The 88,400-nt window shown below is 63.4% G+C and carries 77 protein-coding genes (1 of these 77 cut by a window edge); 33 read left to right on the top strand and 44 right to left on the bottom strand.

Features of this window, described 5'->3' with window-relative positions:
- Positions 1-363: 363 nt before the first annotated feature.
- Positions 364-1,773, bottom strand: coding sequence for an RtcB family protein (locus FN835_RS10280; protein WP_142663123.1), 1,410 nt, complete (start codon positions 1,771-1,773; stop codon positions 364-366).
- Positions 1,774-2,357: 584 nt separating this feature from the next.
- Positions 2,358-3,914 carry a vWA domain-containing protein gene (locus FN835_RS10275; RefSeq protein WP_142663122.1) on the bottom strand — a complete coding sequence of 519 codons (1,557 nt, stop codon included), beginning with the start codon at positions 3,912-3,914 and terminating at the stop codon, positions 2,358-2,360.
- A gap of 175 nt (positions 3,915-4,089) precedes the next feature.
- Here FN835_RS10275 and FN835_RS10270 point away from each other — a divergent pair, with 175 nt between their 5' ends.
- Positions 4,090-5,670, top strand: coding sequence for an RNA repair transcriptional activator RtcR family protein (locus FN835_RS10270; RefSeq protein ID WP_142663121.1), 1,581 nt, complete (start codon positions 4,090-4,092; stop codon positions 5,668-5,670).
- A gap of 156 nt (positions 5,671-5,826) precedes the next feature.
- Here the strand turns inward: FN835_RS10270 and FN835_RS10265 are convergent, their stop codons facing one another.
- From FN835_RS10265 to FN835_RS10200, 14 genes are all read right to left on the bottom strand, one after another.
- Positions 5,827-8,904 (bottom strand): type I restriction endonuclease subunit R, encoded by a 3,078-nt coding sequence (locus tag FN835_RS10265; protein WP_142663120.1) that lies wholly within the window; start codon positions 8,902-8,904, stop codon positions 5,827-5,829.
- Positions 8,904-10,043 (bottom strand): DUF4268 domain-containing protein, encoded by a 1,140-nt coding sequence (locus FN835_RS10260; RefSeq protein ID WP_142663119.1) that lies wholly within the window; start codon positions 10,041-10,043, stop codon positions 8,904-8,906. The genes FN835_RS10265 and FN835_RS10260 overlap by 1 nt, the downstream gene beginning before the upstream one ends.
- Positions 10,043-11,299: a restriction endonuclease subunit S gene (locus FN835_RS10255; protein ID WP_142663118.1), complete on the bottom strand. Its 1,257-nt coding sequence runs from the start codon at positions 11,297-11,299 to the stop codon at positions 10,043-10,045. The genes FN835_RS10260 and FN835_RS10255 overlap by 1 nt, the downstream gene beginning before the upstream one ends.
- Positions 11,299-12,816, bottom strand: a complete 1,518-nt coding sequence (locus FN835_RS10250; protein WP_246098704.1) for a type I restriction-modification system subunit M — start codon at positions 12,814-12,816, stop codon at positions 11,299-11,301. Before FN835_RS10250 ends, FN835_RS10255 begins: the two co-directional genes overlap by 1 nt.
- A 185-nt stretch (positions 12,817-13,001) precedes the next feature.
- Entirely contained in the window at positions 13,002-13,514 is a 513-nt protein-coding gene (locus FN835_RS21210) for an HGGxSTG domain-containing protein (RefSeq protein ID WP_185958644.1), read from the bottom strand.
- Positions 13,505-13,693 (bottom strand): hypothetical protein, encoded by a 189-nt coding sequence (locus FN835_RS10240; protein ID WP_142663116.1) that lies wholly within the window; start codon positions 13,691-13,693, stop codon positions 13,505-13,507. Before FN835_RS10240 ends, FN835_RS21210 begins: the two co-directional genes overlap by 10 nt.
- A 58-nt stretch (positions 13,694-13,751) precedes the next feature.
- Positions 13,752-14,108, bottom strand: coding sequence for a hypothetical protein (locus FN835_RS21585; protein WP_142663115.1), 357 nt, complete (start codon positions 14,106-14,108; stop codon positions 13,752-13,754).
- Positions 14,109-14,110: 2 nt separating this feature from the next.
- Complete coding sequence (locus FN835_RS10230) at positions 14,111-15,559, bottom strand: AAA family ATPase (protein WP_246098707.1); 1,449 nt, start codon at positions 15,557-15,559, stop codon at positions 14,111-14,113.
- 17 nt (positions 15,560-15,576) lie between these two features.
- Positions 15,577-16,062, bottom strand: a complete 486-nt coding sequence (locus FN835_RS10225; RefSeq protein WP_142663113.1) for a hypothetical protein — start codon at positions 16,060-16,062, stop codon at positions 15,577-15,579.
- Entirely contained in the window at positions 16,055-16,897 is an 843-nt protein-coding gene (locus tag FN835_RS10220; RefSeq protein ID WP_142663112.1) for a YdaU family protein, read from the bottom strand. Before FN835_RS10220 ends, FN835_RS10225 begins: the two co-directional genes overlap by 8 nt.
- Entirely contained in the window at positions 16,894-17,106 is a 213-nt protein-coding gene (locus FN835_RS10215) for a hypothetical protein (protein WP_142663111.1), read from the bottom strand. The genes FN835_RS10220 and FN835_RS10215 overlap by 4 nt, the downstream gene beginning before the upstream one ends.
- A gap of 100 nt (positions 17,107-17,206) precedes the next feature.
- The gene (locus FN835_RS10210; protein ID WP_246098703.1) at positions 17,207-17,440 is read right to left on the bottom strand and encodes a helix-turn-helix transcriptional regulator; all 234 of its coding nucleotides are present in this window, start codon (positions 17,438-17,440) and stop codon (positions 17,207-17,209) included.
- Between the two features lie 77 nt (positions 17,441-17,517).
- Entirely contained in the window at positions 17,518-18,300 is a 783-nt protein-coding gene (locus tag FN835_RS10205; RefSeq protein WP_142663110.1) for a hypothetical protein, read from the bottom strand.
- A 16-nt stretch (positions 18,301-18,316) separates the two neighbouring features.
- Complete coding sequence (locus FN835_RS10200) at positions 18,317-19,489, bottom strand: tyrosine-type recombinase/integrase (protein WP_142663109.1); 1,173 nt, start codon at positions 19,487-19,489, stop codon at positions 18,317-18,319.
- 326 nt (positions 19,490-19,815) lie between these two features.
- Here FN835_RS10200 and FN835_RS10195 point away from each other — a divergent pair, with 326 nt between their 5' ends.
- Genes FN835_RS10195 through lpxK form a run of 3 tightly spaced genes read left to right on the top strand, consistent with a single transcriptional unit; the run spans position 19,816 to position 22,305 of the window.
- Positions 19,816-20,061 (top strand): DUF4170 domain-containing protein, encoded by a 246-nt coding sequence (locus FN835_RS10195; RefSeq protein WP_142663108.1) that lies wholly within the window; start codon positions 19,816-19,818, stop codon positions 20,059-20,061.
- A gap of 55 nt (positions 20,062-20,116) precedes the next feature.
- The gene (locus FN835_RS10190; RefSeq protein WP_246098702.1) at positions 20,117-21,322 is read left to right on the top strand and encodes a 3-deoxy-D-manno-octulosonic acid transferase; all 1,206 of its coding nucleotides are present in this window, start codon (positions 20,117-20,119) and stop codon (positions 21,320-21,322) included.
- Positions 21,319-22,305, top strand: coding sequence for a tetraacyldisaccharide 4'-kinase (gene lpxK, locus FN835_RS10185; RefSeq protein WP_142663106.1), 987 nt, complete (start codon positions 21,319-21,321; stop codon positions 22,303-22,305). The genes FN835_RS10190 and lpxK overlap by 4 nt, the downstream gene beginning before the upstream one ends.
- A 39-nt stretch (positions 22,306-22,344) precedes the next feature.
- On the opposite strand, the gene FN835_RS10180 is transcribed toward lpxK, so the two are convergent.
- Positions 22,345-23,019: a DsbA family protein gene (locus FN835_RS10180; protein WP_142663105.1), complete on the bottom strand. Its 675-nt coding sequence runs from the start codon at positions 23,017-23,019 to the stop codon at positions 22,345-22,347.
- Entirely contained in the window at positions 23,016-23,573 is a 558-nt protein-coding gene (locus FN835_RS10175; RefSeq protein ID WP_246098701.1) for a DUF721 domain-containing protein, read from the bottom strand. Before FN835_RS10175 ends, FN835_RS10180 begins: the two co-directional genes overlap by 4 nt.
- A 75-nt stretch (positions 23,574-23,648) precedes the next feature.
- On the opposite strand from FN835_RS10175, the gene FN835_RS10170 reads away from it, so the two are divergent.
- Both FN835_RS10170 and FN835_RS10165 read left to right on the top strand, forming a co-directional pair.
- Positions 23,649-24,665, top strand: coding sequence for an A/G-specific adenine glycosylase (locus FN835_RS10170; RefSeq protein ID WP_142663104.1), 1,017 nt, complete (start codon positions 23,649-23,651; stop codon positions 24,663-24,665).
- A gap of 53 nt (positions 24,666-24,718) precedes the next feature.
- Positions 24,719-25,855, top strand: a complete 1,137-nt coding sequence (locus FN835_RS10165) for an alkane 1-monooxygenase (RefSeq protein WP_142663103.1) — start codon at positions 24,719-24,721, stop codon at positions 25,853-25,855.
- Between the two features lie 90 nt (positions 25,856-25,945).
- Here the strand turns inward: FN835_RS10165 and FN835_RS10160 are convergent, their stop codons facing one another.
- From FN835_RS10160 to FN835_RS10145, 4 genes are all read right to left on the bottom strand, one after another.
- Positions 25,946-27,076: a site-specific DNA-methyltransferase gene (locus FN835_RS10160; RefSeq protein WP_142663102.1), complete on the bottom strand. Its 1,131-nt coding sequence runs from the start codon at positions 27,074-27,076 to the stop codon at positions 25,946-25,948.
- Between the two features lie 90 nt (positions 27,077-27,166).
- On the bottom strand, positions 27,167-27,799 hold the full coding sequence (locus FN835_RS10155; protein WP_142663101.1) for a ribonuclease HII: 633 nt from the start codon (positions 27,797-27,799) through the stop codon (positions 27,167-27,169).
- On the bottom strand, positions 27,796-28,272 hold the full coding sequence (locus tag FN835_RS10150) for an ureidoglycolate lyase (RefSeq protein ID WP_142663100.1): 477 nt from the start codon (positions 28,270-28,272) through the stop codon (positions 27,796-27,798). The genes FN835_RS10155 and FN835_RS10150 overlap by 4 nt, the downstream gene beginning before the upstream one ends.
- A 9-nt stretch (positions 28,273-28,281) precedes the next feature.
- Positions 28,282-29,472: an MFS transporter gene (locus FN835_RS10145; protein ID WP_281285405.1), complete on the bottom strand. Its 1,191-nt coding sequence runs from the start codon at positions 29,470-29,472 to the stop codon at positions 28,282-28,284.
- A 319-nt stretch (positions 29,473-29,791) separates the two neighbouring features.
- Between FN835_RS10145 and FN835_RS10140 the strand changes: the two genes are divergently transcribed.
- The 3 genes from FN835_RS10140 (at position 29,792) to FN835_RS10130 (ending at position 33,074) form a co-directional block, all read left to right on the top strand.
- On the top strand, positions 29,792-30,472 hold the full coding sequence (locus FN835_RS10140; protein WP_246098700.1) for a GntR family transcriptional regulator: 681 nt from the start codon (positions 29,792-29,794) through the stop codon (positions 30,470-30,472).
- A gap of 99 nt (positions 30,473-30,571) precedes the next feature.
- On the top strand, positions 30,572-32,164 hold the full coding sequence (locus tag FN835_RS10135; protein WP_246098699.1) for a L,D-transpeptidase family protein: 1,593 nt from the start codon (positions 30,572-30,574) through the stop codon (positions 32,162-32,164).
- Position 32,165: 1 nt separating this feature from the next.
- Positions 32,166-33,074, top strand: coding sequence for an extensin-like domain-containing protein (locus FN835_RS10130; protein WP_142663098.1), 909 nt, complete (start codon positions 32,166-32,168; stop codon positions 33,072-33,074).
- 1 nt (position 33,075) lies between these two features.
- Here the strand turns inward: FN835_RS10130 and FN835_RS10125 are convergent, their stop codons facing one another.
- Together FN835_RS10125 and FN835_RS10120 are read right to left on the bottom strand one after the other, a co-directional pair.
- Positions 33,076-33,807, bottom strand: a complete 732-nt coding sequence (locus FN835_RS10125) for a Crp/Fnr family transcriptional regulator (RefSeq protein WP_142663097.1) — start codon at positions 33,805-33,807, stop codon at positions 33,076-33,078.
- Between the two features lie 125 nt (positions 33,808-33,932).
- Positions 33,933-35,243, bottom strand: a complete 1,311-nt coding sequence (locus tag FN835_RS10120) for a FliI/YscN family ATPase (protein WP_142663133.1) — start codon at positions 35,241-35,243, stop codon at positions 33,933-33,935.
- Positions 35,244-35,343: 100 nt separating this feature from the next.
- On the opposite strand from FN835_RS10120, the gene FN835_RS10115 reads away from it, so the two are divergent.
- The 10 genes from FN835_RS10115 (at position 35,344) to FN835_RS10070 (ending at position 40,873) form a co-directional block, all read left to right on the top strand.
- Entirely contained in the window at positions 35,344-35,730 is a 387-nt protein-coding gene (locus tag FN835_RS10115) for a FlgB family protein (RefSeq protein WP_142663096.1), read from the top strand.
- 3 nt (positions 35,731-35,733) lie between these two features.
- Entirely contained in the window at positions 35,734-36,123 is a 390-nt protein-coding gene (gene flgC, locus FN835_RS10110) for a flagellar basal body rod protein FlgC (RefSeq protein WP_142663095.1), read from the top strand.
- An 11-nt stretch (positions 36,124-36,134) separates the two neighbouring features.
- Positions 36,135-36,413: a flagellar hook-basal body complex protein FliE gene (gene fliE / locus FN835_RS10105; RefSeq protein WP_142663094.1), complete on the top strand. Its 279-nt coding sequence runs from the start codon at positions 36,135-36,137 to the stop codon at positions 36,411-36,413.
- Positions 36,413-36,679, top strand: a complete 267-nt coding sequence (locus tag FN835_RS10100; RefSeq protein ID WP_142663093.1) for a flagellar biosynthetic protein FliQ — start codon at positions 36,413-36,415, stop codon at positions 36,677-36,679. Before fliE ends, FN835_RS10100 begins: the two co-directional genes overlap by 1 nt.
- Complete coding sequence (locus tag FN835_RS10095) at positions 36,680-37,396, top strand: flagellar hook-basal body complex protein (protein ID WP_142663092.1); 717 nt, start codon at positions 36,680-36,682, stop codon at positions 37,394-37,396. It begins immediately after the preceding gene.
- A 9-nt stretch (positions 37,397-37,405) separates the two neighbouring features.
- Positions 37,406-38,191, top strand: coding sequence for a flagellar basal-body rod protein FlgG (gene flgG / locus FN835_RS10090; protein WP_142663091.1), 786 nt, complete (start codon positions 37,406-37,408; stop codon positions 38,189-38,191).
- On the top strand, positions 38,191-38,607 hold the full coding sequence (flgA, locus tag FN835_RS10085; protein ID WP_142663090.1) for a flagellar basal body P-ring formation chaperone FlgA: 417 nt from the start codon (positions 38,191-38,193) through the stop codon (positions 38,605-38,607). The genes flgG and flgA overlap by 1 nt, the downstream gene beginning before the upstream one ends.
- Before the next feature lie 9 nt (positions 38,608-38,616).
- A complete protein-coding gene (flgH, locus tag FN835_RS10080; RefSeq protein WP_142663089.1) occupies positions 38,617-39,348 on the top strand; it encodes a flagellar basal body L-ring protein FlgH in 732 nt (243 codons plus the stop codon).
- Positions 39,349-39,357: 9 nt separating this feature from the next.
- Positions 39,358-39,846, top strand: a complete 489-nt coding sequence (locus FN835_RS10075; RefSeq protein ID WP_142663088.1) for a hypothetical protein — start codon at positions 39,358-39,360, stop codon at positions 39,844-39,846.
- Positions 39,847-39,910: 64 nt separating this feature from the next.
- Positions 39,911-40,873, top strand: coding sequence for a glycosyltransferase (locus tag FN835_RS10070; RefSeq protein ID WP_142663087.1), 963 nt, complete (start codon positions 39,911-39,913; stop codon positions 40,871-40,873).
- A gap of 92 nt (positions 40,874-40,965) precedes the next feature.
- Here the strand turns inward: FN835_RS10070 and rfbA are convergent, their stop codons facing one another.
- Genes rfbA through rfbC form a run of 4 tightly spaced genes read right to left on the bottom strand, consistent with a single transcriptional unit; the run spans position 40,966 to position 44,316 of the window.
- Positions 40,966-41,856 (bottom strand): glucose-1-phosphate thymidylyltransferase RfbA, encoded by an 891-nt coding sequence (gene rfbA / locus FN835_RS10065; RefSeq protein ID WP_142663086.1) that lies wholly within the window; start codon positions 41,854-41,856, stop codon positions 40,966-40,968.
- Positions 41,853-42,704 carry a dTDP-4-dehydrorhamnose reductase gene (gene rfbD / locus FN835_RS10060; protein WP_142663085.1) on the bottom strand — a complete coding sequence of 284 codons (852 nt, stop codon included), beginning with the start codon at positions 42,702-42,704 and terminating at the stop codon, positions 41,853-41,855. The genes rfbA and rfbD overlap by 4 nt, the downstream gene beginning before the upstream one ends.
- A complete protein-coding gene (gene rfbB, locus FN835_RS10055; RefSeq protein WP_142663084.1) occupies positions 42,701-43,738 on the bottom strand; it encodes a dTDP-glucose 4,6-dehydratase in 1,038 nt (345 codons plus the stop codon). The genes rfbD and rfbB overlap by 4 nt, the downstream gene beginning before the upstream one ends.
- On the bottom strand, positions 43,735-44,316 hold the full coding sequence (gene rfbC / locus FN835_RS10050; protein WP_142663083.1) for a dTDP-4-dehydrorhamnose 3,5-epimerase: 582 nt from the start codon (positions 44,314-44,316) through the stop codon (positions 43,735-43,737). The genes rfbB and rfbC overlap by 4 nt, the downstream gene beginning before the upstream one ends.
- Positions 44,317-44,512: 196 nt before the next feature.
- On the opposite strand from rfbC, the gene FN835_RS10045 reads away from it, so the two are divergent.
- Positions 44,513-47,527, top strand: coding sequence for a calcium-binding protein (locus FN835_RS10045; protein WP_185958642.1), 3,015 nt, complete (start codon positions 44,513-44,515; stop codon positions 47,525-47,527).
- Here the strand turns inward: FN835_RS10045 and FN835_RS10040 are convergent.
- Positions 47,524-48,273 (bottom strand): ABC transporter permease, encoded by a 750-nt coding sequence (locus tag FN835_RS10040; RefSeq protein WP_142663082.1) that lies wholly within the window; start codon positions 48,271-48,273, stop codon positions 47,524-47,526. The genes FN835_RS10045 and FN835_RS10040 overlap by 4 nt on opposite strands.
- Before the next feature lie 150 nt (positions 48,274-48,423).
- On the opposite strand from FN835_RS10040, the gene FN835_RS10035 reads away from it, so the two are divergent.
- Positions 48,424-49,935 (top strand): KpsE/RkpR family capsule polysaccharide export protein, encoded by a 1,512-nt coding sequence (locus FN835_RS10035; protein ID WP_246098698.1) that lies wholly within the window; start codon positions 48,424-48,426, stop codon positions 49,933-49,935.
- Positions 49,936-49,938: 3 nt separating this feature from the next.
- Positions 49,939-50,616, top strand: coding sequence for an ABC transporter ATP-binding protein (locus FN835_RS10030; protein ID WP_142663081.1), 678 nt, complete (start codon positions 49,939-49,941; stop codon positions 50,614-50,616).
- Here FN835_RS10030 and FN835_RS10025 read toward each other — a convergent pair.
- A complete protein-coding gene (locus FN835_RS10025) occupies positions 50,613-51,989 on the bottom strand; it encodes a phosphohexomutase domain-containing protein (RefSeq protein WP_142663080.1) in 1,377 nt (458 codons plus the stop codon). The genes FN835_RS10030 and FN835_RS10025 overlap by 4 nt on opposite strands.
- Positions 51,990-52,151: 162 nt before the next feature.
- Between FN835_RS10025 and FN835_RS10020 the strand changes: the two genes are divergently transcribed.
- From FN835_RS10020 to FN835_RS10010, 3 genes are read left to right on the top strand one after another with little or no spacing between them, the layout of a single operon-like run.
- On the top strand, positions 52,152-52,553 hold the full coding sequence (locus FN835_RS10020) for a ketosteroid isomerase-related protein (RefSeq protein WP_142663130.1): 402 nt from the start codon (positions 52,152-52,154) through the stop codon (positions 52,551-52,553).
- Positions 52,550-53,134: a GNAT family N-acetyltransferase gene (locus FN835_RS10015; RefSeq protein ID WP_142663079.1), complete on the top strand. Its 585-nt coding sequence runs from the start codon at positions 52,550-52,552 to the stop codon at positions 53,132-53,134. The genes FN835_RS10020 and FN835_RS10015 overlap by 4 nt, the downstream gene beginning before the upstream one ends.
- Before the next feature lie 8 nt (positions 53,135-53,142).
- Complete coding sequence (locus FN835_RS10010; RefSeq protein WP_142663129.1) at positions 53,143-53,997, top strand: carbon-nitrogen hydrolase family protein; 855 nt, start codon at positions 53,143-53,145, stop codon at positions 53,995-53,997.
- Here FN835_RS10010 and FN835_RS10005 read toward each other — a convergent pair.
- Positions 53,994-55,457, bottom strand: a complete 1,464-nt coding sequence (locus tag FN835_RS10005; RefSeq protein WP_142663078.1) for an MORN repeat-containing protein — start codon at positions 55,455-55,457, stop codon at positions 53,994-53,996. The genes FN835_RS10010 and FN835_RS10005 overlap by 4 nt on opposite strands.
- A 131-nt stretch (positions 55,458-55,588) precedes the next feature.
- Here FN835_RS10005 and FN835_RS10000 point away from each other — a divergent pair, with 131 nt between their 5' ends.
- Positions 55,589-57,259 carry an NAD+ synthase gene (locus FN835_RS10000; protein ID WP_142663077.1) on the top strand — a complete coding sequence of 557 codons (1,671 nt, stop codon included), beginning with the start codon at positions 55,589-55,591 and terminating at the stop codon, positions 57,257-57,259.
- A gap of 36 nt (positions 57,260-57,295) precedes the next feature.
- Here FN835_RS10000 and pncB read toward each other — a convergent pair whose 3' ends face one another.
- Complete coding sequence (gene pncB, locus FN835_RS09995) at positions 57,296-58,603, bottom strand: nicotinate phosphoribosyltransferase (RefSeq protein ID WP_142663076.1); 1,308 nt, start codon at positions 58,601-58,603, stop codon at positions 57,296-57,298.
- Entirely contained in the window at positions 58,600-59,196 is a 597-nt protein-coding gene (gene pncA, locus FN835_RS09990) for a bifunctional nicotinamidase/pyrazinamidase (protein WP_142663075.1), read from the bottom strand. The genes pncB and pncA overlap by 4 nt, the downstream gene beginning before the upstream one ends.
- 94 nt (positions 59,197-59,290) lie before the next feature.
- Between pncA and trhO the strand changes: the two genes are divergently transcribed.
- The gene (gene trhO, locus FN835_RS09985; protein WP_142663074.1) at positions 59,291-60,190 is read left to right on the top strand and encodes an oxygen-dependent tRNA uridine(34) hydroxylase TrhO; all 900 of its coding nucleotides are present in this window, start codon (positions 59,291-59,293) and stop codon (positions 60,188-60,190) included.
- A gap of 54 nt (positions 60,191-60,244) precedes the next feature.
- Entirely contained in the window at positions 60,245-61,762 is a 1,518-nt protein-coding gene (locus tag FN835_RS09980) for a calcium-binding protein (protein ID WP_142663073.1), read from the top strand.
- A 71-nt stretch (positions 61,763-61,833) separates the two neighbouring features.
- On the opposite strand, the gene FN835_RS09975 is transcribed toward FN835_RS09980, so the two are convergent.
- Genes FN835_RS09975 through FN835_RS09965 form a run of 3 tightly spaced genes read right to left on the bottom strand, consistent with a single transcriptional unit; the run spans position 61,834 to position 65,266 of the window.
- Positions 61,834-63,189 carry an oligosaccharide flippase family protein gene (locus tag FN835_RS09975; protein WP_142663072.1) on the bottom strand — a complete coding sequence of 452 codons (1,356 nt, stop codon included), beginning with the start codon at positions 63,187-63,189 and terminating at the stop codon, positions 61,834-61,836.
- Positions 63,189-64,673 (bottom strand): GumC family protein, encoded by a 1,485-nt coding sequence (locus FN835_RS09970; RefSeq protein ID WP_142663071.1) that lies wholly within the window; start codon positions 64,671-64,673, stop codon positions 63,189-63,191. The genes FN835_RS09975 and FN835_RS09970 overlap by 1 nt, the downstream gene beginning before the upstream one ends.
- A gap of 41 nt (positions 64,674-64,714) precedes the next feature.
- Positions 64,715-65,266, bottom strand: a complete 552-nt coding sequence (locus FN835_RS09965; protein WP_246098696.1) for a P-loop NTPase family protein — start codon at positions 65,264-65,266, stop codon at positions 64,715-64,717.
- Positions 65,267-65,548: 282 nt separating this feature from the next.
- Here FN835_RS09965 and FN835_RS09960 point away from each other — a divergent pair, with 282 nt between their 5' ends.
- A complete protein-coding gene (locus FN835_RS09960; protein WP_142663070.1) occupies positions 65,549-66,571 on the top strand; it encodes a glycosyltransferase family 2 protein in 1,023 nt (340 codons plus the stop codon).
- Entirely contained in the window at positions 66,568-67,395 is an 828-nt protein-coding gene (locus FN835_RS09955) for a glycosyltransferase family 2 protein (RefSeq protein ID WP_142663069.1), read from the top strand. The genes FN835_RS09960 and FN835_RS09955 overlap by 4 nt, the downstream gene beginning before the upstream one ends.
- Here the strand turns inward: FN835_RS09955 and FN835_RS09950 are convergent.
- Positions 67,392-68,174 (bottom strand): hypothetical protein, encoded by a 783-nt coding sequence (locus FN835_RS09950; RefSeq protein ID WP_142663068.1) that lies wholly within the window; start codon positions 68,172-68,174, stop codon positions 67,392-67,394. The genes FN835_RS09955 and FN835_RS09950 overlap by 4 nt on opposite strands.
- A gap of 359 nt (positions 68,175-68,533) precedes the next feature.
- On the opposite strand from FN835_RS09950, the gene FN835_RS09945 reads away from it, so the two are divergent.
- Positions 68,534-69,187: a sugar transferase gene (locus FN835_RS09945; protein ID WP_425467465.1), complete on the top strand. Its 654-nt coding sequence runs from the start codon at positions 68,534-68,536 to the stop codon at positions 69,185-69,187.
- Between the two features lie 424 nt (positions 69,188-69,611).
- Positions 69,612-70,814, top strand: a complete 1,203-nt coding sequence (locus tag FN835_RS09935) for a glycosyltransferase family 4 protein (RefSeq protein WP_142663126.1) — start codon at positions 69,612-69,614, stop codon at positions 70,812-70,814.
- Here the strand turns inward: FN835_RS09935 and FN835_RS09930 are convergent.
- From FN835_RS09930 to FN835_RS09910, 5 genes are all read right to left on the bottom strand, one after another.
- Positions 70,795-71,415 carry a 4'-phosphopantetheinyl transferase family protein gene (locus FN835_RS09930; RefSeq protein WP_142663066.1) on the bottom strand — a complete coding sequence of 207 codons (621 nt, stop codon included), beginning with the start codon at positions 71,413-71,415 and terminating at the stop codon, positions 70,795-70,797. The two genes, FN835_RS09935 and FN835_RS09930, sit on opposite strands and share 20 nt — an antisense overlap.
- Complete coding sequence (locus tag FN835_RS09925) at positions 71,412-75,998, bottom strand: MupA/Atu3671 family FMN-dependent luciferase-like monooxygenase (RefSeq protein WP_142663065.1); 4,587 nt, start codon at positions 75,996-75,998, stop codon at positions 71,412-71,414. Before FN835_RS09925 ends, FN835_RS09930 begins: the two co-directional genes overlap by 4 nt.
- Positions 75,995-76,960, bottom strand: a complete 966-nt coding sequence (locus FN835_RS09920) for a glycosyltransferase family 2 protein (protein ID WP_142663064.1) — start codon at positions 76,958-76,960, stop codon at positions 75,995-75,997. The genes FN835_RS09925 and FN835_RS09920 overlap by 4 nt, the downstream gene beginning before the upstream one ends.
- Before the next feature lie 3 nt (positions 76,961-76,963).
- Positions 76,964-83,227: a type I polyketide synthase gene (locus tag FN835_RS09915; RefSeq protein ID WP_142663063.1), complete on the bottom strand. Its 6,264-nt coding sequence runs from the start codon at positions 83,225-83,227 to the stop codon at positions 76,964-76,966.
- A gap of 99 nt (positions 83,228-83,326) precedes the next feature.
- Positions 83,327-84,772, bottom strand: coding sequence for a hypothetical protein (locus FN835_RS09910; protein ID WP_246098695.1), 1,446 nt, complete (start codon positions 84,770-84,772; stop codon positions 83,327-83,329).
- A gap of 91 nt (positions 84,773-84,863) precedes the next feature.
- Between FN835_RS09910 and FN835_RS09905 the strand changes: the two genes are divergently transcribed.
- Positions 84,864-85,631 (top strand): WecB/TagA/CpsF family glycosyltransferase, encoded by a 768-nt coding sequence (locus tag FN835_RS09905; protein WP_142663062.1) that lies wholly within the window; start codon positions 84,864-84,866, stop codon positions 85,629-85,631.
- On the opposite strand, the gene FN835_RS09900 is transcribed toward FN835_RS09905, so the two are convergent.
- Together FN835_RS09900 and FN835_RS09895 are read right to left on the bottom strand one after the other, a co-directional pair.
- On the bottom strand, positions 85,567-86,808 hold the full coding sequence (locus tag FN835_RS09900; protein WP_142663061.1) for a glycosyltransferase: 1,242 nt from the start codon (positions 86,806-86,808) through the stop codon (positions 85,567-85,569). The genes FN835_RS09905 and FN835_RS09900 overlap by 65 nt on opposite strands.
- Positions 86,809-86,925: 117 nt before the next feature.
- Positions 86,926-88,400: the 3' portion of a Hint domain-containing protein gene (locus FN835_RS09895; RefSeq protein WP_142663060.1), read on the bottom strand. Its footprint extends 721 nt past the window's final position; only the last 1,475 of its 2,196 coding nucleotides appear in the window; its start codon lies off the right edge, out of view; it ends in the stop codon at positions 86,926-86,928.

The raw sequence follows: 88,400 nt of genomic DNA, 5'->3' as shown, positions 1-88,400 counted from the left end.
ACTGAACGTCCTCGCCTATAACATCAAACGGACCATCTCCCTGATCGGCACCCGGCGTCTGATAGCTGAAATCGCCGCCTGACGCGGTCGATGCGAATCAGCCGCAGTGACAACCACGGATTCCCCGCGCGCCGCTAACCACCTGTTTCCACACAGGCTCGGCCGTCATTGATCCAAGTGCATCTGAACGCCGCGCGCAAGGACGCGACTACTATCTGCCATGTTTTTCATTCAAGGAATGGGCACTTCGCACGCAAAGCGCGATTCGCAAGCTTGGCATCTTGTTCGACCGCACAGCTGCCGCAGTGTTTAGAAAACCATTCAGATGGGGCAAAAGCCTTGCCGATCAAACAACGAACCCGACTATCGCCGGGTTCGCTTTGCTTGCCAGTGCGGGGCGACGTCCCCGGCCATGATGCAGCCATAAGGGTCGATAAAGTCAACAACTTCGGCCAACCCATAGTCGCGGATCTGGTCTACAACCGCTCCCGCGCGTTTATAGCTGGAGGGCAGCTCCGAGGCGTCCACTGCTCCGGCATGAAACCGGATGTCCAGTCCTGCCGTTTCCGCCGCCAACATTTGTGCAGGCGTCACAGTCCCCGTGCGGCGGCGATGTTCCGTGCGCGAGAAATTTCGTCCGGCCCCATGCGGCGCGAAGCCAAGTGTATGGGCGGCATCACGGCCACGCACCACGAGAACCGGTTCTGCCATGTTCAAAGGAATCAGGGTCAGGCCGGTCGCATCAGGCGCATAGCCATTCCATGCCGGGGTCGCCCCCTTGCCATGCAGGAACAGATCGCCGCGACGGAAGACAAAGTTGTGCTCATTCCAATAGCGGTCCCCCGGCTCGGCGCGCAGCTTCTCCACAACGGCCTGATGCAGCGCGTTGTGGTTGGCCTTGGTCCAGCGGCGGATGATCTGCAACGCGTCCCAGTAGTCGCGCCCCTGGTCGGTATCCGCCGGAATCCAAGCATTCTGCTTGAGCGTGGCAGGCGACAGTTCGCGGCGGAACCGCTCGGCCGACTCCATCCCTTGCTTGTAAAGCAGCCCGCCCGGCCCGCGCGAACCGTGGTGGGTTACCATGGCCACCCGCCCGGTGGCGCGGCTGCGCCCGATGAACAGAAAGTGGTTGCCATCGCCCTGCGTGCCCATATGGGCCTGCGCAGAATACAGCATCCGGTTCCCATTCAGGAACGGGTTGGCGCGGAACTGATCCATCAGATCCAGCGATACGCTGAAGCGATTGCCCTGATCGCGCCCGCCCGGCCCGAAATGGGTGATCGCCTGCGCCGCATCCAATGCCGCCTTTGGATCGACATGCCCCAGATCGGTGATCATGACCGAACAACAGACATCGGCCGAATGCATGCCGGGATGGATCGCATTGCGCGTTGCAACCACGCCGCCCACCGGGATAGTCCCCAACGGTCCCGCCGGGCAGGCATCGGGCATCACGGCCCCGGCCTCGACCGTGGGGGTCCGCAGTACCTCGACCATGGTGGCCAGCACCTTGCCGACATTGGCCTGTTCATCGGCGTTTTCGGCGCGGATGCTGACATGCAGCGGCACTTCGCCGGGGCGGCGCAGGGCGAGCGGATCGGGCGCAGGCGGCGGCAGGTCCGGCTCCAGCATCTGGCGGATGCGGATCAGGCCAAGGCCTTCGGCCCGCGCGGCATTTGCGCGCGACAGAAGGTCCGGAAACGCCGGGCCGGGGCGGTGGCCCCATTCGATCAGGTCGGCCCCGGATACGGGGGAAGGTGCGTCATCGTTCATCATCTCATTCACTCACATATGGAACTCCGGCGACAAGCGCGGCAGCCAGTCGTGCCGCGCGGCATTCACCGGGCAAAGTCGTTCAGGGGGACAAGGAAATCGGCAAGCCAACACAGGGTTGGATGTCGTCTGCCCGGAATTCCCCCGGAATGGTCTGGTCGGGGCGACAAAAGGAAAGAGACTGTGCGACCCACCCCGAAGCCGGGCCGGTATGAAGAGGGTGGCAGCCTCTCTGGATCGCCTTCGATTGCACTGTAGTCCCTTTGGCATTCGCCCCGTTTTCGGGTCCGGCGACAAGGTGTGGCAGGACGTTTCACTGAGCTACACGCTTGCGCACGGCGCGAGTTGAACGCGCGACCTCCGGTTTCCCGGCGCTCTAACCTGTAGTCCTGCCGGCATTCGCCGGGTCATCCCCCTTTTTCTGGCCCCGGCGACAAAATTGGCGAAACCGTCCTTTCGGAGCTGCTCTACCGCTGAGCTACTGCCCGGTTTGGCAGGCAGGATTCGAACCTGCGACACGCTGTAGTTTCACCGGCATTCGCCGGGTGTTTTGATTCCCCTCGGCGTCACCGCCGGGGAGCGTTTCAGACTTCGACCGCAGCGATCTCGCCGACCCAATGGTCAGGGCCCATCCGCCCGGCTGCGAAATCGGCGATCTGGTCAAAGACCTGATCCGAGAAACCGCCGATGTTCAGCACATCGTTCCGTTCTGCCGCCTGCGCGGTGCCATAGGGCTGGATGTCGATGCAGACCAGTTTCGCCGCAGGGTTGCAGGACTTGAGCTTGGCCCATTCCGCCATCATCGCTGTGCCTTGCCCGCCCTGCCGATCATCGACCCAGGACTGGTTGTCCGAAACGAAGATCACCAGATCGGGCGCCAACCCTGCCGCATTCAGCGCAGCCAGCGGTGCCGAACAGTTGGTGCCGCCCCCGCCCAGTGCCGCCAGCTTTGCGGCATTGGTCAGGATGGTGTCGCGCGCCTCCAGCCGGGTCTGGCGCACCCGCACCTCGAACGGCAGGACGCGGGCCTTGGGGTTGCTGCGCAGCACCGCCGCCGCGACCAGCCCCGCCACGTCAAGGCAGCGCACGACCGAGGTTGCACCGGGCCGATACCCGGTGACAGGCGACGACATCGACCCCGACACATCGGGGCAGACCGCGACAGATCCGCGCAGCACCGGCACATTTGCAACGGATATCTCCATCGCGTCATGCAGCGCATCGCGCAGCTTTGCGTCCACATCAGGCGACAGCGCGTTCAGCGTGGCCAGCAGTTGATAGGGCAGCGCCTTGGCGGCCCGGATACGCCCCGGATCGCGCAAAACCCCTGCCACATGATCAACCACGCCGGGCTGTGCAAACGCGCCCTTGCGATCAAGCATGTTCAGCCCCTGCCGCAGCATCTGCCACGACCCCTTGCGCGCCACATCGGCCCATTGATCGGACGTCAGGGCCAAATCGGCCAGCATCTGGAACGGCACATCCGGCACGACGCCCGACACCCCGGCCCGAAAGGCCAGCAGATCCTGCACCACCCGCGGCAGCGCCGCCGTATCGGCGGGCCTTCCGATGATCCACGCATAAAAGGCCGCCCGTTCAGCCGTTTCCGGCCTTGGATGCACCATGCGGATCACATCGGCCAGCGACGGGTCGTTACCGACCGATGCCGCCAGCAGTTGCGCATCCGTGGCCGCGTTCAGCCAGCGCTGCACCATCGCCTTGGGCCGCGAGCCCAGCGATTTCCGCCCGGTCTGCCCCGACCGCAGGATCTGCACAAAACCACGCAGCACCTTGCCCGAGGTGACAACCCGCCCGAAAATCTGCGCAAACAGCGCCGGATCGCGGGCCGACAGCACCGCCAGCAACAGCGCCGGCGTGTCCTTCATGTGGCCTTTTTCGCGGACATGCACGGCGGTCTGGGCCAGAAACACCGGGTCAACCGCCATGGCCGCATCAAGCAAGGCCGAAACCTCGGCCTGCGCGCCCTGATAGAAACCGCCGCCAAAGGTGCCGGTCATTGCAAGCTGCGCCAGCTTGTGTTCAGCGCCATAGGCATAGGCCTTGGCCCCTGCCGCGTTGGTGGCGGTTGCGCGCTGCACAAGCCGCCCTGCCAACGATGCAAACAGGGATTTGTTTGCCATGATCGTGTTCCCTTCTGTTTCTGCGTCCTTTTTGGCAGGAACAGACCGAGGTGTGAAGAAATTCTCATTTCCCGATTAGTGCATTGAAATAATGTGATTATTACTATATTCACCACAAAGCGCTTCGCAAGATTATATCCTGTGATATATGGAATTATCTCAAAGGATCATCCCAATGCGCAATGTCGTCATCGGCTTTCTTGGAACCCAGTTGGATATGGGCAAGCGTCGCGAATGGCGGCCCTCGGTCCAACTATGCGAACATCCCGATTTTCCCGTTGACCGGCTGGAACTGATTCACGACCAGCGCCATTACCATCTGGCCTGCAATGTGGCCAAGGCCATCGCCAAGACATCGCCCGATACCGAGGTGCGGCTGGTCAGCATCGACATGGCCAACCCTTGGGATTTTCAGGAAGTCTATGGCAAGCTTTACGACTTTGCCGCTGAATACGGCTTCGACGAGGATCGAGAGCGTTACCACGTTCACCTGACCACCGGCACGCATGTGGCGCAGATATGCTGGTTCCTGCTGACCGAAAGCCGCCATATCCCGGCGCGACTTTTGCAGACTGGCCCCCCGCGTGAGGGTGCAGCGCCGCAAGGCACGCTGGATGTCATCGACCTTGACCTGACCCGCTACAACGCCCTGCAGCGCCGGTTTGAAGCGGCTGCGCGTGACCATTCGGCAATGCTGCTGGGCGGGATCGAAACGACCAGCCCCGCGATGCAGGCGCTGGCCGCCCGTTTGGATCTGGTGGCCACCGGATCGGACGCGCCGATCCTGCTGCTGGGGGATCCTGGGACCGGAAAATCCCACCTTGCCGCTCAGATCCATGAGCTGAAGTTGGTGCGCCGCCGCATCAAGGGCAGGCTGGTTCAGGTTAACTGCGCCACGCTGCGCGGAGGGCAGGCCTTGCCCGCGTTGTTCGGCCAGCGCCGTGCCGCGACGGGCGTGGCAGGCAGCGAGCGGCCGGGCTTTCTCCGCGAAGCAGACGGGGGTGTTCTGTTTCTTGATCATATCGACGAGCTGGGCCTCGATGAACAGGCCGCGCTGTTGCAGGTGATCGAGACAGGTCGCTATTGCCCCGTCGGATCCGAGGCCGAGGTGACCGCCCGCTTTCACTTGATTGCCACCGCCGCCAGCGCCCCCGGCGCGTTGGTCCGCGCCGGGCGGTTGCGGCCCGATCTGCACGCAAGGCTATCGCAATGGGTGGTCCGGCTGCCGCCGCTGCGGGAACGGCGGCAGGACATTCAGGCGCATCTTCTGGACATGATCGACAGCAGCGAGCGTCAGTTGGACCGCAAGACCGGATTTAACGCCGACGCGCTGGTGCGCTATCTAAGGTTTGCGCAGGATCCGGGCACGCTTTGGCCCGGCAACCTGCGCGACCTGCACGCGTCGGCCCATCGCATGGCTGTGCTGGCCGAGCGTGGACGTATCACCGTGCCGATGGTAGAGGCCGAGATCGCGACCCTTATTGAACAGTGGAACTCTGCAACCGCCGACCTGGACGAGGTCCTGCTGGCTGAAGTCTTGCCGGATTCCGCACGGCTGGATGAATTCGACCGCGCCCAGCTAGCCGCCGTTATCCGTGCGTGCCGGGAATGCGCCAATCTTTCGGCCGCTGGCCGTCGGCTGTTTGCCATGTCGCGGGCAGAGAAAGCCAGCCAGAACGACGCCGACCGATTGCGCAAGTATCTCTCGCGGTTTGGTCTGGATTGGGCGGCAGTGTCTGGAAATCAGCCTGGCTGATGACCAGACCCGACGTGCAGCGATATTCGCTCTTCTCAACGGCAAAATCGCGCAGAACTTCTCCGGCTCGCCAGCGCTATGCCGATACTCATGCCAGCTTTTGGTATTTTCACCGAGGGGCGATCAGGGTGGTATGAATGACAAGCTACGGGCCGCTCACCCCATCGCCAGCGCCTCGGCCTGCCGCAGCACCAGCTTGACGGCTTCGGACGCGAGATCCGGCGGATAGCCGTGTCGCGCTAGGATCCGCTTGATAGCCACGCGCATCTTGGCGCGGACGTTTTCGCGTTTCCACCAATCCACACCCGCATTGTTGCGCACGGTCGTGACCAATTCGGTGGCGATGACGCGCAGTTCCTCGTTGCTCATGATCTGCACGGCGCTGTCGTTCTGGGCCAGGGCATCATAGAAAGCGCGTTCGGCGGTGTTCAGGCCGTCCTCGGGCTCGCTTTGCAGGTCTTTGGCCAGCGCGATCAGCTCTTGCAGGATCTGCAGGGCATCGACGCTGCGGTTGTGATAGCGGGCGATGGCTTGTTCCAGCCGGGTCGAGAACACCTCTTTTTGCACCACGTTCGTACGGGTGCGGGCCGAGATCTCGCCGTTCAGCAGCTTTTTCAGCGCCTCGACGGCAAGGTTGCGATGCTGCATGTTCTGCAATTCCAGCATGAATTCGTCGGACAGCACGCTGATATCGGGGCGGTCGAAACCGCAAGCCTCAAGGATATCGACCACCTCGGTCGAGGCGACTGCGTTGTTGATCAGCTGCTGGATGGCAAAGTCGCTGCCGCCATCGCTGCGTGGCCCGCCCACATCCAGCTTGGCCAGGCTAGAGCGCACGGCAGCAAAGAACGCGACCTCTTCGGCATGTTCGGTCGCCTGCGGGCTGCCCGAAGCAAGCTTATAGGCTTTGACCAGCGCGGCCACGGCATCCTGAAAGCGCTTGGTGCCGGTCGCGGTGTCGCTGTCGCGATCCTTGGACAGGATATGTTCAATCGCACCGGGCAGGACAGCCAGCCGCTCGCCGGGAGTGCCCCGCAGCGCGGCGCCATAGTCGAAGCCATGAAACTGCGTCCGCGCCACATCCAATGCGTCAAGGAAGGCCGCGATGGCCTCGGCCTCATCAATGCCGGTCTGGGCCTGATCGGTCTGCGAGTAATGCGCCAACGCAGCCTTCAGCTCGGCGGCGATGCCGATATAATCGACCACCAGCCCGGCGGGCTTATCGGCAAAGACCCGGTTCACGCGGGCGATGGCCTGCATCAGCCCGTGCCCCTTCATCGGTTTGTCGACGTAAAGCGTGTGCATGCAGGGCGCATCAAAGCCGGTCAGCCACATGTCGCGCACGATGACCAGCTTCAGCGGATCGGCGGGGTTCTTGAAGCGGACGCGGATCGCCTCTTGCCGGGTTTTCGACCGGATATGCGGTTGCAGCGCCGCCGGGTCGGTGGCCGATCCGGTCATCACCACCTTGACGCAGCCGGTATCGTCGGTGTCGCCATGCCAATCCGGGCGGGCGGCAATGATGCGGTCATAGACTGCGGCGCAGATGCGGCGGCTCATGCAGACGATCATTACCTTGCCATCGATGGCAGTCAGGCGTGCGTCGAAATGGGTCAGGATGTCTTGCACCACCGTGTCCAGCCGACGGTCGGCCCCGACCAGCGCCTCGACCCGGGCCCATTTCTTGGCAGTGGCGCTGGCCTGATCTTCGGCCAGCATCTCGGTCGCCTCGTCGAATTCGTCGTCCAGCGTGGCGGCGACATCCTCATCCAGCGTGATCTTGGCCACCCGCGCTTCGTAATAGATTGGCACGGTCGCGCCATCGGCCACCGCCTGCGCGATGTCATAGACGTCAATGTAATCGCCAAAGACGCCGCGGGTGTCGGCGCCGACCAGCTCGACCGGGGTGCCGGTAAAGGCGACATAGACAGCATTCGGCAGCGCCCGGCGCAACTGATAAGCAAGCCCATGGCGGATCTCGCCGGTGTCCTTGTTCAGCTTGGCCTCGAACCCGTATTGCGTGCGATGCGCCTCATCGACCAGCACCACCACATTCGAGCGCGCGGTCAGTTCCGGGAAAGTCTCGCCGCTTTCGGGGCGGAATTTCTGGATGGTCGAAAAGATGATGCCGCCGACATTGCGGTCCAGCAGGCCGCGCAACGTTTCCGTGCTGTCTGCCTGCACCGGCTCTTCGCCCAGCAATTCCTTGCAGCGGGCAAAGGTCGCGAACAGCTGGTTGTCCAGATCGTTGCGGTCGGTCAGCACCAGCAGCGTCGGGTTTTCCAACGCCGGATGATGCATGATCCGGCCCGACAGAAAGGTCATCAGCAGGCTTTTGCCCGAGCCTTGGGTGTGCCAGATCACCCCGCCTTTGCCGTCACCCGCCCGCGCGGTCAGGATCGTGTCACAGGCTTTGCGCACGGCGTGGAACTGGTGATAGCCCGCGATCTTCTTGATCGGACCCTTGCCTTCATCCTCAAAGACCACGAACCAGCGCAGCATGTCGAGCAGCACGCCGGGCGCCAGCAGCCCCTCGGTCAGCGTCGACAGCTCCAAGGTCGAGCCCTTGGGCACCAGCGTTTCGCCATCCACCGTCCGCCAGCTCATATAGCGGTCGAACCCGGCCGAGACCGAGCCATAGCGCGCCTGCAACCCGTCAGAGATCACCGTCAGCAGGTTGGTGCGGAACAGGTCGGGGATATCGTTGCGATAGGTATCGATCTGGTTCCAGGCGGCTTTGACATCCGCGCCTGCCACGCCCTTCAGCTCGACCACCACCAGCGGCAGGCCGTTCAGGAACAGCACCACATCGGGAATGCGCGCGGTCTTGCCCGCCACGTCGAATTGCTGCACCGCGCGCCAGTCATTCGACAGATTGCCCCAATCGACCAGCCGGACGCGGGCATGGCGCTCCTCGCCCTCGCGCAAAAAGGTCACCGGCACGCCATGCACCATCAGGTCATGCAGCCGCCGGTTTTCCTGCACCACGTCTTGCGCGAATACGCTGTCGGTCACCCGCCGCGCCGCGTCCTGCAACGCCGGGTCCGGCACATCGGGGTTCAGCCGACGCAGACTGTCCAGCAGCACCGGCGCAAGGATCGTTTCGCGGAAACTGGCGCGCATGGGGTCGCGCATCTCGGGCGAGACATCCGCCCCATGCATCAGGTGGTAGCCCAGCGGCGCAAGGCTTTCCATGAAATGCGCCTCAAGCTGCGCTTCGCTGATCCACGCCATTAGTCTTCGCTTTCGTCCTGTAAATTGATGGCGCGCCCGATTTTGTTCAGCGGCTCGCTGAAGGCGATCTCAAGCTTGCGAATATGTTCCGACAGCCAGTCCAGCATGTCTGGCCAGCTGTCCTTGTCATAGCCGTCGAAATCCTTAGCATAGACAATGCGGCTTTGCTTCTTGTCATCCATGCGCCGCCATTCCATGGCATGACCGAATGCGGCCTCCAACTCGGCGCGGCGGGTGAACAGCTGATCGAACAGCCATTTGTTCTCGGCGCCTTCGGACCTTGCCAATGACAGCTCGACCCGCGCTTCGCTTTGGCCAAAGATCATCTGGAACCGACAGGCGGATACACCGGACCCGGCGTTCAGCCAATGGTCCTTGGTCGGGCTGATATTGGCGAACAGTTTGACGCCGTCGGCGCGCAGACGTTCCAGCGCCTTGGTCCAGAACTGCTGCCGCAGATCGTGGCGGCGTTTCTGGGTGCCTTGGATCGCGGTTTCCTCGACCTCTTTCGACGAAACACCGATCATGTAATCGGCAGCCTCGGGCGGTGGGATGATCTGTTGCAGGTCCAGCAACAGCTCGTCGCCCATGGCAAAGGGCGTGACGCGGAAACATTGCACCGCGATGCCGCGGCTGATCAACCACAGCGCCGTTGCCGTCACCTCGCGCCTGAAATTGGCGGCGACGAACAGGATGCGCTGGCCGTTGCCGGGGTTCAGCGCCACCTCGGACAGGTCTTCGACCTCAAGGAAGGCGCTGATCGACTGCGTGGCGTTCTTGCCGCCGCAATGGCGGTCCAGATATTGCTGATGAATATCCACGATCTGCGTGCGCGTCAGGCCCGAGACATAGGCCGCGTATTTCAGCGCCTGCCACGTCACATCGCGGCCCGAATCGTCCAGCTTGTTCTCGATCACCACCAGATTGCCGGATTTATCCAGCGCCAGCAGGTCCAACCGCTCGCGCGTTTCATCGAAGCCGTCGAATTCCTTTTGCAGGATCAGCAGATCCTCGCCCAATGCGTCGGGTTGATGGACTAGCCATTCCTGCAGATGGTCCCGTTCCCGCAGCGCCAGATCGCCAAAGCGTTTCTGCGTCAGGCGAGAGATGCGGTTGGCGGTGCGGTCCACGCGGAACATCAGGCGACTTCCTCGACCATCTCGCGCGCCGCGCCGACGCGGAGTTCGCCGGACATGAGGCGGGGGAGAAGGGTGTCGCGAAGGGTGGCTAGGGTGCGGTTTTGAGCAACCAACGACCTGATCTGTTGATCCATAGGCGCCACCAATCTCTCGAAACCATCAACGACGGCATCATCAGGTACGATCAATGGAAGGTTCGCGAGTTGCTTCTTGTTGATCGAGCCGAAGACGGTCCCTTCCGTATCGAAAGAAGCAAGTGCAGTTGATAAAGACTGCATAGCTTCGTAGCCATAAGCGTTACGCGCGGAGCGTTCCCAAAGTGCCGCTACACCGCGACCAATACAGCACTCTTCCCAAGCCCTATTTAGGTCACCAACCGGAGCTCGAACACTTAGTAGAGTGCTATCCATGCGAGCAATGCGCGTCGGGGCAGAGCAATACTTCTTAACAGTGGGAAATCTGTATCCGAACTCAGCACGACCTTGATAGAACGGAAGCCCTAGTGCGTTTTCATTGTATGTCTCACCGGGCGGCGATTGCCCCATGATGACGTCAAATACGTCTAGGACGGCCCCCATCCTCCACCCCACCGGCAGCCCATCCTCGCCGAAGCTGTCGGGGAAGCGGGCGGCGGTGGCGGCGTCCATGTGGGCGGGGGCGCGGCCCTCGGCGCGGGCGCGCACAGGGTCGAAATCCACAAACCACGACCGATAGAGCGCCCGCGCCATCGCCTCCAGCGTCGCCGCCGTCTTGCGGTTCAGCTCGATCTTGTCGTCGAGGGTGCCGAGGATGGCGAGCACGTTGTCTTGGTCACGCAAACTAGGCAGACGGATGGGCATGCGCTTCGCCGAGCCGACGTTGAAGTGTTGCTGCACGGCCCCCACGATGTGCGAAGCTACGTGTTCGCTCGCGACCGCATTCACCCAGTATGCAAGAAATCGAGGGCGTATGTGCGGGCCGCAACGAACGATGACGAGGTCGGAACAATTGGCTTCAACCAAGTCTTCAGGAATGACAGCGCATGTCCCGGGCTTGCCGGTCCGCACGATGACGACGTCATTCGGCCGAAGCGCCGATTTGCGCAGCTTCTCATGGAAAGTACGTGTGATGAATTTTGTTTCTTGGAAGTCGATCCTGTGGGGTTGGATATTCAGAGACCGGAGGAATGGAATGCCGACATCAACATATTCATCTACCATCGAGCCCACATGGCCGACCGTGAGCTGCGCGACTTCCTCGAGGTAAACGTCGCGCATCAGCTAAGTGCCCCCAGCCGTGCCTCAATCTCGGCCTCCAGCCGTCGCCCCTCGGCGAACTGATCGCGCAGCACCCCCATCAGGCGGTCGAACTTCTCCTCGAAAGGCTCGTCATCCTCCTCGGCCGCGCCCGCGCCGACATAACGGCCCGGGGTCAGAACGAAGTTATGCGCCTCAATTTCCTCCAGCGTGGCGGACTTGCAGAAGCCCGGCACATCGGCATAGGCACCCTCGCGCTCCTCACCCCGCCAGGTGTGATAGGTGGCGGCGATCTGGCGGATCTCGGTCTCGGACAGCTCTTTCTGCTTGCGTGAACCGGGGACCAGCGCACCCATCTTGCGGGCGTCCATGAACAGCACCTGACCGCGGCGGTCTCGCAGGGTTTCATTCATCGCGATGCCGTTCGATTTGTCGCGCGCCAGAATCCAAAGGCAGGCCGGGATCTGAGTGCCATAGAACAGCTGCCCCGGCAGGGCGACCATGCAATCCACAGCGTCGCCTTGCACCAGTGCCTGCCTGATCTCACCCTCGCCACCCGACATCGACGACATCGAGCCATTGGCCATCACCACGCCGCCGATGCCCGTCGCCGACAGATGCGCGTGGATATGCTGGATCCATGCAAAGTTCGCATTCCCCACCGGCGGCGCGCCGAAGCGCCAGCGCGCATCCTCGCGCAGCAGGTTGCCCGACCAGTCCGAGATGTTGAACGGCGGATTGGCAAGGATATAGTCGAATCGTTCATCCGGGAATTCATCGCGCAGCAGCGTGCCTTCGGAGTTCCAGCGGATATCGGCAAAGATCGAGCGGATCGCCAGATTCATACGCGCAAGACCAAAGGTGGTGTGGTTGCGTTCCTGACCATAGATGGCGATGTCGTCGGTTTTGCCCTGATGTGCGTCGATGAACTTTTCCGATTGGACAAAGAACCCGCCCGTGCCGCAGCAGGGGTCATAGACGCGGCCACGGGTCGGCTCGATCATCTCGATCAGCGTGTCGACGACGGATTTCGGGGTATAGAACTCGCCGCCGCGCTTGCCCTCGCTGCTGGCGAATTCGCCGATGCAATATTCATAGATGCGACCGATCAGGTCGAAGTCATTCTTGCTGCCGTCCAGCTTGAGGTTCGAGAACAGGTCGATCAGCCCGATCAGCATGGCGCGGTCGATGGATTCGCGGCCGAAGACCTTGGGCAGCGCGCCTTTCAGGCTGGGGTTCTCGGCCTCGATCTGGCGCATGGCGTCGTCGATCATCACGCCGATGCGGGCATCCTTGGACTGGGCGGCAAGGCTGGTCCATCGGGCCGAGGGCGGGACAAAAAAGGTGTTTTCGGCCAGATACTCGTCGCGATCTTCGGCATCGCCGCCGTCTGCGACGATCAGGGTCTGGCGGCGGTCGAAGGCCTCGGACACATAGCGCAGGAACAGAAGGCCAAGCGCGATATGCTTGTATTCGCCCGCATCCATGGCGCCGCGCATCTTATCGGCGGCGGCGAACAGGGTCTTTTCGATGGTCAAGGGTCTTCTCCGGACGAATGGCTCAACCATTGATAGACTGGTGTTGGCGGGATTGTCAGGACGGTTGGGAAAGGTTTTTTTCATTTTCGATCAGAGGGTGACCGAATGTGTCGTGTCCGGATCGGCTGAATGAAGGCATGGGGCGGTGTAAGACCCCAAGAACGCCCGGTCATGGCGAGCTGATGTCAGGTTTTATCAGGTTTTCCGAGCTGCTGACGGTATTTGGCCCAGCGTCTGCGTTGTGCCTCGGCAATGCGGGCCTTGCCCTCTTCGGTCTTTGGGCCGGTCGACAGCCCGCCATGCAATCGGCACCGCGCCTTGCCCGGCTCGCTTTTCAGTTTGCAAGACATGCCGCGACGGGTCAGGGCGCCGCAGTCTTGGCGATGCATCTGTGCGTGCACCGCACTGCGCAGGGCGGTGGCGGCGTGAAACACCCGCAGATTCGCCAAGCTGATTGAGCCAACCACCTGCAGGCGGACAAAGCCCAAGCCTGGGCGGCTGTTCAGAATACGCTGGCGATCCGGCGGGTCGAAGGCGCGGGCGATCCCGGCCAGTGTCGTCACGCGCCCGTCCAGCGCAGGTTTGTTTTCCCAATAGCTGATCGTCTGCCGCGAAACACCTGCGCGCTTGGCAAGAACGGCTTGCGACAGACCGGCGCGGCGGCGCAGAGTGGCGAGTTCGTTGCCGGTCATACCCATGTTCCGCATCCCGAAATCGCCACACTGCGCGTTGCATCGCCCACAGCTTCGGCCATCGCACGGGACAGGTCGGATGGAAGCAAGAGCGCCGCGTTAGGCGTAAGCGCCATTGCAGCCACCTCGCACCCGTCCTGCCACAGATGCAGCACCGTGCCGTGCCTGATGGTCACAAACAACATGCGGCGGTCCCCCTGCGGATGTAGCCCACGGTTTGCGGGCTGCATTCCACGCGGCGGGCTATCTCCCGATCCGACAGGCCGGGCGCGGCCGCCAGCAGGTCAAGAACGGCGAAGCGGCTCCTGGCCGGGCACTGGCGCGTGTGTTGTCCAGATTGGACGAATGCCGCGAAGTCAGCTTGGGGGGATGCGACCAGCATTCTTTCCTGCTCCCGGTCGGGGCCATGTCGCGATTAGCCAGATGTTCTGGCCATTCCAGCCGGGCGGCGATGCCATCGGTGAACAGCGTTTCGACAGCGTGTAGCGTTCCGATGCCGGGCTCTGCCCCGCCGTTCTGCTCGCTGTATTCCGAAGCCTGGACAGAGACCCTTGCGACGATGCTGTTGGGGCTGATGCAGATGCGGGTGATGCTGCTCACGATTATGCTCCTGCTGCGGATTTAGACCGGATGTACTGCCGCTGCCCCTCGAAGCGTGTGTAGCTCATGTCGTGTCGGTGAAAGTTCAGTCGGACGTTTCCCGGCTCGAAGCCGTAAAGCTGCGTCTCGCGCACTTTCCATGTCGTGACCCGGACCCAGCTTTCGCCGGCATCTTCGTCCTCTTCCTTGTGGACGGAGAAGCCCAGCGCAGGTTTGTTGAAAAAGGCCGCGCTGTCGGCAATGTCGTACCCGGTCGGGCTGCGTGGCTTGCCGTCCGTGCCCATTTTTCTCGGGTGCGCGATGACGCAGATATGCGTGTCGAACTGCTGCGCCCATTGCCGGATTTGCTGCAAGGCGAAGTTGATGTAGCTGGTCATGCTCTCACCCGGCTCAGGCAGGTGTTCCAGCTCGTTCCACGGGTCCACCACGATCAGCTTGCACTCGTCGCGGACGGCCAGCGTGTAAATCATAGACCGCAACCAGCCGAGGTTGTGCTTGTCGTCGCCGTCGAACGTCCGATGCACGATGCGAAAATGCGCATCGGCGAAGGCGGTGAATTCGCACCGTTCTTGATCGCCCAGATCATCCCACGCTTTGCCGGCATAAAGGCGAGCCAGGTGATCGCGGGTCCGGTGGGGGTGCGTTTCGAACCCCATGATGCCAATACGGATCTGCTCATGCTGGGCGACGTGATAGGCAGCAAAGGTTGTGAACGTGGACTTGCCCGCGCCCGGCGTGCCGGTGCCGACCGACATGGTTCCGACCTCGAACGCCAGCAGGTTGTCATAGGGCGACATGCCCATGCGCAGGACGCGGCGAGCAGGCATGGGCGGCATGTCGGAAATCCCGGTGATGATGCCGCCGGGCGGGTCGATGCGCTTGGCCTCGGTCAGCCTCCGCGCAACCTCGCCTTCGCCGAATTTGACCAGAACGTCATTCGCGTCCTTGCAGCCTTCCGGCCATGTCACAAACCGCACGTCATGCCCGGCAAGGATATTTGCCACGACCTTCGGCAGACCGGCGCCAACCTCGTCGGCATCACCGGCAACGATGACGTGTGGCGCGGCGCGCAGGGCGGCCTCCGCGTCGATCAGGACTTGGCGCTTGCCGCCTTCTTCGGTCCAGCCGTCCGGCAGGCTCACGACGCGGCTGTAGCCCGCTTGGATCACGCTCAAGGCGTCAATTTCGCCCTCGGTGATGACCACCGGGCAATCGCCGCCGCGCAGGCAGTCCTCGTTGAATAACCCGCGCGAAACCTCTGCGGTGCTGCGCCAGTCCTTCCGATCTGTCGCGCGGAACTTGGCGGCATAGGCTTTACCGTCGCGCTTATACGTCAAGGCTACGGCGGGACCGAGTTGCGGATGATCGACCGCCTTGATGCCCATTTCCAACAAAAGCTCGGCGTCCAGCTTGCGCACCTTGGTCAGATATTCGATTGGATCGTTGGTCATCAAAAAATCCCCCGCCCTTATGTCCGCAATGCCAACAGCACCACACCAGCCCGTCCGGCTTCCTTGTAATGCTCAAGCATGGGTCGATTTTCTTCTTTCGGCTGTGACTGCACGCAGGGCAGATCGTCCTGGCGCTGCTGCCGTGCCAGCGCGGAGCCGGTATTCCCGCTTCCCGCAGAATGTCTGTCTCGCTGCGCATTGGCAGCCTCCTTTGCCTTATCTCCGCAAGCCGCAACATTTGCGCCGTGGGCTGCCATCTCTCCGTTCTGGCCACCGAGGGTTGCAGGATCACCAAACGCGCCTTTTGCCTCTGCTCCACCCGCGCTGTTGGCCTCCCCGATCATTGCGCTGGCCGTCATTGCGACACCCTTCACGAATTTCAGCGCCTCCCAGCGGGCAAGACCCTGTTCACGGGCCGCCGCCGTCTCTGCGGCGAACCGGCTCATGCCGCCGTCGAACTCGCAGATGGCAGCACGTTCTTCGAACTGGTCGATGTCAAGCATAACTCAGTGCTCTCCCGATGAAGCGCGAATCCGCCTCGGCTTCTTCGGCGGTGAAGTCGCTGCAAAGCTCCCAATGCCCATCGCAGAACCGTTGGACCTTGGTTGGACTTAGGGTTCGAATATCGCCCTCGCGCCATTGAGGCTTGCCGCTTTGCCCAGATTTCAGGCCTTGGCGTAGCTGCCGATCATCCATCGCCTTGCGGACCCAATTCCGCCATGTCGCCTGCCAATCCTGCTTGAGGCCTTTGGCCCCTGCGACACTCGTCCAGTAATCCCGGAACTTGTCTGCCTCCTGCCGGGTGTTTGCCTCGGGCAAGCCCAGCTCGACCGCCCAGTCGCCCCAAACCTTCGGCAACTGCCAATCCGCCGGAAGGCGAGTTCCCTTCTTTTTGGAAGAAGCTTTAGCTTCTTCTTTTCCCTCTCTGACTTCTGGCTTCTGGTTAGCATTGCGTTCGCATTGCGAATTTGATGCGTTTGTATTTTCCGGCTGCTGTTTTTGCTTGGTTTTATTCCAGCGTGCGTTTGCGCTTGCAGATGCAGCCGCGCGTTTTTCTGATCGCTTTTCGATCTCGATTCCAGCGCGACGGTTGAAGAACCCGCGCTCGTCATGTGTCAGCTTGCCTGTTTCGACAAGGGCATCGACTGCCTTCAAGAAGGCGGCTGGAGTCGTTCCGCAGAGCCGAGCCAGACGCTTCGGATCGTTCGGAACCGGCCCCTCGGCCTCATACATCATGGCGATCAGCGTGATGTAAATGCCAGTCTCGGCGGCGGTAAGTCCGCGCGTCCCCGCGAGCCAGTCAGACGGGTAAAACTGGAAGAACGGGCTATCGCTCATATTGCGGTGCCCGCCATCTTGCTGCGGCGCTCTTGCAGTCGCTTCGATTGGTGCATCCGCGATTCGGCGGACTTCCGATCCTCGTGCGAAAGCTCGGCGTCGAACTCGTCGGCAGCCTCGATCACCTTGCAGACCTGCACTGCGAGGTCCGCGACCAGATCACCGATGCTGTGAAACGGGGGCGGGGGGAGTTGATCCTGGGAGGACATTTCTCGGCCTCTTGCTTGCAGGGCCGGGCGGGAAACGGTATAGTGCAGTTATCACCGCCGCATACGATACCGCCCCCGCCCTTGCCCGGCGGGGGTTTGCTTAGGCGGTGTGACGGGCGGCTTTCGCGCGCTCGATGACTTCCAAGATTTCCGACTGCGGCCACCGGGACAATGCACCCAGCTTGATCGGCTTGGGAACCGTTCCGTCCTTCACGCGGCGCCAGAAGGTCGGAACGCTGATGCCGAGAAGCGGCGCGGCCTCGCGGTCTTTCAGAAGCGGGTCAACGGGAATGGCCGTGCTGCTACGCAGGGCCTGAATGTCCATCTGTGCCATTGGTCAGCCTGTATGCGGGTTGATACGGGCTGCAAGGTAGCGAGGCGAAGTTGTGGCAGCGGCGGGCGGTGCCACAACTATTTTTGGTGGCGATGCCATTGAGAAAGGATTGCCGATACGGCCCCCAACCCTTCGCGCTCGCAGTTACGGGCGGCTTGACTGGGACCAAGGTGCGGGACGAGTTCAGCCATGCGGGCAAGCCTTCGTTCGCGTTGGGCAGCGTGCAGCGCGTTGGTCTGTTCAGCGGCCTTGCGGGCAGATTTCAGAACCTTTCCCCCCCTGAGTGCATCGAGTTCATGTTCCTTGCCGATAGCCAATTGAAAATGCCGCCCAGCTGTGAATGCGTAGACTGCAGCCATTGCAACATGTTCTTGAAGCGGGGTGCCGAGTTCATCCGGTTCTTCGTCCTCTGCATCGCCGGGATACAGCATCGCCTCAAGAATGGCGGGAATGAAGGCGAGCAGTTCGCTTGCCTTTTTGGCGTGGTGGGCGCGCGACATATCGGCAGCGCCATCTGTCACTTCGGGAAGTGCGGCGAGTTCCGCGCACGACTTCTGAACCTGCGGGAACAACTCATTCCATTGTGTCAGGTAGGTGGTAATGAAGTCATCATCCAGCGCAGTTGCTTCAAGTTCACCCAGGCACAATATCTGCGCGGCACCAGCAAGATCTGGGGGAACCTCCCGGGGCAAGGCATGCTCAAATCTTGACTCTGTTCCGTTGGTCCTTTCAAAGACAGGAACCAAATGCCGTAAGGCTTCAAGGATTTCGGCGCAGACCTCTTGCGATGCGTGGTGACGCCAGAAGTCGTTGAGTGCGCTCCACTCTTTGTTCTCGACCAGCTTTTGCCAATCGCTCATAGCGTCCCCACCAACTTCACCACTTGCCCGATTGCCCGGTGACATGCCCCGCCCAGCGCTCCAGCAAAGCCCGGCGCTGGTCAAGAAAATCCGTCCTTCGATAGGCCCGTTCGACGGAGCCGCCGACAACGTGTCCCAGCATAGTTTCGGCCACGTCATGCGGGGCTTCGGTCGCCTCAGCCAGCCAGTCACGAAGGCTGGACCGGAAACCATGTGGACGAGCTTGCATACCTCGGCGTTCCATCAATCGAGACATAGTGGCATCGGAGATAACGCCTTTCCTGACGCTAGGGAAAAGGAAGCCATCGCGTGAGTGGGCCATCGCCGCCTGGATGACCGCAAGTGCCTCTGGAACCAGCGGCACCCGGAACTCCGTCGTCTCATCCCTACGGCCTTTCATAGCTTCAGCGGGAATGGTCCACACGTCGCCGCTAATCTGGCTTTCGCGAAGGAAACGAAGCGGGGCCGAGCGAACCCCCGTCAGGATAAGAAGGCGCAATGCGAGATGCGTCACCGTTCCATCCGTCAAACTGGCATAGAAGCCCGGCACGTCCTGCCACGGCAGCGCCGGAATATTCTCGACTTTGTGACGGCTTTTCCCGAGTAGGGCGCGGGCTTTCTCTGTTGCCTGCAAGTCGACCTGAAAGCCCAGGGCGGCGGCGTGTTTCATACACAGCGCCAGACGGCCAATCGCCTTTTCTGCTGTTGCCGCCTTGGTGTGCCAGATCGGCTTGAGGCAATCGCGGATGTCGGTCTGGTCGATATCGGACACAGGCATTTTGCCCAGCTTAGGCAGGACGTGCAACTCAAGCGGGCTGAACCAGCGCCCCGCTTTGCCATCACCTTTCAATTCCGCCTTCCGGGCCTCGTAGCAATCTGCGGCAACGTCTTTTAGCAGGTGAAGATTGCGGGCGGCCTCTCGCTTTTCACGTTCGCGCTCTTTGATCGGATCAAGACCAGCCCGAACTTTGGCGCGCGCATCATCGGCCTTGCGGCGCGCCTCGGCGAGAGACACTGCCGGGAAAGGCCCGAGCCCCATTTCACGACGCCTGCCGTAAACGGTGGCGCGGAGCACCCACTTCCCCCGAATGGCTTCCTCTTTCACCAGCCACAGTCCGGCGCCGTCTGCATACTTGCCGCGGCCAAGCGCTGCCGCACCCTTGGCACTTAACCTGTTGGTTGCTCGCACAGTCCACCTTACCCCAACGCGTTATGGGTCCACCCTTTGGTCCACCCATAGGTATGTTATATGGTGATCTGTGTCGATAGAGCGTGACGGTGTAAGATACAGTAAATACTTGCACTAGTTAGAGGGAAGACAGGAGCTGATACCGCCTGAAATCCAGATGTAGAGCCATTCAATGCCCGCCGCCCGCACCATGATGTCTGGCGCAATGATCCGCTGGCCAAATGACAAGCATCGACGATTTGATGCGAAATGTCGGGGAAATGCCTCTTGGTTCCAGCGCCTGCCTCGGCTAGGTTCGCCGCGGATCGCGACAGCAGGAGAATATGATGGCGCAGCGTCTTCACCTTGTTTTCGGTGGCGAATTGGTCAGCCCCAGCCGCACCGAATTCCGCGACACCGACAAGATCCACATTGTCGGCATTTTCGCCAATTACGAAAGCGCCTTTGCCGCTTGGAAGGCCGAGGCGCAGCGCACCGTGGACAGCGCACATACCCGCTATTTCATCGCCCATCTTCACCGCCTGCGCGACGAAGAACGCGAAGTCAGCCCGACCGAGGAACTGGGCGTCTAAGCCCGACTGACCGAAGCGGACGCGGATGCCTCCGGCGGGAAAAACAACCTCCTCATTGGCGCTATGGCTGCATCTGCGCCGCCGTGCCGCGCTGGGGAAAGACCCGCCGGATTCGGTCGATCCGCCAGCGGGCGATGGGCCATTGGTCATGGTGCATCTGTCCGAACGCGCGGATGACCCACCGCCGGTCGCAGCACTGGTGCGGGCGATGCTGATGCGCAGACCCAATCTGCGTTTCGCCTTTACCGGAACACCGCTGCCCGACGGGTTCGACCTGACCGCCATTCGTGCGGTGACCCTGCCGCGCCCGCGTGATCCGGCCACGGTCGAGCTGGTCATCAAGACCCTGCAACCCCGCATCCTGCTGATTTTGGGCGATCAGCTTCCCGCCGCGCTGATTACCGGGGTGGCCGATGCCGGCATCCCCATCATTCTGGCCGAAGCGCGGCTGGTTGCCTATAACCGCGCCGGAACCTGGCGGGGTGTGATCAATCGCGGCCTGATGTCGCGGATCGACAGCATTCTTGCGCCTGACCTGACAGCCGCAGCGGCGGCGCGACAGCTTGGCGCAAACCCCATCCGCGTCGAATTGATCGGCCCCGTAACGGAAACCCTGCCCCCCCTGCACGCGAATGAGGCTGAGCGCGCGGCCCTGGCCCAGATCCTGCGCGGGCGTCATGTCTGGCTGGCTGCGGCCCCGACCCTGCCCGAAGCCAAGGCAGCCCTTGCCGCGCATCAGGCCGCCTTGCACCACAATCACCGGGCGCTTCTGATCCTCGGCTGCGTCGCCCCCGCCATGGTTCCCGAAATCATGGCCGAGATCGAGGCGCTTGGCCTTGCTGCCATTTCCCGGTCCGAGGATTTCGACCCTGAACCCGACGATCACGTCCTGATCGCCGAGGATCCGCATGAAATGGGCCTGTGGTATCGCCTGTCGCCCGTCTGTTTCATGGGCGGCACGCTTCTGCCCGGCGACGGGTTGCAGCCGCGCCATCCGTTCGAACCGGCAGCGTTGGGATCGGCCATCATTCATGGCCCCATCCCCGGCCAATATGCGGCGGAATGGGTCCAGCTTGACGGCGCATCGGCCGCAAGACTTGTAACCGGACCCGAGGCGCTCATCTCTGCGGTGTCGGACCTCACGGCGCCCGATCAGGCCGCCATTCTTGCGGAAAATGCGTGGTCCGTCAGCACGGGGGGCGCCGCTGTTCTGCGCCGTATCGCTGATGGAGTAATCGACCTGATGGAGATCAAGGCATGAGCCGCCGCGCACCCGATTTCTGGTTTCGCCCAGTCGGCGCAACGGCGCGGATACTGGCCCCTTTTGGCAGGCTTTATGCTGCAGCCACGGCCCGTCGCATCGCGGGCGGTCGTCGCGAAAAACTTGGCGTTCCGGTGATCTGCGTGGGCAATATCAACGCTGGCGGCACCGGCAAGACGCCTACGACCATCATGATGGCGCAGCTTTTGCAGACGCGGGGCGTCGCGGTGCATATCGTATCGCGCGGTTATGGCGGCACGCAAAAAGGGCCGCTTCAGGTCAGCGAATCGCAGCATCGCGCCGCCGAAGTCGGGGATGAGCCGTTGCTGATGGCGGCATTCGCGCCGGTCTGGGTATCGGATGACCGCCTTGCAGGGGCACGGGCTGCGGTGGCTGCAGGGGCGCAGGCGATCCTGCTGGATGACGGCTTCCAGGACCCCGGCTTGGCCCATGATCTGTCCTTGGTGGTCGTCGATGCCGACAAGGGTTTTGGCAACGGCCTGTGCCTGCCCGCCGGGCCACTGCGCGAACCTGTGTCGGTGGGTCTGGCGCGGGCTGATCTGCTGTTGTCGATCGGCGATGACGCGGCGCAGCGGCGTTTTGCGGCGCGCCAATCGGGTTTGATCCTGCCGCATCTGCAAGGCGCGTTGGCACCTTTGCAAACCGGGATGGAATGGGCCGGGCTGCGGGTCCTGGCCTTTGCGGGGATCGGCCACCCCGAGAAATTCTTTGACACTTTGCGCGGCCTGGGGGCCGAAGTCGCCCGCGCCGAACCGCTTGAGGATCACCAGCCCTTCACTCAAGCCCTGCTGACACGGCTTGAGACCGAGGCGCGATTGATCGGCGCACAGCTTGTCACGACAGAAAAAGATGCGGCCCGATTGCCGCGCAGTTTTCGCCCGCAGGTGCTGGCGCTGCCTGTCAGGCTGGAATTGCGCGACCCTGCACCGCTGACCGACAGGCTGGCGGCGCTGGGTCTGTAGCAGCCGGGTCCGTCGTGACGAACCCGGCACGGGCTGGGATCAACCCTGCTTTTCAGCTTCGGCCAGCTTGGCGTCGATGACTTTTTTCATGTCATCCCACGGCTGGTTCTGCACCTTTTCGCCGCCGATGATAAAGCTGGGCGTGCCTTCGACATTGTCGGCGGTGGCGTTCTTTTGGAACGTCGCGACCAGATCCGCGACCTTTTGCTTGTCGGCCCAGCACGCGTCCATCTGTTCAGTGGTCATGCCCGCCTTTGCGCCGATCTTGCGCAGGTTGGCCGCGATGTCATCGCCCGACTTGGCGTCAAGCCAGACCTTCTGTTCGTCAAACAGCATGTCGGCGACGGGATAGTATTTCTCATCTCCGCCGCAGCGGGCAAGGATACCCGCCCACAGGCCCACCGCGTCGAAATAAACGTCGCGCTGGACGAACTTGACCTTGCCGGTATCAATATATTCGGCCTTGAGCTTGGGCATGTTTTCCGCATGGAAAGCGGCACAATGCGGGCAGGTGAAGCTGGCATATTCCACCATGGTCAGCGGCGCGCTTTCCTGACCCAGAACGATGTCGGGCAGGATCTTGCCTTCGGGCATCTGTTCCTGCGTCTGGGCCTGTTCGGCGGGTGCGGCCTCTTGCGCCAGCGCCGGCTGGAACGCGGCGACCGACATGGCGGCCGTGGCGGCTGCGATCAGAAAGCGGCGAGAGAGGGTCATGAATTGGCCTTTCGGTCGTTGGCGTCCCGGCGGGACAGAATGTTAAGTGCCATCTGACGCATCGCGGCAGACAGTTCAGGATCGTCAAAGCCCTGCGCCAGCGCATCGGCGGCGGCATTGGTCTGCGGATCGAGGGCGCGCGGCTTGCGGGGTGCACCCGCAAAGCCCGCCTGCGCCTCGGCAAAGCCGCCCGCTTCGGCAAAGCCCGTGGGTGCCGTCTGGGTCAGCGCGATGCGCGACACGGCATTGAAGCCGTAGCAGGCATTCACCTTGGCGCGAATATCGTCCAGTTGCATATTGATCAGCGGCGCACGCGCGCCGGGCACCAGCAGCGTCAGAGTAGCGCCGAAGCTTTTGCCGTGGCTGATCTTGACCGGGCGGGTATGGGCCGCAATCTCGGGGCCGACCACCTCGGCCCAGTTGGTCAGCAAACGCGCGACAGCAAAGCCGCGCGTTTCGCCCACGGAACGCACCCGCTGCGCGACCAGCGACGACGCGGCCTCGAATCCGCGCATACGACGGCGCGGCGGGGTATCGGGTTTCCTTGGGGCCATGAAGCGACCATATGGTTGTCTGGCGTGCAGTGTGACCCCTGCCGCGCCCGGACGCCAGAGCGGAGAGACTGAAAATTGCGTGACTTCGGGGTGATAAGCGCCCAGTTGCTGGATTGGTATGACCGTCATGCCCGAAGCCTGCCCTGGCGCGTGCCGCAGGGGCAGGCCGACCCCTATCGCGTCTGGCTGTCCGAGGTGATGCTGCAACAAACCACCGTCGCGGCGGTCAAGGCGTATTTCGAACGCTTCACGACGCTTTGGCCGACAGTCCACGACCTTGCCGCGGCGCCCGATGCGCAGGTCATGGCGGAATGGGCGGGGCTTGGCTATTACGCCCGTGCCCGCAACCTGTTGGCCTGTGCGCGGGCCGTGGCGGCGATGGGCGGCTTTCCCGACACGCGCGACGGGCTGGCGGCGCTGCCCGGCATCGGCCCCTACACCTCGGCTGCGATTGCTGCCATCGCCTTTGGACGCGCGGAAACCGTGGTGGATGGCAATGTCGAACGCGTGGTGTCGCGCCTGTTTGCGGTGGAAACGCCGCTGCCCGCCAGCAAGCCCGAGCTGGTGCGGCTGGCGACGCTGCTGACGCCAGACCGGCGGCCCGGCGATTTCGCGCAGGCCATGATGGATCTGGGCGCGACGATCTGCACCCCGCGCAGCCCCGCCTGCGGCATATGCCCGATCATCGACGAATGCGCCGCCCGCATGCAGGGCATCGCCGCCGATCTGCCGCGCAAACTGCCGAAAAAGGCCAAACCGCAGCGCGTGGGCACGGTCTGGATCGGCTTCGGGCAAGACAGCATCCTTGTGGAAACGCGGCCTGAAAAAGGACTGCTGGGCGGAACGCTTGCCTTCCCCTCGACCGGTTGGGACGGATCGGACCTGCCGCCACCGGCGGCGGGCGACTGGCAGGAACTGGGGCTGGTGCGCCATATTTTCACGCATTTCGCGCTGGATCTGACGGTAAAGACCGCGCAGTTGACCGCGAACCCGGAACGGGGCACCTTGCTGCCGCTACGCGAATTCAGCCCCAGCGCCCTGCCCGGCCTGATGCGCAAAGCCTTTGCACTCGTCCGGCCCGAAACCGCATAGCCCTGCCCGCGACCCCGCTGGTAAGCCCGCATCAGACACGTCATAGTTGAACCATGGATAACGCCTTCCGCGCCCGCCTGATCGACGCGCTGCCTTTCTGGCTTTCGCTGGGAATGGTGCCGCTTGCCTTTGTCGCCGCCCGCTTTGGCGGCTGGTGGTTCCTGACGATGCCGCTTTACGCCTGGTATCTGATGACCGTTCTGGACAGTTTTCTGGGCCTGAACGAAGAAAACCCCGATACCGAAACGCCCGAGGCGCAGCTTTTCTGGTATCGCGCCATCACCATCCTGTGGTTCCCGATGCAGGCCGCGATGATCTTTGGCGGCATCTGGTGGGCTATGCGCGGCGGCATGACCGGCTGGGAAAGCGTCGGGCTGTTCTTTGGCATCGGCGTCGCCTCGGGCACCATCGGCATCGTCTATGCCCATGAACTGCTGCACCAGAAGAACCCGATCGAGCGTTGGCTGGGCGACCTGCTGCTGGCCTCGACCCTGTATTCGCATTTCCGCACGGAACATTTGCTGGTGCACCATTCATGGGTGGCAACGCCGCGCGATGCTGTCTCGGCCCGCTATAACGAAGGCTTCTTCCGCTTCTTCCTGCGCGTGCTGGCAGATTGCCCCACAAGCGCATGGCAGGCCGAGGCAAAGCGGCTGGAACGCGCCAAGCGGTCCAAATTCGACCGCAGGAACCCGTTCTGGCGCTACGCCGCGCTGCAACTGGGGATGCTGGCGCTGGCCGTGGCGCTTGGCGGCTGGTGGGGGCTGGGTCTGTTCGTCTGGCAGGCTTTCGTGGCTGTCTGGCAGTTGGAGCTGACGAATTACGTCGAACATTACGGCCTGACCCGGAAGCATCTGGGCAATGGCCGCTATGAACATGTGCTGCCGCGCCACAGCTGGAACTCCTCGCATACCGCGACGAACTGGCTGCTGATCAACCTGCAGCGCCATTCCGACCATCATTACAAGCCCGACCGGCGCTTTCCCCTGCTGCAGACCTATTCCGATGAGGAGGCACCGCAGCTGCCGATGGGCTATCCGGCAATGACCTTCATGGCGATGGTTCCGCCCCTGTGGCGGCGGCGGATGAACCCGCGTGTGCGGGCGTGGCGGCGGCAATTCTATCCCGAGATCGAGGATTGGAAGCCCTATAACCGCGGCGATCTGCCGATGCCGCGCAACGCGCTGTAAAAAGGCCCCGCCCGGCAGCGCCGAACGGGGCAAGGCGGTCCCGGCCGCACCAGAGCTTGCGGAGCATCGGGACTTGGCGAACCGGAAAACTTAGTTGGGGCGGCCTTCGTCGGCCTCCATCTCGGCGCGGATCTGCTGGCGCAGGATGTCGATGGGGACCATGCGGCCTTCGCGGCGGAAATGCCAATAGGTCCAGCCGTTGCAGCTTGGCGCGCCTTCCAGCGCCGCGCCGACCTGATGGATGCTGCCCTTGACGTCATTGCCGATCAGGCTGCCATCGGCGCGCACCTTGGCCTTGTGGCGGTTGTTCATCGAGTAAAGCTCCTCGCCGGGGCGCAACATGCCGCGTTCGATCACCTGACCAAAGGGCACGCGGGGTTCGGCGCGCTTGGCCTTGGTGGTGGCAATCGCCTCGGCGTCGAACTTGCGGATGCGGCTGATGCGTTTTTCGGCGACGGCGCGATAGGCTTCCTCGCGCTCGATGCCGATAAAGTCGCGGCCCAGCATCTTGGCGACAGCGCCGGTCGTGCCAGTGCCGAAGAACGGGTCCAGCACCACGTCGCCGGGATTGGTAGAGCCCACGATGACCCGGTGCAGCAGCGCCTCGGGCTTCTGGGTCGGGTGGGCCTTGGCGCCCGCCGCATCCTTAAGACGCTCGCCTCCGGTGCAGATCGGCAGCACCCAGTCCGAACGCATCTGCACGCCTTCGTTCAGCGATTTCAGTGCCTCGTAGTTGAAGGTATATTTCGCACCCTCGGACTTGCTGGCCCAGATCATCGTCTCATGCGCATTGGTCAGGCGCTTGCCGCGGAAATTCGGCATCGGGTTCGCCTTGCGCCACACCACGTCGTTCAGGATCCAGAAGCCCTGATTCTGCAGCTCGGCGCCGACGCGAAAGATGTTGTGATACGAACCGATGACCCAGATCGCACCGTCCGGCTTCAGGATGCGGCGCGCAGCGGCCATCCATGCACGGGTGAACTGGTCATAGGCGGCGAACCCCGAGAACTGGTCCCAGTGATCGTCCACCGCATCCACGCGGCTGTTGTCAGGGCGATGCAATTCGCCCTTGAGCTGCAGGTTATAGGGCGGATCGGCAAAGATCAGGTCCACGCTGTTTTCGGGCAACGCGTTCATGACGTCGATGCAGTCACCGGCCAGGATCTGGTTAAGCGGAAGCGGTCGCGCAACCGCGCGGGATTTGGTGTCGGATCTGGTCATCACTGCCTCGGGGATTTCGGCTGTTTGGTCGCCGATTTGGTTGCCCCGATGATGATTCAGACCCGATTCGCCGTCAAATTCTTTATTGAATCAACAACTTGCCGTTTGGGGTTTACACAAGATATTGTGGACGGGTGCGAAGCTGCGCCTATGATGTGGGGTTATCCCCAAATCTAGCAGCGCCTGCCTGTGCGCGGGCGTTGGGTAACCCGCGTTAACTTCCCAACCATATCCGGGATGCTGTTGCGCCAAATCCACCATGATGCGATCGCGCAACATCTTGGCGATGATCGAGGCGGCGGCAATCGACAGCGACAGCGCGTCGCCTTTGACCACCGCACGCCCCGGCAGGTCCAGCCCGCGCGGCAGCATGTTCCCGTCGATCAGCGCCAGGCAAGGGCGCTGGCGCAGCCCCGCAATCGCCCGGCACATCGCCAGATGCGAGGCGCGCAGGATGTTCAACTCGTCGATCTCATCGACGGTTGCATGGCCCACGGCCCAGTCGCAGCTTGCCATGATCTGGGCGGCGAGCACGTCGCGGCGTTTGGCGGTCAGCTTCTTGGAGTCGTTCAGACCTTCGGGGATGCAGGTGACATCCAGAATCACCGCCGCCGCCGTCACTGGCCCGGCCAGCGGCCCCCGTCCCACCTCATCGACGCCCGCGACAAAGCGCGCGCCGCCAAGGATTGCGGCCTGTTCGTGGGAATAGTCCGGGCCGTTCATGCGGTGATCGTCACCGGGGCGATGGTGATTTCTTCAAGGTTCACGCCGTCGCCTGCGCGGTCCACGACCAGAAAATCTGCGGCGCGGTCCAAGGGGGTCAGCACGCCATGCCAGACGCCCGCGCGCAGGTTCACCCCCATGCCCGCAGGCACGATGAACGCGATGGGTGTCCCCGGCTTGCCGCCATCGTCGGGGGCCACCACCGACAGCCACGGGTCCGGCCCAAGCGGCACGAAGGCTTGCGAGCCAAGCGGATGACGTTCCAACAGCGCGCAATCGTAAGGCAGGCTCACCGGATCAGAGCGGAAGATCGAGATGATCGCCTCTCCTCCGAAACGTTCGACCGTCGCCAGCGCGTTGTGGCGTTCGCAACGGCCCGCGTTGATCATCTTGGTCGGCGCATCGCGCGGCGTCAGCAATTCGCCATAAAGTGCGAATTCCGCAGCGGTGATCGGCTTTGCCTTGATCGTCATCGTCCCCCCTCAGGTCCGGTTCATGCGGGGCAGAAAGATCGTCAGCAGCCCCATCAGCGGCAGATAGGAGCAGATCTTGTAGACGAATTCGATCCCCTTCGCATCGGCCACCACGCCCAGCACCGCAGCCGCGATGCCGCCCATGCCGAACGCAAAGCCGAAAAAGATGCCCGCGATCAGCCCGGTGCGCCCCGGCACCAGTTCCTGCGCAAAGACCACAATGGCCGGGAAGGCCGAGGCAAGGATCAGCCCGATCACCACTACCAGCACGCCTGTCGCGGCCAGTCCGGCATAGGGCAACGCCAGCGTGAACGGCAGGATGCCAAGGATCGAGAACCAGATGACCTTCAACGGCCCGATCTTGTCGCCGACCAGACCGCCCAGCATGACACCCCCCGCCATGCCACCAAGGAACAGGAACAGCATCAGCTGCGCCTGCTGGGTGGTCAGGGCAAATTTCTCGATCAGGAAAAAGGTGAAATAGCTGGAGATGCTGGCCGTGTAGATGTTCTTGGTAAAGGTCAGCAGCGCCAGGATCACGATGGCCATGACGACCTGATTGCGCGGCAGGTTCAGCGCGGTGCTGGCGCGGGATCCGCCCGCCTTGCGCCGCCCCTCGGCCCAGGCGCCGATGCGCCACAGGATCCACGATCCGACCATCGCCATGATCGAAAACAGCGCGATCGACGGACGGCCCAGCGGCACGACGATGAAGGCGGCCAGCAGCGGCCCCAGCGAGGTGCCGAAGTTCCCGCCCATCTGGAAGATGGATTGCGCCGTGCCGAAACGCCCGCCCGACGCCACGCGCGCCACGCGCGAGCTTTCGGGATGGAACACCGCCGAGCCGATACCGATCAGCATCGCCCCGATCAGCAGCACCCAATATTCATGCGCGAGTGCCAGCAACAGCACGCCCACCACGGTCGAGCCCATGCCGACCGGCAGCGATTTCGGCATCGGGTTCTTGTCCGTCACCGCACCCACGACCGGCTGCAGCAGCGATGCCGTCACCTGAAAGGCAAAGGTCATCAACCCGATCTGCCAATATGAAAGCGCGAATTCCTGCTGAAGCAGCGGATAGATTGCCGCCAGCATGGATTGCATCACATCGTTGATCATGTGGCACAGGCTGATCGCGATCAGGACAGTCCATGCCGTGGTCGAGGGGTTGTCCCCCCGGAATGCGGTTGCATCCGACACTTGCACACCTCTTGCAGAATGGGCGGACCTTCTGCCCCATGCACAGGATTGTCAACTCACCCCGCAATTTATGCTTATTCTACAGGAACGGCCTTGACCTTACCCTGCATAAAGCCGCACAAACTGAACTTAGTAGTTTAATTTGTTCATGGTCCTGTTGGCATTTGCCTGCCGAGATGGCAAGGTGAATGTATTTGAGCAACCGGATTTTACTGAGTTTTCAGACCCTTTTAAGGATCTTAAGGTTCCTATGTCCATATTTGCACAAGCACAGATTTCCACGAGCAGCGTTCCCGTGTTCAGTTCTAAACGTAAAGGCATGACCTGGCAGTCCGTCCAGGATATCGTGCTTGAACGCATTCAGGACGGCACCTGGGCCGAAGGGGAATTGATCCCGACGGAATGCGAGCTTGCAACCGAACTTGGCTGCGCGCGCGCCACTGTGAACCGCGCCATGCAAGCCCTTGCAGAAACCGGCGTTATTGAACGGCGGCGCAAGGTCGGCACGCGCGTGGCCCACCATCCCCGTGTCCAGCTTGTCCGTTCGCTTTTGCGGCGCGAGCTTGAGGCGGGCGGGCATGTCTATGGCTACAGGCATGTTTTCAGCAGCGAGCGCGTCCCCCCGGCAGATGTGGCGCAAGCCATGCTGCTGCGCAGCTCTGAGGCGCTTTTGTTCAACCAGTCCATCTTCCTGTCGGATGGCCAGCCCTATTGCTGCGAAGAACGCTGGACGAACACCTATGCCACGCCCGGCCTGACCGCCGAGGTGCTGGAGGAGATGAGCGCTTGCGAATGGCTTTTGGGGCATGTGCCGCTGAACCGCGCCAGCATGTCGATCGGGGTTCGCACGGCGGATGCGCAATTCATCGCACCGTCGCTGAAGGTCGCACCAGCCGAGCCGGTCCTGCAACTTGAACGAATGGAATGGCTGAACAACATGCCCGTTTCGTTGTCGCGGCGCTATTTCCCGCCGCAGCATCGTTTCGAAAGCGAGATGTAGCCACCTCAAGTCAAGTTGTGCAGCCTTTGCTTGCTTTGCAGGTCCGAAAGGGCCAAAGCTGGAACAAATAGATAAGAAACTTCCAGGCAAGACCAGAGCATGTTCCAGAGGCCCCTATCCGGTGCGATTCCGCGCCTTTTGCTGGTATCGGCTGCCGCCATCCTGCCCGCAGGCATGGCGCTGGCCCAGTCCGGCCCGCATCCCCGTCCCCCTGCCCGCGCGGCAGCGGTGACGGCCACGTTGCCCGTCCAGACCGCAGCCGAGCCTGCGCTGGCGGCAACCGCGGTTGGGACCACGCCCTCGACCTCGCCTTCGATCCGGGCGCTTGCCTCGATCTCACCGACCGAGATCGAGACGGCGACCTATAATGGCGGCGATTTGCCCCCCGGCCAGTCGGCGTTGACGGCCAAGGTTCAGATTCTGCTGGACCGCTCGGGCATCTCGCCGGGTGTCGTGGACGGCTGGCGCGGCGGCATGAGCGAAAGCGCCATCAAGGCGTTTCAGCGCCGCGCGGGCCTGCCCATGACCGGGCGGATGGATTTCGTGGTCTGGGATCTGCTGCACGGCTATGCCGCCGAAGCCGTCACCATGTCCTATACCATCACCGATGAAGACGCGCAGGGGCTGGTCGATAACATCCCCAGCGACTACGCCGAAAAGGCCGCGATGACCTCGCAGGGTTATACCAGCATCCTCGAAAAGCTGGGTGAGCGGTTTCACATGGACGAGAAATTCCTTGCGAAGCTGAATCCGGGGCTGGAGTTCAAGCCGGGCGCGACCATTGTCGTCACCAAGCCCGCCAAGCCCATCCGCGCCACCGTGACGCGAATCATCGTGGACAAGCAAACCCGCCGGGTTGCAGCCTATGACGCCCGCGGCAACATGGTCGCGGATTACCCCGCGACTGTCGGGTCGTCCGATACGCCTTCGCCGCATGGCACGCATGTGGTCAACGCGGTCGCGCTGAACCCGACTTATACCTATAACCCGCAGCGCAACTTCAAGCAGGGCGAAAACGACCGGGTGCTGATCGTGCCTCCGGGGCCGAATGGTCCGGTGGGCAATGTCTGGATCGACCTGTCGGAACCCACCTATGGCATCCACGGCACCGCCACGCCGTCGCGGCTGTTCGTCAACCAGTCGCATGGCTGCGTGCGGCTGACGAACTGGGATGCCCATGAACTGGCGCATATGGTCAAGGCCAAAGTCACCACGGTCGAATTCCTTGATCCCGGCGTCAGCATTGCGGACGTGACGGGGGGTGCGGCACCCGTCGCCTCGGCCGTTCTGGCGCAGGACGCTGTGACTTCGGCCCGTCCGCCCGCGCGTTCGGCGGGCGTGCTGGCACGCGCAGCGATGACCACGCTTCCGGCCGATGCGGGCGCCGCGACAACGCCCGCCGCGATTGCCGTCACGCCGGATGCGCCCGTCGTCGCGACATCCGGCGCTGCCGCATCCGTGGCCGGGACGGATCCGCTGCCAGCCCCCGCCGCTGCGCCGGAAGGCGAATCCTTGGATGCCGCGCTGGCCCGCGCCGAGGCACTGGCGGATGAGATGCTGGCCCGGCAGGCGCAGATGCCCGCAGCCAGCGCCGACGAGCCGGAATACCCGTCCGACACGCCTGTCACATCGCAACCGCTGCCGCCGCCAGTCGTAGGCGGCAACGCAGCCCCCAGCGCCCCGAGCCTGTGACATGAAGGGCTGGGCGGTGGTGGTGGCCTTTGCGGTTCTGGGCGGCGCGGCGGTGGCGCAGAACGCGCCCGCCCCCCGCCCTGATCTGCCGCCCGCCGACGAACACCGGCCTGCCCCCAAACCCAAAAGCGCGGCGGATGCTGAACCGCCACCGCAATCACCGCCCGCAGCCCCGCCCGAGACGAAGCCGCAGGAACCCGCGCTGCGTTTTCCCGTCCAGCCCGATGCGTCCCCATCCCCGCAACCCGCGTTGAAATACCCGGACCAGCCCGCAGCCCCCGCGCCGCAGGATGCAACCCAGCCCGAGGCGTCGGTCGGCCCGCCGGTGCATGAGACGCTGCGCGAAGACGATTTCACCTATTCCGCCTGTCTGCTGGGCCTGTCGCAACTTGGCGCGGTCTATACGCAGGAGGCTGCCATCACCGATCCCGACCAGCGCGATTGCGGGATCGACCGCCCCATCATGTTGCAAGAACCCCTTCCCGGCATCGCGATAAACGGCGGAGCGATGATGCGTTGCGAAACCGCGTGGCATCTGGCCCATTGGCTCAGGGATTTCGTCCGCCCGGCCAGCGCCATGCTGCCGGGCCAGCCGCAGCTTGCAGGGATCGAGCCGGGATCGACCTATCAATGCCGCCCGACCGTGGGGGACAAAGGTGTCAACCTGTCGGAACACGCCTTTGGCAATGCGTTCGACGTTGCGGCCTTTACCTTTCGCGACGGCAGCCGCCTGACCATTGAGCCGCGCAAGGACAGCGGCGACATGGCCGAGGCGTTCCAGACCGCGATCCGTGGCGCGGCTTGCCTGCATTTCACCACCGTGCTTGGCCCCGGCGCGAATGCCGCGCATGACGACCATCTGCATCTGGACATCAAGGCGCGAGACAGCGGCTGGCGGCTTTGCCAGTGACCTAACGCTTGACCTTGTCCAGCTCCAGATATTGCGGGTCGAAACGCGCGATGCGGGCCAGCCCGGCCCAATCCAGAATCCGCACCTCTTGCCCGGTCCAGCGAATCAGCCTGCCGTCGCGCAGGTCGCGGACCGCCCTGTTGATATGGATGGGCGTATAGCCAAGAATATCCGCAAGTTCCTTTTGCAGCAGCGGCAGCGTGAAGACATAGTTCTGCGCCGCCCCCACGCTGGCAAGCCGGGTGTAGATTTCGCACAAAAGATGCGCCAGATGCCCACTGGATCGCAGCGATGCCGCAGCGACCAGCCATTGGCGGTGGATCGCCGCATCAATGACGGTAGACATCCACAAAAGCCGCGTCAGATGCGGAAAATTCTGTGTAATTTCGCGCAATTCGTCATGTTCGACGAACTCCACTTCGGATGCGCCCATCGAAACGACTTCATGTTCCAGCCCTGCCAGCACGAAACCGTGCAGGTCCACGAAATCGCCCGGCACATGCAGCGCGGTGATGACCCGCTCTCCGGGTCGGTCCGCCAGATGGTGCTGACGCGCTGACATGCCCCGCAGCATCATGCAGCTTCGCGATGCCATGCGGCCTCGCGGGACGATCACTTCACCGGGCTGAAAGCCCACGAGCGTCGTCTTGATTGCCCGCAGCCGAGCAATGTCGCTTTCGCTCAGCTGATCGCGGCGCTGCAGATAGCGGACAAAATACTCGGTGATAGCCATGTCTCTCCTCGGCTCGACCGCAGGAGATTGTCAACTCGGCACCGCAGACGCAATGTCCACCGGCTGTGTTTTAACATTCATCAATTCGCATATTCCCCTGAAATGCAACGACCTTTGTGTCGGTGCTAACGACCCCCATGCGCCCCAAGCGCCTCGGTAAGCAATTGAAAGCCCTGCCGCGCGCCCGTGCTTTTCCTGGTGAAGAACGCATCCAGCGCCGGATAGATCCGCACCGCCTCGTCCAGTTTAGGGTCCGATCCGGCTGCGTAAAGCCCCGCGCGGATCATAAGTTCGGATTCCGCATAAGCCCCCAGCGCCGCCCGCGCCCGTGCGATCAGCGCATTTTCCATCGCGCTGGCCGCATGGGGCAGCGAACGCGACACGGACCGCAGCACATCCACCGCAGGGAATCGCCCGCGCTCTGCGATGGCGCGGTCCAGCACCACATGCCCGTCAAGCGTGCCGCGCAGAATGTCGGCAACCGGCTCCTCCATATCGGACCCTGCGACCAGCACGCTAAAGATCGCCGTGATGTCCCCTGCACCTGTCGGACCCGGCCCGGAACGTTCTGCCAGCGCCATGATAAGCTGCGAGGTCGATGGCGGGAAACCCCGATAGCTGGGCGCTTCGCCGGCCGAAAGCGCGATCTCGCGGTGAGCTTCGGCAAAGCGGGTGATCGAATCGGCCAGAAACAGCACATGCTTGCCCTGATCGCGGAAATGCTCGGCCACGGTCATCGCAGCCCATGCACAGCGCCGCCGCATCAAAGGCGACTGGTCCGATGTCGCGGCAACCACGACCGCCCGCGCCATCCCCGCGGGGCCAAGGGTTTCTTCGACGAATTCACGCAACTCGCGCCCGCGTTCGCCGATCAGGCCGATCACCACGACATCGGCGGACACCCCTTTGGCCAGCATGGAAAGCAGCGTCGATTTACCGACGCCGGACCCTGCGAACAGCCCGGTCCGCTGCCCCCGGACAAGCGGCAGGATCGTGTCGAACACCGCAAGCCCCGTATCCAGCCGCGCGCCCAGGCGATTGCGCGACGCGGCAGGGGGCGGCGCATTGCGAAAGCCGCGCGGGCTGGCACCCGCGGCCAGTGGGCGACCATCCAACGGACGCCCCAGCGGATCAACGATTCGCCCGATCCACGAATCGGCAGGGGCAAGCCTTGGGGCGAAAAGCAGTTCCACCTCATCCCCGATGGCCAGTCCTTCGGTCGGACCTTCCGACAGGGCCATCGCGGTGTCGGGATGCAGCGCCACGATCTCTCCGCCCAGAAAATCCTTCGAACGCATTGAAAACAAAACGCGATCCCCGACGGATGCATGTGTGTTCAGCCCCGTGATCCGGACCGTGCCGCCATGCACGCCGCATACGCGACCGAAATGCCGCGTCATCCCAAGCCGCTGAATCCGGGTGGCAATGGATTGCATCTTATTCATTCGGCATCCCCGTTTTTTCGTCCCGCTCGAAAGGGTTTCTAAACCTATTGGGGTTAAGACCCGGTTTATCGGAACAGGGGAGAGACCTTGGATGTTTGACCGGATCGAAACGCTGCGGATGGCCAGTTCGCTGACCTCTCATGCGTCGCAGCGCCAAAAGCTGATCGCTCAGAACGTCGCCAATGCCGACACGCCCGGCTTTCGTGCCACGGATCTGGGCCGGTTCGCAGAAACCTATCGATCGGGTGTGGCCGCTGAAATGCGGGCGACCCGGCCCGGTCATGCCACGGGTATCAGCTGGGGTGGCAGCGACCGCCCGCAGGACGCGGGAACCGAGCGGGCGCCCAATGGCAACACCGTCTCGATCGAGGAGGAGATGATCCGCATAGCGCAGGCCAAGCGCGAATTCGATCTGTCGCTGGCGGTGACGAAATCCTCGCTGAACATGATCCGAACCAGCATCGGGCGGCGGGGGTAAGTCATGGATCAGCTTTCCGCCACAGATATGGCCGCATCGGGGATGCGCGCGCAGGCGACCCGCTTACGGCATGTTTCCGAAAACATCGCCAATGCCGACACCCCCGGCTATCGCCGCAAGCTTGTTTCCTTTCAGGAGGAAATGGACTTTGGCCGCCGCACGGGCGCGGTCGAAACCAGCCCCATGCGGCTGGACCGCCGCGAATTGCCCCGCATCTTCGAACCCGCGCACCCAATGGCCGATGACGCCGGGTATTACGACGGCTCGAATGTCGATCTGGTCATCGAAGTGGCCGACGCCCGAGAGGCGGGCCGCAGCTATGAAGCCAATCTTCGCGTCTTTGAACAATCCCGCCAGATGGGCAGCGCCCTGCTTGATCTGATCCGCCGCTGAAGGAACCGCAGATGATTTCCGCCACGATTGCCGCCAACGCCTATGACCGCGCCCGCCCTGCCGTCGCGCCCGCCGAAGGATTGCCGCAGGGCGCAAGCCGAGCCGCCGCCGATTTCGCCCGCATCATGGATCAGGTGGATATTTCCGCCACCGGCGCGATGCGCGGCACGACCGACACCCATCAGCTTGTGCAAAGCATCGCGCAGGCCGAGGTCGCCTTGGAAACCGCCGTCGCCATGCGCGACAAGGTGGTCGAGGCGTATCAGGAAATCCTGCGGATGCCGGTCTGATGGATCAGAACCTGATCTTCGACCTGACGCGGCAGGCCTTGTGGATCGCCGTGCGGATGTCCGCACCGCTTCTGGCGGTGGCACTGGTGGTCGGGGTGGTGATCGGCCTTTTTCAGGCACTGACCTCGGTACAGGAAATGACGCTGACATTCGTGCCCAAGATCGGGCTGATGCTGGTCGTGTTCTGGGTCAGCATGAGCTTTATGACCGCGACTCTGGCCGGGTTCTTTACCGACCAGATCATCCCGCAGATCGTGGGGTCGTAGATGGATAACGCGATCTATGCCTCGCTGACGCGGCAATCCGGGCTGATGCAGGAAATGCGCGCCATCGCCAACAACATGGCCAATGCCAGCACCACCGGCTTTCGCCGCGAAGGGCTGGTGTTTTCCGAGTATATGGTCCCCTTGGGATCCGATGGCGACACGCTGGCCATGGCCAATATCCGTGGGCGCATGGTCGATCTGGCGCAGGGCGGCATGACCCAGACCGGCGGCGATTACGATATGGCCATCGACGGCGACGGGTTCTTCATGGTCCAGACGCCGCAGGGCAACCGCTTGACCCGCGCAGGCGTCTTCATGCCCAACGCCGCCGGAGAGATCGTGAACCCCGATGGCCATCCGCTGCTGGACGACGGCCAGGCCGCCATCGTGATCCCGCCCGGCACCCGCAGCCTTGGTGTGGGTATGGACGGCACGGTATCCGCCGACGGCCAGCCCATCGGCCGCGTCGGCGTCTTTGCCAGTCCAGATCCTGCAGATCTGCGCCATGTCGCCGGCACGCTGTTTGAGGCGGGCGACGCCGCCGAGCCGATGGATGACGCCAAAATCCGCCAAGGTTTTCTTGAGGAATCGAACGTGGACCCCGTGACCGAAATAGCCCGGATGGTCGAGGTTCAGCGCGCCTATGAACTTGGCCAGTCCTTCCTGGAACAGGAAGACCAGCGCATCCGCCAGGCCATCACCTCGCTCACGCGATAAGGAAAACCGATGAAAGCCCTTCAGATCGCCGCCACCGGCATGAGCGCGCAGCAGATGCGTGTCGAGGTCATCTCGAACAACCTCGCCAATATGTCCACCACCGGCTACAACCCGCGCCGCGCCGAATTCGCCGACCTGCAATATCAGCAGGCGACCCGCCCCGGCACCCTGACCGCCACGACCGGCGCAATGGTGCCCGCAGGCGTCCAGTTGGGTCTGGGGGTTCGCCCCGCCGCCGTCACCATGATGCTGGCGCAAGGCACGCCCGTGCAGACCGGCGGCGATCTTGACGTCGCCATCGAAGGCAACGGCTATCTTGAGGTGCAGATGCCTGCGGGCAATTCGGCCTATACCCGCGATGGCAGCCTGAAACGCTCGGCCGAGGGGCAGATCGTCACCTCGGAAGGCTATCCCCTGATCCCCGAGATCGTGATCCCGCCCGAAGCGCGCAGCGTCTCGATCAGCCCGTCGGGCGAGGTGATGGCGTTCTTTGCCGATCAGGTCGAGCCGGAAAATCTGGGCCAGATCACGCTGGCGAATTTCGTCAACGAAAAGGGCCTTGAGGCGACGGGGGGCAACCTGTTTCTGGAAACCACCGCCTCGGGTCCGCCGCAGGTCGCCGCACCGGGCGAGGAAGGCTTGGGCGTCCTGCGCGCCGGATACCTTGAGGAAAGCGCCGTCGATCCTGTGCGCGAGATCACCGAACTGATCAAGGCACAGCGTGGGTATGAGCTGAATTCAAAGGTCATCACCGCCGCCGACCAGATGCTGGGCGCGACGGTGCAGGTCCGCTGATGCGTTACCTTGCCCTGTTCGCGGCCCTGCTGCCCCTGCCCGCCTTGGCCGAGGCGGTGGTCGCCGCCCGCACCCTGCGCGCGGGCATCGTCATCACGCCGCAGGATGTGCGGCTGGCCCCGGAAACGACAGGCCGCATCAACGACCCCGCACATGCCATCGGGCAAGAGTTGCGAGTCATGGTTTCCGAAGGGCGCCCTGTCCAGCCCGAACATATCGCGGCCCCCACGGTGGTCAGCCGCAATCAGCGCGTGACGCTGATCTATGAAAAAGGCGCGCTGCGCATTGCCGCCGAAGGCCGCGCCCTGATGGCGGGCAGCATCGGCCAGATGGTGCGCGTCATGAACAATGAATCGCGGGTCACGGTGATCGGGCGCATCCTGCCCGATGGCAGCGTGATGGTCGCACAGAACTAAGGGAAACAGATGATGCGACGGAATCTTGTGCTGGCCGCTGGTGGCCTTGCGCTTTGTCTTTCGGCATGCGGACGGGTGAGCGAGGTCGGGCGCGTACCGCAGTTGACCGAGCCTGCCGACAGCGCGGAATTTGCCGCCATGTCGCAACCGGTCATCCCCGAACTGCCCGCGCGCGCCGACAGCGCGGCCTCGCTTTGGTCGGTGTCGCAGAATTCGCTGGTGGCCGATCGCCGCGCAGCGCAGCGTGGGGACATCCTGACCGTGGTGATCGAGATCAACGATCAGGCGACCATGCAGAACTCATCGGGCCGCAATCGCACGGCTTCCGATACGGTCAGCATCCCGTCACTGGCGGGCCTGCCGCAGCGCGTCGACAATATGCTGCCCGAAGGTGCCAGCATGGACGAATTGGTCGAAGCAAGGGGATCGTCGGCGTTCAAGGGCAGCGGCAATATCTCGCGCAAGGACAAGATCACATTGCGCGTCGCCGCAACCGTCACCGAACGACTGCCGAATGGCGTGCTGCGCATCGAGGGCACGCAAGAGGTGCGCGTGAACTATGAAATTCGGATCTTGACTGTCAGCGGTTTCGTCCGCCCCTCGGATATCGGGCGGCGCAATGAAATTGCCTATGACCGGATCGCGGGCGCGCGCATCTCATATGGCGGGCGCGGTCAGATCAGCGATGTGCAGCAGCCACGCTATGGGCAGCAGATCGCCGATATCGTTCTGCCGTATTAGGGGGATCCGATGAAAAAGCTGATAATCCTGATCCTGCCCCTGTTGGCTTTCATCGGCGGCGCCGCGGCGGGTGACATGCTGCATGGCGGCAACTCGAGGCCGAAGGTCACCGAACCGCAAACCGCCGAGGCCGGAGCAGAACCTGAAAAGCCCACCGAGGAGCAAACCGAAGCAGCTACGGACTGGTTCAAGTTCCCGAACCAGTTCTTTATCCCGATCCTGCGCAATGGCAGCACAACGGGCATCATGGTCATGTCGCTGACCCTGGAAATGTCGGCAGACGCCCGCCCTCGGATCGAGGCGCAAGAGCATCGACTGCGCGATGCCATGCTGAATGCCTTGATGATCGAGGCAAATACCGGCGCTTTCGATGGAAACTTCACCGCTGAACCCAGTCAGGCAAGGTTGCGGCAGGCGTTGCTAAGTGCCGCGCATAAAGCCTCCGGGCCCAGCATCACCCGCGTTCTGATCGAAGACATCGCGCGGCAGGATCAATAGCCAGGACTGGTATCCCGGCACGCAATAAGTGTAGACCGGCTTTGGTGTTGCCAAAGGGGAAACCGTGCATCCGCAGATCACCATCGTTATGGCCAGCTATAACGGCGCACGCTATTTGCCCACGCAGCTTGACAGCATTCTGGCTCAGACGCAGACGAACTGGCGGCTTATCGTCTCGGACGACGGATCGACGGATGACACCTGCGCGATCATCGACGATTACGCCGCCAGACCGGGCGGCAGTCGGATCACGCGGATCGACGGGCCGCGACAGGGGGCAACGGCGAATTTCCTGCATCTGATCTTGCAGGCCGATCCAAAGGGTTGGATTGCCTATTGCGATCAGGATGATCTGTGGCAGCCCGACAAGCTGGCCCGCGCGGCGGCACATCTGGCGGCACAGGACGGCCCAGCGATTTATGCGGCGCGCACGACGGTTTGCGACGATGAACTGCGCCCGCTGGCCCCTGCCCCGCATTTTCGCGGCCCCTTTAGCTTGCGAAATGCGCTGGTGCAGGCTTGTCTGCCGGGAAATACGACGGTTGCGAACAGTGCTGCGCTGCAATTGTTGCAAGCCGGTGCGCAGGCGGCCGCACGCGCAGGCGTCGTATCACATGACTGGTGGACCTATCAGCTGCTGTCCGGCGCGGGCGCACATATCCATCGCGATCCTGCGCAAGTGCTGCTTTACCGCCAGCATCAAGGCAATGTCATGGGCCGCAACGACACGACCAAGGCGCGGGCCGCGCGTTTTTCGATGCTGTTCGACGGCACCTTTGCTGGCTGGCTCGCGCAGAACCAGTCTGCGCTGGAAAGCGTCGCAGATGTGCTGACGCCTGCAAATCGCAAGCTGTTGCAAGGCTTTGCGGAGGTGCTGGATGCGTCTGGCCCGGCGGCATTGGCGCGCATGGTTGCGCTGCGACTTTACCGCCAGACGCTGCCCGGCACGCTGGCGGTTCATGCGGCGGCATTGGCGGGTAAACTTCGGCGGCACCCGTTATCCGACCCGCCGGAAAGCGGCGAATAACTGGACCGGCCACGCTGCCCGCATTCGCGATACGGCGCGCTTCAGGTCAAATCCGGTCAGGGGCCGACAGCTTTCGCAAGTCCGGTCAAAGATCAGCCCAGCAGACGCAGCAAATACCGACCGTAATCGTTCTTGGCGAATTTGCGGGCACGCTCGCGCAGCCCGTCATCGTCGATCCAGCCCTGATTATAGGCGATTTCATCGGGGCAGCCGGTCTGCAGACCTTGGCGCTGTTCCAGCGTGCGCACGAAATTGCCCGCGTCCAGCAGGCTGGCATGGGTGCCGGTATCCAGCCACGCAAAACCGCGCCCCATCCGCTCGACCGTCAGGCTGCCGTCATGCAGATAGGTCTCCAGCAGGGTGGTGATCTCCAGCTCGCCCCGTTCGGACGGTTGGACGCTGCGGGCGCGTTCGGGCGCCGTGCCGTCAAGGAAATACAGCCCCGTCACCGCATAATCCGATGGCGGCACGGTGGGCTTTTCGATGATAGCGCTGGCCGTGCCGTTTTCGTCGAAAGCCACGACGCCGTAACGTTCCGGGTCTGCCACGCGATAACCAAATACCGTGCCGCCAGCCGGTTTGGCATCCGCCGCCTCAAGCAGCAGGGGCAGGCCGTGACCAAAGAAGATGTTGTCGCCCAGCACCATCGCCGAGGGCGCACCGGCCAGGAAATCCTCGGCCAGGATATAGGCCTGCGCCAGCCCGTCGGGCGACGGCTGGATGATGTATTCGAACCGCAGCCCCCATTGCGCGCCATCGCCCAGCAGGCGCTGGAACTGCTGCTGATCGTCGGGGGTGGTGATGATCGCGATTTCGCGGATCCCGGCCAGCATCAGGACCGAGATCGGGTAATAGATCATCGGCTTGTCATAGATCGGCAACAGCTGCTTCGACACCCCCATGGTGATCGGGTAAAGCCGCGTCCCCGAGCCGCCCGCCAGAATGATGCCCTTGCGCCCGCTTGCCGTGGTCTTGTCGGTCATGTCCGAAGCTCCGTCACTACATCCGTCAGGGCGGCGCGCCAGTCGGGCCGCGCAATTCCGAAATCCCGCGCAATGGCCGCGCAATCCAGTCGCGAATTTCCAGGCCGCTTTGCCGGGGTGGGATAGTCGCTGGTGGCGATGTCACCCACTTTGCAGGCCAGCTCCGCCTGCGACATGATCTCGCGCGCGAAGCCCGCCCATGTCGTGTCGTCGGTGCCTGCGAAGTGATAGATACCGCCCTTGGCCGGGTCGGCCTGCATGGCTGCGATCATCGTCAGACAGGCTGCGGCAATCGCGGCGGCAGGGGTCGGGCCGCCATACTGATCGGCCACGACACGCAGCTCCTCGCGCTCGGCACCCAGCCGCATCATGGTTTTCACGAAATTCGCGCCATGCGCCGAAAACACCCATGAGGTGCGCAGCACGGCCCATTGCCCGCCTGCGGCAGCAATCGCCTGTTCGCCCGCCAGTTTCGTCGCGCCATAAACGCCCAAGGGGCCAGTCGCATCGGTTTCGACCCAAGGCCGGTTGCCCGAACCGTCAAAGACGTAATCGGTCGAAATATGCAGGAACGGCACGCCCAGTTCCGCCGCCGCCTGCGCCATGGCGGCGGGGGCATCAGTGTTGATCGCGCGGGCCAGATCGGGTTCTGATTCGGCACGGTCAACGGCGGTATGTGCGGCGGCGTTGATGATCGCCACAGGGCGCGCCGCAAGGATCGCTGCGGCACAGGCGGCGGGATCGGTCAGATCGGCCTGATCGCGGCCCAGAAACGTCGCATCGGGCGCAAGCCGCGCCATTTCGGTGGCGACCTGCCCGGTGCGGCCAAAGACCAGAAGCCCGCTCATGCCTTACCCAGCCGTTCGCCCACGCCCTTGCGCGCCAGCAGCGGTTGCCACCAATCGGCATTGTCCAGATACCATTCGACCGTCTGGCGCAGCCCCTCCTCAACCGTGACCGAGGGGCGCCAGCCCAGTTCGGTGCGGATACGGTCGGGGTCGATGGCATAGCGGCGGTCATGGCCGGGACGGTCGGTCACGAAGGTGATCAGCTTGTCATGCGGCGCGTTTTCCGGGCGCAGACGGTCCATTTCGGCGCAGATGGTGCGAACGAGGTCGATGTTCTTCGCCTCATTCTCGCCGCCGATATTGTAACTGCGGCCCAGTTCGCCCTTTTCCAGCACCAGCAGCAGCGCATCGGCGTGGTCTTCGACATACAGCCAGTCGCGGACATTGCCGCCGTCGCCATAAACCGGGATCGGACGGCCATGCAGCGCGTTCAGGATGACGACCGGGACCAGCTTTTCTGGAAAGTGGAAGGGCCCGTAATTGTTGGAACAATTGGTCAGGACGACCGGCAGGCCATAGGTTTCGTGCCAGGCGCGGACCAGATGGTCCGATGCAGCCTTGGACGCGGAATAGGGGCTGCGGGGGTCATAGGGCGTTTCTTCGGTGAACTGGCCGGTTTCCCCGAGCGAGCCGAACACTTCGTCGGTCGAGATATGGTGGAAACGGAACCCTTCGGGACGGCCCTGCCCGACCCAATAGGCGCGCGCGGCCTCCAGCAGGTTGTAGGTGCCGGTGATGTTCGTTTCGATGAAATCGCCCGGACCGTCGATGGAACGATCCACATGGCTTTCGGCGGCCAGATGCATGATGGCGTCGGGCTTATGCGTGTCCAGTACGCGGTCCAGCGCGGTGCGGTCGCGCAGATCAGCCTGTTCAAACGCATAAAGCGGGCTGTTCGAGACCGAGGCGACGTTTTCAAGGTTCGCCGCATAGGTCAGCGCGTCAAGGTTCACCACCTCATGCCCGCGCCGGACTGCCAGACGCACCACGGCCGAGCCGATGAAACCCGCGCCGCCCGTCACCAGAATCTTCATATATTCGCCTCGTAATCAAATGGTCCTTCATAGTCGAAGGGACTATCGAAATCTGCAAGGGCCGGCGCGATGGCGTCTTTCGCGGACAAAAGCGGCTCGCCGGTCAGGCCCCAGTCGATGCCGATCGTGTTCCACGCGACCGCGCCATCGCAGTCGGGCGCATAGTGATCGGTGCATTTGTAACAGATTTCGGTATCCGCTTCGCGTGTGACGAAACCGTGCAGGAAACCAGCGGGAACCCAAAGCTGGCGACCGTTTTCAAAGGAAAGCTCTTCACCGACCCACTGGCCATAGGTCGGGCTACCCTTGCGTATGTCCACCGCCACATCGAAAAGCCTGCCGCGTCCACAGCGCACCAGCTTGCCCTGCGCATGGGGCGGCGACTGGAAATGCAGCCCCCGCAGCGTGCCTGCGGCAGCCGACATCGAGTGATTGTCCTGAACAAATTCAGGCAGCTCCAGCCCCGAATCCCGCAGGGTTTTATCGTTCCAGCTTTCCGAGAAAAATCCGCGCGCGTCGCCATGCCTGCGCGGCACGATGATCAGCACTCCGGGAAGCGACGTCTTTTCGATTTGCATATAACCATGCCCGTTGACTGCACGCAAAACGCGTATGGCCGATGTTTCCGCGCCGCACAAGCCACCTGCCAGCCGGGTCAGGTCATCGCGGTCCAAACTCATTAAAATGCGCGGTAATTAGCGCGCGAAGTTAAAGGTTTTGTTAAACGCGGGGCAGCTAGCCTTTGGGCAGATTTTCACGACCGTCCGCAGGCCCATGCTCAGCTATCGTCACGTCGCGACCTATTTCGGCGCTGATACCTCATTCGTCACGAATATATCGGATCTGCGCGCCTTTCGGGCCGACGCCGGTTATGCGCTATACAGCGTGACCCATATCGGCGGGGGCATCGCCGCCTATCGCATCAGGTCGGCGGATCACGCGATCGAGTTGACATCGGCCCGCGCCTATGGGCCGCAGATGGGGTATCTGGACCGGCCGAACGCGGCGCTGGTCGATCTTGCGGCGGGGGCCGCGATCTTTGGCGCAGGGTTGGCAAATGGGCTGGCCAGCGGCGCGATGCTGGATGCTGCAGGCGGATTGGCGGGTAGCATCGCCCTGCACGGCGGCGCGGCGCTGGGTCGGGACGTGACCTTGCTGGGATCGTTCAGCACGGCATCGGGCGATTTCCTTTACGCCGCCCGCGACAATCGCACATCGTTTGAAACCTGGCACATCAACGACAATGGCAGCGTGACCCAGATCGGTCGGTCGGACCTGCCCTGGGGTCAGGGTCTGCGCGGCACGCAGATCGACGACATGCAGGTGGTGACGCTGGGTGCGCGCAGCTTCATGCTGACCGCCTCGGGGCTGGGAAACCATGTCGCGATCCAGGGGATGAATGCCAATGGTTCGCTGGGCGCTGCACATGTCCTTTGGGCGGATCGCGGGCTAGGGCTGAACGCGCCGACGCAGATCACCACGGTGACGACGCAGGGCGTGACCTATCTGATCGTCGGCTCGGCCCAAAGCTCATCCCTGACAACGATGCGCGTGACCTATGACGGCAGGCTGGAGCCGGTGGATCACATCATCGACGAATTGGGCACCCGCTTTCATGCCGTGACGGCGCTGGAGACGGTGATGCTGGACGGCCGTGCCTTTATCTTTGCGGGCGGCGGCGATGACGGCATATCGGTTTTCACCATCATGCCCGACGGGCATCTGCTGCATCTGGCAACGCTGGCCGATGGCAATGACCGGGCGCTGGCCAACGTATCGGCAATCGCCGCCATGGAGATCGACGGCAAGATCGCGGTCTTTGTCGCGTCGCGCACGGAAAAGGGCATCACCCAGCTTGTCTTCGATCCCGGAGCGATCGGACGCACCGCCGTCACCGGTGAAGGCCGGATCGAGGGGACGGCGGATGCCGATCTTTTGCGCGCCGGACCGCAGACACGGGCCCTGATCGGCGGCGCGGGCGACGACATCCTGATTGCGGGCACAGCCTCGGTGCAGATGACCGGCGGCGAAGGTGCCGACCTTTTCGTCGCCGCCGAAGTCAATGGCCGCATCATCATCAGGGATTACGAACCGGGCGTGGATCGTCTGGATCTGGCCAGTCTGGGCATGATCCGCAGCGTGTCGCAGTTGGTCTTCAGCCCGCAGCGCGACGGGATCAAGATATTCTTCGGCAATAGCGTGGTCTGGATACATACCCGTGACGGCGGCGGGCTTCAGGCCGGGGATCTCGACAATTCGCTGTTTCCGATCAGTCATTACGATCCTCCGAACATGCGCACGAACGTCACGGGCACGGTCGGGAATGACAGGCTGAACGCGGGGCGCTACGGCTCGAACCTGTATGGGCTGGCGGGCCATGATCTGCTGCAGGGGGGCGACGGGAATGACATCATGCAGGGCGGCGCGGGCAATGACACGCTGAACGGCGGCGCGGGCAACGATCAGCTTTGGGGAAATGACGGCAACGACCTGATCCTTGGCGGCGGCGGGACCGATCTGATCCGAGGAGGGAATGGCGATGAAACGATCCACGGCGGCGGCGGCAATGACACGATCTATGGTGAGGCCGGCAATGACCGCATCCACGCCGAGGAAGGCGACGACCTGATCGACGACCGCATCGGCCATAACGCCATCTGGGCAGGGCTGGGCAATGACCGCATCGTGACCGGGAACGGCAATGATACGCTGCTTGGTCAGGGGGGCAACGACAGCATCCTGTCCGCAGGCGGGCATGATCGCATCTGGGGTGGTGCGGGCGATGACAGCATCAACGGCGGCGCGGGCAATGACACGATTTTCGGCGATGCCGGGAACGACGTCCTGCAAGGCGGCGACGGCAACGATTCGCTTGACGGCGGCGACGGTAACGACCGGCTGTGGGGGCATGGCGGGAACGACTGGATTGCGGGCGGGGCGGGCAATGACCTGCTGTATGGCGGACCCGGAAATGACACGCTGCTGGGCGATGCGGGCAATGACGTGCTGCGCGGCGATGCGGGGGCCGACCGGCTGATTAGCGGTGCAGGCAATGACACTTTGATCGGCGGCGATGGCGAAGACACCCTGTGGGGACAGTCCGGCAACGATATGCTGAACGGCGGCGCGGGAAATGACCGGCTCGCGGGCGACAGCGGCAATGACACCCTATGGGGAGAGGCGGGGCATGACGCGCTGTTTGGCGGCGGCGGGAACGATGCGCTGCTTGGCCATGACGGAAACGATACGCTGGCCGGGCAGGCCGGAAGCGACCGGATCTGGGGCGGGGCGGGCAATGACCGGCTGGAGGGGCATGACGGTCACGACATCCTGATGGGCGAGGCCGGAAACGACATGCTGGTGGGCGGCACGGGCAACGACACCTTGATGGGTGGTGCCGGAAATGACGTGCTGAACGATCTTCACGGCCATAACATTCTGGATGGCGGCACGGGCAATGACCGCCTGATTGCAGGTGGCGGCAATGATCGACTGATCGGCGGTGCAGGCAGCGACACATTCGTCTTTGTGAACCCGCTGGATTTCGACGGCTCGACCGACATGATCGCTGATTTCATCCCCGGCAGCGACCTGCTGGACTTTCGCGGTTTGGGGCTGGATTTCGTCGGAGGCGCAGGCTTTTCGGGTGACGGCCCCGAACTACGCAGCTATTGGACCGAAGCGACGGGACGGCTGGTTCAGGTCGATCTGGACGCGGATGGGCGTGCGGACCTGACCATCTCGCTTGGCCCGATCAGGGCAATCGGGGAAAACGACCTGCTGCTTTAACGCTCAAGCAGGTCACGATAGTTGCGGGCCAGCAACAGCAAGCCGAACACCAGCAGCACGGCGGCGATCCCGAAAACAAAGGCCGGTTCGATGAAACTGGCCTGATAGGTCGGATAAACCCCCCGCCGCAATTGCGATATGCAATGCAGCACCGGGTTATACCACAGGATGTCCTGCGCGGCGGTCGGCATCATGTCGTAAAGGAAGAAAATGCCCGACATCAGGAACAGCGGTCGGGTCAGGATGTTCCACGCACGTTCCCATACCGGAAAGGCGGTCATCAGATAGCAATTCAGCGTGCCCACCGCGACGGCAAAGACGACGATCATCAGGATCGCCTCGAATATCTCGGCAAGGTTCACGACCAGCGGCAACTGGTAAAGGAAGAATATGCCACCGATCACGATCGCCATGACCGAGATATGTGTCAGCGTATTCAGCAATATCCGGGCCAGCATGGCATCGATATAGGTGACGCTGGGATAGGCCAGAAACGGCTTCGAATAGCGGACCGAGGATGCGACCTTGCCCGACAGATCCAGAAACATCGTGAACGGCAGAAAACCCGTCGCGTAGAACAGCGGAAAGTTCGTTCCCAATCCCGGACGCGCAAGGGCCATGCTGAAAACGACCGAAAGCAGCACGACGCCCAGGACCGGTTCAACAATTGCCCAGATATATCCCCCGGCCGAGCGGCCATAGGTCGTTGCCATCTCGCGCAGCATCAGCGCGAACAAAATCCGCATCGTCCGCAGGCGCGGCCCTTTGCGGTAGGGGTGCTGGGGCGTAGAGTGTTCGCGCGTCATCTCGGACATTTGATCGCAAAGGCTGGTCTTGACGAGCGGCAATATGTAACAAATGCGCGGAAAAGGTAAACCAGCGAAAGCGCCACGGCTTTGAGCAAAACCACTGACCAGACGGGGCCGGGCAATGGCCGGATCGGCACCAGCGGAGCCGCCCCTGTCGAAACGGCTGCCAATATGTCCGCGCCGGGCGCTGGCGGGGACGGGGCAGCCAAGCCCGCGCGCCCGTTTCCGGCGCAGCCGCGCATCCAGCCGATGCAGGCAACCCCCCGCCCGGTGGTCCGCCCCTTTCAGGCGCAATCCGCATCCCAATCGGCCGCAGCGCAAGCGGTGCCGGTGCAGGCCCAGCCCATTCCGGTAAAGCCGATGCCGCGCGCCGTGCCTGCCGGTGCGCCGCAGCCCCCCGCGGTCCGGCCGTCGGCCCCGCCCCCTGCCCCGCCGCGTGCGCCCGGCGGCATGGCGCCCGCCAATGTCCGCCCGACCGTCCCTGCGGCAAATCCTCGCAAGCGGCATTGGTTGTTGCTGGCCAGTTTCCTGGGGATCGTGGTGCTGCCGACGATCTTTTGGGCGTGGTATCTTTGGGCGCGTGCGACCGATCAATATGTCTCGACCGTGGGTTTTTCCGTCCACAAAGAGGAAATCAGCCCCGCCATTGATCTGCTGGGCGGGCTGGCCCCGCTGGCAGGCGGTTCGGGCCCGTCCGATACGGATGTGCTTTACGAATATATCCGCAGTCAGGACATGGTGGAAAAGATCGATGCCCAGCTTGATCTGCGGCAGAAATTCTCGCGAGACTGGCCGCATGATTTCGTCTTTGCCTATGACCCCGACGGCCAGATCGAGGATCTGACCGATTACTGGTCGCGTCAGGTCAAGGTGCTTTACGACACCTCAAGCGACCTGATCACGCTGAAGATCAACGCCTTCACGGCCGAGGATGCGCAGCAGATCGCGGCGGCGGTGTTCCAGCAAAGCTCGGACAAGATCAATGAGCTGTCATCGATCGCGCGAAACGATTCCACCCGATTGGCGCGGGATGAACTGGAACAGACCCGTCAGGATCTGACGCAGGTCCGACAGGACATGACCCAGTTCCGCATGCGCACGCAGATCGTCGATCCGCAGGCCGACCTGACCAGCCAGATGGGCGTGCTGAGCGGTCTGCAGGCACAGCTGGCCGAGGCGCTGGTGGCCCATGACCTGCTTTTGGACAATGCGCGCCCGACCGATCACCGCGTCACGCAATCCCAGCAAAAGATTGATGCCCTACGCCGCCTGATCGACAGCGAACGCCAGAAATTTGGCGCAGATGGCAAAGGTCCGACCGGCGAAAGCTATTCCGCGCTGATGGCCGAATATGAAAAGCTGATGGTAGACCGAGAATTCGCCGAAGGCGCTTACCGCGCTGCCCGCGTCGCCTATGAGGCGGCCATGGCCGAGGCGCGGCGCAAATCGCGCTATCTTGCCGCCCATATAGAACCCAAGATCGCGCAAAGCTCGCAGGCGCCGAACCGGCCGTGGCTGCTGTTCGTGGTTGCGGGGCTGCTGCTGACCTGCTGGTCGATCATCGCGCTGATCTATTACAGCATCCGGGATCGTGCCTGAGCCATGATCCGGCTGGAAAACCTGACCAAGCAATATCGCCTGAAAGGGCGCGAGATGCTGGTGGCCGACCAGATCAATGCCGAGTTTCCGACCGGCGCATCTGTCGCGCTGCTGGGGCGGAACGGCGCGGGGAAATCGACGCTGCTGCGGATGATTGCCGGCACCGTCTCGCCGACATCGGGGCGGGTGGTGTCGGACGGCACGATTTCATGGCCGGTGGGCTTTGCGGGCAGCTTTCACGGCGAACTTTCGGGCGCGCAGAACGTGCGTTTCGTCGCGCGCATCTATGGCGTCGATACCGATGAATTGGTCGATTACGTCGCGGATTTCGCCGAACTGGGCCAGCATTACCACCAGCCGGTCAACAGCTATTCATCCGGCATGAAATCGCGGCTTGCGATGGGCACCAGCATGGGCATCTATTTCGACACCTATCTGGTCGATGAAGTGACCAGCGTAGGCGATGCCGATTTCCGCGCCAAATCGCAGCGCGTCTTCAACGAACGCATGAGCAAGTCCGGCGCGATCGTGGTCAGCCACTCGATGCCGATGATCCGGCAGATGTGCAATATGGGCGCGGTTCTGGATCGCGGCACGCTGACCTTGTTTCACAATCTGGACGAAGCCATCGCCATGCACGAAGCGATCCTGCGCGTGCCCCCCGACATCGTGGGCGACTAGACGCCGCCCAGCAACGCCCCGATTTCCGCCGCCCGCGCATCGACCAGTGCGACATCCCCAGACGATTCAACGTTCAGCCGCACCACGGGCTCGGTATTCGAACGTCGCAGGTTGAAGCGCCAGCCCTCGAATTCCAGACTGATGCCGTCCGTATCATCGCGCGATGCCGCTTGCGGGCCGAAACGCTCCAGCACGCGGGCGATCGAGGCATCGGGATCATCCAGTCGAAAGTTGATCTCGCCCGACGAGGGGTAGGCCGCGATGCGTTCGGACAGCAGCCCGCCCAGCGACTGACCGCTGCGCGAGATCAGCTCGACCACCAGTAGCCACGGGATCATGCCGCTATCAGCGAAGTGGAAATCGCGGAAATAATGGTGGGCCGACATTTCGCCACCATAGATCGCGCCCGTATCGCGCATGGCGCGTTTCAGGAAAGCGTGGCCGGTGCGGGCCTGCACGGCCTGCCCGCCCGCCTCGGCGATCATGGCGCGGGTGTTCATCACCACGCGGGGATCGTGGACGATCTTTTCGCCCGGATGTTTCTTCAGAAAGACCGAGGCCAGCAGCCCCACGATATATTCGCCGGGAATGAAGCGCCCGGTTTCGTCAAAGAAAAAGCAGCGGTCGAAATCGCCATCCCACGCCACGCCCAGATCGGCCCCGTATTCGCGCACCGCATCCGAGGTCATCGGCTGGTTTTCCGGCAAAAGCGGGTTCGGGATACCATTGGGAAAGCTGGCATCGGGGTCGTGGTTCACGCGGATAAAGCGCAAGGGCGCGCCACGGCGTTCCAGTTCGGCCGCAATGGCGTCAAAGGTCGGTCCAGCCGTGCCATTCCCGGCATTGACCAGCACCTTCAAGGGCTTCAGAGCCGCGACATCGACGAAATCGCACAGGGCCGAGGCATAGGCCGACCGCGCTTCGGGAAACGGGGTGATGACGCCGATGCGGTCCGCAGGCTCGAACGCGCCGGACCGGGCCAGTGCCGCCAGATCGGCGAATTCGGTGTCGGGGTCCAGCGGGGCGGCACCTGCCGCGACCAGCTTCATGCCGTTATAGTCGATCGGGTTGTGCGAAGCCGTCACCTCGATCCCGCCATCCGCGCCGTAATGTGCGGTGGCGAAATACATTTCCTCGGTCCCGGCAAGGCCAAGGTCGCGCACATCCGCCCCGCCTTCGGTCAGGCCCTGGATCAGCGCCTCGGCCAGCGCAGGCGAGCTTTCGCGGGAATCGCGCCCCACGATCACCAGTCGCGCGGCGCGGGTCTGCGCAAAGGCACGCCCGATGCGCCATGCAATATCCACGTCCAGTTCGATGCCAAGACGGCCACGAACGTCATAGGCTTTAAAACAGTCGATATGGCGGGCTGGCATCGCAGGAATCATTTGTTTTCCGATCCTTCGGGTGACCGCTCTTGGCTACATCACCTTGTGTCCAATGGGAATGTGGAACCGCAGCGCCGCATCAGCCAAAGGGTGTAGGTGACGGACCCCGCCATGCGCGTTACACCCGACGCGCAGCGATATGAGGATCCGATGGACACCAAAGCCCTGATCACCGCCTATTACGACGCCTTTAACGCGGGGCGGACCGACGAAATGCTGACCTATCTGCATGACGAGATCGAGCATCACGTGAACGAAGGCCAGATCCGCCGCGGCAAGGACAAGTTTCGCGAATTCAACGCCCACATGACCGACAGCTACAAGGAATTGCTGACCGACATCGTGGTTTTCGCCAATGAGCTTGGCGACCGCGCGGCGGCGGAATTCGTGGTCAACGGCACCTATCTGAAGACCGATGAAGGTCTGCCCGAAGCCAGGGGCCAGAAATACGTGCTGCCTGCGGGTGCGTTCTTTACCGTGCGCGACGGCAAGATTGCCCGCGTCACGACCTATTACAACCTTGCCGACTGGACCGCGCAGGTCTGCGGGTGATTACAACCCGCATCCTGACCGGCGAATCGGTGGGGGCCGTGCTGGATGATCTGGCACGGCTGCGGATCGCGGTTTTTCGCGACTGGCCTTACCTTTACGAAGGCGATCACGCCTATGAACGCGAATATTTGAAGGTCTACCAATCGCCCGGTTCGGTCGTCGTCGCGGCCTATGACGACGACGACCGCATGGTCGGCGCCTCGACCGGTGCCCCGATGGAGGACCATGCGGGCGATTTCGCCACCGCCTTTGCCAACCGACCGGAAAGGCTGGAAGAAATCTTTTACTGCGCGGAATCCGTCCTGCTGCCCGCCTATCGCGGTCATGGGCTGGGCCATGCGTTTTTCGACGGGCGCGAGGCGCAGGCCCGCGCGCTTGGCAGGCGTTACAGCGCATTTTGCAGCGTGCAGCGGCCCGCAAACCACCCGCTGCGACCGGCGGATTACCGCCCATTGGATGACTTCTGGCGCAAAAGGGGCTATGAGCCGCTTTCCGGCGTCGTCGCAGAGTTCGACTGGAAGGATGTGGACGCGCCGGTCTCGACCAAGAAACCGCTGCAATTCTGGATGAAAACCCTGTGACACGCGAAATCAAGATCGCCGCCGCCGCATACAAATTCGACTGGTTCGACGACTTTGACGCCTACCGTGCCAAACTGACCCGTTGGGTCGAAAAGGCTGCTGATTGCGACCTGCTGGTCTTTCCCGAATACGGGGCGATGGAACTCGCCTCGTTGGGGGGAAAGCAGGTCGCGGGCGATCTGGAGGCATCGCTGCACGAAGTCGCGCGCCATGCCGAGGCCCGCGACGCGCTTCATGCCGAACTGGCCGCCGCGCATGGCATACATATCCTTGCCGCATCCGCCCCGCATTTCGACGCGGCGCGCCCGGTGAATCGCGCCGTGCTGTTCGGGCCCGAAGGTCGCATCGGCCATCAGGACAAGCAGATCATGACCCGCTTCGAACGCGAAGAATGGTTTGTGCAGGCCGCGCCGGGATTGCGCGTCTTTGACACGCCCGTGGGCAAGCTGGGCGTTCTGATCTGCTATGACAGCGAATTCCCCCTGCTGGGCCGCCAATTGGCCGAGGCCGGGGTCGAAATCATTCTGGTTCCGTCCTGCACCGACACGGTTGCGGGCTTTAACCGCGTCCGCATCGGGTCCATGGCACGTGCGCTGGAAAGCCAGTGCATCGTCGTGCAATCGCCCACCGTGGGCCTGTGCGACTGGAACCCCGCGATCGACGAAAACCGCGGCAGGGCCGCGATCTATGCGCCTTCGGATGGTGTCTGGCCCGAAAGCGGCATTCTGGCCGAGGGCGAGATGGACCAATGCGGCTGGGTCAAGGCCAAGGTCGATCTGGAAAAGGTCCGCGAAAGCCGCGAAGACGGGCGCGTGCTGCCCTTTGCCCATTGGCCCGAAAGCGCAGCCAGCGCGGTGATCTAGGGCGCTGGCGGGCTGGCTGCGGGTTCGTCCGGCACGGCACCTTCGGGTGGGGCGGCAGCTTCGGGCGCGGCCCCTTTGACCGGAGTGGCAAGGCTGTTGTCGTTCCACTGCCCTTCGGCGACCTGTCCCGTCGAATAGCGCATGACACCCGCGCCCTGACGCTTTCCGGCGACGAAATGGCCGGTATAGACATCGCCATTAGCATAGGTCGCAACGCCTTCGCCGTCGATCTCTCCGCCGGTCCAGCCGCCTTCATAGCGGAAACCGTCGGGCGCGATCAGGCGCCCGCGCCCATGCCGCAGCCCGTCCACGAACGATCCGTCATAGGTCGTGCCATCGGCATAGGTCGCCTGACCCTGGCCATGCCGCTGCCCGTCGCGCCATGCGCCGTTATAGACATAGCCGTCGGGATAGGTCATGCGGCCCTGCCCTTCGTTGCGGCCCCGCTTGAAGCCGCCTTCATAGACCAGACCGTTGGCGTATTTCGCAACGCCCTGCCCCTCAATCACGCCGGCCAGCCAGTCGCCGTCATAGCTGGAGCCGTCGGGATAGGTGATCAGCCCTTTGCCTTCGGGCATGTCGGCCCGCAGCGCGCCCTCATAGATCGAGCCGTCGGGATAGGTGATGCGCCCCAACCCCTCCATCCGGCCTTCGACCCAATCGCCAGCATAGACATAGCCGTCCGTGCCGGTGAACGTGCCCTGACCGGAACGGCGGTCGGCGCGGAAATCACCGTCATAGCGGTCGCCGTTGGAATAGGTGGCAATGCCGCGCCCTTCGCGACGCCCATTGGCAAAGCGCCCCTCATAGGCATCGCCGCTGGCTTGGGTCAGCTTGCCCTGCCCCGCCATCTGGCCCGCAGACCAGCCGCCTTCATAGGTCAGGCCGTCCGCCATTGTCAGCTTGCCCGTCCCGGACCGCTGGTTCGCCTTCATCTCGCCTTCATAGGTCGAGCCGTCGGGATAGCTGATCTTGCCCCGGCCTTCCTTGACGCCCTGTTTCCAGCCGCCCTCGTAGCGATAGCCATTATCCTGCGTCAGCACGCCCTGCCCGTCATGGAGCGCATTGACGAAGCCACCCTTATAGACCGAACCGTTGGCGTAATGCGCCTCTCCCTGCCCGGTGATCTGGCCGTCCCGCCAGTCGCCCTGATAGGTGCCACCATCGGCATAGGTGATCTTGCCCCGGCCATTAGGCTTGCCCTTGGCAAACGCCCCTTCGTAGACCGAGCCGTTGGGGAACTTGGCGCTGCCTTGTCCCAGGATCTCGCCCTCGACCCAATCGCCGGTATATTCATAGCCCGAGGGCAGCTTGTATGTGCCGCGCCCGTGCTGCTTGCCGTTGCGAAAGGTGCCTTCGTAAATCGCGCCGTCGTCATACTGCTTGGTGACGACGCCTTGCGCCGCGGCCATTCCGGTCCCGGCCAGGAAGATCGCGCAAGCGACCGTGGCTGCCTTCATCGCTCCTGCCCTTTCGCATTATAGCTGCTTTTGCGCGAGGTTTACCGCATGGACCCGCGCGGCGCAAAGCCCGACTTTCCCTTTCGCTCCGGCTCGCCTATCAACAGGGCGAAACCGGGAAGGATCATGACGTGGCCGACAGATTCCGCATCACCCTTGGACAGTTGAACCCCACCGTCGGCGATCTGCCCGGCAATGCGGCAAAAGCCCGTGTGGCGTGGGAACAGGCCCGCGCGGCGGGTGCCGACATGCTGGCTTTGCCCGAAATGTTCATCACCGGCTACCAGACGCAGGATCTGGTGCTGAAAGCCGCCTTTACCGAAGACGCCATGGCCGAGATCGAAAGGCTGGCGCAGGACTGCGCCAACGGCCCCGCCATCGGCATCGGCGGCCCATTCGCCGAGGAAGACCGGCTTTACAACGCCTATTACGTCCTCAAGGACGGCAAGATCGTGGCCCGCGTGCTGAAACACGAATTGCCGCATAAGCAACTTTTCGACGAGTGGCGGCTGTTCAATGTCGGTCCAATCAGCGGCCCCTATGCCCTGAACGGTCTGCGCATCGGCAGCCCGATCTGCGAGGACGCCTGGTGGCCCGAGGTCGCCGAGACGCTGGCCGAAACCGGGGCCGAGATCCTGCTGGTCCCGAACGGCAGCCCCTATCACCGCAACAAGCTGGACCTGCGCATGGGCCATATGGTCGCGCGCGTTGTCGAAACCGGCCTGCCGCTGGTCTATCTGAATTCGGTCGGCGGACAGGATGACCAGCTTTACGACGGCGGCAGCTTCGTGCTGAACCCCGGCGAGGATGGCGGCGCGGTCAAGGTCATGCAGATGGCACCCTTCGACGAGATGATCGAGCATCTGGATTTCGAACGCACGCCGCAGGGCTGGCGCGCGGTTCCCGGTCGGATGGATCACCAGCCCGACGAATGGGAACAGGATTACCGCGCCATGACCGAGGGGCTGCGCGACTACATGCGCAAATCCGGGTTCAAAAAGGTGGTGCTGGGGCTTTCGGGCGGCATCGACAGCGCGTTGGTCGCGACCATTGCCAGCGACGCGATCGGCCCGGAAAACGTGCGCTGCGTCATGCTGCCCAGCGAATACACCTCGCAGGCCAGTCTGGACGATGCCGCCGATTGCGCGGCCCGTCTGGGCGTGCGGCTGGACACGGTCCATATCGAAGGGGCGCGCGACGCGGTGGGTCAGGCACTGGCCCATCTGATGGAGGGCACCAGGCCCGACACGACCGAGGAAAACATCCAGTCCCGCCTGCGCGGCGTGATGCTGATGGCGCTGTCCAACAAATTCGGAGAGCTGCTGCTGACCACCGGCAACAAATCCGAGGTCGCGGTGGGCTATGCCACGATCTATGGCGACATGGCGGGCGGCTACAATCCGATCAAGGATCTTTACAAGACGCGCGTGTTCCAGACCTGCCGCTGGCGCAACGACAATCACCGCGACTGGATGCGCGGCCCGGCGGGCGAAGTGGTGCCGCCGCAGATCATCACCAAGCCACCTTCGGCAGAACTGCGCCCCGACCAGAAGGATCAGGACAGCCTGCCCCCCTATGAGGTGCTGGACGCCATCCTTGAGGGGCTGGTCGAAAAGGATCTGGCGCTGAAGGATCTGGTTGCGCAGGGCTTCGATCCCGACACAGTCAAGAAGGTCGAGACCTTGCTTTATGGCAGCGAGTGGAAGCGGTATCAGGCAGCGCCGGGTCCGCGCATCTCGACCAAGGCGTTCTGGCTGGATCGCCGTTACCCCTTGGTCAACCGCTGGCGTGATAGCCTGTAAGGCGAATATCTGCGCGGTCGATCCCGCGCAGACGGCTTAGACCACGACTTCCAGCCGTTCCTGCTGGCCCACGTCGAAGATCTGGCGGTAATGTTCGATCAGATCGGCGGGGCCGGTGGCTTTCTCGGGGTTGTCGGACAGCTTCACGGTCGGGCGCCCTTCGGCAGCGACCGCCTTGCAGACCAATGAGAATGGGGCAAGCCCGTCGCCCGGAACCAGCCCGCGGAAGTCATTGGTCAAAAGCGTGCCCCAGCCGAAGCTGACCTTGACCCTGCCCTGGAAGCGCAGGAACAGTTCCTTGATCTTTGCGACATCCAGCCCGTCGGAAAAAATGATGAGCTTGTTGCGCGGGTCTTCGCCCCGGCTTTGCCACCAGCGGATCGCCGTCTCGGCGCCCTCGGCGGGATCGCCGCTGTCGATGCGGATGCCGGTCCAGCCCGCCAGCCAGTCCGGGGCCTTTTCCAGAAACCCTTTGGTTCCATAGGTATCGGGCAACATCATGCGCAGGTTGCCGTCATGCTCTTCGTGCCAGTCGGCCAGAACGCGGTAAGGCGCTTCGCGCAGCTCGGCATCGTTATTGGCAAGCGCGGCATAGACCATCGGCAGTTCATGCGCATTGGTCCCGATCGCCTCGATGTCGCGGCGCATGGCGATCAGGCAGTTCGAGGTGCCGGTGAAACTGTCGCCCAGCCCCTCGATCATGGCCTGCACGCACCAGTCCTGCCACAGAAAGCTGTGCCGCCGCCGCGTGCCGAAATCGGCGATGCGCAGATCGGGACCAAGCTCGCGCAGCGCCTCGATCTTTTCCCACAGGCGGGTCATGGCGCGGGCGTAAAGCACCTGCAATTCGAACCGACCCATGTCCTTCAGCACGGCGCGCGAGCGCAGCTCCATGATGATGGCCAGTGCCGGGATTTCCCAAAGCATGACCTCGGCCCATTTGCCTTCAAAGGTCAGCTCATATTGCCCGTCACGCTTTTCAAGCTGATAGGCGGGCAGGCGCAGGTTCTCCAGAAACTCCATGAAGTCGGGACGGAACATCTGGCGCTTGCCATAGAACGTATTGCCGCGCAGCCATGTGCTTTCGCCGCGCGTCAGCGACAGGCCGCGCACATGGTCCAACTGCTCGCGCAATTCGCTTTCGTCGATCAGATCGGCCAGCCGGATCTTGGACGAGCGGTTGATCAGGCTGAAGGTGACATGCGTGTCGCGCCGATTGCGAAACACCGACTGGCACATCAGCAGCTTGTAGAAATCCGTGTCGATCAGTGACCGCACGATCGGGTCGATCTTCCATTTGTGGTTATAGACCCGCGTCGCAATATCCACAGTCGCCGTCATCATACCAGTTGCACCCCCGCATCGCGCATGTTGTTGCGTGCTGCCTCGCGCGAACCGTTCAGGTCGATGGCGCGGGTGGCATCTTCGATCACCGTGACGCTGAAACCCAGACGGGCCGCGTCCACCGCCGACCATGAAACGCAGAAATCATGGGCCAGACCCACGAAATACAGGTCCTCAAGATGGCGCTCGCGCAGATATGCCGCAAGGCCGGTCGGCGTCTTGTAGTCGTTTTCATAAAACGCCGAATAGCTGTCAATATCGGCGCGGAACCCCTTGCGGATGATTGCATCGGCGCGGCGGGTGTCCAGATCGGGGTGGAATTCCGCGCCCTGCGTGCCGATGACGCAATGCGCGGGCCACAGGACTTGCGGCCCGTATTCCATTTGCGTCAACGAGAAAGGCTCGGCCCCCGGATGGTTGTCGGCAAAGCTGGCATGGTTCGCCGGATGCCAGTCCTGCGTCAGCACGACCGTATCGAAATCCGGCATCATGGCGTTGATCGGTGCAACGATCTCGTCCCCTCCGGCAACGGCAAGCCGTCCTCCGGGGCAGAAATCCACCTGCATATCCACCACGATCAGCGTTCTGGTCATGGAGTCCTCCTGTTTCACGCCAGTGGTAGGCGGGCATCCGGGGGGCGTCAATGCCGTGCTTGATTGCGGCGCGCGCCGGGTCTAAGCCCCGCCCATGCTGATCGTTGCCGCGCTATATCATTTCACCCGATTCCCCGACCCCGCCGCCCTGCAGGGGCCGCTGGCCAAGCTGTGCTGTTCGCTGGGGGTGCGCGGCACGCTGCTGCTTGCGCCCGAAGGGATCAACGGCACGATCGCGGGCACGCGCGAAGGCATCAACGCGGTGCTGGCCCATATCCGCGCCCTGCCCGGCTGCGATACGCTGGACTGGAAGGAAAGCGGGGCCGACACGATGCCGTTCGGCCGCATGAAGGTTCGCCTGAAGCGCGAGATCGTGACGATGGGCCAGCCCGACGTGGACCCCAGCGCCTCGGTCGGGCATTACGTCGAGGCGCGGGACTGGAACGCCCTGATCAGTGCGCCCGATGTCGCCGTCATCGACACCCGCAACGATTACGAGGTCGAGATCGGCACATTCGTCGGCGCGGTCGATCCCGAAACCCGGACCTTCCGCGATTTCCCCGCATGGTGGGAAGAAAACGCCCACCGCTTTCAGGGCAAGCGCATCGCGATGTTCTGCACCGGCGGCATCCGCTGCGAGAAATCGACCAATTACCTGATGTCGCAAGGCGTCCCCGAGGTATTCCACCTGCGCGGCGGCATCCTGAAATACCTTGAGGACGTCCCCGAGGAAAAAAGCCTGTGGCAGGGCGAATGCTTCGTCTTTGACAAGCGCGTCAGTCTGGGCCACGGGCTGCGGCAGGGGCAGCACGAACTTTGCCACGCCTGCCGCCGTCCGCTGTCAGCCCAGGACCGCACCCGCCCTGAATACGAGGCGGGCGTCAGCTGCCACCGCTGCCATTCCGAATATGACGATGCAGACCGCGAGAGGTTCCGCGAACGCCAGCGTCAGGCCGATCGCGGCGAATGTTTCGGCGATGCGGATATGTCATAGACCTTTTGATTTTATTGCCTAGCCTCTGGGTGCAACACAACCAGAGGTTTATACATGCCGATCAATATTCGTGGAACGAACAGCCGGGACGTCTTCAACCCGCTGGATCTTCCCAATAGCCGCGATGACGTAATTGCACATCTGTTGGATGGCGACGACGAATTCACCGGGCGCGGCGGCGTCTCGTATCAGGTCTATGGCGGTGCGGGCGACGACCGCATCACCACGGCCAGCAACGGCAACGAATTGCGTGGTGACGGCGGCAATGACACGCTTTCCGCGGCGGGCGGGACGAACGCCCAGCTTTACGGTGGCGAAGGCAACGACCTGCTGATCGCGGGTGCGGGTAATAACTATCTTAACGGTGGACAGGGCGCAGACACGATGCGCGGCGGTTCCGGCAACGATCATTTCGTGGTCGATTCCGCGATGGACCAGATCGTTGAGCCGTGGCAGGACGCCGCGGGCCGGCCCAATACCTCGATCGATACGGTGTCGGCCTCGGTCGGGTGGACGCTTGGGGCCAATCTGGAAAACCTGACGCTGACCGGCTCGGCCCGCAATGGCATCGGCAACGGGCTGGACAACCTGATCCTTGGCAATAACAGCGACAACCTGCTGCTGGGCGGCGCGGGCAATGACACGCTGGAAGGGATGCTGGGCGACGACACGCTGGACGGCGGCGCGGGCACCGATACATTTCTGGCCGAAACCGGGGCGGCGCTGAAACTGGATTTGCGCATCACCGGCCCGCAGCACACCGCGCGCGGCATGGATGTGGTGCTGAACATCGAAAACGTCACCGGCGGCGCCCATGACGACAGCATCATTGGCAATCTTTACGCCAACCGTCTGGATGGCAGCGACGGCAACGACGATCTGCAAGGCATGTCCGGTCATGACACGCTGCTGGGCGGCAACAATGATGACGTGCTGGACGGCGGCATGGGCGATGACACCCTTTACGGCCAGCTGGGTCGCGACAGCCTGGAGGGCGGCGAGGGCAACGATTACCTGCATGGCGGAGACGGCATCGATTTCGTCGTCTTCACCGGACCGCAGGACGGCGCACAGGATGTCAGCGTGGACCTAAGCCGGACCGGACCGCAGAATACCGGCTTTGGCCTTGATACGCTGATCAGCATCGAGAACATCAAATCCGCGTCGGGCAATGACCAGTTGGTCGGCAGCGATGAGGCCAACCTGATCTGGGCCTATCGCGGCAATGACACGATCTGGGGCGGCGAAGGTAATGACACGCTGCACGGCGAAGGCGGCGACGACCGCATCATCGGCGGCACCGGAAACGACATGATGTCGGGCGGATATGGCAGCGACCGTTTCGTGTTCACCGCCGGTTCGGGTCAGGATCGTATCTCGGATTTCAACGCCGGGATCGGCTGGGTCGGAGAGCATGACAAGATCGTCATCCAGTCCGGGGCCGAACGGTTCGCCGATCTGACCATCCGTCAAAGCGGGCATGATGCCATTGTCTCGTTCGGGGACAGCCGCATCACGCTGCAATGGACGGATGCAAGCAATCTGGACGCCAGCGATTTCCTGTTCAACTGACAAAAGCGGCCGGGGATCATCCCCGGCCTGCCAGACATGCGAAAGCCCGGCTGGACGGCCGGGCTTTTTGATCAGTGCAGCAAGGCAGCCGCCACCACGTCGCGATGCAGAGTCAGTGCCACGGCCGCGCCCACGACAGCCACAGCAGCCGCGATGATGTCATGGCGGGGATCCCACGCCTGATGCCGTCGCGCCGTCCATGCCGAAACGGGATAGCAGAACAGATGCGCAAAGCCCTGTGCCACCAACAGCCCCGTCAACCCGCCAAGCCATGCGCCGACCAGCACCAGCCCGAAATAGATCATCGCACGGCTGGATTGCATGACGAAGAAGCCGCGTGAATCCCCCGCGGCCAGTGCCGCTGTTTCATAGCTTAGCGGCACGACCATCAGCATCTGGATACAGGCGATGGCGACAAGGATGCCACCTGCGCGGTGATAGCGGTCATCGTAAAGCTGATCGACCAACCAGGGGCCAACCAATGCAAAACCGATCGCCACGAAAAGCAGCAGGCCGGTAAAGCCAAAGCGCGTGCGCTGCAATGTGCGGCGGTTCTGCTCGCTCTCTCCGGGGGGATGTTCGCGATACATCGGAATGAACAGCCGCCCCGCGATGGCCGTGCCCAGCAGACCGGGAACCGTCGCAAGGAACTGACCGATGTTGTAAATCCCCAGATGCTCCAGCGTCAGGACGCGGCCCAGAATTATCCGGTCGCCCTGAAACAGCAGAAAGCCGCAGATGGTGCTGAAAAAGATCCATTTGCCGAATTTGACGATCTCGTCCCGTGCTTCCTTTTCCATGCGGAAGCGATCGACATGGCCGGGCAGCATGTAATGGAACATGGCAAGCTGCACCACGGCGCCCAGGACCTGCCCCCAGACCAGCGCCCAGACGTTTTGCAGGATCAGGGCGGCGGCGATGGTGATCAGAATGCCGATGCCTTGGTTTGCAAGCTCGATCATGGTCAGGCGACCGACCTGCAGATGCCGCGCCGCCGTGTCAATCCGCGTGGGGAAGAACCCGCCGATCAGCATGGAAATCGCCGCCGCCGGGAAAACCCATGCAAAGGCGGGCGCGCTATAGAACAGCGCCAGCGGCCATGCGATGACGCAGGCGGTCGCAAAGATGATGAAGCCGCGCACGACCTTGATCGTCCACGCCGTATCCAGAAACGCGGGATCGTCGCCGCGCTTGCTTTGCATGATCGACGGGCCAAGGCCCATGTCGCTGAACATGTTCAGCCCGATCAGGAAACTTGAGACCAGCGCCATCAGGCCGAAATCATCCGGGCTGAGGATGCGCGTCAGGATCAGGTTCGAGGCCAGGCGCATGACCTGCCCGCCCCCGAAATTCGCCATCGACCAAGCGCCGCTGCCAAGCGCGCGCGAGGCAAAGCTTTTGCGGGGCGCGCCCGATTCGGCTGTCATCAGGCCAGGCCTTCGGTCGCGGTGGGTGCAATGGCGGGCGATTGCAGACCGGGGATATTGCCCAGCAGCCACATCGCGACGAACAGCCCCGCCGCCAGCAACACGATCATGTAAACCATTGAAATGCGGCGGTTGCGAATATCGCGCGAGGTCGGAAGGTAGGGTAATGAGATGACGGGGCGTGTGCCCGTCGCGCGGTTGAACTGCTCGGTCCGGCGCAGGACGGGGCGCAGGAACTCAAGCGCCAGGGCCACCGCAAAAGCCAGTCCGAAGCTGCCCACCGCCCCCATCACCGCGCTTTTCTTGCGGTTCGAGAATGCCGGATATTCCGGCGGCAGCGCACGTTCCAGCATGACGAAGCGTTCCGCCTGATCGTTGTCCATCAGCAACTGCTGCGTTTCGACCTGCGCAAGCTGACGCGAGATTTCGGCATAGCGGTCCTGCAGGCGGCGCTGCTGGCGCGTCATGGTTTCCATATCGCGCGCGACCTGAGGTGCACGACTGCGGCCCCGTTCGATTTCCTGAATGCGCCCGCGCAATTCGCGACGCTGATCGGCGAGCTGGTCCAGCTGGCGGTCGATCAGCGCGGCCTGACGCACGGTCAGGTCGGAAGTGCTTTCATCGCCCGAATTCAGCCGCGTCAGGTTGTCTTCCAGACGTTTGATTTCAGGATGGCCGGGGGCCAGCGTGCGACGGGCTTGCGCAAGTTCGATCTCGGCGGTGCGGATCTGTTGCACCAGCGTGGCCGAGGGACGGGCATCGGCCCCGATCGGCCCTTCCTCCAGCGCAAGGCGATCGCGCTGAAGCGCCATGATGTCACGTTCCAGCGCGTTGACCGAGGAGCCAAGCTGCGTCAGTTCGGTCTGCAGATATTCCTGCGCCGCCGGCAGCGCGTCTTCGAATCGCGCGTTGAAATCCGCCATCTTGCGATCCAGTTCGGCCAGCGACTCGGTCAGGCGGCTTTCTTCGCTGATCAGAAAGTCACGCGCCTCGACGATGCGGGCTGCGCGGTTTTCGCGGTCGCGGTTCACGACGCTATTGGCAAAATCGTTGGCGATGGCCGCAGCCGTGTCCGGCGTTTCGGCCTGCGCGCTGATGACGATGGCCGCCAGCGACATGCTGGAATCCGCGGACACACCCGGCGCCTGAATGCTTTCGATGCGGATCGAACTGCGCACGGCACCGATCTTGTCGGTTTCGCTTAGGCCGGGCGCATCGGCAAACAGGTGCAGACGGTCGATCACGTCCAGAATGTTCGAACGCGCGGTCAGGCGCTGTTCGATCAGCTGCACCCGACGCGACGCAGGCAGCGACGAATCGCTGCCCTGATCGATGGCCGCAGGCGTATCCACCTGAATCACCGCCGAAGATTCATATACTCGGGGCGAGGAAATGATCAGATAAAAAGAGGCAAGGATGCCGCAGACGATGATCGTCAGCATCAGCGGCAAACGCCGCCTGATCATCGAGATCAAGTCCTGCAAGGATTGTATCGGTCCCAAAACTCATTAATCCCGTATTCAGGTCAATCTTCGGATTTGTTCAAAACGACGCCCATCACCGGGGGCATACCGACCAGCAGGCGGTCGGCATGGGCCATATCGGCAGACGTGCCATTGCGGCCGTCGGCAACCAGCAACAGCGCATCCGCCAGCGGGATGCCCGCCAGCGCCGCGTCTTCGCCCAGCAAGGCCGCGCCGTCCATGATGACCACGGTATTGGTGCTGATGTCGCCCAGCTGTCCCAGCGCGGCCGCAAGCTGTTCATCCTGCAGCAGCTCGGCTGCCTCGGGCTCGGCCTGACCGGGGGCCAGAACGGCCAGATTGGGCAACTCCTCGATCGTGCAGATCAGGTCCGCCAACGGACGCCCCTTGCGCAGGGTGTCGGTCACGGAATCGCAGCCTGGGATGCCCAGTTCGCGGGCCAGACTGGGATTGCCAAGATCCATATCCATCAGCACGACATTCGTGTGCTGCTGACGCGCCAGCGCCAGTGCCAGATGGATCGAGACATAAGTCCCCCCCGCCTCACGTGTCAGCGGAACCACGGCAAGCTTGTGCCAGCCCCGATTGCGCATCTCGCGTAGGATCCGCGTCCGCAAAAGCGAAAAACGCTGCGAGATGATCTGCGCATGTGCCGCATCCGATGCGGTCCGCGCAGCTTCCCGGCGAATGAATTTGCTTGATACACTTTTACGTCCCGGCGCGGGGGTAGCACCACTTACCGGCGTCTTGTCCGGTGTCTTTCCTGTATCGGCCTGCAAACCTGTGGCCCCTCTGCCTCTGGTGGAACAACGACGACGAAGAACCCAGCATTGCGCCGATGACTTGGCCGCCCGCCGCATGGTAGCGTCCCGGCTATGAGCGCGACAACTGAAAACACGTCAGATCACGATAATGCATGGCAAATCACCGCGGCAGTTTCGCCACAGCAGGTGACCGCCATCGCCATTGGCCGCAACGAAGGTGAGCGGCTTATACGCTGCCTTGCCTCGCTGCTGCCGCAGGTGGGGCGCGTCATCTATGTCGATTCGGGTTCAACCGACGGTAGTGCGGCCCGCGCCTTGGAAATGGGGGCCGAGGTGGTGCAGCTTGACATGACAAAGCCCTTTACCGCCGCACGTGCCCGCAATGCGGGATTCGTCCTGACCGAGGGGTCCGAATTCGTGCAGTTCGTCGATGGCGATTGCGAGGTCGAGCAGGGCTGGATCGCCACCGCGCTTGCCGCGATGGCCGCCGATCCCAAGCTGGCGATCACGGCCGGACGCCGCCGCGAACGCAAGCCCGAAGCGTCGATCTATAACAGGCTGTGCGACACGGAATGGGATACGCCCATCGGTCCGGCGCAGGCCGTGGGGGGTGACATGCTGGTTCGCCGCGCCGCATTGGCTGAAATCGGCGGCTTCGACCCCACGCTGATCGCGGGCGAAGAACCCGAGATGTGCCTGCGCATCGCCCGTGCGGGCTGGGTCATCCGTCGCCTTGATGCCCCGATGACGCTGCACGATGCCGCAATGACCCGATACGACCAATGGGCGCGGCGTTCGCGCCGGGCGGGCCACGCCTTTGCCGAGGTATCGTGGCGCTATCGCGATGGCGCCGAACGGTTCTGGCAGCGCGAAACCAGACGGTCGGTCATCTGGGCACTGATCCTGCCGCTGCTGATTCTGCTGGGGCTGATCGTGACGCCATGGGCGCTGGTTCTGCTGCTGGCCTATCCGGCGCAGATTGCCCGGATGGCGATGCGCGATCCCGATGCGCGGGACCGCTGGCCTCGTGCCTTCTATACCATGCTGGGCAAGTTCCCCGAGGCGCGGGGCGTGCTGGAATTCCATCTTCGCCGCCTGCTGGGCCGCCGTTCGGGATTGATCGAATACAAATGACCCCCTGCTCTGTCCTGATCCCCGCCCATGATGAGGGCAAGTATATCGACGCCTGTCTGGACAACGTTCTTTCGCAGGAACATTCCGGCCCGGTCGAGGTCATCGTGATTGCCAACGGCTGCCGTGACGACACCGCGGAACGCGCAAGGGCACGCATGGGCGATTTCGCGGCGCGCGGCTGGGTGCTGCGGGTCGAGGAGCTGGCACAGGGCGGCAAGATCGGTGCGCTGAACCACGGCGATGCCTGCGCCAGCCATGACATCCGCATCTATCTGGACGCCGATCTGCGGATGTCCCCGCGCCTTCTGGCCAAGACGGTCAACGCTTTGGATGTGCCCCAACCCCGCTATGCAGGCGGTCGTCTGGTGGTTGCTCCGGCGAAAAGCTGGGTTTCGCGCACCTATGGACGGTTCTGGTCCAAACTGCCCTTTGTCGCGGATACGGTGACGGGCGCGGGACAATATGGCGTCAATGCCGCAGGTCGCGCGCGCTGGGGGGAATATCCGCAGGTCATCTCGGACGATACGTTTGCGCGACTGCAATTCACCGATGCCGAGCGCATCCTGATAGACGAGCCGTTCTATTGGCCCATCGTCGAGGGGTTTCAGACGCTGGTCCGCGTCCGCCGCCGTCAGGATACCGGCGTGGCCGAGATCGCGCGTCTTTACCCCGAACTGCTTCAGCGGCAGGGGCATGTGCGCCCCAACCGCACGCAGCTGCTGCGCCACGCCGCCGCCGACCCCATCGGCTTCGTCACCTACGCCGCCGTCGCGGTCGCCGTCAGAACGGGCCGCAACAAGCAGGAATGGGCACGCGGGCGCTAGTTGGCCACGCCGTTGAATTCGTCAACGGTTTCCTTGGCCAGACGTTGCAGCACATCTGCCACCTTGTCGGACGGCGTATCATAGGGACCGCCCATCCCCATCATGTTCCGCTCGGCCCCGATCGGGCTTTCGCCGGTCAGCACCGCGTAATTGATCAAAGCCACATAATAGAACCCGGCATCCGTGGGATGAATGTCGTCGCGGAAAAAGTCGCGAATCGAATACATGCCCGGCACCTCGCCCCGCTCGATCGCGTCATGCAGGCGGATCATGCCCTGCCCGGCGGGGATGATCCGCATCGGGGCCGTGCCCTCTGGCAGGGTCTTGTTCACCCCGTCCGCGATACTTTCCCACAAGGGCAGATTCTTGACGATCTGCTCGCGCCAGGTTTTCGTCGTGCCGGTGGTCTGATCGTCGATGCCTTCCCAGGTCTCATAGAGATACAGCTTGACCGCAGGATTGGCCTTGACCGCCAAGGCCGCCCAATCGGCGGCGTATTTCTGGCTGGCATGGTATTCCACAGTCGGCGCCAGCGGCACACGCTCGGTCATCACGAAAGCATCGACCGGATGCGTGGGCAACCATTCGCGCCCGTTCATACCCTGCGCATTGGCGCTTTCATTCCACTGCCATTCCAATGGCGCGCCGTTGATAATCTGAAACTCAACCGGGGTTTCCATCAGATTATGCATCATTTCCGGCAATGTCGGGCTGACAAGGCTGTGCCCAAGATAGAATGCCGACACCCCTTCAATCAGGAATTGAAACGCTGAACTCATTTAACAACCCTCGGGCTATTTAGCCGAATGACGGCCGCTTACCATTATAACCAGAGCCGCCATACAGAAAATCAACTGATGGTTGATTATGACAGAACGACCCCACCTAATACCGCGTGCAACCCATGCGATTGCCCCTATGTCACAAACCCTAGGCCACCAGACCCCTATCCTGCAACCCGTGAAATCTGCACTTAAGTCATTGAAAAATAACAAACCTATCCTTTTGGTTAGTCCCTCATTTCGATCTAGTTTTATTGGAACGGGCGGCTATACTGCCCCTTGTAACGATTAGGTAGGTTTTACCAATGCCGAACTCTACGGAATTTGTTTCTTCTGATTTAGATAATGTCGGTTCCTTGCTTCAGCAGACGCAAAGCGTCACCACGGAACCGGTCGGAGTGCGTTCGTTCTACGCACGCTTCATGAAACGCCCGCTGGATATTGCCGCCATTCTTGTATCGGCGCCGATTGTCCTGCCGGTCGTCCTGATTTTGGTCGCAATGATCGCGCTGCACGGTGACAAGCCGTTCTACAGCCAATTGCGTGTCGGTCGCTCGGGCCGCAGCTTCCGCCTGTGGAAACTGCGCACGATGGTCGATAATGCCGATGCGCGTCTGGTCGAATATCTGGCAGGCAATCCCGAGGCGAAAGCCGAATGGGATCTGACCCAGAAGCTGAAAAACGATCCGCGCATTACGCCGGTCGGTCGCTTCCTGCGCAAGACCTCGCTGGACGAACTGCCGCAGCTTTGGAACGTGTTCCTGGGCGATATGTCTGTCGTCGGCCCGCGTCCGATGATGCTGGACCAAGCACAGCTTTATCCCGGCGCAGACTATTATCACCTGCGCCCCGGCGTCACCGGCCTGTGGCAAATCTCGGATCGCAACGACAGCACTTTTGCCGCCCGTGCGACCTTCGACGCGGAATATGCCGCCGACCTTAGCCTCAAGGGCGATGCTTCGATCATCGCAAAGACCGTCGGCGTCGTTTTCCGCTGTACCGGCTACTGATATTTTAAAATGAATTTACCTAACGGACAGGGCTGTTTTCAGCCCTGTCTTGCGCTTTCGTGAAACTCAAGACAGGCAAAGCGGCGCCACCCGACCATCAAGGTCGTGACCGTCCCGCTGAGCGAGTATAGCAACAGCATCGACCAGAACGACAGGCCCAGATAAAGGCTACCTGTCAGCACGCTGACCGTCGCAATTGCGACACCTATGGCCAATATACCACTCAGCTGAACTCTCCTGCTCCAGACAAATCATTCAACTTGAATACTGCCAGTTGGTTCCAGAATCGCCACTGAAATCGTAGCCTCCTGCAACGAAGGGGGTAGTTCCGCCCATACTCCTGTCGAAGTGAGCGTATTATGGCCCAGACGGTAGCAATCAACCACCGTCGCCGGCATTTCTGCTTTTGAAAAGGGTTTACAAGCTGCGAATCGGTTATCTCGTCAATACATATCCGCGTCCCTCGCACAGCTTTATTCGCCGCGAGATTTCAGCGATCGAGGATCTGGGCTTTCAGGTGCATCGTTTTGCCATGCGCGGCGACGCCGCCGCACTGACGGACCCGGCGGATCAACAGGAACATGCCCGGACCGAGCGCGTGCTTGAGGCAGGTGCCGCAAAGCTGCTGAACGGTCTGGTCAAACAGGCGTCCAGCCCCGCGCGCATCAAGGCCGCGCTGGCCGTTGCGCAGGCGCGCGCAAAGGCAGGCGAATCCAACCTTGCCCTGCAGATCATCTATCTGGCCGAAGGCGCACGTATCGCCCGCCGCGCGCAGGAATTGGGTCTTGCACATATCCACGCGCATTTCGGCACCAACTCGACCCGCGTTGCAGCCTATGCCCGGATGCTGGGCGGCCCGCCGTTCAGCTTTACCGTCCACGGCCCCGAGGAATTCGACCGGCCTGCCGCGCTGGATCTGGGGGGCAAGCTGGCTCGGGCAGAGTTCTGCGTGACCGTCAGCAGCTATGGCCGGTCGCAGATGTATCGCTGGGCCGAAAGCGCTGATCTGCCAAAGGTGCAGGTGGTTCATTGCGGCCTTGACCTGACGCGCTGGTCCGATCCCGCCCCCCTGCCCGCTGGTCCGCTGCATCTGGTCGCGGTCGGGCGTTTTGCCGAACAAAAGGGCTTCGGCCTGCTGATCCGCGCCTTTGCACTGGCATGGCGTCAGAACCCCGCCCTGCGCCTGTCTCTGGTCGGCGACGGAGAGTTGCGCACCATGATTGAGGGTATCATCGCCGCCGAGGGCATGACGGACGCCGTAAGCCTGCTGGGCTGGCAAGACGAAGCCGGGGTCCGCGCCGCGATGGATGCGGCCCATGCGCTGGTCACCCCCAGCTTTGCCGAAGGTCTGCCGGTGGTCATCATGGAGGCGATGGCCCGCGCCCGTCCCGTGATCGCGACCTATATCGCGGGCATCCCGGAGCTGGTGCGCCCCGGACAGGAAGGCTGGCTGGTTCCTGCGGGCGATGCGGATGCGCTGGCCGGGGCGATGCTTCAGGCCGCGCAGACCGACCCATCGACGCTTGAAACGATGGGCCGTGCGGCTTTGGCACGCGTGACCGAACGCCATGACATCCGGGTATCCGCCAGTCAGCTTGCCGCGCTGTTCAGCCGCGCCAAAGGCTGATCGACAGGTAATAGCCCCCCGCGATCCCCCAGCGCGCGCCGATCAGGCGCGCGCCCATGCAGGCCCGCACCCGTTCGCCGCGCAGAACGGCGGGAACCGCACTGAAATCCAGCATCCGCCCGGTCAGCGGATATTGCGCCTTGAACATCGCTTCCTTGACGCAAAAGGCCAGCAGCGGCAGATCCTCTGACATGCGGTAAGGCGCCACGACCTTGGCCAGCCCATCAGGTGGCTTTCGGTCGCAAGGTTCGATGTCGATACCGATGGACGGCCCGCCCGCCGGGGCCGCGACCGCAACGCAATGCGCCCCGCTATGCGACAGGCTGGCGCGTAGACCCGGCGGCAGGTCGGGCTGCCGATCGGACCGGGGCGGGATCGCCCTGCTCTCGGCCAGCACATGCCCCGCCTCTGCAATCGCCAGCCGTAGGGCTGCACGTCCGATGGCGAATTCCTGACGCCGCTTGGGGACGGCGCGCGCGACCGCCTCTGCCTCGGCGGGCAAAAGCGGCGGCGCGGGCTGGTCCAAGGGAAGAACCGCACAGCCAAAGCCCTGCGGCATCAGGCGCCGCGCCAAGGCGCGCAGCGCCTCGGCTTCGGTCACTGGCCGCCGCGCAGTTGCGCCCGCAAGGCACGGCGCTTGGCCATTGCATCCTCGGCCGCCGCCGGTGCAGCCGTAACGGTCGGGGCCGCAACGGGCGCAGGGGCCACAACCGATGCAGCAGGTGCCGCATTGGCCGGGGCCAAGGTTGCGACATGGCGCATGAAATCGCCCAGCACCGGGAAGCGGAAGATGTCCGTGACCCCCAGGCGCGGCAGCGCCAGCTTGTCGCGGATGGTGCGATGCAACTGGATCGCCAGCAGCGAATGCCCCCCCAGCGCAAAGAAGTTGTCGCGCGGACCGATCTGCGCCACGCCCAGAACCTCGGACCAAAGCGCCTGCACCGCCGGCCCCAAATCCGCGGTCGGTGCAGCGACCGTGGTAGCCGGAGCGGCAAGGGTGGCCGCGACGGGTGCAGCCACCGCCACCGGCACGACGACCGCGCCCGGCATCGGCAATTGCTTGCGGTCGATCTTGCGGTTCGGTGTCAGCGGCATCTTGTCCAGCCGCATGATCCGGCCCGGAACCATATGCGCGGGCAGTGCCGTCACCAGCGCCTCGCGCAGCGCCTTTTCCTCGGCGACATCGCCGGTGACATAGGCCACCAACCGCTTGTCGCCCGGCGTATCTTCTCGGACCAGTGCCACTGCATCGCGCACGCCGGGCAATGCGCCCAGCGCCGCCTCGATCTCGCCCAGCTCAATGCGGAAACCGCGCAGCTTGATCTGGTGATCGGCGCGCCCGATATAATCAAGCCCGCCATCATCGCGCCAGCGCACCTGATCGCCCGTGCGATACATCCGCGCACCCCAGGGCGCGCTGCGATCCGCAGGCACGAAGGGATCGGGTCGGAACGCATTAGCCGTCAAATCCTCGCGCTGCCAATAGCCGCGCGTGACGCCATGGCCGCCGATCCACAATTCGCCCAAAGCCCCCGGCGCGACCGGCGCACCGTCCGGATCCAGCACGTAAAGCTGCGTGTTAACGATGGGACGGCCCAAAGTCACCTCGGGGGCGTCGGTCACATCGGCGGTGGTGGACCAGATCGTCGTCTCGGTCGGGCCATACATGTTCAGCACGCGGGCTTTCGTCACCTTGCGGATCTCGGCCAGCAGCGCGGGTGGCAGCGCCTCTCCGCCCAGCATCACGCATTTCAGCCGCGCCATTGCCCCGGCCACCGTAGGGTCGGATACCAGAATGCGCCCCATGCTGGGCGTGCATTGCAGATGCGTGACCCCCCAGCGCCGGATCTGTGCCGCGATGGAATAATCACCTGCATCCGGGTCGCTTGCCGGGTTCACCGCCGCACGAAGTTCGGCCAGCATCGGGAAGCCCGCGACCACCTGTTCCGGCGCGATGCCGTAATCGATCAGGCAGGCAATCTCGCCCACGCCGATGGTCTTCAGATGCTCGATCCGCGCGATGGCGTCGTCCATCGAGCCGAACAGCCCCGAATCCTCGAAATAGCGCAGGAAGGCGAATTCAAGGATGCCGTCCAGCTCCTCCTCGGACAGGCTGCCCAGATCGATCGCCATCGGGTTCGTCATGCCTTCGGGCTTGCGGAAGGCGGGGAAATCCCATGCGTATTGCTTGACCAGCGCGGCGGCACTGCGCAGGTAATTCTTCATCGGCTCGCGCGCGATTTCCCGCGCGGTTTCGCGATCCGCCGCCAGACAGGTGTGCAGCATCAGCGTGACGGTGAAATTCGCCGGATCGTGCCCCGCCGCCCGCAGGGCCGCGTGGTAATCCTTGACCCGCGCCGCCACGGTTTCGATGCTTTGGCCCAGCAGGTGGGTCAGGACGTTCATGCCCAGACGCCCGGCCTCGATCCACGTGTCGGGGTTGCCCGCGACCGTCATCCACAGCGGCAATTCCTTTTGCACCGGGCGCGGCTGGGTCACGACACCGAAGCTGCCGCCAGCGGCGCGCGGAAACTCGACCGCCTCGCCGCGCCACAGGCGGCGCAGCTGGTCGATGCCCGCGATCATCGCGGTCTTGTTGTTCGGCGGCGCGTTTTCCGGGCGCAGCACGAAATCATCCGGCTGCCAGCCCGAGGCGATGGCAAGCCCCGCCCGACCGCCGGTCAGGTTGTCGATGACGGCCCATTCCTCGGCCACGCGGGCGGGATGGTGCAGCGGCAGCACGCAGCTGCCCGCGCGCACGGCAATGTTTCTAGTCACCGCAGCCACCGCTGCGCCCGACACCGCCGGGTTCGGATAAGGGCCGCCAAAGGCGTGGAAGTGGCGTTCCGGCGTCCACAGCGCGACAAAGCCGTTTTCATCGGCAAACCGCGCGCCATCCAGCAAAAGCTGGTATTTGCGCGGGCCGGGGCCGTCATCATTGCCCCAATAGAACAGGCTGAAGGCCATTTCGCCCTGCACAACGGGGGCCGCGCCCGACACCGCCAGCCGCGATTCCTCGCCCGCGATGATCAAACGCAGGCCGCGCGCCAGCGACCAGAAAATCTCCAGCACCGAGATGTCAAAGGACAGGCTGGTCACAGCCAGCCACGCATCGCCTGCCTGATGCGGGATGACCGCATCCATGCCCGCAAAGAAGTTCGCGACGTTGCGATGTTCGACCATCACGCCCTTGGGCCGCCCGGTCGAACCCGAGGTATAGATCAGATAGGCCAGATTGCCCGGCCCGACAGCGGTTTCAGGGGCCTGCGCCGTCGCGGGAATGGCGGCGGGAATCGGCACGACCTGCGCCTGATGCGTGGGCAGGCGGTCCGCGATGCCGTCCTGCACCAGCACGACTTTGGCACCGCTGTCTTCGATATAAAGCTCGATCCGGTCGGCGGGGTAATCCGGGTCCAAGGGCACGTAGGCACCGCCCGCCTTCCAGATCGCCAGCGCGCCGATGACCAGTTCGGGGCTGCGCTTGGCGAACAGCCCGACCGGCTGATCCGGCCCGACGCCCAGTTCCACCAGCCGCGCGGCCAGCGCGTCCGAGGCACGCGACAGCTCGGCCCGCGTCATGGTGCGGTTTTCGAACGCCAGCGCCACGGCATCAGGTTCGGCCTTGGCGGCGTCCTCGATCAGGTCATGGATACAGGCCAGCCGCACATCCTGCGCGGTGTCGTTGCGCGTGACCAGCAGGTCGCGCAATTCGTCCGTGTCCAGCAGCGACACGTCTTTCAGCGCGGTTTCTGCGGGCAGGACCAGCCCGGCATCCAGCGCGCGGGCGATGCGATGCGCCTGAACGGCGCTCACGCGCGCAGGATCGTGGAACAACGCAGCCCCCGCATCGGTCAGGGCGATGGTCAGCGCAGCGTCCATCGGTTGGGCATCGCGCAGGTTGATCGCCAGATCGGGCCTTGCCGCCTCGCGCAGTTCGGGCGCGCGGCTGGGCAGATCGGCAAGAAAGAAACCATGCTTGGCCGCCTCGGCCTGCTCGGCGTCGATCTGTGCCGAAAGCTGGGCCAGCGTCATGTCGCCGTTCGTCTGGATCGCGATGGGCTGCCAGCCCGCGACCAGCGCATCGCCCGGCAAGTCCTGCGGACGCAGCGCCAGATCAAGCTGCGGCTGCGCGGCCAGACGCGCCAGAAGCGCCGCAGACAAAGCAACCCGCTCGGCCAAAGCGCCCGGCATCAGGTCAATACGCGCCATATCGCCCGAAGGCTCTCCCGGCAGCACTGCCGCGTTCATCCGGGCCAGACGCTTGCGCCACCAGCCATCATGCTTGGCCGCCGCGTCCGACAACTCGGTCAGCCGCGCCCGGTCGCCCGCTTCCAGCACCACGCCCAAGGGCGGCAATTCGCGAAACTGCAGCCGCACCGCGCCATCGGCAGTCGCAACCACCGCCGTATCCGCATCATGTGAGATCACGGTCCCCGGCGCAGCAGATCCCGCGACGACCCCCTGAAACGCCACCACGGCCAGCAGACGGTCGCCCACCAGCACCTTGGCCTCGGTCAGCGGGTTCCAATAGCCGCCGTGATCCAGACCGCGCACCAGCGCGCCGATCCGGCCCGAGGGCTGGTTGAAATCGATCACGCCGCCCGCCTCGGGGCGCTTGTCGCGACCGACATAGCTGCGCTGGGTCAGGTCTTGCGCCACGCGCTGCGGGCCTGCGCCCTCAAGCTGGGCCACGACATCGGGGAAGCTTTCCGCCGCACGGGCAAAGCAGCGGGCGTTCACCGTCAGCGCGGTATCGTCATCGCGCAGATCAAACAGGCGCTGCGCCAGAATATCGCCTTCGTCCACGCCGCCTTCGATCATGTGCCATGTGACGCCGTGCTGCGCCTGACCGCCGATGATCGCCCAGACCGGCGCATTCAGACCCGCCAGCTTCGGCAAGGGACCGTCATGGAAATTGATCGCACCCAGCCGCCCGCGCGCCAGCATCGCGGGCTTCAGGATCGACAGGTTCGCCACGCTGAACAGCCAATCGGCTGCCGGGGCGTCGGCGGAGATCGGAGCATCCTGATCCTCGACCACCAGCCCCGCGCCTTGCGCCCATGCGGCAAGTTCGGGATTGCGCGTGACGACCGCCGCAACGGCATGGCCGCGATCCAGCAGCGTTTCCGCCGCATGACGCAGCAGCAGTTCATTCCCAACCAGAATCGCTGAAAATTGCGTCATGGCTTACCCTTTTCAACATGAACGGGGGCGGGCTGGCGGCGCAAGGCATGGCGCGTCAACTGGCCCAGATGACCGGGAGGCGTGCCGGACGCGCGCCGCTGCATCAGGCAGCGAAGACGCCAGACGCCCTCACCCCCCAATGCCGCAGCCGTCGCCATCAGCGCCCCTGCCCGACCGTGATGCTTTTCGAAATAACGGCGGCGCGAGTCATACCAGTAATCCGGCGCGCGCTTCCATGTCTTCATGCCCGTGCTGGCCGAACCGATATGTTCGACCACGCTTTCCACGACATAATGGGTCTGGAACCCCGCCTTGGCCGCGCGACGGCACAGGTCGGTTTCTTCGTAATAAAGAAAAAAGCCTTCATCGAACAAACCGATGCGTTCCAGCATGTCCATGCGCATCATCATCGACGCGCCTGCCGACCAGTCCACGCGACCCGAGGTCGCAGGCTGGGGGATCGCCACGACCTTGTTGCGCAGCAGCTTGGTGATCGGGCCGGTCTTGCTGGCCGCCTCGAATTCGCCAGCCGCACTGGGAAAGCGGAAAGCGGTCAGATGCGGTTCGCCGTCCGTGCCGCGAATGCGCGAACAGGCGATGCCGGCTTCGGGATGGCGGGCCATGTAATCGACCAGTGCCCGGATCGCGCCCGGCTGCGGGATCGCGTCCGAGTTCAGCAGATAGACCAGATCGGGCCGCCGCCCGTCCGGCAATCGCTGACGGATGCCGTGATTGTTGCCCGCGCCGAAACCGCCGTTCCAGCCCGATTGCACCACGGCGATGCGCGGCCAGCCCTGCACGGCCTGCGACATCTTTTCGAACGACCCATCGCCCGAGTCGTTGTCCACGACCGTCACGCCACCGTCCAGCCCTTCGATCTCGCGCAGGGCTGCCTGCGCCGCGTCCAGCGACATTTCGGGCGTGCGCCAGTTCAGAACGACCACTTGCACCGATTGGGTCATCGCTTACTCCGCCGCCTTGGCACGCGCCGATACGTCATCCGCATCGCGCAGAATTTCGCGCAGCACGGTCGCCATACGGCGCACATTGGGCTCCAGCACCATGCTGTCATGGTCGCCCGGCACCTCGATCACCTGAAGCTGCGGCATGAAGCGCGTCCAGCCGTTATCTTCCAGCAGATATTCGCGGGCCGTAGTGACCCAGCGCCCGCCCGAAACCTTGAAGCGCCGGTCCAGTGGTGGACGGAACATCGCGACCGGACCGTCCCATGGCGTGACCTGCATCCCCGGCAGCCATGACAGGAACGCCGCCTCGATCGCCAGATCGTGGAACGCGCCGTCGCTGGCTTCCGCCCCCGCCTCCAGCGCCTGCGCCTTGCGGCGCTTGCTGATTTCGTAGCTGACGCGATCCTTGGCCCATTGCTTCAGAAAGTCGAAGCCGCCTTCGCGCATCTCGGCAATGCGGATCAGCTTGCGGTCCTTTTTGTTCAGCGGCTCACGCATGGGCAGCGGCGTGTCCAGCATAACCAGCATGGCCACGTCTTCGCCCGCCTCGCGCAATTGCCGCGCCATTTCATATGCGGTCAAACCGCCACCCGAGAAGCCGCCCAGCAGATACGGGCCATGCGGCTGCACCTGACGGATTTCGGCCAGATAGTCCCGCGCCGCCTCGGCAAAGCTTTCATGCGGCTTGTCATCGCCCAGCAGACCCCGCGCCTGCAGCCCCCAGAACTTGCGATCCGGGCCGACACGCTGCGCAAGCTGACGCAGGTTCATGATATTGCCGAACATGCCCGCGACGATAAAGAACGGCGTCCCATCGCCACGCCCGCCCATATCGACAAGGAAGCGGTGGCGGATGCGTTCCGCAGGCATGGCGCGCACGTTTTCAAGGCTGATTTCGCGCGGGCCGGTGCGTTCCTCGATCAGCGCGGCCAGCGCGGCAATCGTCGGCGCCTCGAACAGGGTCGAGATCGGCAGGTCCACGTCGAATTTCTTGCGCACCTGTCCGAACATCCGCACCGCGATCAGCGAATGCCCGCCCAGATCAAAGAAGCTGTCCGCCGCGCCGACCTGCGCAATGCCCAAAAGCTCGGACCAGATGGCGGCCAGTTCGGCCTGCGTCCCCGGCGCGGGCGCGACGAAATCGCTGTCCAGATCGGGGCGTTCGAAGCCGCCTTCGCTGGGGGCCGCGTCGGCAACCACCGCCGCCTCGGCAATCAACGCGTTCAGGTCCAGCGACGACACGAATACCTGCGAAAGCCCGGTCGAGATGGCGCGGCTTAGCATCGCAGGCCCGATCGCCGCCGGAATCCCCTGCGTGATGTTCTGATGCAGGCGGCGTTCGGCGGGCGACATGGTGCGGGCCTGAACCCGCGCCTGCGGTTGCGCGGAAAACGCCGCCGTCAGCTTGCGCAGGGCAAAGCCCTTGATCTCGGCGCAGATCGTTCCATCCGGCGCGGCCAGCGTGATGTCGAACTGCGCCATCCCCAGCGCATCGGTGTTTTCGCCCGCATTGCGGATGCGACTGATGACCTGCGCAGGCATCGGAGCGTAAATCCGAATCGAGCGATAGCCCATCGGTGCCCATAGCGCATCCGGCGTCCAGCCCCGGATCAGCGCCATCGCCCAGCCGGTCGCAATGTCCAGCAGCGCGGGATGGGTTAGCCATTCGCCCGGTTCATTCGCGAATTCAGGGGCCAGCGAAAGTTCCGCCACGCCCTCATCCCCGGCGATGCGGAAACGGCGCAGCACCTTCCAGCGCGGGCCGAAATCCATCTGGCGTTCCTGGGCCGAGGCGATGGCCGCCCCCCGCCCATCCTGATCCCACGGCCCGTCGGCCTTCAAGGGTTCCGGCGCGGCTTCCTGCAAGGGCGCGATCAGCGCCTGCACATTCGCCGTGCCCTGCGGATCGTCCAGCACCTGCACGCGGAACGCATCGCCCGCCGGTTCGACGCGGGTAGTGACCAGCGCCGTATCCTCGACCAGCACCGGGCGCAGGAATTCCAGATCGCGGATGATGATCGGCAGGGTCAGGCCGGATTCCAGCGCGGCCTCGGTAATCAGCTCGATCCAGCCGGTGCCGGGCATCAGCGCCTGACCGGACGCGGTCTTGTGCCCGCCGATGATCCAGTGATCCATCTTCAGCGCCGTGCGGAATTCGCGCCCGCCGGGCATGGGCATCGCCTCGTCCAACAGCGGGCGGGCGACGGGTGCGCCAGCCGAAACCGTTTTCTCGATCCCCAGCGCGCGGGCGGCCATGCCGGCATCGGCCCAGACGCCCCAGTTGACCGCGACGACACGCCCCAGCGCCTTGGGCGCGGACCGCGCCACCGCGTTCAGATATTCGTTGGCCGCGACGTAATCCGCCTGACCCGCCGGCGCGATCACCGAACTGGTCGAGGCGAACAGCACCGTCAGCTTGGCCGGATTGTCCTTTAGCGCCGCGATCAGCGCCTGCGTGCCCAGCAGTTTCGGGGCCAGCACGTCCCAGCAATCGTCGTCGGATTTGGCCGCGATCAGGCTGTCGCGGATGACACCCGCCGCGTGCAGCACCACGTCCAGACCGCCGAACCGCGCGCGGGTTTCCGCAGCCGCCCTTGCCATTTCCTCGGGGCTGGTCACATCGGCACGAATTGCGATGACCTGCGCGCCCAAGGCCTCAAGCTGCTGAACAGCCAGCGCAATCGGCGCGGCATCGGTCGCGCCGCGCGTGGTCAGGGCCAGTTTCGCGCCACGCGGCGCAAGTTCGCGGGCAATCGCCTGCCCGATGCCGCCAAAGCCGCCGGTAATCAGACAGACCGAGCCATCGGGGATGCCCGCCATGCCATCATCGGTCAACGCCACCCGTTCCAGCGATTGTTCGAACCGGCGACCGTCGCGCCATGCGGCGACGGGGGCGCCTTGCGGGGCCAGCGCCTCCTCAAGCAATTGGGCCGCCGCATCCACGGGTCGGCGCGGCAGGCGAATGTCCACCAGACGCGCGGCGATATTCGGCATCTCATGCGGCATGACCCGGATCGGGCCGGTGGCGGTGGCCTTTTCGGGGGCATCCGCCGCTTCATCGGCAACGCGCAGGGCGTCGTTGCAGATGGCGATCAGGTCCATTCTGGCCTCGGGCAGTTCCGAGGCAATCGCCTGCGCCAGATGCAGCAGGCCAAAGAAGCCGCGCTCCAGCTGGCTGTTCAGCAGGCTGGAACCGGCGCGGAACGCCGCGCCCTGCGTGACCGACCACAGATGCAGGATGCGGTCGGGGATCATGTCCTGCGTGGCCAAAGCGGCCAGCAGCATCTCATACCCCTCGCGGTCGGATTCGACCGGCAGGGTGAACTGGCTCTGCCCCTTGTCGGCGAAGGTGTCGGCAATACGGACGACCGCGACAGTTTGTTTCAGGTCGCGCAGCAGACCCGCCAGACGTTCACCAATGCCCAGATCATCCGCGAAGATCAGCCAGTTGCGCTGGCCGCTGGCGACCGGACCCTTTGGCCCGATCTCGATCGCGGGGGATGCCAGCTTCCATGCCGGACGCCAGCCCCATTCGGCAGGCTCCTCGATCCGGGCCAGTTCGGCCTCGGCCTCGGTCGCGGCCGTGGTCGAGCGTTCGATGAAATAGCGTTTGCGCTGGAACTGATAGCCCGGCAGCGACAGGCGCTGGCGGCGCGCATCGCCCCAGATCTGGTCCCAGTCGATGCGCCCGCCACAGGCCCAGACCCGCGCCAAAGCACCCATGAAATAGGTGTCATCTCCGGTGTCGTGGTCGCGGTGGCGCAGGGTGGTGATGACCTGACCCGCGTTCACCGACGGATGCGCCTTGGCCATGGCCTGCATGGCGCGGCCCGGCCCGACCTCAAGGAAAATCCGGTGGGGATCGGACGCCAGATAGGCGATGCCATCGGCAAAGCGCACCGTGCCGCGCAGGTGCTGCACCCAGTAATCCGGGCTGGTCGCCTGCTGATCAGTCAGCGGCTGGCCGTCCCGGTTCGAGATGATCTGGATTTGCGGCGGGTTCAGCGGGATGCTGGCCAGATAAGCGCGGAATTCGGCCAGAATCCCCTCAAGCATCCGCGAATGCGCGGCGATGGAAATGGCGATGCGCTGGCACTGCACCTCGCGCGCGGTCATCTTGGCGGCGAACTGGTCCAGAAGCGCATCCGGCCCCGACACGACCGACAGGCCCGGCCCGTTCACGGCGGCCAGATCAAGGCCCAGCTCGGTCAGCTCGGCGTCAAACTCATGCGGTTCCAGCGGGACGGACAGCATGCCGCCCGCAGGCACGCGGTCGAACAACTGCCCGCGCAGACGCACCAGCCCGATGCAATCTTCGAACGACATTACGCCCGCGATGCAGGCGGCAGTGTTTTCGCCCATCGAATGGCCGATCAGCGCCACGGGCGTCACACCCCAGCTGATCCATAGCTGCGCCAGCGCATATTCGGTGATCATCAGCAGCGGCAATTGCAGCGAGGGTTGCAGCAACCGCTTGTCGGCCTCGGCCTCCTCGCCCGGTTCGGGCAGCCACAGCGAACGCAGATCGGCGCCATGCGCCTGTGCCATATGGTCAAGGCCGCGATCCATCCATTCGCGGAAGACCGGCTCGGTCTCATACAGCCCGCGCGCCATGCCGGCATATTGCGCGCCGCCACCGGGCAGCATGAAGACCGGTTCGGCCCCATCCGCGACCAGTTGATGGTCAAAGACCAGCCGCGTGTCCGGTTCGGCCAGAAGCGCCGCCGCCTCGGCCGCGTCACGGGCAATCAGCACACGGCGGCGATCGAACTGCCTGCGGCCCTGCGTCAGGGTAAAGGACAAGTCGGCCAGATCGACGCTGGGATTGGCGTTCAGCCACGCGGCCAGCGCCGCGCTGTTGGCGTCCAGCGCCGATTTGCTGCGGCCCGACACGGCGATGATGTGGAATGGCCAATCCGATTCCTCGCTGCCCGGAACCTGCGGCGGCTGTTCCAGAATGGCATGGGCGTTGGTGCCGCCCACACCCAGCGAGTTCACACCCGCCCGGCGCGGCCCTGCAATCGGCCAGTCGCCCAGCGCGGCGTTCACGCGGAACGGCCCGCCGTCGAAATCAATCGCAGGGTTCGGCTTTTCGAACCCAAGGCTGGCCGGGATGCGGCCATGATGCACCGCCAGCGCCGATTTGATCAGCCCCGCGCTGCCCGCCGCCGTGTCCAGATGCCCGATATTCGTCTTGACCGAGCCGATGTGACACGGCCCCTGCCGCGTCCCGTCCGTGACCCGCGCATAAGCCTGATTCAGCGCGGCAACCTCGATCGGGTCGCCAAGCGCGGTCCCGGTGCCATGGCATTCGACATAGCCGATGCTGTCGGACGTCACGCCCGACATCACCAGCGCCTCGGAAATCGCTTGCGCCTGACCTTCGACGCTGGGGGCCAGATAGCCCGCTTTGGCCGCGCCGTCATTGTTCAGCGCGCTGCCTTTGATAACGGCCCAGATATGGTCGCCATCCGCAATCGCATCCTTCAGCCGACGCAGCACCACGACAGCGGCGCCGCTGCCGAAGACCGTGCCCTGCGCGCGGTGGTCAAAGGCGTGGCAATGGCCGTCGGGCGACAGAATCTCATTTTCTTTGTAAAGATAGCCCAGCCCATGCGGCATCTCGATCGTGACGCCACCGGCAAGGGCCATGTCCACTTCGCCCGACAGCAGCGACTGGCTGGCCATGTGGATCGCCACCAAGGACGTGGAACAGGCGGTCTGGACGTTGATCGACGGCCCGGTCAGGTCAAAGACGTGGCTGACGCGCGTGGACAGGAAGTCCTTGTCATTGCCGGTATGGCGCAGCAGGAAATGCCCGACGCCATCGACCAGATCGCGGTTGGAACACACGTTCCAGTAGAAATAGCTGCCCATGCCGCAGCCCGCCCAGACCCCGATCGGACGGTCGAAACCTTCGGGCGTGTGGGCCGCATCTTCCAGCGCGTGCCAGCAGGTTTCCAGAAACTTGCGGTGCTGCGGGTCCATGATCGCCGCCTCTTTCGGCGACAGGCCAAAGAACTCGGCGTCGAATTCGTCGAACTGGTCCAGAATGGCAGCCGAGGGCACGTAATTCGGGTCGGAAAGCCGGGCGCGGGCTTCGCCTCGGGCGATCAGATCGGCTTGCGGCACACGCTGGATCGATTCGATTCCGCGGCACAGATTATCCCAATACTGGGCAACGTTCGCCGCCCCCGGCAGCTGCGCTGCCATGCCCACAATCGCGATGTCAGTATCGGAAACCAAGGTTTCGTCGAAGGCCATGGGCACCCCTTTATCGACTCGAAACGCCATGTCTGGCGAACATCATTAAAACAACTGCTGCGCGTATTCGGAATACCGAATCCTGCGCCCGTCACCAACCTATAAAACGGTTTGCAGTCCTGCCTTTTTAGGCAGAATGCCCTCGGTGACGGGCAGGTCACCCGGCTGCTCGACGCCTTTCAGCAAACGCCGTGCATTCCCCAGCAAAGCCCCCGCTGCGATCCATGTCACAGGGGTCAGCGTGGCATTCGGAATCAGGTCAACGCAGTTCATCGCAAGCATCAGCGACAGACAGCCAAGCATCAGATATTCGGGCGAACGCGCCGCGCCTCGTGCACGCATCAACGCCCGCATCATCGTGAAGATCGGCACCAGCAGCAGCAGGAACTGCGCCAGATAGCCATAGATGCCACGTGCGCCCAGCCAGATGACCCATTGACCATCGGGCACCGAACTTAGCCGCCCGTCATAGGGGTCGTAAAACAGCGGCCTGCCCCAGCCGCCCCAGCCAAACATCGACCGCTCCATCGCGCGTTCGACCAGCTGCTCCTCATTCATCAGGCGGAATTCCAGCGACCGCCCGCGTTCGGGCGAAATCGACATCGCGACATCCACGATATCGTTGACGGGCAATAGCGGCGTGGTGCGCAACGTCGGATAGGCAAACGCAATCGAGGCGACCATGGCCGCCACCAACACCATCAGCTTTGGCCGGGCGACCGCAACCAAGGGCGCGGCGATCAGGGCCTGAATCAACGCACCGGCCGATTTGCACAGCAAGACCATGCAGCAAAGATAAAGCGCGATCAGGATGTTGCGGCGCGTCTTGTTATGACGGGCAAGCGCGATTGCGGCCAGAAACGCCCACATCGTGATCAGCGCGACCCACAGCGGATGTTCCAGAAAAACGATGGGACGATAGCCGCCATATCGGATGGTCTGGACGAAATCGTGCTGGAAATATCCATAGACGATGATGTTCGTCTGCGGACTGAAACGCAGTTCGAACAGCATGGGCACAGTATAGCACAGGATGCCCAGCACCAGCGCACGCAACAGCAATTCAGCCCCACGCGCGTTATATAGCAGGCGATACCCCATCAGGAACGGCAATAGCTGCATGAATACCAGCAACGTATCCGCCATGCCCTGCGTGATCGACATGCCCGGACGGACGTTGATGCCATCGAAAAGCGTGTCCGGGTTGGTAAAGGTCGTCAGCATCGGCGAGGTGAAGTTCATCACCAGCAGGATCGTCACGACCATGCCCATTTCAGGGGCGCTTGGCCCCTTGCCCATCGGATCGCGCCGCAAAAACAGCATCAATGCCGCGCAAAGCGCCGGAATCATGGACTTGTTGATGCCGGGGATCAGCGGCAGGTCAATCTCGATCAAAGGCGGCAGAATCAAGTAGCCGGACACGATTGTCCAGACCAACGCCTTTTGCTTGTCCATGCGCGAAAAGATGACCGAGGTCACGATCGGCCAGATCAGCAGCATCATCAGCGCGAAAGCGGGCACGGATTTTGCCTCCCTGGGCGACATAGACTGGCCCGGACCGTTAAGGAAACAGGTGTTGCTTTCCCCGCTGGCCCGACCCATCCTGCCGCCAATCGGGGCCGGATAGATTTGTATCATGCAGTTCAGCTTTCCCGACGGCAATGCCGTTCGGATCAATTGTCCAGATTCAGATGCGTTGCTGCGGCAGGTTCGCGACAATTTAAGCGCGAACCGGGGCTTCGCCCTTGCGACGATCAACGTCGATCACCTGCAACGTCTGGCTGAGGAAGCGACGTTCCGCCAAGCCTATGCCCGGCAGGATCTGGTCTGCGCAGATGGAAACCCCATCGTGTGGCTGTCAAGGATCGCCGGCAAGCCCGTCAGCCTTGCGCCCGGTTCCGATCTGGTGCTGCCCCTGGCGCAGGAAGCGGCGGCCCAAGGGCTGCCCGTCGGGCTGATCGGCAGCAATGACGCATCGCTGGAACTTGCGGCCAAGGCAATGCGCGCCCGCGTGCCCGGATTGCAGGTGGCGCTGACCCATGCGCCGGGCTTCCCCTTTGATCCGACCGGACCGGAAGGCGCCGAGATCATCGAAAAGATCCGCGCGTCTGGTGCAAGGCTGTGCTTTCTGGCGCTTGGCGCACCGCGGCAGGAAATCTTTGCGATTCGCGCCCGCGATGCCTTGGGCAATGTCGGCTTTGCCTCGATCGGGGCGGGTCTGGATTTTCTGTCCGGCCATCAGAAACGCGCGCCGAAATGGGCGCGGCAGGTCAAGATGGAATGGATGTGGCGGATGCTGTCCAACCCCAAGCGGTTGGCGGCGCGCTATGCCAAGGGCTTCACGATCCTGCCAGGCCATGCTGCGGCTGCGTGGCGGCAGCGGCAGGCACGCCCGCGCGGCTGACCACCTGCGCCAGATGGCGCATCCGGGCGTCGAACTCGGCTTCGAAATCATGCGCGCGGGCATAGGCCAGCGCGTCATCGGCACGCGCCATGACCGTCGCGCGGTCGCGGTCCAGCGTGCCGATCAGCGCGGCCATTGCGGCAATGTCATCCATCGGCACGCACCAGCCACCGTGGCTGTCGCGCACCAGGGCGGCCAACATGCGGTTCGCGAAGCCAACCACCGGCAGACCGCAGCCCATCGCCTCAAGATAGGTGCAGGACGGGTCGGACTGCACATGGCAGCTGACGAAGATGTCGGCATTGCTGCGTGACACGGGCACCAGTCCCGTCTCGAACGGAACGGGCTGGTGCAATTGCACGCGGTCGCCCAGTTCGGCCTGCGAAATACCCAGCCGGATTTCATCTTCAAGGCTGCCCGTGCCATAGATGTCCAGCGAAAACGGCACGCGGGCGTCGCGCAGCGCACGGGCCAGCGGAACCAGCAGATGCCCGCCCTTCATCGGCTCAAGCCTGCCGGAATGGATCAGGCGCAGGGGGCGACGTTCGGCATGGCGCTGGCGGCGGGCCTCCATCTCGGCCTCGGTCGCCATGATCACGCCCGACATGCGGTTGTCCAGATAGCGCAGCGGGGCCGCGTTCATCGCGGCGTAATCATGTTCGGCGGGAAAGCCGTTCATCTGGATGCCGTCCGCCGCCTTCAGCGCAGCGCGGCGATGCCGTTCCTGCCGGATGTTCCAAAGCATCGACCACAGCTTCTTGGGCAGGCTGCGGCCCCGTTCGATACGCACAATCCGCAGCCGCGTTTCCAGCGTATATTCAATGCCATAAACGACCGAGAGACCGCGCCCCCGCGCCGCCTGCCCCAATCCAAGCTGATCAATCATGTCAGCCGAGGCAAGGATGACCCCAGGCGCGGTCCCAAGCGCCGATTCCAGCGGCTGATCCGGTCCGACCAGCGTCACCTGAAAATTCAGCCCGGCCGGATCAATGGCCGAGGCAAAGGGCAGCGCACCTTCGCCCATGTCGCGCAGGACGGCACGGACGGGTCCGGCCCAATCTTCGGCATGGCGCGTCATGCCGGACACGAACTTGTCGTCCAGCAGCAACCGCCCATCGGCAGTCTTGCTGGCCGGAACCGCTGCGAAAAGCGTCAATTCGGGATGCTGAGCGGACATGCGCGCTTCCTTCCGGGACAAGAAAAGCCTGACGCCACCATGCTAGCAAGCACCGAAGGCGACAACGCCAATCTTGTCGATCCGACCTGTCATTTTCGCCAGAAAGGCGAACACGCCCTAAGCGCTGACCAATGCCTTGCCGTTGCGCTGATGCCTCGCGGCCAACTGGCGCGCCCTGGCCCCCGTCGCAAACGGGCGCGCTGCGGGGGCAGGGCTGCCCTGCAACTCGGGGAAAAGCGCAAATATCTCGTCCCGCGCGGCTTGCCCAAGGGATTTCAGCGCCTCGGCCCCGGTATACAGCGACTCGGTCCATGCGCCGTCCGAGGCCACGATTTCATGCCCGTCGAACAGGATATGGACATATTCCACCTGCGCGACCTGCAGCTGTTCGATCCCGTCCAAGGCCAGCAATTGCTTGGCCGCGACAAGCACCTCATCCGCGCCGAACATGCGGCGGGCAATGGCGGAACGGACCAGCACGCGATGCTGCGGCGAAACCGTCAGATCGCGTTGCGGCACGCCCTGTCCCAATGCGCCCGTACGGATGCGGATGGGGTTCAACTGCGGCGCAAGGCGCAGCTCAGCCGCAGATAGCAGTCGCCGCCCGATCCAGCGCAGTGGACGCGGGCCGTGATCGCGGGTCAGGACCAGATCGCCGGGCTGCAGCATCTGCACCTGCATCGGACCGTCGGGGGTTTCGATCAGCGTCCCAGCCGTGAAACAGGTCACGCCGATCGCCGGATCGTCGGCGCGCGCGCCCGCACGGGCAAGCTGCATTTCGGGCCGGACTGTCTGGTCGGGGCGTGCCAAGACCTCATCGCCGCCATGAACTGCCTCAGGGCGTGCGGGCTGCACGTCCTGGGCTGGGGGCGCATCCTGCGCGGCCTGCGCCTCGGCCTCATTGGCGCGCGGATTGCCGGGACGGGGCAGGCCCAGCTCGATCAGGCGCGGACGGGTCAGGCTGGCGGCGCGGATGTTTTCCAGCATCACCCGTTCACCATTGGGGAAGTTCAGCACGGCATGGCCGTCGATCTCGGTGACGCGGACATCGTTGATATCGACGGGATTGCCCTGCGCATCATGCAGCCCTTGCAGGTTCAGCGCATCGCCGTGGCGGATGATGTGGCCGGACGCATCGCGCACATCGCCCACCTGAAACGCCCGGATGGTATCGAACCCCGCGCCATCGCGCACCACCAGCACGTCGCGCTGCGCGTCGGGCTGAACCGGACTACCAAGAGGCAGATAGAAATCCTGCACCATCGAGATGAAGTCGTTACCGCGACCGCCGTCCAGCGTGTCGGCACCTTCGCCACCTTCGATCGTGTCGTTGCCCTGCGTGCCGGTGATCCGGTCATTGCCCCAACGGCCATTGACGTGGACGCCGCGATTGTCCGGGCCGATCACGGCCGATGAGCCGTTGATCGTGTCATTCCCCTCATGCGTCCAGAAGCTTTCGAATTCGTAGAAACGGACGGTGCTGAGGCCACCGCCGACCGTGGTCATCGCCCAGCCCGATTCCGCCGAATTGAACGTGACCGAGACGCCGTTGCCATCCCAGTCGCGCACCCACATGTTCAGAATGTCGCTGC

This window comes from Paracoccus laeviglucosivorans, assembly GCF_900182695.1.
GTDB classification, from domain to species: Bacteria; Pseudomonadota; Alphaproteobacteria; order Rhodobacterales; family Rhodobacteraceae; genus Paracoccus; species Paracoccus laeviglucosivorans.
The sequence above is the reverse complement of the archived record's forward strand: the minus strand, read 5'-3'. Positions and strand labels throughout refer to the sequence as shown.

Excerpts from the sequence above, each read along its gene's own strand:
- FN835_RS09910 (WP_246098695.1), bottom strand. The coding sequence starts at position 84,772 with ATGTCGCCCAGGGAGGCAAAATCCGTGCCCGCTTTCGCGCTGATGATG.
- FN835_RS09925 (WP_142663065.1), bottom strand. The coding sequence starts at position 75,998 with ATGACGCAATTTTCAGCGATTCTGGTTGGGAATGAACTGCTGCTGCGT.
- FN835_RS10150 (WP_142663100.1), bottom strand. The coding sequence starts at position 28,272 with ATGACGATCAAGGCAAAGCCGATCACCGCTGCGGAATTCGCACTTTAT.
- flgA (WP_142663090.1), top strand. The coding sequence starts at position 38,191 with ATGCGTTACCTTGCCCTGTTCGCGGCCCTGCTGCCCCTGCCCGCCTTG.
- FN835_RS09905 (WP_142663062.1), top strand. The coding sequence starts at position 84,864 with ATGCAGTTCAGCTTTCCCGACGGCAATGCCGTTCGGATCAATTGTCCA.
- FN835_RS10095 (WP_142663092.1), top strand. The coding sequence starts at position 36,680 with ATGGATAACGCGATCTATGCCTCGCTGACGCGGCAATCCGGGCTGATG.
- FN835_RS10175 (WP_246098701.1), bottom strand. The coding sequence starts at position 23,573 with ATGGCCCCAAGGAAACCCGATACCCCGCCGCGCCGTCGTATGCGCGGA.
- FN835_RS10165 (WP_142663103.1), top strand. The coding sequence starts at position 24,719 with ATGGATAACGCCTTCCGCGCCCGCCTGATCGACGCGCTGCCTTTCTGG.
- FN835_RS10230 (WP_246098707.1), bottom strand. The coding sequence starts at position 15,559 with ATGACCAACGATCCAATCGAATATCTGACCAAGGTGCGCAAGCTGGAC.
- FN835_RS10155 (WP_142663101.1), bottom strand. The coding sequence starts at position 27,799 with ATGAACGGCCCGGACTATTCCCACGAACAGGCCGCAATCCTTGGCGGC.
- FN835_RS10215 (WP_142663111.1), bottom strand. The coding sequence starts at position 17,106 with ATGTCCTCCCAGGATCAACTCCCCCCGCCCCCGTTTCACAGCATCGGT.
- FN835_RS10205 (WP_142663110.1), bottom strand. The coding sequence starts at position 18,300 with ATGAGCGATTGGCAAAAGCTGGTCGAGAACAAAGAGTGGAGCGCACTC.
- flgH (WP_142663089.1), top strand. The coding sequence starts at position 38,617 with ATGATGCGACGGAATCTTGTGCTGGCCGCTGGTGGCCTTGCGCTTTGT.
- FN835_RS10195 (WP_142663108.1), top strand. The coding sequence starts at position 19,816 with ATGGCGCAGCGTCTTCACCTTGTTTTCGGTGGCGAATTGGTCAGCCCC.
- FN835_RS10030 (WP_142663081.1), top strand. The coding sequence starts at position 49,939 with ATGATCCGGCTGGAAAACCTGACCAAGCAATATCGCCTGAAAGGGCGC.
- FN835_RS10025 (WP_142663080.1), bottom strand. The coding sequence starts at position 51,989 with ATGCCAGCCCGCCATATCGACTGTTTTAAAGCCTATGACGTTCGTGGC.
- FN835_RS10220 (WP_142663112.1), bottom strand. The coding sequence starts at position 16,897 with ATGAGCGATAGCCCGTTCTTCCAGTTTTACCCGTCTGACTGGCTCGCG.
- rfbB (WP_142663084.1), bottom strand. The coding sequence starts at position 43,738 with ATGAAGATTCTGGTGACGGGCGGCGCGGGTTTCATCGGCTCGGCCGTG.
- FN835_RS10045 (WP_185958642.1), top strand. The coding sequence starts at position 44,513 with ATGCTCAGCTATCGTCACGTCGCGACCTATTTCGGCGCTGATACCTCA.
- FN835_RS10180 (WP_142663105.1), bottom strand. The coding sequence starts at position 23,019 with ATGACCCTCTCTCGCCGCTTTCTGATCGCAGCCGCCACGGCCGCCATG.
- FN835_RS10115 (WP_142663096.1), top strand. The coding sequence starts at position 35,344 with ATGTTTGACCGGATCGAAACGCTGCGGATGGCCAGTTCGCTGACCTCT.
- FN835_RS09900 (WP_142663061.1), bottom strand. The coding sequence starts at position 86,808 with ATGTCCGCTCAGCATCCCGAATTGACGCTTTTCGCAGCGGTTCCGGCC.
- FN835_RS09915 (WP_142663063.1), bottom strand. The coding sequence starts at position 83,227 with ATGGCCTTCGACGAAACCTTGGTTTCCGATACTGACATCGCGATTGTG.
- FN835_RS09975 (WP_142663072.1), bottom strand. The coding sequence starts at position 63,189 with ATGACAGCCGAATCGGGCGCGCCCCGCAAAAGCTTTGCCTCGCGCGCG.
- FN835_RS10160 (WP_142663102.1), bottom strand. The coding sequence starts at position 27,076 with ATGACCAGATCCGACACCAAATCCCGCGCGGTTGCGCGACCGCTTCCG.
- FN835_RS10100 (WP_142663093.1), top strand. The coding sequence starts at position 36,413 with ATGGATCAGAACCTGATCTTCGACCTGACGCGGCAGGCCTTGTGGATC.
- FN835_RS10040 (WP_142663082.1), bottom strand. The coding sequence starts at position 48,273 with ATGCGGATTTTGTTCGCGCTGATGCTGCGCGAGATGGCAACGACCTAT.
- trhO (WP_142663074.1), top strand. The coding sequence starts at position 59,291 with ATGCTGATCGTTGCCGCGCTATATCATTTCACCCGATTCCCCGACCCC.
- FN835_RS09950 (WP_142663068.1), bottom strand. The coding sequence starts at position 68,174 with ATGAGTTCAGCGTTTCAATTCCTGATTGAAGGGGTGTCGGCATTCTAT.
- FN835_RS10280 (WP_142663123.1), bottom strand. The coding sequence starts at position 1,773 with ATGAACGATGACGCACCTTCCCCCGTATCCGGGGCCGACCTGATCGAA.
- flgC (WP_142663095.1), top strand. The coding sequence starts at position 35,734 with ATGGATCAGCTTTCCGCCACAGATATGGCCGCATCGGGGATGCGCGCG.
- FN835_RS10210 (WP_246098703.1), bottom strand. The coding sequence starts at position 17,440 with ATGGCACAGATGGACATTCAGGCCCTGCGTAGCAGCACGGCCATTCCC.
- FN835_RS21210 (WP_185958644.1), bottom strand. The coding sequence starts at position 13,514 with ATGGGTATGACCGGCAACGAACTCGCCACTCTGCGCCGCCGCGCCGGT.
- FN835_RS10240 (WP_142663116.1), bottom strand. The coding sequence starts at position 13,693 with ATGTTGTTTGTGACCATCAGGCACGGCACGGTGCTGCATCTGTGGCAG.
- FN835_RS10020 (WP_142663130.1), top strand. The coding sequence starts at position 52,152 with ATGGACACCAAAGCCCTGATCACCGCCTATTACGACGCCTTTAACGCG.
- FN835_RS10075 (WP_142663088.1), top strand. The coding sequence starts at position 39,358 with ATGAAAAAGCTGATAATCCTGATCCTGCCCCTGTTGGCTTTCATCGGC.
- FN835_RS10265 (WP_142663120.1), bottom strand. The coding sequence starts at position 8,904 with ATGGCGTGGATCAGCGAAGCGCAGCTTGAGGCGCATTTCATGGAAAGC.
- FN835_RS10135 (WP_246098699.1), top strand. The coding sequence starts at position 30,572 with ATGTTCCAGAGGCCCCTATCCGGTGCGATTCCGCGCCTTTTGCTGGTA.
- lpxK (WP_142663106.1), top strand. The coding sequence starts at position 21,319 with ATGAGCCGCCGCGCACCCGATTTCTGGTTTCGCCCAGTCGGCGCAACG.
- rfbC (WP_142663083.1), bottom strand. The coding sequence starts at position 44,316 with ATGCAAATCGAAAAGACGTCGCTTCCCGGAGTGCTGATCATCGTGCCG.
- FN835_RS10275 (WP_142663122.1), bottom strand. The coding sequence starts at position 3,914 with ATGGCAAACAAATCCCTGTTTGCATCGTTGGCAGGGCGGCTTGTGCAG.
- FN835_RS10120 (WP_142663133.1), bottom strand. The coding sequence starts at position 35,243 with ATGCAATCCATTGCCACCCGGATTCAGCGGCTTGGGATGACGCGGCAT.
- FN835_RS09960 (WP_142663070.1), top strand. The coding sequence starts at position 65,549 with ATGAGCGCGACAACTGAAAACACGTCAGATCACGATAATGCATGGCAA.
- rfbD (WP_142663085.1), bottom strand. The coding sequence starts at position 42,704 with ATGAGCGGGCTTCTGGTCTTTGGCCGCACCGGGCAGGTCGCCACCGAA.
- FN835_RS10270 (WP_142663121.1), top strand. The coding sequence starts at position 4,090 with ATGCGCAATGTCGTCATCGGCTTTCTTGGAACCCAGTTGGATATGGGC.
- rfbA (WP_142663086.1), bottom strand. The coding sequence starts at position 41,856 with ATGACCGACAAGACCACGGCAAGCGGGCGCAAGGGCATCATTCTGGCG.
- FN835_RS09965 (WP_246098696.1), bottom strand. The coding sequence starts at position 65,266 with ATGCGCAATCGGGGCTGGCACAAGCTTGCCGTGGTTCCGCTGACACGT.
- FN835_RS10225 (WP_142663113.1), bottom strand. The coding sequence starts at position 16,062 with ATGCTTGACATCGACCAGTTCGAAGAACGTGCTGCCATCTGCGAGTTC.
- FN835_RS10255 (WP_142663118.1), bottom strand. The coding sequence starts at position 11,299 with ATGCGCGACGTTTACCTCGAGGAAGTCGCGCAGCTCACGGTCGGCCAT.
- FN835_RS09920 (WP_142663064.1), bottom strand. The coding sequence starts at position 76,960 with ATGACCCAATCGGTGCAAGTGGTCGTTCTGAACTGGCGCACGCCCGAA.
- FN835_RS09980 (WP_142663073.1), top strand. The coding sequence starts at position 60,245 with ATGCCGATCAATATTCGTGGAACGAACAGCCGGGACGTCTTCAACCCG.
- FN835_RS10140 (WP_246098700.1), top strand. The coding sequence starts at position 29,792 with ATGACCTGGCAGTCCGTCCAGGATATCGTGCTTGAACGCATTCAGGAC.
- FN835_RS10260 (WP_142663119.1), bottom strand. The coding sequence starts at position 10,043 with ATGTTCCGCGTGGACCGCACCGCCAACCGCATCTCTCGCCTGACGCAG.
- fliE (WP_142663094.1), top strand. The coding sequence starts at position 36,135 with ATGATTTCCGCCACGATTGCCGCCAACGCCTATGACCGCGCCCGCCCT.
- pncB (WP_142663076.1), bottom strand. The coding sequence starts at position 58,603 with ATGATGACGGCGACTGTGGATATTGCGACGCGGGTCTATAACCACAAA.
- FN835_RS09955 (WP_142663069.1), top strand. The coding sequence starts at position 66,568 with ATGACCCCCTGCTCTGTCCTGATCCCCGCCCATGATGAGGGCAAGTAT.
- FN835_RS10125 (WP_142663097.1), bottom strand. The coding sequence starts at position 33,807 with ATGGCTATCACCGAGTATTTTGTCCGCTATCTGCAGCGCCGCGATCAG.
- FN835_RS10130 (WP_142663098.1), top strand. The coding sequence starts at position 32,166 with ATGAAGGGCTGGGCGGTGGTGGTGGCCTTTGCGGTTCTGGGCGGCGCG.
- flgG (WP_142663091.1), top strand. The coding sequence starts at position 37,406 with ATGAAAGCCCTTCAGATCGCCGCCACCGGCATGAGCGCGCAGCAGATG.
- pncA (WP_142663075.1), bottom strand. The coding sequence starts at position 59,196 with ATGACCAGAACGCTGATCGTGGTGGATATGCAGGTGGATTTCTGCCCC.
- FN835_RS10005 (WP_142663078.1), bottom strand. The coding sequence starts at position 55,457 with ATGAAGGCAGCCACGGTCGCTTGCGCGATCTTCCTGGCCGGGACCGGA.